Raw genomic sequence first — 114,066 nt, 5'->3', positions numbered from 1 at the left:
AGCCCTGGCCCGCGTCGAAGGTCCGGTCGTTGCGGGCCATCCAGGCCGCCTGCCAGATCAGCAGGCGTACGGCCTCGATCTCCGTACGGATGTCGGCGAGGGCGAAGGCGATCGACTGGTTCTCGATGACCGGCCGGCCGAAGGCCTCGCGTTCACCGGCGTACTCCAGCGCGTACTCGTACGCGGCGCGTGCGATACCCAGCGCCTGGGCACCCACGGTGGGACGGCTGACCTCGAAGGTCGCCATCGCCGCCTGGCTCTTGGCGGTTCCGCCCTCGCGGGCACGCGCCAGCCGGGCTTCCAGCTTCTCCCTGCCGCCCAGCAGGCAGTGCCCGGGCACGCGTACGTCGTCGAGGAACACGTCCGCGGTGTGCGACGCGCGCAGGCCGAGCTTCTTGATGGTGCGGCTCGCCGCCAGGCCCTTCGTGCCGGGCGGCACGATGAACGCGGCCTGGCCACGGGCGCCGAGCGCGCGGTCGACCGAGGCGACCACCACATGGATCTCCGCGATCCCCCCGTTGGTGATCCACGCCTTCTGGCCGGAGAGCACCCACTCGTCCCTGGCCTCGTCGTAACGGGCCTTCGTGGTCATCGCGGAGACGTCGGACCCCGCCTGCGGCTCGGATACGCAGAAGGCGGCCACCTTCGGGTCGTCCTCGTCGCCGTAGCACTGCGGGACCCACTCGGCGAGCTGGTCGGGCGTGCCGGAGGCGAAGATCCCGGCAACCGCGAGCGAGGTACCGAAGAGCGCCATGCCGATTCCGGCATCGCCCCAGAAGAGCTCCTCGTTGGCGATCTGGAGGGAGAGCCCGCTCGGGTCGCCGTACATGTCGGCGAGCGACTCGAATCCGTACAGCCCGATCCTGGCCGCTTCCTGGATGACCGGCCACGGGGTCTCTTCGCGTTCGTCCCACTCGGCCGCCGCGGGGCGCACCACCTGGGCGGCGAAGCCGTGCACCCAGTCGCGCAGGTCCCGCTGTTCCTCGGTCAAAGCGAGGGAGAAGTAGCTCATGGGCTCAGGCCTTCGGGATGTCGAAGTAGCGGGTCAGGCCCGAGGCCAGGCCGACGTCACCGGCGACCTTCAGTTTGCGCATCATGAACATCGTCACGGGATTGCCGTTGCCGGAGACCAGCTTGAGGAATTCGGCGTCGCCCATCACCAGCGTCGTACGGGGCTCGGCGTCGGAGCGGCCCGCGCGCACCGTGCAGGTGCCGTCGGCTATGGAGGTCTCGTAGACCTCCTCGCTCTCGCCCGTGATCTTCCAGCGGATCAGGGCCTTCAGCCCGCCCGCCGCCTCCGGGCGGAACTGCTGCCGCATCCGGCCGAAGACCTCGCTCAGCACCCGGGCGCGCAGCTCACCGTGCATGACCTCGCCGAGCTGCTTGGCGGACAGGCCCTTGACGATGCGCGCGAACTCCTCCGGGGAGACGGCACCGAAGTCGAGCCCGGACAGTTCGTCGGTGAGGTTGCCGCTGCTGTTGTCGGCCACGCCAAATCCTTACTCCAGAGTAAACTTACTTCTGGGTAAGGTAAGGCGGCCGTCGCCGCCGCGCAAGCGGACGACGTCACCAGGCGCCGTCGTGGCGCACCGCGAGATCTGGGTGACGAGCGGACAGCACCTTGTTGGCCCACGCGAGCTCGGACAGCGCCTGCTCGCGGTCGGCCTGGTCCTCGATGCCGAGCCTCGGCCCACGGAACCTGCGCACCTCGCGGGCGGCGCAGTCGGCGTCGAACTCCGCCCGCAGGATGTGCGGCGGGGTGCAGGACCCGATCAGTGCGGCGACCCGGTCGGGGATCGGCACGGGGACGAGGAGGTGCGAGGCGGTCATGTGGGGGTTCCCTCTCGGATGGTTGGCCAGGAGGTGGCGCTCCGCGATGACCGGTGGGCCACCGCTCCTCCCTATGTAACGGGACGCAGTTCCGGGTTTCTTGTTGAGAACGTCTCCGTGTCGCAACCGTTTGGGACTGACCGTCTATTTCGCCTTACCTGGCGGTAAGTTGACTCGGTACGCAGCGTGTGATGCCCCCTCAGCCGAGAGACTGGCCGCTGCGAGCCCGTAACCGCGTGGCGCGCAGCACGGCTTCGGTCGAGAAGCGGCTCTCGGGATCGGTGAGCTGGTCGCCGAAGATGGCCTCCAGGCTGCGCATCCGGTAACGGACCGTCTGGGGGTGCACGTCCAGCAGCTCGCCCATCTGGGCGGCGGTGCCCCGGGTGTCGAGCCAGATCCGCAGCGTCTCGATCAGCCGCTCCCGCCGGGTGGGGCTGATACCGGAGACGGCGGCAAGTTCCCGCTCGGCGAGCTGGTCGAGGAGAGCGGTGTCGGAGAGGAGCCACAGGGTGATGAGGTGGTCCTCGCAGAGGATGACGGGCGCGTCGTCGATGATCCCGGCGTCGACCAGTTCGAGGACACGCCGGGCCCAGCGGATCGAGTCGGCGGCGAGCGCGGTCGGCACGGTCAGCCCGATCGCCGCGCCGCCGCCGGGGATCGTCCGCTCGAGCATCTCCCTGCGCGCGTCGTTCACCGGCCCGGGGATCAGCAGGTGCGGCTGCGGGTCGCCGGGGTCGATCAGGACGTCGTGGTCGGCGCTGATCCGGTCCAGCCCGGACGGGGCACGCACAGCGACGAGGGTGACCTGCTCGGGCAGGGACCAGCCGGTCTGCTCGCACAGCTCGGCGATGGCGCTACGGGGCACGGGTCTGCCCGTGAGGATCAGATGCAGCAGCCGCCGGCGCACCGCCTCGCCCTGCTGGTCGGACTGGGCCTGCACTTCCAGATAGCCCTCGCGGGAGAGCGACTCGAGTTCGTCCACGTAAGCGAACAGCGCGTCGGCGAAGCTGAGCATGAGGGCCGGCGAGAAGTTGTAACTCCGGCCCACCTTCTTCGCACGCCGCAGCGCGACCCGCGCGCCCAGGCGGTAGGCCCCCTGGAGTGCGTCCATGGTGCGGCCCTCGTACGCCTCGAACCTGCCGAATCTCCGGCACATGTCGTCGCGCAGGACCGTGGGGGACGAGGGTTCGGCGACCAGATCGACAAAGGAGGAAAGGCTCTGCTCGACGCCCAGGCGGATGGAGGTCCCGTTGGGGCCGTTCAGCAGACGCGCGTATTCCGGATAGGCGCGGGTCACTTCCATGCCTATCTCTTTGATCAGGCTCGGCAGTTCGGGCCGCATGATCGCGGCGAACTCCTGGGGGAGGGGCCCCAGCGGGTCTCCGGTGTCCAGCGGCTGGATAAGTCTCGGCATGACCGTCCCCTTGCTTCCCGGGCCCGGAGTGGGTGGAACGTGTGGGGGAAAGCGCTCCCACGGACCGACAGGTGTATACCAACATCCGGCGCCGAAGATAGACCAAGTCGGGCGGGGCGCACACCGCTTGGACAGGATCGAAGTGCAGGGTGCACACAACCTGGCCCTGTTGTGGCGCTCCGGTGCAGGTGGGGCCGTAAATGCTCACTTCCGGACAATGTTTTCGGCCGGGGGCGCACCGCGGGCGTCGACGGGGTGTCGTGGTGTCCGCCGCGCCGGCTGTCCCGGGGGTGTCTCCGGACCCCCTCGGCGTCTTCTGATCTTCTCCGGAAGTCCCGGCCGGTGGTGGCGTCGGGCCGGAGGCCGACGTCAACGCGGCATATCCGCAGTGATATTGCGCAGGAAGTGACAAGTGCGCCGGGCGAATTAGTGACGTACTGACGAGGAAAAAAACTTGCCCAACCAATCTTGACCGGCGGGATTGTGCTCCAAGTTTCCCGCAAGTAACGTCACGCCCTGTCACAGAGCATGTGTGGCTGAAAGCGCAGCACGGCCCCCACGCAAGACGATTCTTCGCGGCACTCCCTGCGCCTTTGCAGGAATTCGAGTGCCTTCCCCGCAACAGTGCACCCGCACTGGCGAATCGGAGGAACTCACTGTGCGCAACTCCCTCAGAAAGATCGCGATCGCGGCCGGTGCCGCCGCGGCGGCTGTCACCCTCGGAGCCACCACCGCCACCGCCGGCGTCGCAGCCCCGACCTGGACCGTCGGCCCCAACTCGCCGGAGTCGTTCTCGGGTACGGCCGGCACCGTCACCCTCGCCCTCAACGGCATCCCGATGACGTGTACGTCGTCCGCGGCTCAGGGCAACCTCGCGTCGGCCTCCGGTACGACCAACGTGACCGTCGGCACGATCGCTCCGCTGACCTGGAGCGGCTGCACCAGCCCGTTCGGCCCGGTGACCCCGACCGCCGATACGTCCACCCCGTGGAAGCTGAACGCGAACACCTACAGCGCTGGTGTCACCAACGGGTACATCTCCGGAGTGAAGGCCACGCTGAAGGTGCTCACCTGCACCTTCACCGTGACGGGCAACGTCGCCGCCAAGTACACCAACTCCACCGGTGTGCTGGCGGTCAGCAACAACGCCACCTACAAGCTGACCGTCGCCACCGTCACCTCGGGCTGCGCCGGTATCGCGGCCGTGGGCAACAACCCGACCTACACCGCCAACTACAACGCAGTCACACCGAGCGGCGGCACGACCAAGCCGACCATCGTCTACACCCCCTGATCCGGTCACGAGCCACTCAGGGATGAGCAGGGGTCGCACGGCGGGGCCCGCCCGCCGTGCGACCCCGTGCCCACCGGACCGTTGCCGAAACGGAGGAGCCAGCTGTGCGCAGGTCTCTCAGGGAGCTCGTGATGGCGGCCGGGGCCGCTGCCGCCGCCGTCATCCTCGCGGCACCGGTCGCGACGGCGGGCGTAGCGGCGCCGACGTGGACCGTCGGCCCGGAGCCGGCCGAGACCTTCTCCGCCGTCTCCGGGACCGTCCGGTTCCAATGGGGCCTCGACGCCAACCTTCCGACCACCTGCGAGTCATCGGCGGCGCGGGGCAACCTGGCCACCGCCTCCGGTACGGCGAACGTGCAGGTCGGTACGGTCGCTCCGCTGACCTGGAGCAACTGCACCAGCCCGTTCGGCCCGCTGAACCCTGTCGCCGACACGTCCACCCCGTGGAAGCTGATGGTGAACAGCTACGACGCCGGTGTCACCGAGGGATACATCTCCGGCGTGAAGCTCACGTTGCAGATGCTCACCTGCTCCATGACGGCGTCGGGGCGACTCGCCACCACCTACACCAACTCCACCGGCAAGCTGCAGATCAACGACGACAGCACCTACAAGATCACGGTAGGGACAGCTACTCCGGGGTGTGCCGGGCTCGCGGCAGTGGGCGACAACTGGGAGTACCGAGCCCTCTATTCCGTGACGACACCGAGCGGCGGCATCACCAGGCCGACCATCGTGTTCACCCCCTGATCCAGCCACACCCCTCCTCGATGAGCAGGAGCCGTGGCGGTCCGCCCGCCACGCGATGCACGTCCGGTCGGTCCGAAAGGGGACATCGTCAGTGAGAGGCAGTCGTACAACGGGAGCACGCAGGGGCGCGGCACGTGGTGCCGCAGTGGCCACCGTCGTGCTGCTCGGCGGCATGGTTCCGGGTGCGCAGGCCGCACCTGGTGTCCAGGACATCGATACGGAGCTGGCCTACACCTGCGACCTTCCCGAGGGCGAGCAGTCGGTGAAGGCCAGGGTGAAGGTCACTGCGAAGGTCCCCGAGTCGGCTCAGCCCGGGCAGGCGGTACAGCCCGAGGACGTGGTCCTGGAGGCGACGCTGCCCGAGGGGGTGATCCCTGTAGCGGCCGGCTCCTCGGCGGCGAGTGTGAGCGCGGAGATGAGGCTCGCTGTCGATGTGTCCCAGAAGGACCAGCATGCGCGGGCCGAGTGGATCGGAACGACAGCGGAGCCCGTGCCGATCCCTGCCGAGGGCGATCTGCCGTTGACCACCTCGGGGACCGTCCCGTACGTGAAACCCGGGGCGTCCGGAGACCTGAGCCTCGACGCGGGAGCGCTCTCGGTGGACCTCGTTCTGCATTCCGCCCAGGGCACGCCCGCAGAACCGTCCGGCACGTCCCTGGACTGCGCCCCGGACCCGGGTCAGGGGACCGGGCTGGCGGAGATGGACATCAGTGGTGAGGGCGAGGATGGTGCGTCCGCGTCGGCCCCACCCGCATCCGCGTCTTCCGGGAGCGACACGACAGGCGTCGAGGCCACGCCCGAGGTCGGCACCAGGGCGAAGCAGCCCGCTGCCCCTGACGCCCCTGCGTGCGTCGGCGACGTGAACAACGGTCTCAACCTGAACGCCTATGTGACCGGCTATGCCAACGTGGCGAAGCTGGACGGGGCGACCAAGTTTCCTCTGGCCTGTACGCAGATCGAGCAGGGGCCGACCCGCGTCGATCTCTCCGAGCCCGGGTTCACGCACATCTACCAGGATTCGACCGCCCTGCTCGACTACGAGGGTAAGCCTCAGCTGCCGCCCGCCACGGGAACGTTTCTGACCTTCGGCTTCATGCCGACGACCGCGACCCTGGAGATGACGCAGGTCCCCCCGGGCGTGGATGCCGAAGGGACCCCGGACTACAACGTGAGGTCACACCTGGTGGTGGACTGGTCCGACATGTCGAACAAGGGCGTGACCACCATCGACCTCGACCTCATGCTCCGACTCCGCGACGTCAAGGTGAACGGCGTGCCTCTGGACGTGGGGGACAACTGCCGTAGCAGCAAGCCCTTCACCCTGTCTCTGGAGGGCAGGATGACGGCGAAGGACGGTGTCACGACGGGCTACACCTTGGCGACGGGCGGCGCTCTGACGGGGTCGGTGACCCTTCCCCCGTTCAGCGGGTGTGGCGCAGGCGAGGACCTCGACAACCTCTTCACCGCGTCGTTGTCCGGTGTGCCGGGCTACGTCAAACAGGTGCAGGGAGCCCCGTGCGCGGCCCAGCAGCACGTGCCGGGTTCCGAAGGCGCCGTCTGTACGGACGAGTACGAGCCGGTCGGTGTGCCCGAAGCGATCCGCTGACCTGCCGAGCCATACCCACCCATCGCACCGAACCCCGCATTTTCCGCAGCCGTTGACGAATTGAGGGAACAATGGGATCTGCCCCGAAGACCTGGATCAAGGCCGCCGGTGCCGTCGCCGCGTCCGCCGCGCTGGTCATGCCCCTGAGCGCGACCCCGGCCGGCGCCGCCACGGCCGCCGCCCAGCTGAACGGTTCCTGGGCCCCCTTCGACCGCTGTCCGGTGGACGCCCCGGCCATGCTCGCGACGGACGGCGACACCGATGTCCCGCTGTGTGTGACGTCCACCTCGCCCAACGGGACGATCAAACTGGGCAACACCACGGCGACGACCGGGTCCACGAACCTGCAGTTCGGCGTCATCCAGCATCCGGCCGAGGGGACCTATACGGTCATCCCACCGGCGGCCGGATCCATCATCAGCGGGAAGACCACCATTCCCGGTGGGCTCCTCGGCATCATGTGCCCCAGTAATGTCCCGGTCATCTCGGCCGTCTGCGGACAGATCACCGACGCCACCCTGAACAAGGTGACGGCCACGGTGGAGTCGGCCGGCACGCCGACGGAATTCAGCCTGGTCGCGGGCATATCCTCAGGGCCGATCGTCAAGCTGCCCGTCAAGATCCGCCTGGAGAATCCGCTGCTCGGCTCCAACTGCTACATCGGAAGCAGCAGCAATCCGGTGATCCTGCAGCCCGGAAACCTCAGTGCGCCCAGCTTCTCCGCCTCCCGGTTCAACGGTGACGGCTCGGCGAACCCGGACGAGGGATCGATGATCCAGATCGCCCTGTCCGGGGCCGCACAGGGCGACAGCCGGTTCTCGGCGCCGAAGGCCGGTGGCTGCGGGCTCGGCGGCCTTCTCAGCTGGGCGATCGACCTCAAGGTCGGCCTGCCCGCCGCGGCCGGATCGAACAGCCTCGTCCTGAACGACGCCAAGACCTACACGGCCGGACTCACCGCACCGGGTCTGTCGGTGCCCGACGCCGGCAAGGAGCTCGCCGAGAGCTGGCACTCCGCGGTGAAGTAACCGGCGAGAAGAGTACGGGCCGCGCTCTTTCGGCTTCTTGTCACTTCGTGCGCCCCGGCACTCGACCGCCCATGAGCCCGTCCCGACCGGATGAACCCTGGTCGGGACGGGCTCCGGCATGTCCGAACCGGCCTCTTCGAGCCGGCCGCTTCCGCCCGGAGGTCCTCACTTTTCGACAGGTTTCGCGGCCCGATTACTCATCGGGGCACAAGAAAACGGTGCGCTGCGATTACCTCGGAGAAAGTTCGTGAAGTGCTATTGCGGACTTAGGTTACCGGCCCGTAGCGTCCCGCTTGAGCAGCCCGGAAAGGTATCCGTACCTGCTCGTTCGACGCACGTGGAGTTCTGGTCGCGCCCCCCGTGACCGGGATTCCTCCGGGAGTTCCTCCGGTCCCGGACCCTCCCACCCGGGACGGGGTTCTTCCGGCCGCCGGTGTCTCGTGGCTCCGGCCCCCCTGGGCCGCGGGACCCCGGTGCGACCGGAGAGCTTGCGCAGATTCCGACAAGGCCGCCGGGCGGTTTTGTCAGTCGGTGACAAGTGATCCACTCAGAGATCGACGTCCGGCGATTTCCGCTGTTCAACGGCTTGTCCTCGCGGTTTCGACGGACATAACGTGCGCCTCCTGGTGCATGTGTGACGAGCCGCCATTGCATTCACCGGAGCCGGAGCGCTGACAGATGACGTCGTTCACCACCACTTCGAGGGAGGGCCGATGGGTATCGAAGTAGTCGTCGAAGGCCTGACGAAGTCCTTCGGCAAGCAGAACATCTGGCGAGACATCAGCCTCACGCTGCCGGCCGGTGAGGTGAGCGTCATGCTCGGGCCTTCCGGTACCGGGAAGACCGTGTTCCTGAAATCCATCATCGGACTGCTGAAGCCGGAAAAGGGCCGTGTCCTCATCAACGGCGTCGACATGGTGAACAGCCCCGAGCGGGAAATCATGGAGACCCGGAAACTCTTCGGCCTCATGTTCCAGGACGGCGCCCTCTTCGGCTCGATGTCGCTCTTCGACAACATCGCCTTCCCTTTGCGTGAGCACACCCGCAAGAAGGAGTCCGAGATCCGCCGCATCGTCATGGAGCGGATCGACATCGTGGGCCTGCTGGGCGCCGAGGGGAAGCTGCCGGGCGAGATATCCGGCGGCATGCGCAAGCGGGCCGGTCTCGCCCGCGCCCTCGTCCTGGACCCGCAGATCATCCTCTGCGACGAGCCGGACTCCGGGCTCGACCCGGTCCGTACGGCGTACCTCTCGCAGCTTCTGATCGACCTCAACGCCCAGATCGACGCGACGATGCTCATCGTCACCCACAACCTCGACATCGCGGCCACCGTCCCCGACAACATGGGGATGCTGTTCTGCCGCAACCTCGTCACCTTCGGCCCGCGCGAGGTCCTGCTCACCAGCGACATGCCCGTCGTCTCGCAGTTCCTCGCCGGCCGCCGCGAAGGCCCCATCGGCATGTCGGAGGAGAAGGACGCGGCCACCCTGGCGGCGGAGCAGAGCAACGGCTTCGACCACACGGCCGGGCCCCGCACCGTCGTGCCGCAGTTGGAGCCCTCGCCGGGCCTGCCCGTCCGGCAGGGAGCCCTGCGTCGCCGGGAGCGTGTCCTCTCCATGATGGGCCAGCTGCCGGAGGCGGCCCGTACGGCGATCACGAACAGCTACACGCCGACCTTGGACGGTGGGCGCCGATGACGGCACCACTGCCCGTACGCCCGCCCGTGCCGGCCGGCGAAGAGGCGGGGGAGGAGACACCGCGGCAGCCTTCGCGACTCCTCGCCCCGCTGCGCCAGACCGGGCAGCTGTTCGCCCTCGCCCTGGCCGTCGGCCGGGCGGTCTTCCGCCGCCCGTTCCAGGTGCGGGAGTTCATCGAGCAGTTCTGGTTCGTCGCCAGCGTCACCATCCTGCCCGCCGCCCTCGTCTCGATCCCCTTCGGCGCGGTCATCGCCCTCCAGGTCGGCTCCCTCACCGAACAGCTCGGCGCCCAGTCCTTCACCGGCGGCGCCAGCGTCCTCGCCGTCATCCAGCAGGCCAGTCCGCTCATCGTGGCCCTGCTGATCGCCGGGGCCGCGGGATCCGCCATCTGCGCCGACCTCGGTTCGCGCAAGATCCGCGAGGAGCTCGACGCCATGGAGGTCATGGGCGTCTCGCCGATCCAGCGCCTCGTCGTCCCCCGCGTGCTGGCCACCATGTGCGTCGCCGTCCTGCTCAACGGGCTCGTGTCCGTGGTCGGCACGCTCGGCGGCTACTTCTTCAACGTGATCATGCAGGACGGCACACCGGGCGCATACCTCGCCAGCTTCTCCGCCCTCGCCCAGCTGCCCGACCTCTACGTCGGCGAACTCAAGGCGCTGATCTTCGGCTTCATCGCGGGCATCGTCGCCGCCTACCGGGGACTGAACCCGCGCGGCGGACCCAAGGGAGTGGGCGACGCGGTCAACCAGTCCGTCGTCATCACCTTCATGCTCCTGTTCGCGGTGAACATGGTCCTCACGGCGATCTACCTCCAGATCGTCCCCCCGAAGGGGGGCTGACCGATGCCGATGCTCGGCTGGCTCGACCGCTCAGGGGAGCAACTCACCTTCTACGTACGGGCGCTCATCTGGATCCCCCGGACGCTGCGCCGGTACCTCAAGGAGGTGCAGAGGCTGCTCGCCGAGGTCGCCTTCGGCAGCGGCGGCCTCGGCGTCATCGGCGGAACCATCGGTGTGATGATCGCGATGACCCTCGCGACCGGCTCGGTCGTGGGCCTCCAGGGGTACGCCGCCCTCGATCAGATCGGCACCTCCGCCTTCACCGGTTTCATCTCCGCCTACTTCAACACCCGGGAGATCGCCCCGCTCGTGGCCGGACTCGCCCTCTCCGCGACCGTCGGCGCCGGCTTCACCGCCCAGCTCGGCGCGATGCGGATCAACGAGGAGGTCGACGCCCTCGAAGCGATGGGCGTGCGCTCCATGCCCTACCTCGTCACCACGCGGATCATCGCCGGCGTCGTCGCCATCATCCCGCTGTACGCGATCGGGCTGCTCTCCTCCTACCTGGCGTCCCGCTACATCACGGTCCTGTTCAACGGGCAGTCCGCGGGCACCTACGACCACTACTTCAATCTCTTCCTCTCCCCGGACGACGTGCTGCTGTCGGTGCTCAAGGTGCTGATCTTCAGCGTGCTGGTGATCCTCGCCCACTGCTACTACGGCTTCCACGCCACCGGCGGCCCGGCCGGCGTGGGCGTGGCCGTGGGCCGCTCGGTGCGCAACGCCATCGTGCTGATCAGCGTCACCGACTTCTTCCTCTCGCTCGCCATCTGGGGCGCGACGACAACGGTGAAGGTGGCCGGCTGATGCATTCCCCAACGGCGCAGACGGTGCGCCGCAGACTCGCGGGCGTGGCCTTCGTGCTCGTGCCCGCCGTGCTCGTATGGCTGTCGGTCTCCGTCTACGAGAAGGACTTCACGGACGACGCCACCGTGACAGTACGCACCGGAAGCGTCGGCAACGAGATGCATGACAACGCCGAGGTGAAACTGCGCGGAGTCGTGGTCGGCGAGGTGCGTGACATCGAGGCGGCCGGCGACGGGGCGCGGCTGACCCTGGCCATCCGGCCCGGCCGGCTGGAGCGGATACCCGCCGACGTCACCGCCCAGATGCTGCCCACCACCCTCTTCGGCGAGCGGTTCGTCGCCCTCGTACCCCCGCCCGTCCCGTCCACGCGGACCCTGCGGGCCGGTGCCGTGATCCCGCAGGACCGCTCCTCCAACGCCATCGAGCTGGAGGAGGTCCTCGACAACGTCCTGCCGATGCTGACCGCCGTCCAGCCGCAGAAGCTCGCCGCCACCCTCAACGCGGTGTCCCAGGCGCTCGAAGGGCGCGGCGGCAAACTCGGCGACACGCTGGTCACCCTCGACGCCCACCTCAAGGAGTTCAACCCCCAACTCCCCACCCTCAACGCGGACATCAAGGAACTCGTCAAGGTGAGCCATCTCTACGCGGACGCCGCCCCCGACGTCCTGGACGCCCTCACCGACTTCACGACCACCAGCGGCACCATCGCCGAACAGCAGGCGGAACTCGCCGATCTGTACGGCTCCACCACCGCCTCCGCACAGGACGTCACCTCCTTCCTGCGCAAGAACAAGGACAACCTCATCCACCTCTCCGCCTCGGGCCGGCCGACGCTGGAACTCCTCGCGGAGTACTCGGACGCCTTTCCCTGCACCCTGCGTACGATGGCCGGCTTCATACCCGCCATGGACAAGGCGCTCGGCAAGGGCACCGACCGGCCCGGCCTCCACGTCACCCTCAAGCCCGTCGAGTCGAAGGGCAAGTACGTGGCGGGCAAGGACACCCCGGTCTACGACGCGACCGGCGGACCGCACTGCTACTCGGTGCCGTACACCGGCAGGCCCGTGCGGACCGCCGACGCGCGGACCGCTTCCGCCAGGGACGGCGCCCCCGAAGCGACCGGCCCGGACACCGGAGCCGCCGGCACCGCCCTCGGCATGCCCAACTCCCCGCAGGAGAGCCGGCTCGTCAACGAGCTCGTCGCCCCCTCCCTGGAAGTGCGGCCCCAGACCCTGCCGGACTGGAGCAGCGTGCTCATCGGTCCGGCCTTCCGCGGTGCGGAGGTGAAGCTCAAGTGAAGCGCCGCTCCCTCGCGGGACCCCTCGTGAAGTCGATCGTCTTCGTCGTGGTGACCGCCCTGGCCACCACCGTCCTGGGGCTGTCCATAGCCAACACGGGCGTCGGCGACACCACCTCGTACAAGGCCCGGTTCACCGACGCGACCGGACTCGTCGTCGGCGACAGTGTGCGGATCGCGGGCGTCAAGGTGGGGCAGGTCGAATCCATCCGGGTCGCCGACAAGCGGCTGGCCGAGGTCGGGTTCGCCGTCCGCAAGGGCCGGAAGCTGCCCGCCTCGGTGACCGCCTCCATCAAGTACCTCAACATGGTCGGCCAGCGCTACGTCGACCTCGACCAGGGCGCCGGGCCCGTCGGCGCCAGCTTCCGCTCCGGAGCGACCATCCCGCTCTCGCGCACCACACCGGCGCTGGACCTCACCCAGCTCTTCAACGGCTTCCAGCCGCTCTTCGAGGGGCTGTCGCCACCGGACGTCAACCAGCTCGCCGGCTCGATCGTCCAGGTGCTGCAGGGCGAGGGCGGCACCGTCGACAGCATCCTCTCCCACGTCGGATCGCTGACCGGCACCGTCGCGGCCAAGGACAAGGTGATCGGTGAGGTGATCAAGAACCTCAACACGGTCCTGAAGACCGTGAACGACCGGGAGGCGGGCTTCGACGACCTCGTCGTCACCCTCCAGAAGCTCGTCACGGGCTTCTCCGGCGACCGCAAGCCGCTCGGCGAGGCGGTCACGGCGATGGGCGCGCTCACCACCGCCACCGCCGGCCTCCTCCAGGACGGCCGCGAGCCGCTCAAGGAGGACATAGCCCAGCTCGGCCGGCTCACCGCAGGGCTCGACGAGAACGCCCCCGAGATCGAGAGCTTCCTGCGGAAGACCCCCGCCAAGATGGAGGCGATCACCCGTCTCACCTCGTACGGGTCATGGCTCAACCTCTACCTCTGCGAAGCCAGGGTCAACGGCGTGACGACCGAGGACGGCAGCGCGCCGCCCACCGGCGTCACCATCGACCAGCCGAGGTGCCAGGGATGAGAATCAAGCCCGTACGGGAACGCAACCCCGTCGCCGTCAGCATCGTCGGCCTCCTCGTCCTGACACTCGTCGGCCTCGCCGCCTACCGCGCCGACGCCCTGCCCTTCATCGGCGGGGGCACCACCTACAGTGCCGACTTCACCGAATCCGCCGGCCTCGACGAGGGCGACGAGGTACGGATCGCCGGGGTCAAGGTGGGCGAGGTCACCGGCGTCTCGCTCGACGGAGCCAAGGTGAAGGTGGACTTCCGGGTCGAGGACGCCTGGATCGGCGACTCCTCCACCGTCGGCATCGCCATCAAGACCCTCCTCGGCGACAAGTACCTCGCCGTCGACCCCCTCGGCAACGCCCGGCAGGACCCGGACTCCCGCATCACCGCCGGACGCACCACGTCCCCGTACGACGTCACCCAGGCGTTCAACGGGCTGGGCGAGACGATCGAAGAGATCGACACCGCGCAGCTCGCCCAGAGCTTCGAGACGATCTCCGAGACGTTCAAGGACTCACCACCCGACGTACGCAGCGCGGCGAACGGGCTGTCGGCGCTGTCGAGGACGGTGTCCGAGCGGGACGCCCAGCTCGCCACCCTCCTCAAGGGCAGCAAGCAGCTCACCAAGACGCTCGCGAGCAAGAAGAGCAGCTTCGAGACCCTCCTGGAGGACGGCAACCTGCTCCTCGGTGAGATCCAGGCGCGCCGCGATTCCATCCACCTGCTGCTCACCGGGACCCGGAGCCTCGGGACGCAGCTCACCGGGCTCGTCACGGACAACGACAAGCAGCTGAAACCCACCCTGGACTCGCTGGGACGGGTCACCTCGGTCCTGGTGAAGAACCGCAAGAGCCTCGACAAGGTCCTCTCCCTGGCCGGCTCCTACAACCGCCTCGTCGGCAACACCCTCGGCAACGGCCGCTGGTTCGACAACTACGTCTGCGGGGTCGTCCCCAAGAGCTACCTGCCCGCCGGCACACCCCCCGACGGCGGCGACTGCATGCCACCGAAGCAGGGAGGGCGCTGACATGAGAGGCGCACGCGTCATCGGGATCGGCGCCGGGCTCGCGGTCGTGGCGGTCGCCGCCACTTCAGGAGTGATGGCGATGGACGACCAGGGAAAGACCACGGTCACCGCTTACTTCGACCAGGCCACGGGCGTGTACGCCGGATCGGATCTGCGGATCCTCGGCGTGAAGGCCGGCACCGTCGAATCCGTCGAACCGAGCGGCAAGGAGGTCAGGGTCACCCTCCGGCTCGACAAGGGCGTCAAGGTCCCCGAGGGGGCACACGCCGTCGTGGTGGCCCCCAGCCTGGTCGCCGACCGGTACGTACAGCTCGCACCGGCGTACACCGGGGGAGCGCGGCTCAAGGACGAGGCGGTGCTCCCGGCCGCCCGCAACGCCACCCCCATCGAGGTCGACCAGCTGTACGAGTCGATCACCGAGCTCTCCACGGCCCTGGGCCCGGACGGCGCCAACACCGACGGCGCGCTCGCGGAACTCCTCGACACCGGGGCGAAGAACCTCGACGGCAACGGAAAGGCCATCGGAGACTCCGTCGAACAGTTCGGCAAGGCGACCAAAACACTCGACAAGAGCAGCGGGAACCTCTTCGACACGCTGTCCTACCTGCAGACCTTCACCACGGTGCTGAAGGAGAACGACGGCAATGTGCGGGCCGCCGAGCAGCAGCTGAACACCGTCACCGGCTTCCTCGCCGACGACAAGAAGAATCTCAGCGCGGCCCTGAAGGAACTGGGCAAGGCGCTCGGCCAGGTCAAGGGCTTCATCCAGAAGAACCGCGGCGCCCTCAAGCAGAACGTCGACCTCCTGCTGCCGCTCACCCAGACCCTGGTCGACCAGCGCGCCTCGCTCGCCGAGTCCCTCGACACCCTGCCCCTCGCGGCGGGGAACGTACTGAACGCCTACGACCCGGCGAACCGCACCCTCAACGGGCGCACGAACCTCAACGAACTGTCGATGGGCGGGCCGCTCACCGGGACCGAGGCCGACGCCGCCGGGCTGCGAGGGCTGGCCCCCGCGGACACCACCCGGCAGGAGGCGCTCCCCGCACTCCCGCTGCCCGCCGTCGGCACCGTCTACGGCACGCCGGAGAAGCCCGGGACGAAGAGGACCGGAACGGACGAGAAGAAGGAGGCGACCCCATGAGCCGCGCCCTGCGCAGACCCGGCACCCGTGCGGTCACGGGCCTCGGCGCCCTGGTCGCCGCCGGTCTCGGCTTCGCGCTCGTCGCCACGACCGTCGGCCTGCCGTCGTTCTCGGGCCTCGAGGAGGTGCCGCTGCCCGGGGGAGCCGACCTGGGGGACCATCCGTACGAGATCACCGCCGAGTTTGGCGACGTCCTCAGTCTCGCCCCGCAGTCCTCGGTCAAGGTCAACGACGTAGCCGTCGGCAGGGTCACCGAGATCGCCCTGACCCCAGGCAGCTGGACCGCCAAGGTCACCATGCGTGTCAACGGGAAGATCGATCTGCCCGCCAACGCCTACGCCCACCTGGAACAGTCCAGCCTCCTCGGCGAGAAGTTCGTCCAGCTCTCGCCCCCGAGCTCCGGCACCGCCCGGGGCGACCTCTCCGACGGCGACCGGATCCCGCTCTCCCGCACCAACCGCAACCCGGAGGTCGAAGAGGTCTTCGGCGCCCTGTCGATGCTCCTCAACGGGGGAGGCGTCGACCAGCTGAAGACCATCACCACCGAGCTCAACAAGGCACTCGCCGGACAGGAACCGCAGATCCGCTCGATGCTGAAGCGGGTCGACACCCTCGTCACGAACCTGGACGGCCACAAGGAGGACATCACCCAGGCACTCGACGGCGTCAACCGGCTCTCCGCCACCCTCGCCACCCGCAAACAGGACGTCGGCACGGTCCTCACCGGTCTCAGCCCCGGTCTGAAGGTCCTGGAGAAGCAGCGCGGAGCGCTCCTCACCATGCTGCGCTCGCTCGACTCGCTCTCCACCGTCGCGGTCGACACCATCAACAAGAGCAAGGCCGACATGATCGCCGACCTCAAGGCCATCGCACCCACACTCACCGCGCTCGCCGACTCCGGCAACGACCTGCCGGACTCCCTCCAGGTCCTGGTCACCTACCCGTTCACCGACGAGGTGCTCCGCGGGGTGAAGGGTGACTACCTCAACGTCTACCTGGACGTGACCGCCCAGCCCGGCACCCAGGTCATCCCCGCACTCACCCCGCCCACGGCGTCCGGCGCGCGGAAGGCGCCGCAAGCGGCGCTGCCTCTGCCGCTCCCCTCGGTCACCACACCGGGAACGGAGGGCACCCGCTGATGATCACCCTCGCCATCCGGCTCAAGAACATCGCCTTCCTCGTCATCGCCGTACTCGTCCTCGGCTTCCTGGGGGTGCGGTACGCCGACCTCGGCCACTACGTGGGCCTGCGCGACTACTACACCGTCACGGTGCAACTGCCGCAGACAGGAGGCCTCTTCACCCACTCCAACGTCAGCTACCGAGGTGTGTCCGTCGGCAGGGTCGGCCCGATCGAGCTCACCGACGACGGGGTCGAGGCCGAACTGCGCATCGAGAACGACGCGCCGCGCATCCCGGACAACCTGCAGGCCGTCGTCGCCAGCCTCTCCGCGGTCGGCGAGCAGTACATCGATCTGCGCCCCACCCGCGCGGACGGCCCCTTCCTGGAGAACGGCTCGGTCATCGACCAGGCCGACACCACCATCCCCGCACCCGTCACCGACGTCCTCGTCGGCGTCAACGACCTGACGGCCTCCGTCGACGCGGAAGCCCTGCGCACGGTCGTCGACGAATTCGGCACGGCGTTCAGCGGGCGCGGCGACGACCTCCAGGTGCTGCTCGACACCGGCAGCGAGTTCATCGAAGCCGCCGACGAGTCCCTGCCGACCACCACCAAGCTGATGGCCGACGGCGAGACCGTGCTGCGCACCCAGAACGAACAGGGCGAAGCGCTCAAGGGCTTCGCCTCCGGGGCCGAGGAACTCGCCGCCGAACTCAAGGGGTCCGACACCGACCTGCGCCGACTCATCGCCGCGGCCCCCGGTGCCACCGAACAGATCAGCGGCCTGCTCCGCGACCTCGACCCCGCCTTCGGTGTGGTCGTGGCCAACCTCCTCACCACCTCCGAGGTCGCCGTCACACGGCAGCGCGGACTGGAGGAACTCCTGGTCAAGCTCCCCGCCGTCGCGGCCGCCGGCGCCAGCGCCGTCGACCAGGACGGTGCCAGGTTCGGCATGTCGGTCACCTTCTTCGAACCACTGCCCTGCACCGCCGGATACGGCTCCACCACCTACCGCCCCGGCACCGACGTCTCGGCGGCCCCCGCGGCCGGCACCAAGGCCCGCTGCGTGTCCTCACCCGGCAGCGGCATCAACGTCCGCGGCAGCGCCAACGCCCCGAAGGGCGGCCCCGTGCCCGAACCGTTCACGCCGGGCTCCGGCCTCCTCCCGGACACGCTCGGCAGCACCACCGGGAAGATCACCGTGCCCCGGTCCGACGGCATGGCCGGCCTGCTCGGACTGGGAGGCGGCGCATGAGCGACCGTACGAGAACGGGGCTCGGCTGGGCCGCCCTGCTCGCCGCCGTGCTGGTCTGCGCGCTCGGTACCTGGTCGTACGCCCAGGCCCGGGGGGACGACACGCTGGCGTACGCGAAGAGCCGCGACGCCGCCCTGGCCGACGGCAGGCGGCACCTCGCCCGGCTGACCAGCATGGACGGCAGGAACGCCGCGAGCGTGAAGTCCGGGCTCACCGCATGGCTCGACGCCTCGACCGGACCGCTGCACGACCGGCTGGAGCGCACCCGGAAGAAGGACGCCGCAGAGCTCACCGAGTCCGGTGCCACCGCACGCGCCAAGGTCACCGACGCCGCCCTCACCGCGCTCGACGACCGGGCCGGCACCGCGGCGTTCATCGCGACCGTCGACGTCCGGATCACCCCGCGCACCGGCAAGGCCGGGACGGAGCGTAAACGCTTCGAGGCGACACTCGCCCGGACCGGGAACGGCTGGAAGATCAAGGCACTTGACGCGCTACCGGTCGGGAGCGGCTCATGAGACAGAGCACGGGAACAGCGACGATCCAGCCGGACGTCGAGCCCGCACAGGACGCGGACCCCGCGCCGGACGTTCCCCCCGCCCACCGGAGGTGGGCCCGCCCGGCCGCGGCGCTGCTGGCAGTCGCCCTGCTGGGCGTGGGCGCCACCCTCTTCGTCCAGGGGCAGCGGCTGCGCGACACTCCAGCCACCTCCAACCACGCCCTGACCGACTCCGCCGCCACCGCCCGGGTCGCCGGCGACGTGAGCAGCGCGCTGGGCAAGGTCTTCTCGTACAGCCCGCAGGCCACCGGCGCCACCAAGGAGTCGGCGAAGCAACTGCTCGGCGGCCGGGCCCTCCAGCAGTACGCGGCGCTGTTCGGGCAGGTCGAGAAGCAGGCCGCGGACCAGAAGCTGACGCTCACCAGCCAGGCCGTACGTGCCGGAGTCACCCGGCTCACCGGGAGCAGCGCCCACCTCCTCGTCTTCCTCGACCAGATCTACGAGCGCGAGGGGAAGCCACCCACCACAGCGGCGGCGCAGCTGTCCGTGACCGCGGAACTGCGGGACGGGCACTGGCGGATCGTCGACATCACCTCCAGGTAGGGGAGAGCACCGATGGCACGGGTACGCACGACGAGTAATCCGCTGCGGGCGGCTGCGGTCGCGCTGACGGTCGCGGCCGCCGTCGCCGCGGGCTGGGGAGGCTGGTCCCGCTACGACACCGCGCACGACGACTCCGCGGCCTACGCGCAGGCCCGCGACGACGCCCTTGCGGCGGGGGAGCAGGCGGTGCAGAACATGAACACGCTCGACCACGCCCGGCTCGCCCAGGGGCTCGACAGCTGGGAGGACTCGACCACCGGCGATCTGCACAAGCAACTCGTCGACGGGCGGGACGCGTTCGTCGAGCAGATCGAGGCGGCCAGAACGGTCAGCACCGCCGAGGTCCTGTCCGGAGCGGTGACGGAGCTGGACGACCGGGAGGGGAAGGCCGGTGTGATGGTGGCGCTCCGGGTCACCGTCACCGCACCCGAGGGCGACCCCGCGGTCAAGGAGAGCCGGATGCTGGGTCAGCTCACCCGCACCCCCGGCGGGTGGAAGCTCAGCGCCCTCGGCCAGGCACCCGTCGGGAACACCACCGGCTGACTCCGCACGTCCGCCACGCACGCCTTCGAGAGGACCCCCGAGATGTCGACGACCCGTCACCTCGTCAACCGCCGCCGCCGGCTGGCCACCGTCACCGCCACCACCGCGCCACCGCGGGGGACCACGGCGCCGGAAGGACCGGCGCCCGGAGCTCCCGGGGCGGCGAAGACCCCGGAAGCGGCGGACGCGGCAGCCGCCGGAGCACCCGGGGACGGGACCGGGACTGAGGAGGAGGCCGCCGGCGAAGGGCCGCCACGCGGACGGCTGCCCCGCCTGCGCGTCGGACTGCCCGCGGTCCTCTGCGCCGCGACGGTCCTCCTCGGCGCCTTCGCCGCCTGGTCGTTCACGTCGGCCGGCACGCTGCGCGACGAGCCGAGCCGGCAGAACACGGCCCTCACCGACATCGGCAGGACCAGTGAGGTCAAGGGACAGATCACCGAGGCCGTCGGCGCGGTCTTCTCCTACGACTACGCCTCGCCCGCCAAGTCCGACAAGGCCGCGCGGAAGCACCTGACCGGGAAGGCGGTCCAGCAGCACAAGGACATGCTCGCCGAGGTACGCGCGCAGGCGCCGAAACAGAAACTCGTCCTCACCACCACCGTCACCCAGAGCGGCGTGGAGCTGCTCGACGGCGACCGGGCCCGGCTGCTGATCTTCGCCGACCAGAGCAACACCCGTACCGGCAAGGACGAGGAGACGACGTACGCGGCCGCCATGTTCGCCGTGGACGCCGTTCGCCGCGGGGGCACCTGGCGGATCGCGGCCATCGACACGTTCACGCGATGACTCAGGAGAGGCAGGACACATGAGGTTCGACGGAACCGTGCGCCGCGGACTCACCGGTACGGCCACCGCGGTCGCGGCCATGGCGGCGCTCACCGCGTCCCAGGCCCCCGGACTCACCGGCGGTGGCGGAGCCGCCGACATGAAGAACGTGGCGTCGGAGGACGTGGTCTGGACCGAGGTGGAGAACGACGACAGCTACCACACCGAGCTGCCGCCCCTGGAGTCACCGGAGCCGCCGAAGAGCACCGGCGGGAAGCCCGCGCCCGCCGTGGCGCGGTCATGGGCCGAGGCGGGCATCCCCGCCACCGTCCTGGCCGCCTACCGCGACGCGCAGGGAGCACTCGGCCGGAGCGACCCCGGCTGCCATCTGCCCTGGCAGTTACTCGCGGCGATCGGCAAGGTGGAGTCCGGCCACGCGAGCGGAGGGCGGGTGGACGCCGCAGGCACCACCCTCACCCCGATTCTCGGCCCCGTCCTCAACGGCAGCGGGTTCGCGCACATCGCCGACACCGACGGCGGCGCCTACGACGGCGACACCCGCTACGACCGGGCTGTCGGGCCCATGCAGTTCATCCCGTCCACCTGGGCGCACTGGGGCAAGGACGGAAACGGCGACGGGCGCGAGGACCCCGGCAACATCGCCGACGCGGCACTCGCCGCCGGCCACTACCTCTGCGCCGGGACCCGCGACCTGTCCCTACGGGCGGACCTGGACAAGGCGGTCCTCAGCTACAACCACTCGGACACCTACCTCCGTACGGTCCTGTCCTGGCTGGAGTTCTACCGCAAGGGCGTCCACCCCGTGGCCGACGGCAAGGGCGTGATCCCGAAGAGCCCCGGCGCCGGAGGCCCCCACGCGCCCAAGAGCCCGGTCGGCGGGAACACTCCCGGCAAGGGCGGCGGCATCGTCGTCGGCCCGCAGCCCACTCGCACCCCGTCTCCGTCCACCTCGCCGGCCCCCGCCCCGACGGGCTCCGGCACCCCGGGTCCGAGCGGTTCGGCGACGCCCACGGACCCGGGCCCCGACCCGACCGGCGGCGGGCCCACGGATCCGACGACGACCCCTGATCCGACGACGACGCCGGACCCCACGTCCACGCCCGACCCGACCACGACACCGGACCCGACCACGTCCCCCGACCCCGGCCCGGGCACCACGGACCCGGCCTGCCCCACGCCCTCCGCGGAGCCGGAGCCCGGCGCCGACGCACCCACGGACGCGACCACCGGCGAGCCCTGCCCCACGCCCACCGCATGACGGGTCAGCGGCCGTCGAGGACCTCCGACAGGTCGTACCGCACCACTTCCTCCAGCTGCGCGTAGGTACAGCCGGAAGGGGTGCGGTCCGGCCGCCACCGCCGGAACTGGGTGGTGTGGCGGAAGCGGTCCCCCTCCATGTGGTCGTACGCCACCTCGCAGACCAGCTCCGGCGCGAGCGCCACCCAGGACAGGTCCTTCTTGCCGGACCAGCGGCTCGGCGCTCCCGGCAGCCGCGCCCCCTCGTGTGCCGCCGCCTCGGCCCAGGCCGCCCACGGATGCTCCGCGGGGTCGATGCGCAACGGGTCGAGCTCCTCCAGGAGCTCCGCGCGCCGCTTCATCGAGAAGGCCGCGCACACTCCCACGTGCTGGAGCGCGCCCCCGGCGTCGTACAGACCGAGCAGCAGGGAGCCGACCACCGGGCCGCTCTTGTGGAAGCGGTAGCCCGCCACCACGCAGTCGGCGGTCCGCTCGTGCTTGATCTTGTACATGACCCGGGCGTCCGGCCGGTACGCCAGACCGAGCGGCTTGGCGACCACCCCGTCGAGCCCCGCACCCTCGTACCGCTCGAACCACTCCTGGGCGAGGGCCGGGTCCGTGGTCGACGGAGCGAGATGGACGGGAGCCGAGGCGTCGGCCAGGGCCTGCTCCAGGACCGTGCGCCGTTCGGTCTGCGCCGCGTCCAGCAGGGACGTGTCGTCGAGGGCGAGGACGTCGAAGGCGACGAAACTCGCCGGGATCTGCTCGGCCAGCATGCGCACCCGGGAATCGGCCGGATGGATGCGCTCGCTCAGCCGGTCGAAGTCCAGCCGCCCCTCGTACGGCAGGACGATCTCGCCGTCGATCACACAGCGCGGCGGCAGATTCTCCCGCACGGCGGTGACCACCTCGGGGAAGTAGCGGGTGAGGGGTTTTCCCGTGCGGCTGCCGATCACCACCTCGTCGCCGTCACGGTGCACGATCGCCCGGAATCCGTCCCACTTCGCCTCGTACTGCATACCGGGGGGAATCGCGGACACGGACTTGGCGAGCATCGGTTTCACAGGAGGCATCACCGGCAGGTCCATGGCCCGATTCTCACTCACCGCACGGAGCACGTCTTCCGATATGCGGCATATGTGGGCCCGGCCTACGGTGTCCGACATGGGAGCAGGAGCAGCGGTGGAGCTGGACGTGGACGGACGGGCCGTACGGCTGTCCAATCCCGGCAAGGTGTACTTCCCGGACAAGGGCTACACCAAGAAGGACGTGGCCGACTACTTCCAGGCCGTTGGCCCCGGGGTCCTCCGTGCCCTGCGTGAGCGGCCGACCACTCTCCAGCGCTTCGTCGACGGGGTGGAGGGCGACTTCTTCTACCAGAAGCGGGCACCGAAGAACCTCCCCGACTGGACCCCCACCGCCCGCATCGAATTCCCCAGCGGCCGGCACGCCGACGAGATGTGCCCCACCGAGCTGGGCGCGGTCCTCTGGGCCGTCAATCTCGGCACCCTCACCTTTCACCCCTGGCCCGTGCGCCGGGCGGACACCGACCACCCCGACGAGCTGCGCATCGACCTCGACCCTCAGCCCGGCACCGACTACGCCGACGCGGTGAGGGCCGCCCACGAACTGCGCTCGGTCCTGGACGACCACGGGCTGCGTGGCTGGCCGAAGACCTCCGGCGGACGCGGCATCCACGTCTTCGTCCCGCTGGTCCCGGAGTGGACGTTCACCCAGGTCAGACGCTCTGCCATCGCGGTAGGAAGGGAACTGGAACGCAGGATGCCTGACCGGGTGACCACCGCCTGGTGGAAGGAGGAGCGGGGCGAGCGGATCTTCGTCGACTACAACCAGACGGCCCGCGACCGCACCATCGCCTCCGCCTACTCCGTACGCCCCTTCCCGCACGCACCGGTCTCCGCGCCCCTGCGCTGGGAGGAGATCGACGACGCCGAGCCCCGCGACTTCGACCTGCGGACCATGCCCGCGCGGTACGCCGAGGTGGGCGACCTGCACGCCGACATGGACGACCACGCCTTCCGCCTCGACGCCGTGCTGGAGCTGGCACGGAGGGACGAGCACGAGCACAAGCTCGGTGACCTGCCCTATCCGCCGGAGTACCCGAAGATGCCCGGGGAGCCCAAGCGGGTGCAGCCCAGCCGAGCCCGGCACGACGACGGCGACGCATGAGCGCCGAGGAGGGGGCCGGTCCCCCGGCGCACGGCGCCCACGGCAGACCCCCGACCCGGGCCGAGAAGTGGGCATCGTACAAACAGTCCCCGTACGTCCCCGCCTTCGTGCTGCTCTTCATCCTCGCCGCGGCGGCCGGGCTCTTCGCCGGCTCGTACACCTACACGATGGCCGACCCGACGCCGCGTCATATCCCCTCCGCGGTGGTCGGCGACGTACAGGCCGAGGGCGGGAAGCAGTTCATCGCCGGGATGGAGAAGGCCCTCGACGCCTCCCTCCAGCTGCGCCCGTACGCCTCCCGGGGCGCGGCCCGGGAGGCCATGGAGGAACAGAAGGTCTTCGTGACCCTGCGGCCCGGGGAGCGCGGGGTGGCCATGGACATCGCCGGGGCCGCCGGGGCCACGGTCGCCCAGCTGCTCGCCGAGACCGGGGCGAAGGTCTCGAAGGCCACCGGGGTCCCGGTCACCATCACGGACGTCAAGCCGCTCCAGAAGGGTGACCCGCGCGGGCTGGCGCTCTTCTACATCTCGCTGGCCGCCGTCATCATCGGCTTCGTCGGAGCCATCCAGCTCAGCGTGCACGCCCGAGCACTCAATCCGGGCGAGCGGATCGCCTTCACCGTCGCCTACTCGCTGCTCGGCGGCTTCGCGATCGCCGCCGTGGTGGACTGGCTGATCGGCGCGCTGGACCTGCCGTTCGTCGAGTCCTGGCTGATCCTGGCACTCACGATGTTCACGTCGGGCATGGTCTTCACCATGTTCAACACCATGATGGGACGCTGGGCGATGCTTCCCACCTGGGGACTGATGGTGCTGCTGGGCAATCCCTCGTCCGGGGGAGCGGTGTCCTGGCCGCTTCTGCCCTCGGTGCTCGGCGAGATCGGACGCTGGCTGCCGCCGGGCGCCTCGGTCAACGCACAGCACACGGCGGTCTACTACCAGGGACACCAGATGGCCTTCCCGTTCCTGGTGCTGGCCGCCTGGTCACTGGTCTCCTGCACGGTCTTCTGGGTGTGGCGCCACCGGCACCCAGGAGGCCGTGACCACATGCCGGAGCATGCGGCCACGGCCGCCGTCTGAGCGTGGCTCGCCTACAACTCCTGGATACGGATGTCGCGGTACGAGATCACGTCCGTGGTGCTGTGGACCTGGAGCCCGATGTAGCCGGAGGCGTACCGCCGGCCGTCGGTGCCCGGGTCGTCACCCCGCGGCGGTTCGAACGCCTGACCGCCGTTGTTGTCGAACTCGTTGATCAGGACACCGTTGCGGTAGACCGAGTAGTGCTGGTCCACCACCCGGATCTCGTAGTCGTTCCAGGTGCCCTTCGGCGTGACCGCGGCGCCGCCGAGGCCGACCCGGTCGAAACCGTAGACGGAACCGGTCTTGTACATGTCGCCGCCGGGCCCGTCATAGGCCTGGATCTCATGGCCGTACTTGATGGCGGCCCACTCCGGACGGGACTCCTCCGGGTGGTCGTGGACGTTCGGGAAGCGGACGAAGACGCCGCCGTTGGCGTTGGCACCCTCCGCGGCGTCGTCCCGCCACTGGAGCTTCAGCGAGAAGTCCCCGTACTGCCGGGACGGGAACCACAGCATCCCCATGCCGTCCACCGTGGTGGAGCTGGTGATCGAGCCCTCCTGCTCGTTCAGCGCGAACTGACCGCCGCCGACCTGCTCCCACTTGGCGAGGGATCCGGCGGTGCCGTCGAAGAGCTTGCGGTAGCCCTCGTCCTGGCCCGGCTTGCCGATGCCGGACTGCTTGGCCGCGCGGTAGATCTTCTTGTGCTCACGGGCGTCGACGACCCCGGCGGTGAGCAGCTTGTCCAGGACCTTGTCGACGTGCTTGAGGAACAGGGCGTGCGAGGACCAGTCCTTCTCGTCCTCGATGAGCTCGTTGATCGTGCAGCGGTTGCCGGTGAGCCGGTTGGGAACACCGGTGTCGACCGTGCCGACGATGACCGTCAGCCGTTCGTCGAACTCGGGGCAGTTGGGCGCCGGGACGCCGCCGCTCTGCGCGACGGTGAAGGAGCTCCGCTTCGCCTCCGAGGTGTTGCCGGCCTTGTCGGTCGCCCGGTGGGCGAACGTGTGATGGCCGACGCGGTCGACGATCACGGGGGAGGAGTACGCGAGGTACGGGCCCCCGTCGAGGGAGTACTCGGCCTTGTCCACACCCGAGTCGTCGTCGGTCGCGCTGAGGGTGACCTCGGCGCTCGTGATGAACGCGCCGTCCGAGTTCTTGTCGCCCGTCACGACCACCGAGGTCTCCGGCGGCGTCTTGTCCTGTGAGGGCGGTTCGACGACGGTGAAGTCGACGGACTTCTCCTCGGCCGCGTTGCCCGACTTGTCGGTGGCGCGGTAGCGGACGGTGTGGGCACCGACCTCGTGCACCATCACGGGTGCGGTGTACGGCTGCCAGGCGCCGTCCGCCCCGACGGCGTACTCGATGGTGTTGACCCCTGACCCGGTGTCGGACGCGGTCACGGTGACCGTGGCCATGCCGAGGTACGCGCCCGCGTCGTCCTTCTCACCCGAGACGGTCGCGGAGGTCTCCGGGGGCGTCTTGTCGTCCGTCGGCGGCGCGGCGACCGCGAAGTCGACGGACTTCTCCTCCGCCGCGTTGCCCGACTTGTCGGTGGCGCGGTAGCGGACGGTGTGGTCGCCCACCTCGTTCACCACGACGGGTGCGGTGTACGGCTGCCAGGCGCCGTCCGCCCCGACCGCGTACTCGACGGTGTCGACGCCCGATCCGGCGTCGGTCGCCGCCACGGTGACGGTGGCCTGGCCGATGTACGCGCCGTCGGCGTTCTTGTCCCCGTCCACCGTCGCCGAGGTCTCGGGGGCGGTGGTGTCGTCACCGCCGCCACCGTCCTCGGTCACCGTGAGGACACCCTGCATCGAGCCGTGGCCGGGGATCGTGCAGTGGTAGAAGTACTTGCCGGGGGTGAGGGTGACCTCGACGCTGTGCTTGCCGCCCTCGCTGTCACCCGGGTTGGCCAGGATGTTGACCTGGACGTCGTTGTTGTACTCCGGGTCCGACACGCTGAACGTCAGCGTGTGCGGCATGCTCGTCGTGTTGCCCGTGGCCTCACTGTTCTCGAAGACGATGGTCGCGGCACCGGCCACCGCGGTCTCGGGAGCCGTCAGATAGTGGTCGATGGGATCGCCCGCGGTCCAGGTGAGGACCTGGTCGGCTGCTGCCGCCGCCCGGTCGTCCTCGCGGCCGTACGCCGCCGTGGACGCCAGTCCGAGGACCATCAGGAACGAACCGAGCAGGGCGAGCCACCACCGGGCTGGCCCGTACCGCCGTCGCGCGAGGAGTGAAGGGTGTCTCACTGCGCTGCCGCCTTCCTGGCCAGGTCTGCGGCGGCCGGGGTCTGACCGCCGCCCTTGTACGTCACGCGCCACAGCGCGGACTTGGAGTCGGAGGTGAAGAAGCCGCGCCCGTAGTCCAGGACGTAGAGCGAGCCGTCCGGGGCGAACTTCCAGTCCATGAGGTTGCGGATGCCGTCCGCACCGACCGGAATGATCTTCTTCAGCGACTCGGCGTGCGTGGGCAGGCCGCCCTTGCCGACCGTCTTCGGGTCGGTCAGCACGGCGTGACGCGGCTGGGTGTCGTCGTAGAAGTCACCGACGAACCACTTCCCGTCCCAGTACGAGGGCCACTTGGCCTCGCTGGTGCTCTTCGCGTCGTAGCGGTAGACCGGGCCGTTCATCGTGGCCTGGCCGCCGCCCTTGAGCCAGGGCAGGAGCTCCTTCTCCTCCTCCACCTTGTAGCTCGGGATGCCGTTCTCGTCGCGCGGGTAGTCGACGCCGCCGCCCTGCGGCGAGTACCAGATGGTGTTGCCGGTCACCGGCGGCAGGTTGACCAGGCCGTCGTTGTTCGGCGACTCGTTCTTCGGCGCGTCGCAGTCGTACCAGTCCAGCGGCTTGGTGGGATCGGGCAGGTTACGGTCCCGGTAGGGCTGCTTGTTGCCCATGCAGTACGGCCAGCCGTGGTTGCCGGCCTTGGTGATCGCCGCGAACGTGTCGTACTTGGCGGGCCCCCAGGTCGTGCTCGGCGCGCCCGCGTCGGGGCCGACCCAGCCCGCGTACAGCGTGTCGGTCGACGTGTCGATCGAGATGCGGGCCGGGTTGCGGACACCCATCACATAGATCTCGCCGCGGGTCTTGCCGCCGCCCTCGTCCGGCTCCTCGCCCGTGAAGAGATTGCCCTCGGGCAGGGTGTAGGTGCCGTCGTCCTCGGGGTGGATCCGCAGGATCTTCCCGTTGAGGTTGTTGGTGTTGCCCGCGGTGCGCCGGGCGTCGGCGAAGGACACGCCCTTGTAGTTCGGCTGCGGGTTGTTGCCGGAGTAACCGTCGCTGAACTGCGAGGAGTTGTTGTCACCGGTCGCGATGTACAGGTTCTGCTCCGAGTCCCAGGCCATCCCGCCGCCCGCGTGGCAGCAGCTGTGGATCTGGACCGGCCAGTGCAGGAGCACCTTCTCCGAGGCCAGGTCCAGCTTGTTCGTGGCGTGGTCGAAGGTGAAGCGCGAGACCTGGCGCACCGCCATCTGCTTGTCGCGGTCGATCTTCGCATGCGGGGTGTAGTGCAGATACACCCAGCCGTTGGTGGCGAAGTCCGGGTCGAGCTCGATCCCGAGCAGTCCCTCCTCCACCTTCACCAGCTCGTCGCCGCCGCCCTTGTTGCCGAAGACGCTCAGCTTCCCGGCGAGGGTGACCTTCTTGGTGGCCGGGTCGTAGACGTGGATCTCGCCCTCGCCCTTGCCCACGTTCGGGTCGTTCCAGTCGGTGACCACCGGGACGCTGCTGTCCGCGCCGCCGCGCCCGATGTAGAAGACCCGCCCGTCCTTCGCGGTCACCAGGCCGTGCGGTTCACCGATCTGGTCGTTCCGGCCGGGCTGGTTGGGCTGGGTGAGCCGCTCGGCCGTGTAGTTGGAGTCGATCGTGGCCTTGCAGTCGGCCTGCGACAGGCGGCTCGTCCAGGCCAGCGCGCCGCGCAGGTGGTCACGGAAGTCGGTCTCCGCGAAGCTCGCCGCCGTACCGCCCATGGCGGTGTAGAAGGAGCGTCCGCCGTCGTAGTCACGGCACCAGGAGACCGGGTGGTCCCAGCCGTTGGCGCTCTTGCCCGGGGTGTAGGTGAGCTCGCGGACGCGGGCCACGGTGTGCACGTCGCCGGACGGGTTGTCCTTCCAGTTCAGCCACTTGTCCGGGCGCTTCCACTCCAGCGGGAGGTTCTTCGTCGCCGGGTGCTGCCGGTCGCCGATCTCCACGGTGGCACGCTGGACGGCTGTCGGGCTGTCCGCCGCCGGGCGGGCGCCGACCAGGCCGGTGAACCAGTCGGAGTACGGTTCGGTGCGCGCCGCGTCGTGGATGCCGAGGAAGCCGCCGCCGGCCTCCATGTAGGCCTCCAGGCCGGCCTCCTGCTCCGGGTCCAGCACATCGCCGCCCCCGGTCAGGAAGACGACCGCGTTGTACCTGCCGAGCTTCTTGCCGTTGGTGAAGACCGTGGCGTCGTCGGTGGCGACGGTCTTGAAGCGTCCTGCCTCAGGACCGCTCAGTCCGATCTTCTCCACGGCCGCGATGCCCGCGTCCACGGTCGGCGACTCCTCGCCGGCCGATGCGTGGAACACCAGCACCTTGACGTCGGCCCCGCCGGGCGGCGTGGGAAGGGACAACGTTGTCGCCATCCGTTCCTTCAGCCCTGGGTCCGGATAAGGGCTGGCAGTGGCCGCGTTGCCGCCGAGCAGGGACGCGGTCAGGGCACCTGCTGCCACGGCCGCCGCGATTCCGCGGCGCGATCTGGACCTGTGATGTGGTGTGCGCTGCATGTGGTCACCCACCCCTCTTGGTCACTTCTCTGGTCACTTCTCTCGTCACCGCGCCTCTGTGGTCACTGCGACAGCGCATGAAGCTAGACCTCTTTTCGTGGCTCGCCAATAGGTATGGCAGCAATCGAACGAACTTTGTCCTGAGTGTGGATAAACCAACGGCCCCCGGATACCGTGTGGGCCGTCCAGGGGAGCAGCGCGTCAGTTTCCGTCTCGCAGTGGGGAGTTCGACATGGACCGAAGGACCTTCAACCGCCGGATGCTGGTGGGCGGCGGGGTGGCGGCGGCCACCGGCGTGACATCGATGTCACTCGGTGCCGTGCAGGCCACCTCCGCGGAGAACCCCGCCAAGACGGCCCCCGCGGGCGGCGCCGTCCGCCATCTCAAGCTGTTCGCGGAGAAACTGGCGGACGGTCAGCTGGGGTACGGCCTGGAGAAGGGCAAGGCGTCGATCCCCGGGCCGCTCATCGAGATCACCGAGGGCGACACCCTGCACATCGAGTTCGAGAACACCACGGACGTCGACGCCAGCCTCCATGTGCACGGCGTCGACTACGACATCGCGAGCGACGGCACCCGGATGAACCGCAGCCATGTCGAACCCGGAGGCACCCGGACGTACACCTGGCGCACCCACGCCCCCGGCCGCCGCAATGACGGCACCTGGCGGGCGGGGAGCGCCGGCTACTGGCACTACCACGACCATGTGGTCGGCACCGACCACGGCACGGGCGGCATCCGCAAGGGGCTGTACGGGCCACTTGTCGTACGCCGCAAGGGAGATGTGCTGCCGGACAAGACGATCACGATCGTCTTCAACGACATGACGATCAACAACAAGGCGGCGGACAAGAGCCCGAACTTCGAGGCCACCGTGGGCGACCGGGTCGAAGTCGTGATGATCACGCACGGCGAGTACTACCACACGTTCCATATCCACGGGCACCGCTGGGCGGACAACCGGACGGGGCTGCTCACCGGCCCGGACGACCCCAGCCGCGTGGTCGACACGAAGATCTGCGGACCGGCCGACTCCTTCGGCTTCCAGATCATCGCCGGCGAACACGTGGGAGCCGGCGCCTGGATGTACCACTGCCATGTCCAGAGCCACTCCGACATGGGGATGGCCGGCCTGCTGCTCGTCGCCAAGCCGGACGGCACGGTGCCGGGCTACGATCCGCATCACCACACGGCAGGCGCGGCGCGGGAGCACGCACACTGAGACGGGCCGGGCCGCTCCCCGCCGGGCGCCCCTGTGCTCCCGAGGGCGTGTGACGCCGCCGCCGTTCCGCCGGGCGGGCCCGCGCCCAACCGCAGCTCCGGTCCGCCGGAGCTGCGGTTGTCGGTACCCGGTGCGAGACTCGGAGGGTCAGGACGTCCGGCGTGAGCACACGCGTGAGACACGGTTCCGCCCGAGGAGTCGCACCATGATCGACCCCGCCTTCGTCACCGGCGCCCCCAACTGGATCGACCTCGGGACCCCCGATCTCGCCGCGGCCACCGCCTTCTACAACGGCCTCTTCGGCTGGGACATGGTGGCCGGCGGCCCCGAGACCGGTGGCTACGGGATGTACCAGCTGCGGGGCAGCACCGTCGCCGGTGTGATGACCGTGCCGGAGGACCAGGGGAAGCCCGCCTGGTCGGTGTACTTCCAGACCCCCGACGCGGACGCCACCGCGCGGACGGTCGAGCGGGCCGGGGGCACCGCCGCGTTTCCTCCGATGGACGTGCTCGACTACGGGCGCATGGGGGGCTTCACGGACAGCACCGGGGCGTACTTCGGCGTCTGGCAGCCCGGGACGAACACCGGCCTCGGCATGATCATGGAGCCGGGCGCGCTGGTCTGGTCCGAGTTGTACACCCCGGACGTCCCGGCGGCGGCCGCGTTCTTCCACACCGTCTTCGGCTGGCAGACCGACGACATGTCGTATCCCGGCGGTACGTACACGATGATCCGGCCCGCCGGCAACGAGAACGCCGACTCCTCCTTCGGAGGGCTCGTGCCCCTCGACGCGGTCCCCAGCCAGTCCCAGGCGGGCCCGCACTGGCTGCCGTACTTCGCCGTGGAAGACGCCGACGCCACGGTCGCCGGCGCGGAACGCCTCGGCGGCCACGTCACCATGCCCGCCACGGACGTGCCGGAGGTCGGACGGATCGCCACCTTCGCCGACCCCGCGGGTGCGGCGTTCGCGGTGATCAAGCCGGCGCCCATGGGATAGGACGGACCGGGCCGGAGGAGCAACGGCAGGTCCCGGACCCGCCTGCTGTTGAACGATCGTTGATCACTTGTTTATCGCGACCGGGCACCGTGTGGCGCATGCCGATCAACACCGTGACCGACTCCGACGAGCTCGCCTGGCAGGAGACCGCGCTGTGCGCGCAAGCCGGGCCCGAGTTCTTCTTCCCGGCGCCGGGCAGCTCCACCCGCGAGGCCAAGCAGCTGTGCAACGCCTGCGAGGGCCGGGTGGCCTGCCTGGAGTACGCACTCGCCCACGACGAGCGCTTCGGCGTCTGGGGAGGGCTCTCCGAGAAGGAGCGGGACCGGCTGCGCAGAGGCCGGTCCGACCGCGGCTGAACACCGGGAGTGCGAAGCCGGTGCCGTCACGGGATCCGGAAGGGCTCGCCGTACACCTGCCACACCAGCGGCTTCTCCAGCCCGAGGTTTCCCTCGCGGAGGAAGACCCGCTGCGCTGTGTCGATCCGGGTCGTGTCGCGCTGCACCTTCCGGGCTCTGATCGCCGACCGGCTCTCGTCGAGGAAGGCGTCGAGGTACGCCGTCTCGTCGCCGCCCTCCGCGGCCGTGTCCGCCGAGGCCATCGCGGCGTCGCGGATGCCGTAGAAGCCGTCCGCCTCGACACCGGGCCCGTGCAGCACCATCGCGTCGTAATAGATGAACTGCCCCAGGGTGCCGAGGCCGTCCGACTTCGCCAGCCGGACCGCCGGATCGAAGTACAGCCTGTCGCGCGTCGTGTCCTGGGCCTTGCGGAAGGCCGGGTCCCCCGCGGCCCGGTGCCAGGCGTCGGTGAAGCCCGGATCCAGGCCCTCGTGCGAATCGGTGCCGTCCACCGCGCGCAGGGCGGGGAGGTACGTGGCCAGCGGATTGTCCGGATGCTCCTCGGTGTACGCCTCGACCAGTTGCAGCATGTCGTTCGTGCCGGAGCAGAAACCGATGATGCCGGCGGTGTAGCCGGCGCCGTCGCCGATGTCCTCGATCGCCCCGTACCGGCTCCGCCAGTCCAGGGTGGATGCCTCCGCGCTGGCCACCAGCCGGGAGGCGGTCTCCTTCATCGCCGGGGCCGCGAGGCCGGGCGGCAGGGTGTCGGTCTCGTCGGCGTGCTCGTCGGCCTGCGCGTCCGCGGCCGGCTTCGCCGTGCCGGTCTTTCCGGGCGCCTGCCGGACGGTGGGCGGCTCCGAGTCGCCACCGTTGAACAGGATCGAGGCGGCGATGGCGATCGGTGCACCGAAAAGAACAAGACGCGTCACTGGTTTCACCCGCCACAGAGTACGGTCAGTGAAGCTGTGGGGACAGCTTGGATGTGCTGTGGGGGTGGTGTGAACGCGCGGCGGCGGCGCACGCGGGGTGCGTGCGCCGCCGCCTTCGTCCGGCGGGTCGGGGAGCGGATCCCGAGCCCGGCCGGGCGGATGTGCCGAGCGGGTCAGCCCTGTGCGGCCCGGGCGGCCATACGGGCCTTGCGGGTCGCCAGCTTCTCGTCGAACTTCGCGGCCTCGCTGTCCAGGCCGTTCATGTACAGCCCGAGCTCCTCCTGAGCCTTGAGGCCCTCCGGGCCCAGGCCGTCGATGTCGAGGACCTTCAGGTAGCGCAGGACGGGCTGGATCACGTCGTCGTGGTGGATCCGCATGTTGTAGATCTCGCCGATCGCCATCTGCGCGGCGGCCCGCTCGAAGCCGGGCATGCCGTGTCCGGGCATCCGGAAGTTGACGACGACGTCGCGCACGGACTGCATCGTGAGGTCCGGGGCGAGCTCGAAGGCCGCGCCGAGCAGGTTGCGGTAGAAGACCATGTGCAGGTTCTCGTCGGTCGCGATCCGCGCCAGCATCCGGTCGCAGACGGGGTCACCCGACTGGTGGCCGGTGTTGCGGTGCGAGACGCGGGTCGCGAGCTCCTGGAAGGCCACGTACGCCACGGAGTGCAGCATGGAGTGGCGGTTGTCGGACTCGAAGCCCTCCGCCATGTGTGCCATGCGGAACTGCTCCAGCTTGTCCGGGTCCACGGCGCGCGAGGTGAGCAGGTAGTCGCGCATCACGATGCCGTGCCTGCCCTCCTCGGCGGTCCAGCGGTGCACCCAGGTGCCCCAGGCGCCGTCGCGGCCGAAGAGGGAGGCGATCTCGTGGTGGTAGCTGGGGAGGTTGTCCTCGGTCAGCAGGTTCACGACGAGGGCGATACGTCCGATGTCGGTGACCTTGGACTGGCCGGTCTCCCACGCCTCTCCGTCCTCGAAGAGGCCGGGGAAGTTACGGCCGTCGGAGAACGGCACGTACTCGTGGGGCATCCAGTCCTTGGCGACCTTGAGATGGCGGTTGAGTTCCTTCTCCACCACCTCTTCCAGCGCGTAGAGCAGCTGGGCGTCGGTCCACGCCTTCGAACTGCCTGTGTGGGGAGAGGTGATCGTCACGGGGGCTCCTGGGGACGGGAGAATTACCTACGGCTTCGTAGGTTACGTGACCGTAGGTTAAGGCGGCAGTAAGGCCGCGGCCAAGCCCGGTCCTCGCGGCATGTGCTCACACACCGTTATCCACGCAGGTCATGAGGATCTTCGGGGGACAAGTCAGGCTCCCGCACCCCCGGCTCCCGGCAGCTGCCCGGGGGCGGTGTCCCGGAGCCCGTCCTCGTCCAGCAGCAGCCACCGGGTGATCCCCAGCGACTTCAGGAACGCCATGTCATGGCTCGCCACGATCAGCGCTCCCTGGTACGCCGCCAGCGCCGACGTCAGACGGTGCACACCGGACAGATCGAGGCTGTTCGTCGGCTCGTCCAGCATCAGCAGCCGGGGCGCCGGGTCGGCCGGCAGCAGCGCCGCGAGCGTCGCCCGGAGACGTTCGCCGCCCGACAGCGTCCCGGCGGGGCGGTCCGCGCGCCCGCCCTTGAAGAGGAAGTGTGCCAGCCGGGCCCGGATGCCGTTGTCCGTGGTGCGGGGCGAGAGACGGGCCACGTTGTCCACCAGCGACAGGGCGTCGTCGAGGACGTCGAGACGCTGCGGCAGGAATCCCACCGGGACCTGGGCGGTGGCCTCACCGGACACCGGGTCCAGCTCGCCCGCGATCGTACGCAGCAGTGTCGTCTTCCCCGCCCCGTTGCGGCCGACCAGCGCGATCCGCTCCGGACCGCGGAGCTCCCACTCGCCCGGCACCCGCGCCCCGTGAGCGAGTTCGAGCTCGCGCAGCAGCAGCACGTCGCTGCCCGGGTGCACCTTTGTGTGCGGCAACTCGATCCGGATGGCCTCGTCGTCCCGCACCGCGTCGACCGCCTCGTCGAGGCGTTCCTCCGCGTCCGCCAGCCGTTCGGTGTGCATGATGCGGTGCTTGCCGGCCGACTCCTGGGCGGTCTGCTTGCGCTGGCCCATCACGGCCTTCGGCTCGCGCTTGGTGTCCCACATCTTCTGCCCGTACCGCCTGCGCCGGGCCAGCTTGACGTGGGCGTCGGCGAGTTCGCGCCGCTGCCGCCGAACGTCGGCCTCCGCGACCCGCACCAGGCGCTCGGCCGCCTCCTGCTCCACGGCCAGCGCCTGCTCGTACGCCGACAGGTTGCCGCCGTACCAGGTGACCGCGCCGTCGCGCAGATCCGCGATGCGGTCCACCCGCTCCAGCAGTTCCCGGTCATGACTGACCACGACCAGCACACCCGTCCAGGCGTCGACCGCGTCGTACAGCTGCCCGCGGGCGTACAGATCGAGGTTGTTGGTCGGCTCGTCCAGCAGCAGGACGGCAGGGCGCGCCAGCAACAGGGCGGCCAGGCGCAGCAGCACGCACTCACCACCGGACAGCTCGCCGACGGTCCGGTCGAGACCGATGGCGGACAGGCCCAGCTGGTCGAGCACCGCCCGGGCGCGCTCCTCGACGTCCCAGTCGTCCCCCACCGCGGCGAAGTGCTCCTCCCGGGCATCGCCCGCCTCGATGGCGTGGAGCGCCGCCCGCGTCGCGGAGACACCCAGGACCTCGTCCACCCGCAGAGCGACGTCCAGGACGAGGTCCTGCGGGAGGTAGCCGATGTCACCGGCCGTGCCGATGCGTCCGGCCGTCGGCGTGAGCTCACCGGCGATCAGCCGCAACAGAGTGGATTTCCCACAGCCGTTGAGACCGATGAGCCCGGTCCGGCCGGGGCCTACGGCCAGTTGGAAGTCATCGAAGACCTCGCTCCCGTCGGGCCAGGCGAACGACAGTGAGGTGCAGTGAATATGCGTGGTGGATGCAGGCACGATGGCCTCCCGGCTGCGTCGAGGAATCACGGAGAACGGCTCGGACACCGGTGTCACGCAGGGCACGCGTGCGGCAGGGCACGCGGCGCGGAACGCGGACACCTCAGATGTGGAGCAACGTCCTTCTCCGATCCGACGACAACAGGGCGTCGACGACGCTACGAGCCCGCCCGTGGCCACGCAACCGGATTCCGGCGGCGCTTCAGGAGAGCGGGCCGCTGTCTCAGGCGGACCCGCCCAGCAGATCGCTCAGACCGCCGTCCAGGTCCATGAAGCGGTACTCGTCCCCCGCGGGGACCAGCTCCTGCGCCCGCTTGAGGAAGCGCCGCAGCTCGGACGTCCGGACATGGACCATGGCGATGCCCTCGACCGCGTGGAACTCCAGCACCGTACGGTCGTAACCGAACGGCCGGACCCGGACGTCACCGAGGCCGGCCGGCGCGTCCATGCCGGTGGCGAGCAGCTCACGCGAGAACTCCCAGGACACCTCGGTGCCTTCGAGGGTCGCGGGTGCCGGGAACGCCATGCGGACGGCGAAGGGGTCCTTGCGGTCGTAGTGCAGTGTGGCGGGCAGAGTCTCCATACGCGGCGCGGACGCGACCATACGGGCCTGCACGGACTGCTCGATAACGCTGGACAAGACCTGCTCCCTCTCGCCTCGGACGAACGGTTCCCGGCAATGGAGTAGACGACGGAACGCCTCCATCCGTGCACCGGGAGGCGGCGTGAGCTGCGTCACCGCCCTGTCTCCTTCTGATCGACTGCCCCGTTCGGGGCGGCGCACCCTGGACGCGCCTCCACCGGTGGGTTAGCTTCCAGCGCCATGAGGCGCATCGGGAAGACGAGACGGCTGATCGCACCGCTCCTGTGCGGGGCGGCGGTGACCGCCGCACTGGCCGCGCCTTCGGCGCGGGCCACGCCGGCCGGGCACGAGGAGCGGGAGCCCGCATGGGCGCTCACCGCGACGGGCACGGACGCGCGCTTCCGCGGTCTCGCCGCCGTGGGCCGCGAGACCGCCTGGGCAGCAGGCTCCGGGGGCACGGTGCTGCGCACCACGGACGGAGGGCGGCACTGGCGCGATGTCTCGCCGGACGAGGCCGCCGGACTGGAGTTCCGGGACATCGAGGCCTTCGACCGGCGGCGGGCGGTGGCCCTGGCCATCGGTGAGGGCGAGGCGTCCCGGGTCTTCCGTACCGAGGACGGGGGCGCGACCTGGACCGAGTCCTTCCGCAACACCGACGCCCGCGCCTTCTACGACTGCCTGACCTTCTTCGACAGCCGTCACGGTCTCGCGATGAGCGACCCGGTGGACGGGAAGTTCCGCATCCTGTCGACCTCGGACGGCGGGCGCAACTGGCGGGTGCTGCCCGATGCCGGGATGCCCGCGGCGCAGCCCGGTGAGGCCGGGTTCGCGGCGAGCGGCCAGTGCCTCGTCAGCTCGGGCCGCACGGACGTCTGGCTCGCCACCGGCGGCGCGGCCGCCGCCCGGGTGCTGCACTCCGCCGACCGCGGCCTGACCTGGACGGAAGCCGGGGCGCACATCCCGGCGGGTGACCCGGCGCGGGGCGTGTTCGGCCTCGCCTTCCGGGACCGTACGCACGGCATCGCCGTCGGCGGCGACTACCGCGCGGACGAGGCGTCGCCGGACGCCGCGGCCGTCACCGGGGACGGTGGCCGGAGCTGGCGGAGCGCGCCCGCCCCGCCGCCCGCCTACCGCTCAGGCGTCGCCTGGCTGCCCCACGGCCGGAGCTCGGCGCTCGCCGTGGGGCCGACCGGCACCGACCTCACCAGGGACGGCGGGCGCACCTGGCGGACCGTGGACACCGGCTCGTACGACACGGTCGACTGCGCCCCGGGCGGCGGCTGCTGGGCCGCGGGCGAGCAGGGCCGGGTCGCGAGGCTGCGATAGCGGCCACCGTGGTGGACATCCCCATGGGCGGCGACGTCATGGTCACTCCCGGCGGTCCCGGCCGGGCGGCTGCTGCCGGTAGGGCGCCAGCGCTTCGGAGGTCTTCGTCGCAAGGAACTCCGTGATCCGGTAGGCGCACACCCCGTGTTCCGCGAAGGGGTCGGAGGCCGCGATCCTCTCGATCCCGGCGCGGTCCTCGCCCACCGCCAGGATCACACCTCCGTCGCGGGGGTTCTTACGCCCCGAGGCGATGAACACCCCGGCCGCGTACTGCGTGTCCAGCCAGGCCACGTGCTCCGTCATGAGGGCGTCGACACGCTCGACCGGGGCTGTGTAGGTCAACTCGAGTACGAACATGCCGGCAGGTTACCGGCTGCCTAGACTGACCGGTCATGACGACTTTCCGGATGCCCGCCGACGAGGCCGAAGCCCGCGCCGTGCAGGACGCGTTGCGGGCGCGCGTGGTGCTGGACGAGCCGGGGCCGCCGCCCGGCGGCGGCCGGGTCACCGGCGTCGACGTCGCGTACGACGACGAGCGCGACCTCGTCGTCGCGGCCGCCGTCGTCCTGGACGCGGCGACCCTGGACGTGATCGCCCGTTCCACCGCGAACGGCACGGTGACGTTTCCGTACGTTCCCGGACTTCTCGCCTTCCGCGAGATACCGGCTGTCCTCGCGGCACTGGAAGGCCTGCCGGTGGACCCGGGGCTCGTCGTATGCGACGGCTACGGGCGGGCGCACCCGCGCAGGTTCGGGCTGGCCAGCCATCTCGGCGTCCTCACCGGACTGCCGGTCATCGGCGTCGCGAAGAACCCCTTCACCTTCCGCTACGAACAACCCGGCCCCCGGCGAGGTGACTTCACCCCGCTCATGGACGGGGACGAGGAGGTGGGCAGGGCCCTGCGCACGCAGGACGAGACGAAACCCGTCTTCGTCTCCGTCGGTCATCGCACCGGCCTGGACAACGCCTGCGCCCATACGCTCGCGCTGGCACGTGACTTCCGCCAGCCGGAGACCACGCGCAGGGCGGACGCCCTCTGCCGGGCCGCCCTGAAGGAAGCGATCGGCTGAGGGAGGTCCGTGCCCGGGGATCTGTTGCCGACTGAGTACAAATACGGATGTTGTTTGTCGAACATCAGGGGCAGGCTGGTACACATGATCGACCACCACGCACCTCAGATGAGCACCGGAACCGTACGTCTCTCCCAGCGCGGCGTTGCCGTGGGCATGACCCTGGGCGTCCTCGCGGGCGCCGGCTGGACCGTGTCCATGGTCGTCACGCTGGCGTCCTGGATGCTCTGACCCACCTGCGCACGTCCGGGGCTCAGCGCACCGCCGCGACCCGGAAGCGCAGCCCGGCGGCCGTCAGCCGCTCCAGCAGTGCGTCGCCCATCGCCACGGCCGTCGTGACCTGACCCGACGTCGCCGGCAGGTCGTCGAGGGCGAGCGCCAGAGCCGCTTCGGCCAGCATCTTCGCCGTCTCGTCGTAGCCCGGGTCGCCGCCCGACACCTCCGTGCAGACCTGTCGGCCGCCGCCCTCCCCGATGAAGCGGACGGTGAACCAGCTCCGCCTCCTGCGCCGTTCGTCAGGTCCGGTGCCCGGAGCGACCCGGGTGGAGAGCCAGTCGCGCGCGGCGGGGATCTGGGCGGCCCCGGCCAGCAGGACCGTCGCCGCCGTGCCGCCGAGCGCCACCGGCAGGTGCTTCACCGAGGCGAAGTGCCGGTAGCGGAAGTCGGGGCCGTAGCGCTCCAGCCCTCGTGCGGACCGCTCCACCACACGAGGGTCCAGGGTCGGCAGCGGCAGCGCCCAGGTGCGGGTCTCCGGGCTGAAGTGCGGTGCTCCCTGCGGGGCGCGGGCCCTGCGGCCGACCAGGCGCGGTTCGTGCAGGCGCCGTTCACGCGCCGCCCGCGCCATCTGAGGGCCGCGGCCCATGGCGGTGAGCGCCGAGGCGAACGTACCGCCGGAGAAGACCGCGTTGGTGCGGACATAGCCGTCGACGGTGAGCGGCACTCCCTCGGGAAGCCGCTGGACCGTGAAGTAGGCACCCAGGTCGTGCGGTACGGAGTCGAAGCCGCAGGCGTGCACCAGGCGTGCCCCCGTCTCGCGGGCACGGGCGTCGTACCCCAGGTACATGCGGTCGACGAACTCCGCCTCCCCGGTGAGGTCGGTGTAGTCGGTCCCGGCCTCCGCGCACGCGGCGACCAGCTTCTCGCCGTACCAGACGTACGGCCCGACCGTGGACGCCACGACGTGCGTGGACCCGGCGAGTTCGCGCAGGGCGTCGGCATCGTCCGCGTCGGCCGTCAGCAGCGGCAGGTCCGCGCATCGAGGGTGACGTCCGGCGAGGCGCTCACGCAGCTGTTCCAGCTTGCCCCGGCTGCGGCCCGCCAGGGCCCAGCGGCAGCCGGCCGGCGCGTGTGCCGCGAGATATTCGGCCGTGAGCGCCCCGACGAAGCCGGTGGCTCCGAAAAGGACGACGTCATAGGGGCGTTCCGCCCCGTTCTGCCTGTTCATGAGTGCCTCCGTCTGCGCCGGCGCCGATGTGGCAGCCAGAGGGTAGCCGAGGCGATTGTCGTGCCGCGCGGCCGGGCGGGCTTCGATGCGAGAGGATCCGAAGGCAAAGACTAAGCGCTTGCTCGGCCAAAAGGGTTGTGCGGAGTACGGTCGGTTCTTAGCATCATCGATGTTACATCAGTTGTGTCACACCGCTGGGGGCTTGATGGCAACGACAGGACACAGGCCTCAGGGCCCGCTGACCGGCGTGCGCGTCGTCGAACTGGCGGGCATCGGCCCCGGCCCGTTCGCCGCGATGCTCCTCGCCGACCTCGGTGCCGACGTGGTGCGCGTCGACCGGCCCGGAGGTTCGGTCATCGGCATCGAGCCCGCCTTCGACCTCACCAACCGCAACAAGCGGTCGGTCCTCGTCGATCTGAAGGCGGAGGGCGGAGCCCGGCAGGTCCTCGACCTCGTCGAGCGCGCCGACGTCCTGATCGAGGGCTACCGGCCGGGCGTCGCCGAACGCCTCGGCGTCGGCCCGGACGCCTGCCTGGAACGCAATCCGCTGCTCGTCTACGGACGGATGACCGGCTGGGGCCAGGACGGACCGCTGGCCGGGCGGGCCGGACACGACATCGGCTACATCGCCCTCACCGGCACCCTGTCCATGATCGGCAGATCCGGCGAACCGCCCGCGGTCCCCGCCAACCTGGTCGGCGACTACGCGGGCGGCTCGCTCTACCTCGTCGTCGGCGTGCTCGCCGCCCTCCAGCACGCCCGTACACCCGGCGGGACCGGACAGGTCGTCGACGCGGCCATCGTCGACGGCGCGGCCCATCTCGCCACGATGATCCACGGCATGCTCGCGGCCGGCAGCTGGCAGGACCGGCGCGGCTCCAACCTCCTGGACGGCGGCTGCCCCTTCTACGGCTCCTACGAGACCTCCGACGGCGGCTACATGGCCGTCGGGGCCCTGGAACCACGCTTCTACGAGGAGTTCGCCGGGCTCCTCGGACTCGGGGAGGAAGCCCCCGACCGCAACGACCCCGGCCGCTGGGAGGAACTGCGCGCCCTGGTCACCGACCGGTTCAGCACCCGTACGCGCGCCGAGTGGACCGAGGTCTTCGAGGGGACGGACGCCTGTGTGGCCCCCGTCCTCTCGCTCCGTGAGGCACCCCGCCACCCCCACCTCGCCGCCCGCTCCACCTACGTGGAGCACAGCGGACTCACCCAGCCCGCCCCCGCGCCCCGCTTCTCCGCGACTCCCGTCTCCGTCCGCAGCGCACCCGCGCTGCCCGGAGCGGACACCGAGGCCGTCGCCGCGGACTGGGACCTGCCGGGCCTGCTGACCACCGGGAAGGAAAAGACCGGCTGATGGAACTCTCCCTGCAACTGAACTACGCGGGCGACCCGCGCGCCGCCTGCGACGAGGTCGCGGAACTCGAGTCCGCCGGCCTCGACGCCGTCTGGGTCGCCGAGGCGTACGGCTTCGACTCGCCCACCCTCATGGGATACCTGGCCGCCCGCACCGAACGCCTGAAGATCGGCGCGGCGATCCTCAACGTCTACTCCCGCACCCCCGCCCTCATCGCCCAGACCGGCGCCGGGCTCGACGCCGTGTCCGGCGGCCGCGCCCTGCTCGGCCTCGGCGCCTCGGGCCCGCAGGTCGTGGAGGGCTGGCACGGCAAGCCGTACGACCGGCCGCTCGGCCGGACCCGCGAGACCGTCGAGCTCTGCCGCCGGATCTGGCGCCGTGAGGTCATCGACCACCACGGCATCACCGACATGCCCCTGCCGAAGGAGAAGGGCGGCAAGCTCGGCAAGCCGCTGAAGATCCTCACCCGGCCGGTGCGCGACACCATTCCCCTCTACGTCGCCTCGCTGGGCCCGGCCAACGTCCGGCTGACCGCCGAGGTCGCCGACGGCTGGCTGCCCAGCCTCTACATCCCGGAGAAGGCCCAGCAGGTCTGGGGTACGGCACTCGCCGAAGGCAAGGCGAAGCGTGACCCCTCGCTCGGCCCCCTGCAGACCGTCGCGGGCGGCCTGCTGGCCATCGGTGACGACGCCGCCGCCGTCCGGGACCTCGCCCGGCCGCAGATCGCGCTGTACGTGGGCGGCATGGGCGCGCCCGGCAAGAACTTCTACAACGACCTCGCCGTGGCCTACGGCTACGGGAAGGAGGCCGCCACCATCCAGGAGCTCTACCTCTCCGGGAGGAAGAAGGAGGCCGAGGCGGCCGTCCCGGATGAGTTCTGCGAGCTCATGACGCTCTGCGGCCCCGAGGGGTACGTACGCGACCGCGTCGAGGCCTTCCGCGAGGCCGGCGTCACCATGCTCGACGTCACCCCTGTCGGCCCCGAGCCGGCGCGGCTGATCTCCACCGTCAAGAACTGGCTCCAGGGGGCTTGAAGTGCAGCGGCAGATCTTCACCGAAGAGCACGACGCGTTCCGCGAGACCGTCCGCACCTTCCTCGCCAAGGAGGTACTCCCGCACTACGAGCAGTGGGAGAAGGACGGCATCGTCTCCCGCGAGGCCTGGCTCGCCGCCGGCCGCCAGGGGCTGCTCGGCCTCGCCGTCCCCGAGGAGTACGGGGGCGGCGGCAACGCCGACTTCCGCTACAGCGCCGTACTGGCCGAGGAGTTCACCCGGGCCGGGGTGTCCGGGCTGGCGCTCGGCCTGCACAACGACATCATCGGCCCTTACCTCACCGGCCTCGCCACCGAGGAGCAGAAGCGGCGCTGGCTGCCGGGCTTCTGCAGCGGCGAGAACATCACCGCCATCGCCATGACGGAACCCGGCGCGGGCTCCGACCTCCAGGGCATCCGCACGAGCGCCGAGGACAAGGGCGACCACTGGCTCCTCAACGGCTCGAAGACCTTCATCTCCAACGGCATCCTCGCCGACCTGGTGATCGTCGTCGCCAAGACCTCCCCCGAGGGCGGTGCGAAGGGGCTCTCGCTGCTCGTCGTCGAGCGCGGCGCCGAGGGCTTCGAGCGGGGACGCAACCTCGACAAGATCGGACAGAAGTCGCAGGACACCGCCGAACTGTTCTTCGACGACGTACGCGTCCCCAAGGAGAACCTCCTCGGCGAGCTCGACGGCGCGTTCATCCACCTCATGACCAACCTGGCCCAGGAACGGATGGGCATAGCGGTCGCCGGGATCGCCGCCGCCGAACACCTCCTGGAGATCACCACTCAGTACGTCAAGGAGCGCGAGGCCTTCGGACGCCCGCTCTCCAAGCTCCAGCACATCCGCTTCGAGATCGCCGAGATGGCCACCGAGTGCGCCGTCACCCGGGCCTTCCTCGACCGGTGCATCGTCGACCACTCCGAGGGGACGCTCGACGCCGTCCACGCCTCGATGGCCAAGTGGTGGGCCACCGAACTGCAGAAGCGCGTCGCCGACCGCTGCCTCCAACTCCACGGCGGCTACGGCTACATGACGGAGTACCGGGTCGCCAAGGCATTCACCGACGGCCGCATCCAGACCATCTACGGCGGGACGACCGAGATCATGAAGGAGATCATCGGCCGCTCGCTGCTCTCCTGACCGCCCCGCCCCGCACCGAACCCGAAAGGCAGCTGCCTTGAGTACCGAAGCATTCGTCTACGACGCCATCCGCACCCCGCGCGGCCGCGGCAAGGCCAACGGCGCCCTGCACGGCACCAAGCCGATCGACCTCGTCGTCGGCCTCATCCACGAGATCCGCGACCGCTTCCCCGGCCTCGACCCGGCGGCCATCGACGACATCGTCCTCGGCGTCGTCAGCCCGCTCGGTGACCAGGGCTCCGACATCGCGCGGATCGCCGCGATCGCGGCGGGACTCCCGGACTCCGTCGCGGGCGTACAGGAGAACCGCTTCTGTGCCTCCGGTCTGGAGGCCGTCAACCTCGCCGCGGCCAAGGTGCGTTCCGGCTGGGAGGACCTCGTCCTGGCCGGTGGCGTCGAATCGATGTCCCGGGTGCCCATGGGTTCCGACGGCGGCGCCTGGGCCATGGACCCGATGACCAGCTTCGAGACCGGCTTCGCCCCGCAGGGCATCGGAGCCGACCTCATCGCCACCATCGAGGGCTTCTCGCGGCGCGACGTCGACGAGTACGCCGCCCTGTCGCAGGAGCGCGCCGCGATCGCCTGGAAGGAGGAGCGCTTCGCCCGCTCCGTCGTCCCGGTCAGGGACCGCAACGGTCTGCTCGTCCTCGACCACGACGAGCACATGCGCCCCGGCACGACCGCCGACTCCCTCGCCTCGCTCAAGCCGTCCTTCGCGACGATCGGCGAGATGGGCGGCTTCGACGCGGTGGCCCTCCAGAAGTACCACTGGGTCGAGAAGATCGACCACGTCCACCACGCGGGCAACTCCTCCGGGATCGTGGACGGCGCGGCCCTCGTCGCGATCGGCTCGAAGGAGACCGGCGAGCGCTACGGCCTCACCCCCCGCGCGCGGATCGTCTCCGCCGCCGTGTCCGGCTCCGAGCCGACCATCATGCTCACCGGGCCTGCCCCCGCCACCCGCAAGGCACTGGCCAAGGCCGGGCTCACCATCGACGACATCGACCTCGTCGAGATCAACGAGGCCTTCGCCGGAGTCGTCCTGCGCTTCGCCAAGGACATGGGCCTGAGCCTCGACAAGGTCAACGTCAACGGCGGCGCCATCGCGCTCGGCCACCCGCTCGGCGCGACCGGCGCGATGATCCTCGGCACCCTCGTCGACGAACTGGAGCGGCAGGACAAGCGCTACGGCCTCGCCACCCTCTGTGTCGGCGGCGGCATGGGCGTCGCCACCGTCATCGAGCGTCTCTGACCGTCCCCCCGGCCATCCCTGCCTACGGAGAAGACAAGCAATGACCGAGAGCACGACCATCCGCTGGGAACAGGACGAGACCGGCGTCGTCACCCTCGTACTCGACGACCCCAACCAGTCCGCCAACACCATGAACCAGGGCTTCAAGGAGTCCATCGCGGCCGTCGCCGAGCGCGCCGAGGCCGAGAAGGACTCCATCCGGGGCATCATCTACACCTCCGCCAAGAAGACCTTCTTCGCGGGCGGCGACCTCAAGGACATGATCAGGATCGGTCCCGAGAACGCCCAGGCGGCGTTCGACGCCGGAACCGCCATCAAGAACTCCCTGCGCCGCATCGAGACCCTCGGCAAGCCGGTCGTCGCCGCCGTCAACGGCGCCGCGCTCGGCGGCGGCTACGAGATCGCGCTCGCCGCCCACCACCGCATCGCCCTGGACGCCCCCGGCTCCCGTATCGGCCTGCCCGAGGTCACCCTCGGCCTGCTGCCGGCCGGCGGTGGTGTGACCCGCACCGTACGGCTGATGGGCGTCACCGACGCGCTGCTGAAGGTCCTCCTCCAGGGCACCCAGTACACCCCGCAGCGGGCCCTGGAGAACGGCCTCGTGCACGAGGTCGCCGCCACCCGTGAGGAGATGCTCGACAAGGCCCGCGCCTTCATCGACGCCCACCCCGAGTCGCAGCAGCCCTGGGACGTCAAGGGCTACCGGATCCCCGGCGGCACCCCGTCCCACCCGAAGTTCGCGGCCAACCTGCCGGCCTTCCCCGCCAACCTGAAGAAGCAGTTGGCGGGCGCGCCCATGCCCGCACCCCGCAACATCATGGCCGCGGCCGTCGAAGGATCGCAGGTCGACTTCGAGACGGCACAGACCATCGAGGCCCGCTACTTCACCGAGCTGGTCACCGGCCAGGTCGCCAAGAACATGATCCAGGCCTTCTTCTTCGACCTCCAGGCCGTCAACTCCGGCGCCAGCCGCCCGGCGGGCGTAGCGGAGCGTCAGGTCCGCAAGGTCGCCGTCCTCGGCGCCGGGATGATGGGCGCGGGCATCGCCTACTCCTGCGCCCGCGCCGGCATCGAGGTCGTCCTCAAGGACGTGTCCACGGAGGCGGCCGCCAAGGGCAAGGCATACAGCGAGAAACTCCTCGCCAAGGCGCTGTCCCGGGGCCGTACGACCGAGGCGAAGCGGGACGAGCTGCTGGCCCGCATCACCCCGACCGGGGACCCGGCCGACCTCGCGGGCTGCGACGCCGTGATCGAGGCGGTCTTCGAGGACACCACGCTCAAGCACAAGGTGTTCCAGGAGATCCAGGACATCGTCGACCCCGACGCGCTGCTCTGCTCCAACACCTCGACGCTGCCCATCACCGCGCTCGCCGAAGGGGTCACCCGCCCGGCGGACTTCATCGGGCTGCACTTCTTCTCGCCCGTCGACAAGATGCCGCTCGTCGAGATCATCAAGGGCGAGAAGACCGGCGACGAGGCCCTGGCACGCGCCTTCGACCTGGTGCGCCGGATCAAGAAGACCCCGATCGTCGTCAACGACTCGCGCGGCTTCTTCACCTCACGCGTCATCGGCCACTTCATCAACGAGGGCGTCGCCATGGTCGGCGAGGGCGCCGAGCCGGCGTCGGTCGAGCAGGCCGCGGCGCAGGCCGGCTACCCGGCCAAGGTGCTCTCCCTCATGGACGAGCTGACGCTCACCCTGCCCCGCAAGATCCGCGTCGAGACCCGGCGTGCCGTCGAGGAGGCGGGCGGCACCTGGGCCACGCACCCCGCGGACGAGGTGGTCGACCGGATGGTCGACGAGTTCGGACGGCCGGGACGCAGCGGGGGAGCCGGGTTCTACGAGTACGGCGAGGACGGCAGGCGCGGAGCGCTCTGGCCGGGGCTGCGCGAGCACTTCACGAAGCCCGGCACCGACATCCCCTTCGAGGACATGAAGGAGCGGATGCTCTTCTCCGAGGCGCTGGACAGTGTCCGCTGTCTGGAGGAGAACGTCCTGATGACCGTCGCCGACGCCAACATCGGCTCCATCATGGGCATCGGCTTCCCGGCGTGGACCGGTGGCGTGCTCCAGTACATCAACGGCTACGAGGGCGGCCTGCCCGGCTTCGTGGCGCGCGCCCGGCAGCTGGCCGAACGGTACGGAGACCGTTTCCTGCCGTCCGCGTACCTCGTGGAGAAGGCCGAGAAGGGCGAGACCTTCCACGACTGACGGCCGCCCCACGGGCCGCGTTCACCTCTCCTCGCTCGCGGTGAACGCGGCCCGCAGCTCCTCCTTCAGCGACCGCTGGAAGGCCGTCAGCAGGGCTTGGAGCACCATCGGCTGCATATGGGCCGAGAGCGACTTCATCGCCTTCACGTGTTCCGGGTCCGACTCCCGCTCCCGGTAGGGATTCCACACCTCGTCCCGGAACAGCCGCGTCAGTTCGTGTGCGGCCGACCGGGTGTGCTCCAGCAGGACCGTGCGCGCCGCCAGGATCGTCTCGTGGGCGATCGGCACGTCAAGGAGCTCCACCCCGAGCCGCAGCAGGCCCGGGTCCACCTGGAAGGGCGCCTCGGGCTTCCCGGGGCGCTCCAGAACGCCCATGGCACCCAGCCGGTCCACGTCCTGCTCGCTGAGGGGCCGGCCCGCCCGGCGCTCCAGCTCCGCGCGCTCCATGTCCTCGGCCGCGTCCGGCGCCCAGGACGCCACCAGGGCGCGGTGGATGGCCAGGTCCTGCGCGCTCAGGTCCGGCGGCAGCTGCTGGAGGTAGCGCTCGATGGCGGCCAGCGTCATGCCCTGGTGCTGGAGCTCCTCGATGAGGGCCAGCCGGGACAGGTGGTCGTGCCCGTAGTGCCCGACGCGCCGGGGCCCGATCACCGGCGGGGGCAGCAGACCCCTGGTGCTGTAGAAGCGCACGGTGCGCACGGTGACTCCCGCGCGCGCCGCCAGTTCGTCGACGGTCAGCGTCGGCTCGTCGGTCCCGGGTGCCATGGCTGCTCCTTGTCGCGGGCAGGCCCGTCCTGCCGGGCCTGGGTCGATCAGTGGAACAGTATTGCTGTATCACTACTGTTGTGAAAGTGCCGCACGGCAGGGATCGCACCGGCGGCGTTGTACCAATCAGGTGCAACAGTGTTGCTGTCTCACCAGTGGTGTGAAAGTCTCCGGCACCATCGAAGCGCCTCATTCCTCCGGTGCGGGCCCGTGCGGCCCGGCCGACGGCAACAGGAGACGGCCGTGACCACGATCCTGCGAGTCCCCACCGAGACCGACCGGCTCACCCTGCCGGCCCTGCTGGCACGCAACGCCGAGGACCACGGTGACCTGCCCGCCCTCTCCTGGCGGAGCCCGGACAGCGGCGACGGATGGACCACCCTCACCTGGCGGGAGGTGCGCCACGAGACCGCGGTGCTCGCCGCCGGGTACGCCGCCCAGGGCGTCGCGCGCGGCCGGCAGGTCCTCATGATGATGGGCAACCGCCCCGAACACTGGCTCAGCGACCTGGCCCTCACGCACCTCGGCGCGGTGCCGGTCACCGTGTACGGCACCGCCGCCCCCGAGCAGATCGCGCACATCGCCCGGCACAGCGGTGCCCGGCTGGCGGTCGTCGAAGGGGCGCGGGAACGCGCCCGCTGGCAGCCCCTCCTCGCGGACGCCACCGTCCCCCTGGAGGCGCTGCTCGTCGTGGAGCCGGAGGACGCCGACGACCGGACGTACGCCTCCCTGTACGCGACCGGGCAACAGGTCTACGACGAGGAGCGGTTCGAGGCGGCCTGGCAGGCCTCCCGGGCCGACGACCCCCTCACGGTCGTCTACACCTCGGGCACCACCGGCGACCCGAAGGCGGTGCCCCTCACCCACCGCAGCGTGGTCGTCAACGCGCTGGCCCTGGACCGGGTGGTGGAGCTTCCGGACCATGTCGCGCACATCTGCTACCTTCCGTTCGCCCACATCGCCGAGCGGATGCTGGGCATCTACCTGCCGGTCTTCCGCGCCTCGCACGTCCATCTCTGCGCCGACACCGCGGCCGTCGCGGCCACCGCGCGCGACCTGCACCCCGCCCAGTTCTTCGGCGTTCCCCGGGTGTGGGAGAAGCTCGCCGCGTCCGTGAAGGCCGCGCTCGCCACCCTGTCCGAGGAGCAGCGGGCCGCCATCGAGGCGGCCGGGGACACCGCCCGCGAGCACGTGGCCTTCCGTGAGCGGGGCGAACAGCCGCCCGCGGAGCTGGAGAGCGCCTACCGCCGCGTCAAGGCGACGGTCCTCGACCCGGTGCTCTCCCTCGCCGGCTTCGAGCGGCTGGTGTGGACGGCCAGCGCCTCCGCGCCCATGCCGCTGGACGTGGTGCGTTTCTGGGCAGGCTTCGGCATCGTCGTCATGGACGCCTGGGGGCTCACCGAGACGGTCGGCGTGTTCACCACCAACAGCCCCTCCGGGTTCCGCCTCGGCTCGGTCGGCAGGCCGCTGGACGGGCTGGAACTGAGGATCGCCGAGGACGGCGAGATCCTGGTCCGGGGCGAGACGGTGTTCGCGGGGTACCTGCGCGCCGACGGGACCGTGGACCGGGCGCTCGACGCCGACGGGTGGTTCCCGACCGGGGACATCGGGCGGATCGACGACGACGGCTACCTGTGGCTCACCGACCGAAAGAAGGAAATGATCATCACCTCGACCGGGAAGAACGTCTCCCCGGCCCTGGTGGAGAACGCCCTCAAGGAACACCCGCTGATCGGCCAGGCGTTCGTCCACGGCGACGGACACTCCTACCTGGTGGCACTCCTCGTCCTGGACGCGGAGACGGCACCCGCCTGGGCGGCGGCCCGGGGAATCGAGGCCGGTGAGGACATGGCGGCGCTCGCCGCCCACCCCGCCGTACGCGCGGAGGTGGACCGCGCCGTCCAGGCAGCCAACGCCCGGCTGAACCGCACCGAGCAGGTCAAACGCCACCGGCTGCTGGCCAGGGAGTGGGGTCCCCACACCGGCGAGCTGACCCCCTCGCTGAAGCTGCGCCGCCGCGTCGTACGCGAGCAGTACGCAAAGGTGCTGGACGCACTCCACGAGGAGAGCGGCACCTGATCCGGGGCCGGCTGTCGGTGGGGGAACGTACGGTGAGGACATGTCGGGGATCACCTACGTACAGGGCGACGCCACCAGCCCCCGGGGCAAGGGCGTCAAGCTGATCGTGCACTGCTGCAACGACCTGGGCGGCTGGGGAAAGGGCTTCGTCCTGGCCCTCTCCCGCCGCTGGCCCGAGCCGGAGGCCGCCTACCGCCGCTGGCACCGCGAGCGCGCGGCCAACGACTTCGGCCTGGGTGCCGTGCAGTTCGTGCAGGCCGGCCCGTACACCTGGGTGGCGAATCTGGTCGGGCAGCGGGGGATACGCACCGGCAGCAAAGGCGTGCCGGTGCGTTACGAGGCGATCGACGCCGGCTTGGACAAGGTGGCCGCCAGGGCGGCCGAGCTGGGCGCGTCGGTCCACATGCCGAGGATCGGCTGCGGGCTGGCGGGCGGCACCTGGTCCCGCGTCGAGCCGCTCCTCACCGACCGGCTGGTGAGCCGCGGTATCGAGGTGACGGTGTACGACTTCGGCTGAGTGCCGCCCGCGTGGTGCCCTACAGGCCGTAGCTCCTGCCGATGATGTCGCGCTGGATCTCGCTCGTGCCGCCGTAGACGGTCGACACGACCGCCGCCCGCAGATGCCGCTCCATGTCGTACTCCGTCGCGTAGCCGTAGCCGCCCATCATCTGCATGCCCTCCAGAGCCGCGTGCCGCGCCGTCTCGGTGGCCTTGAGCTTCGCCATCGAGGCCTCGCGGGGGAAGAGCCGCTCCGGCTCGGCGTCGCAGGCAGCCGCCACGTGGAAGACCAATAGCCGGGCGCACTCGATCTCCGTCGCCAGGTCGGCCAGCCGGTGCCGCAGCGCCTGGAAGGAGCCGACCGGGCGGCCGAACTGCTCGCGTCCCCGCACATACGCGACGGTGTCCTCCAGGATCCGCTCCGCCAGACCCAGCATGTTCGCCGCCAGGAAGAGCCGCTCCGCGTCGAGACCGGCCATCAGCTGGGTCCAGGCGCGGTCGGCCGTGCCCACCACCGCGTCGGCCGGCAGCGAGACATCGGTGAGGAAGACGTCGTTGACCTCGCGGCCCCCCATCGTCTCGATGGGCCGGATCTCGATCCCGGGCGTCCCGGCAGGGACATGGAACATGGTCAGCCCCTCGTGCTTCGCTCCGCTCGCGTCCGTGCGGGCGACCAGCAGGATGTGCTCGGCCAGATGCGCGTTGGAGATCCAGGTCTTGTGACCGTTGACCAGCCAGCGCCCGTCCGGCGACCGTTCGGCCCGGCACCGCAGCGCCGCCACGTCGGAACCGGCCTCCGGCTCCGACATCGCGATGGACAGCACCTGGCCGTCCACCGCACCACCGATCGCCGCCTTGCACTGGGCCTCGCTGCCGAAACGCTCGTACGCCTTCGCCGTGATCACCGAGGTGATGAACCCGCCCGCCGGTACCAGGCCACGCGCCGTCTCCCGGAGGAAGAGGCAGGCATCCGTCATCCCGCCGCCCGAGCCGCCGTAGGCCTCGGGCAGGCACACGCCGAGCCAGCCCAGCTCCGCCAGCCGGGCGTACAGGGACGGCGCGTGCGGGCCGCCGGTCTCCGCCGCCAGCGCGTCGCGCTGCTCGCGCGTGCCGCACTCGCGCCGGGCGAAGTCGCGCAGGGCGCCGACGAAGGCCCGCTGCTCGGCGGAGACCGAGCGGGGGAGAGCGTGGTCGGTGGACATGGAAGCCTCCAGGGGGAGTCACAGGGGGAGTTGCGGGGGCAAGCGCGGAGGAGAGTTACAAAGAACCGGATCGGATAGCTTTGTCGCGTTGTCGATATGGTTGAGTGGTCACGACGGACGGAGAGGGCTCATGGCGGCACCGGGTACCGACGACGCACTGCTGGCCGGGGCGCTCGGCGGGACACCACCGTCCGACGCGCTGAGCGAGCAGATCCTGGACGCCGCACGCGAGCAGTTCATGACCTTCGGACTGCGCCGATCGACCGTCGACGACGTCGCCAAGCGGGCCAAGGTCTCGCGGGTCACCGTGTACCGCCGGATCGGCAACAAGGACAGCCTGGTCTCGGCCTGCCTGCTGCGGGAGTACCGCAGATTCGTCGTGGACGTGGACAAGGCGGTGGCCGCGCTGCCCACCATGGAGGAGCGGCTCGTCGCCGGCTTCGTCGCCGTCCTCAAGCACATCCGTGAACATCCCCTGGTGGGCGGGTTGCTGCGGCTGGAGCCGGAGATCATGCTCCCCTTCCTCACGCTGGAGAGCGGCCCCGCCCTCCGCGCGATGCGCGGATATCTGGCCGACCGGCTCCGCCACGCCCAGCGTGCCGAAGGGCGGCCGGAGACGGACACGACACCGGTCGCCGAACTGATGGTGCGGATCACGGTCTCCTTCCTCCTCAACCCGGTGAGCTGCTTCGAGCTGGACGACGACGAGCAGGTGCGCACGTTCGCGCGGCGCTATCTGGTGCCGCTGCTCGGCGCCGGCTGACCACCCTCAGAACCGGGCGTGCAGTTTCCTTCCCAGCTCGACAGCCCGGGCGACCTTCTCCCGGGGCGTCGCGAACGACGTGAGGTCCACCGCCGGTGCGAACCGGCGTACGGTGACCGAGTGAGGCGCCGCGAAGGACCGCAGCCCCTCCTCACCGTGGATCCGTCCGTAGCCCGACTCGCCCGCGCCGCCGAACGGCAGAGAGGGGACCGCGGCGAAGCCCAGCACCGAGTTCACCGACACGGCGCCGGAGCCGAGGCGTCCGGCCAGCGCGATCCCGGCCGCCCGGGAGCGGGTGAAGACGGCCGCGCCCAGGGAGTACGCCGACGCGTTGGCCCGCTCCACGGCCTCGTCCATGTCGCGCACCGGGTTCACCACCACGACCGGGCCGAAGGTCTCCCGCGTCACGGCCGGTGAGTCCTCCGGCACCCTCGAAAGGACCACCGGCCCGAGCGCGCCGCCCCCCAGGGCGTCGGGCCCACCCAGTTCGGCGGTGCCGCCGTCCACCAGGGCCTGCTTCACATGGTGCTCCACCACCCCCAGCTGGGACGGCAGGGTGAGCGGGCCGTAGGCGACTCCCGGCACCAGCGCCCGCGCACGGCTCACGACGCGCGCGCACAGGGCCTCGTGCACCGAGGCCACCGCGTACACCCGCTCCACACCGGCGCAGGTCTGGCCCGCGTTGCTCATCGCGCCCCAGACGATCGCGTCGGCAGCCGCGTCCAGATCGGCGTCCGCCGCGACCAGCACCGCGTCCTTGCCCCCGCACTCGGCGAGCAGCGGTGTGAGCGTGGCCGCGCACGCGGCGGCGACCTTGCGGGCGGTGCCGGGCGAGCCGGTGAAGGCGACCTTGTCCACGCCGGACGGCCCTTCCGCGCCGGCCAGGGCGGCCCCGGTGGAGCCAGGTCCGGTGACCGCCCGCAACAGCCCCGCGTGGTCAGGGACGGCCTCCCCGAAGCTCCGGGCCAGCAGTACCCCCACCCCGGGCGTGAGTTCGGACGGTTTGAACACCACGGCGTTGCCCGCCGCGAGGGCGTAGCCGATCGAGCCCATCGGTGTGTAGAGCGGGTAGTTCCACGGCCCGATCACGCCGATCACCCCGAGTGGGCGGTAGGCCAGCAGCGCCCGCTGATGGACCGACAGCAGGCCGGACGAGACCCGCCGGCTGCCCAGCACCCGGCGGGCGTTGCGGGCCGCCCAGTCCAGATGGACCACCGTCAGCAGCACCTCGGAGCGGGCGTCCAGCACCGGTTTGCCGGTCTCCGTCGAGATCAACTCGGCGAACTCTTCGGCGCGGCGCGCCAGTTCGCGCTTCCAGCGCAGGAGCGACGCGCGCCGCTCACGCGCCCCGAGCGCCGCCCAGGCGCGGCCGGCACTCCTGGCCTGCGCCACCGCGGCGCGGATCTCCTCGATGCCGTGCACCGCGGGGTCTGTTCCGGTCGTCATGACTTCTCCGTCGGCAGTGGTTCCAGCGGGCGGCTCTGCGCCCAGTGCGGTCCGAGGTCGTCGAGCTGGTACCCGAAGGGGTAGCTGCGCGGCCGGGGGCGGGAAGGCAGCCACCGGGGCCGCGCGGGCAGCAGCCGTACGCCGTGCGAGCGGGCGTGCACCAGGCGGTCCGCCGCCGACCGCACCCACCGCGGCTGCTCCGGGAAGCCCAGGGCCCGCAGCAGCGGCTCGTCCAGCAGGGCCAGCGAGAACCTGGCCACCCACGGGCGCAGCGGGGCCGGGTACCAGGCGGCCATGACCCGGAAGGTGGCGTTGGCGACGCGCCGGTTCGCCGGGTCGTACGCGAACATGCGGGTCTCGTAGGAGTCGAGCAGCTCCTCGAACCCCTCATAGGTGGCGGGTGCGCCCTCGATGCCCATCATGGCCGCCATCCGCCGCCCCACCTCGGCCAGTGCCGCCGCCTCCTGCGCGCACAGGGGCCGCCACCCGAACCGGTCGATCCAGCGTTTGGGTCCGACGACCGTGGTGGCCAGCACATAGAGATAGTCCTCGTTCGGGATGCGGTACTTGCCGTGGATCCGGTTGAGGTGGCGGGCCGCGGCCCTGGCGCGCTCCGAATCGAAGCCCTCGGCCGCCATCTCGTATCCGAACAGCACGGTGTCGTCGTAGCGCTTCTGGCCGTTGCGCTCGAACTCCTGGGTGCGGTCGAGCAGCACGGAGATCCTCGGAACCCCGTAGTCGCGCAGGAAGGCGACGCTGATGCCCTGCCGGTAGTCCCAGGGGAACTCGTACTGGGACATCAGCCGGAGTATCTCGGCGCAGTCGCTGACGGGATCCATCCGGCGTATCTCGCGTAATCGGCTGTAGCGGCCCACGGTGTGCGTCCTCCTCCGCTCAACACATCTGCTGCGTAAGGCATTCGGCCGAACCTCTCGCCATGGAGAGTCAAAGTTACAAATACTATTGACTTGTTTCACGCGGCGCGTCAACACTGCGGCGCGGCCGCATACTGGAACACGAACGGCCCGAGCACCCTCCGACCCCTGGGAGCATCAGGATGACCAGCGCGGGAGAGCCCGCACCGCCCCCGCCCGGCGGCGTCCTGTGGAGCCTCGCCGGAGACATCCGGGGGCTGCTGATGCTGCCCGCCGCCCTGACGCTCCAGGTCGCCCACCCGGCCGTCGGCGCCGGCGTCGACGACCACTCGGTCTTCCGTACGGACCCCTGGGGCCGCGGCGAGCGGTCGCTGAGCTCGCTCCTGCTCTGGGTGTACGGGGGAGAGGCCGCCGCCGAGGAGGGGCGCCGGCTCAGGAGGCTCCACCGCACGATCCAGGGGACCGACACCCGCGGCCGCCGCTACCACGCGCTGACCCCCGCCACCTACGCGTGGGTGCACGCCACGGGCTTCCCCGTCTACCAGCACGCGTCGCACTATCTGGTCCGCCCGCTCACCGACGCGCAGGAGCGCGCCCTGTACAGGGAGTGGCTCCAGGTCGGCCGGATCCTCGGCATCCACGACCGGGACATGCCGCAGACGATCGAGGAGTTCTGGCCGTACTACCGCACGATGCTGGCTGACGAGGTGGAGGCCACCGTCGTCGTACGGGAACTGGTCGCCAGGGACGCTCCCGTACCACCGCCCGACCGTGGGCCCCTCGCCCTGCGACTCGTCCTGAAGGTGCTGTGGCCGGTGCTCCTCCCGCCGCTGGCGCGGTTCCGCAGCTTCCTCACCGTCGGGCTGATGCCGCCGGACGCCCGCGAGGCCATCGGGCTCGACTGGACCCCGGACCAGGAGCGCCGCCTGCGGCGCTTCGGCGCCGTGGTGCGGCGGATCGTGCCCCTGCTCCCGGAGCGCCTGCGCTACCTGCCGCTCGCCAGGTCGGCACGGGCCGGGTGGCGGGCCTCGGGAGGACTCAGGCCGAGGCCCGGCGGACCAGCTCGGTCGGGGTGACCACGGACTCGGGCCATGTCCCGGTGTCGCTGTTCAGCCGTTCCATCAGCAGCCGCACCATCAACCGCCCCATGCCCTCCACGTCCTGACGGACCGTCGTCAGCGGGGGCACGGTGGCCTCCGCCACCGAGGACATGTCGTCGAAGCCGACCACCGCCACGTCCTCGGGTACCCTGACGCCCCGCTCGCGCAGCACCCGCAGGGCGCCCGACGCCATCAGGTCGTTGGACACGAAGACGGCGTCGATATCCGGCCGGGCGTCCAGCAGGCCCGCCATGGCGCGGGCTCCGCCCTCCGCGGTGAAGTCGCCGTCCGCGACGAGTTCCGCTCCCGCGTCCGGGAGCACGTCGTGGTACCCGTCGATCCGGTCGAGTGCCGACGTCTGGTCGCGGGGCCCGGCGATGTGCGCGATGCGTTGCCGGCCGAGCGAGACCAGATGGCGCACGGCCTCGCGGGCGCCGCCCCGGTTGTCGCAGTCGACGTAGGGCACATGCGTCGTGCCCTCGGCCGCCGCAGGGTGCTCAGGGCGGCCCCCGTAGACCGTCGGGACCCGGAACCGCCGGATGATCGCGGGCAGTTCGTCGTCGGTGTGCAGTGAGAAGGCCAGGACGCCGTCCACATGCCCGCCGGCCAGATAGCGGGTGACCCGGTCGAAGTCGCCGCTGCCCTCCACCAGGAGCAGAACGAGTTGTGCGTCGTGGGCGTTGAGCTCGCGGCTGATCCCGCGGATCTGGCGGGAGAAGAAGGGGTCGGAGAAGATGCGGAACTCGGGCTCGTCGATGATCACGGCGACAGCGCCGTTGCGCCGGGTGACCAGCGTCCGCGCCGCGTGGTTCGGGATGTAGCCGAGCTCGTCGACCGCCTTGCGCACCTGGTCCACGAGGGGCTGGCGTACGCCCGCGCCGCCGTTGACGACACGGGACGCCGTGGCCCTGGACACTCCGGCGCGGGCCGCCACGGCCTCCAGGGTGGGCCGGGCGTCACGGTGCTGATCGGGGGTCGGGTCGGGCAAGGGGCGCTCCTCGTACACGCGAGTCCGGGGCTGGGAACGGCCGGAACCGGCGGGTTCGGGCACGGACGCCGTCAGCCTATCGGCCCGGCGGGAGCCGGCCGACGCCGGAGACGCGGACCCGTTCACTCCGTAAACGGTCGTGCGTGTACCGCTCGGCGGTCCCGGAAGATGCGCGGCGAGTGTGGTACTGCCTACGGAGAGCGAAATATTCGCATTGCGTGAAAGGTGCCATTTGTGTCACACGAAGAGCAGAGAACGAGTGGGCGAGGGGAGTATCTGCCGGTGACGGCCGATCTGCCCACCGATCCGCACCACGGCCGGCGTCCCGTGACCGACCGGGTGGTGTTCGGCGTCTCCGCGGTGCTCACCATCGCCTTCGTGATCTGGGGTGCCACGGCCACCGACTCACTGACAGACGCCTCCAGCACGCTGCTCAACGGACTCATCCACAACGGCGGCTGGGCCTTCATGCTGGCGGCCTCCGGCTTCGTGGTCTTCGCCCTCTGGCTCGCGATCAGCCGATACGGGAAGATCGCGCTCGGTCAGGAGGGGGAGAAGCCCGAATTCAAGACGGTCTCCTGGGTCGCGATGATGTTCAGCGCCGGCATGGGCATCGGCCTGATGTTCTACGGCGTGAGCGAACCGCTGGCCCATTTCGTCAATCCGCCCCCGGGCACCCACCCCGCCGACGCGGCCGAGGCCATGCAGACGGCGATGGCGACCACCCTCTTCCACTGGACGCTCCACCCCTGGGCGATCTACGCGGTCGTCGGGCTCGCCATCGCCTACAGCGCCTACCGGCGGCACCGGCGCCAGACCATCAGCGCGGTGTTCATCCCGCTCATCGGGGAGCGGCACTCCCACGGGGTCGTCGGCCGCATCATCGACATCCTCGCCATCTTCGCCACGCTCTTCGGCTCCGCGGCCTCACTGGGTCTCGGGGCTCTGCAGATCGGCAGCGGCTTCCAGGAGCTCGACTGGATGGAGAAGACCGGGACCGGCCTGCTGGTCGCGATCATCGCCGTCCTGACGGCCGCCTTCGTCGCATCGGCGGTCTCCGGTGTGGAGAAGGGCATCCAGTGGCTCTCCAACATCAACATGGTGCTCGCGCTGATCCTGGTGATCTTCGTGTTCGTCGTCGGCCCCACCATCATCATCCTGGACCTGCTGCCCACCTCGGTCGCGGCGTACTTCGGTGACCTCGCCCAGCTCGCCGGCCGGACCGAGGCGACAGGTGAGGGCGAGGTCGCCGACTGGCTCGCCAGCTGGACCGTCTTCTACTGGGCGTGGTGGATCTCCTGGACGCCCTTCGTCGGCATGTTCATCGCAAGGATCAGCCGCGGCCGCACGATCCGGCAGTTCGTCGGCGGCGTGATCCTGGTGCCCAGCACGGTCAGCCTCGTCTGGTTCGCCGTCTTCGGCGGCTCGGCGATCGAGCTGCAGAGGGACGGAAAGCTCGGGGACGTCGGTGACACCCCGGAGGCCCAGCTCTTCGGGGTCCTCCACGAATACCCGATCGCCACCGTGATGAGCATCCTCGTCATGATCCTCGTCGGCATCTTCTTCGTCTCCGGCGCCGACGCCGCCTCCATCGTGATGGGGACGCTCTCCCAGAAAGGCGTCCTCGAACCGGCGAAGTGGGTCGTGATCTTCTGGGGTGTCGTCACCGGGGCCGTCGCGGCGATCATGCTGCTCATCGGCGACGGGCAGGGGGACGCCCTGGCGGGCCTCCAGAACCTGACCATCCTGGTGGCAGCCCCCTTCACCATCGTCATGATCGGGATGTGCGTCGCGCTCATGAGGGACCTGCGCCAGGACCCGATGATCGTCCGCAGGGAGTTCGGCGTGGAGGCCGTCGAGTCCGCCGTCATCGAGGGACACGCCAAGTACGACGGGGACTTCGAGATCCGGATCGGGCCGGGCACCGCGGAGATCACCACCGACGAACGCCACAAGCACGACCCGCCGGCCTGAAGGGACCGCGGCTCAGCACACCAGCTGGGCCGCCGTCCGCGCACAGCCCCGGGCCACCGTCACCCCGGCACCTCCGTGGCCGTAGTTGTGCACCAGCAGCCCGCCGCCGGGCAGTTCCTCCGCCTCGACGCGCACCCCCGCGTCGCGGGCCGGCCGCAGCCCGACCCGGTGGCCGATGACCCGGGCCCCCGCGATCTCCGGCCGTATCCGGGCGCACCGCGCCACGATCTCCGCGGCCGTACGGGGGTCGGGAGCGGTGCGAGCGTCGTCCGTCTCCGCCGTGCCGCCCAGCACCAGCCCACCCGGCTGCGGGAAGAGATACGTCGTCGCGCTCGACGCCGGATCCGCCTCGGTGAACCACTCCTCGACGCCGGGGTTCTCCACGACCACCAACTGTCCGCGCACAGGCCGCACCCCGGCGTCGGGAACGAGTTCTCGGGCGCCGAGCCCCGTGCAGTTGACGACTACCCGCGCCTCGGCCGCCGCCTCCGCGAAGCCACGTACCGTACGCCGCTCGACCACGCCTCCCGCGGCGGACAGCCGGTCTTCCAGCCAGCGCAGATGGGCCGGCATGTCGATCAGCGGAAGCGTGACCCGCAGCCCCTCCGCCACCTCGGACGCGCCCTCCAGGGCCCGGGCCCACGGCCCGAGCGCGGCCAGGCGCTCGCCCCCGTGCACCCCGGGGACCATGCGGACGCCCGTCTCGGCGGGGGCGGCGGCCAGTTCCTCGTACACCCGCAACGTCTCGAGCGACCAGCCCCCCACCAGCGCCTCCGGCTCGATCCGGTACGGCCACCACAGCGCACCGGCCACCGCGGAGGTCGTGGCCGCCGCCGGGTCCCTGGACCAGACGCGCACCCGCAGGCCGCGCTCCGCCAGCAGCAGCGCCGTGGTCAGCCCGCTGACCCCGCCGCCCACCACGATCACGTCCGCCACCGTGCTCACCCCTGTCTCCATGCCGTCCCGCGCGCGCCGGGGACGGGAGGGCCATGCTCGCACCCCCGTCCGGCGGGAGGACCGGCCCCCGCTGTTGGTTAGGATCAGCACCCTGATGACTGCCACCCTCGTCGCCAAGGAACTCGCCGCCGGGCACGGCGACCGCACACTCTTCGCGGGACTCGACCTCGTGGTCGCGCCCGGCGACGTGATCGGTCTCGTCGGAGCCAACGGCGCCGGCAAATCCTCGCTGCTCCGCCTGCTCGCGGGGCTCGACCGGCCGGAGGAGGGCGAGCTGAGGCTCTCCCCGCCCACCGCCACCGTCGGGCACCTCCCGCAGGAGCCCGAGCGCCGCGCGGGTGAGTCCGTACGGGAGTTCCTCGCCCGCCGCACCGGGGTCGCCGACGCCCAGGCCGCCATGGACGCCGCCACCCAGGCTCTGGTCGACGGAGCTCCCGGCGCGGACGACGCGTACTCCGAGACCCTGGAGCGCTGGCTCTCACTCGGGGGCGCCGACCTGGACGAACGTGCGGAGGAGGTCGCCGCCGACCTCGGTCTGACCATCGGTCTCGACCTCCCGATGACGGCCCTCTCCGGTGGCCAGGCGGCCCGCGCCGGCCTGGCCTCGCTGCTGCTGTCGCGCTACGACGTCTTCCTGCTCGACGAGCCCACCAACGACCTGGACCTCGACGGCCTGGAGCGCCTGGAGCGTTTCGTGTCAGGACTGCGCGCGGGCACCGTCGTGGTCAGCCACGACCGCGAGTTCCTGATGCGTACGGTCACCAAGGTCCTGGAACTCGACCTGGCCCAGCAGGAGATCAACCTCTACGGAGGCGGTTACGCCTCCTACCTGGAGGAGCGCGAACGCGCCCGCACCCACGCCCGCGAGGAGTTCGAGGAGTACGCCGACAAGCGCTCGGCGCTCGAGGGCCGCGCCCAGATGCAGCGGGGCTGGATGGACAAGGGCGTCAGGAACGCCCGCCGCAAGGCCACCGACAACGACAAGATCGGCCGCAAGTTCCGCAGTGAGGCGAGCGAGAAGCAGGCCGCCAAGGCCAAGCAGACGCAGCGCATGATCGAGCGCCTCGACGTCGTCGAGGAACCCCGCAAGGAGTGGGAGCTGCGGATGGAGATCGCCTCCGCGCCGCGCTCCGGTGCGGTCGTGGCCACGCTCCGCGACGCCGCCGTCGTCCGCGGGGACTTCTCCTTCGGGCCGGCCACCCTGCAGATCGACTGGGCCGACCGGGTCGCCATCACCGGGGCGAACGGGGCGGGCAAGTCCACCCTGCTCGCCGCCCTCCTCGGGCGGCTCCCCCTCGACGCGGGCCATGCCTCGCTCGGCTCGGGCGTCGTGGTGGGCGAGGTCGACCAGGCCCGCGAGCTGTTCCACGGCACGGAGAGCCTGCTGGACGCCTTCTGCGCGGCCGTCCCCGACACCGAGCCCGCCGAGGTGCGCACCCTGCTCGCCAAGTTCGGCCTGCGCGCCGGTCATGTGCTGCGGCCCGCCACGACGCTGTCCCCGGGCGAGCGCACCCGTGCGGGGCTGGCGCTCCTGCAGGGCAGGGGCGTCAACCTGCTCGTGCTGGACGAGCCGACGAACCACCTGGACCTGCCGGCGATCGAACAGCTGGAGTCGGCGCTGGAGGCGTACACCGGGACGCTGCTGCTGGTGACGCACGACCGGCGGATGCTCGATGCCGTCCGCACGACCCGCCGTGTCGAGGTGTCCGACGGCAAGGTCACCGAGTCCGGCTGACGCGAAGACCCCGCCCGTCCCGTCGCACGGGAGGGCGGGGCCGGTACGCCTGAGCTGACTCAGTCGACGTAACTGATGTCGGACGAGGAGTAGAGGCAGTTGGTCCCGTCCGCGCCCGAGCCGGTCTCGCTGGGCTCGCCGCTCGTCGTTCCCCTGTACTTGGTGCAGATCTTCATGTCGCGGTCGCCGTCCTCGTAGATCGTGACATCCGAGATCCGGGCCGTGTCGCCGTAGTTCGTGTTGATGCCGACCAGGCTGGTGCCGGGGGCAGTCGCCCAGATGTTCTGGAGCTGGATGTGCCGGGCGTTCTGGGTCGAGCAGTTGCCGCAGGAACGGACCAGCTTGCCGAAGTCGTCGACCTGGAAGTTCTTCACGACCAGTGTGCCGACGCCGTTGTGCTGGAACACCTTGTCCTCGGCCAGCCGCGCGCCGCCTCCGTCGATCGTGCGGACCGTCGAGGAGGAGCCGCCGCGGAAGGTCGCGGCGTCCTCGCCCACGTCCTCCCACCAGACGTTCTTGATCGTGCAGGTGCCCGCGCAGTGCACTCCGTCGGCGGCCGGGGCACCCAGGATGACGTTCTGCAGGGTGGCACCGTCCGCCAGCTTGATCATCGGCGGCTGGTCCTCGTCCTGCCCGCCACTGCCCAGGTCACCGCTGCCGTACAGGCGCTTCATGCCCCCGTCGTACGTGCCCGAGACCTCGATCGTCGACGAGACGGCCTGGCTGCCGTTGGCGGCCGGCCACGACGGCCGGTCGGTGGGCGGGTCGGTCGGCGGGTCCGTCGGGTCGGTGGGCGGGTCCGTGGGCGGGTCCGTCGGAACGGTGCCCGATGCGGTGAAGGTCCAGCTCTTGCTCGTCACCGAGTCGCATGAGTTCTGCTGGACCAGTGCGCCGGACGCCGTCGAGCTGTCCTTCACGTTCAGGCATTTGCCGCCGTTGCTGTTGACGACCCGGTAGGTGCTGCCGCTGACCGCGGTCAGGGTCCAGACCTGGGTGGCCGCACCGCTGCAGTTCTGCTGCTCCACGGCCTTGCCCGCACTCGTGGAGGCGCCCCGTACGCCGGCGCACTTGGCGCTGTTCGCGGCGGCCAGGGTGTAGCCGCTGCCCGAGGCGGTGAGCTTCCAGGTCTGTGCGGCGGAGCCGCTGCACGCGCTCTGCGCGAGCTGCGTCCCCGCGGAGGTGCTGGAGCCCGGAACCCCCAGACACAGACCGCTGGCGGCGTTCGCCAGGCTGTACGAGCCCGCAGCGGGAGCTGCCGAGGCGGAGCCGGTCGCGAAGAGTGCGGTGAGCCCTGCGGCGAGCAGGGAAACGATGGCGACGAGGGTGGCGGCCGCGCGGCCGCCCCGTCTCCTGACCAGCTGGTTCTCTGTATTCACTAGGCATCCCTTTCACCGCCTGCGGTATTCTCCGCAGGCACCTGACGGTGGGTGGTGCGGTGGTCGGCGCAGTGGTGAAACCGTCTCCGCTCCCGATGCAGCAATCTGCATGATGAACCGAGTTCGCGTACATGAATTGCCGTGACCGTACGTCACTCACCCGTAGCGGTCAATACAGCGGGACGGACGATCAGTAACGGCGACGGGCGGACAGGAGAATCTCCTGTCCGCCCGTCGCCGTGGTCCCGCTCAGCGCTTGCGGCCGCCCGAGTCGGAGCCGCCCAGTCCGGCCCGCCGCAGCGCGTCGGCCATCGCGCTGTTGGCCGGCGCGGCCGCCGGACGCGGGGCGCCGCCTCCCTGGCCGCCACCTCCGCGCCGGTCGCGGCCCTGGCCGCCCCCCTGGCGGGCCCCTTGGCCACCACCCTGCGCCTGCCGCTGGCGCGGAGGCCGTTCCCCGCCGCCGCCCTGGCCGCCCTTCTCGCGCCGGGGCCCCTGTCCGCCGCTGCGCTCCGCCCCGGCCTCGTCGTCGAGCCGCAGGGTCAGGGAGACGCGCTTGCGCGGGATGTCGACGTCCATGACCTTCACCTTGACGATGTCACCCGGCTTCACGACGTCCCTGGGGTCCTTGACGAACGTCCGCGACATCGCAGACACATGGACCAGACCGTCCTGGTGGACACCGACGTCCACGAACGCGCCGAACGCCGCCACGTTCGTGACGACACCCTCCAGCACCATCCCGGGAGCCAGGTCCCCGAGCTTCTCGACACCTTCTTTGAAGGTGGCCGTCCGGAAGGCGGGCCGCGGGTCCCGGCCCGGCTTCTCCAGCTCCTTCAGGATGTCCGTGACCGTCGGCAGACCGAACTTCTCGTCCACGAAGTCGTCCGGCCGCAACGACCGGAGGACCTCGGTGCTGCCGATCAGCGAGGCCACGTCACCGCCCGTCCGCTTCACCATCGTCCGCACCACGGGGTACGCCTCGGGGTGCACGCTCGACGCGTCCAGCGGGTCGTCCCCGCCCCGGATCCGCAGGAAGCCCGCGCACTGCTCGTACGCCTTCGGGCCCAGCCGTGCCACGTCCTTGAGCGCCCGGCGGGAGCGGAACGGGCCGTTCGTGTCCCGGTGGGCCACGATGTTCTCCGCCAGCCCGGAGCCGATGCCCGACACCCGCGAGAGCAGCGGCGCGGACGCCGTGTTGACGTCGACACCGACGCCGTTCACACAGTCCTCGACCACGGCGTCCAGGGAACGCGACAGCTTCACCTCGGACAGGTCGTGCTGGTACTGGCCGACGCCGATCGACTTCGGGTCGATCTTCACCAGCTCGGCCAGCGGGTCCTGGAGCCGGCGCGCGATCGAGACCGCTCCGCGCAACGACACGTCCATGTCGGGGAGTTCCTGCGAGGCGAAGGCCGACGCCGAGTACACGGAGGCGCCCGCCTCGGAGACCATCACCTTCGTGAGCTTCAGCTCCGGGTGCCTGTCGCAGAGCTCACCCGCGAGCTTGTCGGTCTCGCGGGACGCGGTGCCGTTCCCGATCGCGATCAGGTCGACCTGGTGCTCCCTGGCCAGCCGCTCCAGTGTGGCGAGCGACTGGTCCCACTTGTTCGCAGGCACGTGCGGGTGGATGACATCCGTCGCCACGACCTTGCCGGTCGCGTCCACGACGGCGACCTTCACACCCGTACGGAATCCGGGGTCGAGCCCCAGCGTCGCCCGGGTGCCGGCCGGGGCGGCGAGCAGCAGATCGCGCAGGTTCGAAGCGAAGACGCGCACGGCCTCGTCCTCCGCGGCGGTGCGCAGCCGCAGCCGCAGGTCGATCCCCAGGTGCACGAGGATCCGGGTCCGCCAGGCCCAGCGGACCGTGTCGCCCAGCCATTTGTCCCCCGGCCTGCCGCGGTCCGCGACCCCGAACCGGCGGGCGATCATGTTCTCGTACGAGGAGGGGCCGGGCTGCTCCGACGGCTCCTCCGGCTCCAGGACCAGGTCGAGGACGTCCTCCTTCTCGCCCCGGAGCATCGCGAGGACGCGGTGCGAGGGAAGCGCCGTGAAGGGCTCGGCGAAGTCGAAGTAGTCGGCGAACTTCGCGCCCGCCTCCTCCTTGCCGTCCCGCACCTTCGCGAGAACCCTGCCGCGCGACCACATGCGCTCGCGCAGTTCGCCGGTCAGATCGGCGTCCTCCGAGAAGCGCTCGGCCAGGACCGACCGGGCGCCCTCCAGCGCCGCGGCCGCATCCGCCACGCCCTTCCCTGGATCGACGAACGCCGCGGCGGCGACGAGCGGATCCACGGAAGGATCGCCGAGCAGCCCGTCGGCCAGAGGCTCCAGGCCGGCCTCGCGCGCGATCTGAGCCTTCGTCCGGCGCTTCGGCTTGAACGGCAGATAGATGTCCTCCAGCCGCGCCTTGGTGTCGGCCGCCCGGATCCGCGCCTCCAGCGTGGCGTCGAGCTTGCCCTGCTCACGGACGGACTCGAGGACCGCCGCACGGCGGTCCTCGAGTTCCCGCAGATACCTCAGCCTCTCCTCGAGCGTGCGCAGTTGCGCATCGTCGAGCATCTCGGTCGCTTCCTTGCGGTAGCGCGCGATGAACGGCACGGTCGACCCGCCGTCGAGCAAGTCGACGGCCGCCTTCACCTGACGCTCACGTACGCCGAGCTCCTCGGCGATCCTGCCTTCGATGGACGTCGTCACGGTTTTCCCGACTCGCCTTCTCGTACTGGCTGTGCTGGCTGTGCCACTGGGGTGCTCCACACCCGGTGGGCCCCTTCGCCTGCATTGTGCCGGGTGGCCGGGGGCCGTGTCGCGTGACCTGCTCGATCACGGCCCCGACGTCCTGCGGGAGGGTCCGGTCAGGCCCGCCGGGTCCTGCCGCTGCGCGACGCGCCGCCGAAGAGGCTCGCCAGGAGCCGGAAGGGCAGGGTCACCACGGTGGCAATGGCCGAGCCGACGGTACTCAGAGCGTTTGCGATCGCACGGAACACGGTGTGCCTCCTTCGTAGGGTGTGTCCTGCGCCTGGCCGGTTCTCCGCGTCGTAAACGTGTACGGGCTCAGCCCTTGCCGACCAGATCGTCCGGGAACGCGCCCGCCGAGGCGGCGGCGAACAGGAATCCCCGGCCCAGCTCGGTGAGCCGCTCCACACCGTCGGCGCCCAGGTGCTCGTACGGCGCGGCGTCCATCCGGTCCGTCGCCTCCTCCAGGTCCGCCCTGAGCGCGGTGCCCGCCTCGGTCAGCTCGCCCGCCGCGTCCAGAACGCCCCGGCCGCGCAGCCGCTCCACCGCCGCGTCCCAGTCGGCGCGCCGCCACCCGCGGGTGGCGAGGACCCAGCGCGGCGCCATGCCCTTGCCCGTGGCGGTGTGGCTCACCAGAGCCTCGACGGGGTCGAGACCGGCCGTCAGGAGCGCGGCCAGGTGCCCGTCGCCCCGGTGCTCGCGCAGCAGCGTCGCCGCGTGCCAGTAGGCCAGGTGCGGCTGCTCCGGCACCTCCAGATCCGCGTGCGCGGCGTACAGCGGCCGGGCGTGGCGGGTACAGGCCTCGGCGGCCGTGAGGGCCAGGCGGGCCGCCTCCGCCATCTCCGGGGACGCGAGGGTCTCCTCGCCGAGCACCCGGCGCAGGGTCGAGTCGGCGGCCCGCAGACGGGCGTCCAGTGCCGCCCGGGGGGTGATGTCCGACCAGACGGCCGGCAGGTGTCGGGCCACCAGCTCGTGGTTGAAGTTGTAGAAGGTCGCGGTGACCGCACCCGCCCCGGCCGCACCCAGGGCCGCGCCGCGCGCGGCGAGGTAGACCCGGCTCACGTCGTCGACGCCGAGCTCCCCGAACTCCTTGCCGAGGTCGGGGGAGAAGTAGACACAGGAGTGCAGCGGATTGAGCGCGTTGTGGCAGCGGCGTCCGGCACGTGGCGGAAGAGTACTCATGCCCGCACGTTACCGACTGGTTGGTACGTGGAACAGGGGTGGGGCGGCCGTGAGGCACTCGTGGCAGGAAAGGTGGGGAACTCGTCATTGCGGCCATCGCTCCGTCCACCCAGGATGAAGGGCATGAAGCAGCGATCCGTACTCGTCGTCCTCTTCGAGGGCGTGCAGAGCCTCGATGTGAGCGGCCCGATGGAGGTCTTCGCCGGCGCCTCCCGCTTCCCCGGCGTCGCCTACGACCTGCGGACCGCCTCGCTCGACGGAGCGCCGGTCCGCTGCTCCAGCGGCCTCACGCTCGTCCCCGACGGCAGGCTCACGGACGCCCCGGCACCCGATCTGCTCCTCGTGCCGGGAGGCGCGGGCACGAGGACACCCGCCCCCGAGCTGGTCGAGTGGATCCGCACCCACGGCCCCCGGGCCCGGCAGCTGGTGTCGGTGTGCACCGGCGCGCTCCTCCTCGCCGAGGCCGGCCAGCTCGACGGGCACCGGGTGACCACCCACTGGTCCGTCTGCGAGGCGCTCGCCAGGGCGTACCCGGCTGTGCGCGTGGACCCGGACCCGATCTTCGTACGCGACGGACGGCTGGCGACCTCGGCCGGCGTCACCGCCGGCATCGACCTCGCGCTCGCCCTGGTCGAGGAGGAACACGGACGGGACGTGGCGCTCACCGTCGCCCGCCATCTCGTCGTGTTCCTGCGGCGCCCCGGCAACCAGGCGCAGTTCAGCGCCCAGCTCACCGCACAGACCGCCGTACGCGAACCCCTCCGTGAGCTCCAGCACTGGATCTCCGAGCACCCGGACGCCGACCTCTCGGTGGAGGCACTCGCGGAACGCGCGCGGCTCTCCCCCCGCCACTTCGCCCGCGCCTTCCAGGCCGAGACGGGTCTCACCCCCGGCCGGTACGTCGAGCGCGTACGCCTCGAACAGGCCCGCCGGCTGCTGGAGGACACGACCGACGGCGTCACCGGGATCTCCCGGGCCAGTGGTTACGGCACCCGAGGCGATGCGGCGCGCCTTCGTCAAGGCCCTCGGGACCGCGCCCGCCGAATACCGGCGCCGCTTCCGGTCCCAGCCCGCCTGAAAGCCCCGGCCACCACAGCACCGACGTGAGGAACACCCGTGCGGATCGCCATCGTCCTCTTCGACCGCTTCACCGCGCTGGACGCGGTGGGCCCGTACGAGATGCTCAGCCGGGCCCCCGGTGCCGAGCCCGTCTTCGTCGCCGAGCGGCCAGGACCCGTGCGCAACGACAGGGGCAGCCTCTCGCTCGTCGCCGACCGGGCTCTCGCCGACGTGCCCGCACCCGACGTGGTGCTCATGCCGGGAGGGCCCGGCCAGAGCGACCAGATGGAGAACGAGACGCTGCTCGACTGGCTGCGGACGGCGGACGCCACCAGCACCTGGACGACCTCGGTCTGCACGGGCTCCCTGCTGCTCGCCGCCGCCGGGCTGCTCACCGGCCGGCGCGCCACCTCGCACTGGCTGGCCCTGGACGTCCTGAAGGGCTTCGGCGCCGAGCCGACGGACGAGCGGGTGGTGATCGACGGGAAGTACGTCACCGCCGCCGGTGTCTCCTCCGGCATCGACATGGGTCTGACCCTGCTCGGCAGGATCGCGGGTGACGACCACGCCCGGACCGTCCAGCTGCTGACCGAGTACGACCCCCAGCCGCCCTACGACTGCGGTTCGCCGGCGAAGGCTCCGGCGGCCATGGTCGAGGAGTGGCGGGCGAAGAGCCGCTTCATCCGGACGTAGGCGCGGCGCCGGCATCCCCCGTCGTCCAGGTGAAGCGGGGGGTGCGGCGCTCCAGGAAGGCGGCGACCCCCTCGGCGGTGTCGCCGCTGCCGCGTGCCTGCCGCGCCCAGTGCGCGTCCCGGTCCTCGCGACCGTCGGCGAACTCCTTCGCGGCGGCCTGGGTCAGCTGCGAACGCGACGCGAGGACCCGCGCGAACGCGGAGACGCGGGCCGCCAGCCCGCCCTCCGGAAGGACCTCGTCCACCAGCCCCGTGCGCAGGGCCCGCTCCGTCCCGATCAGCTCCCCGGAGAACAGCAGGAACTTCGCGGTGGCGGGGCCGACCAGCGCGACCAGCCGGCGCGTGGACGAGGAGGGATAGACGATCCCCAGCTTGGCCGGGGTGACACCGAAGGAGGCGCCCTCCTCGGCGAACCGCAGGTCGCAGGCGGCCGCCAGCTGGCTGCCGCCGCCCACGCAGTATCCGCGCACGGAGGCCAGCGTGGGCCGGGGGAAGGCCGCCAGGGCCTCCTCCGCCCGGACGGCCAGCGACTGCGGCCGCCCGCCGGGGTCCTGGAGGGAGGCGATGTCCGCACCCGCGCAGAAGGTGTCACCGGCGCCGGTGAGCACGAGGACCCGCACACCGGGGTCGGCGGCCAGCCCTTCCAGCAGCACGGGCAGCGTCTGCCACATGTCCGCGCTCATGGCGTTGCGCTTGGCGGGGTTGCTGATGACGACGGTTGCGACGCCGTCCACGACCGTGTGCTCCAGTCGCGGCTCCGTCCGAACCGCCTGCTCCCTGAGGTCCATGCGCCGGATGCTATCCGTACGGCCCGAACCGGTGAGCCGGCCGCTCCCGGCAGCGGCGGGCGAGGGGGCGCCGGTCCGGTGACGGACCAGATGATGCTCGAAGAGGGCGAGAAGTAGTCCAATCACCTGACGCTGTCATACTCACCCGGTCAAATTGCTCCCAGAAGTGACCACTTGTGGTCAGTGCCGCAGTCCGGACCACGCTCTTCCCGAGACTCGTTACTCGATAGTCAGTGACATGCGAATCGAGAGCGGGTGGCGGTCCATGGAGAGCCGTGGGAGTGTTCCGGCCCATCCCGTGTCGTACGAGGGGGTGTGGCGCTTCACCGCCCCCGCCGTCGACGTCTCGGTACCACAGGCGCGGCACGCCGTCCGGGACCTCCTCGACCGGCAGGGCGTGCCCGTCGAGGACGACATCCTCCAGGGGCTGCTGCTGATCGTGTCGGAACTGGTCACCAACGCGGTCCGGCACGCGGCGCTGCTCTCGCCCGAGCTGGCCGTCGAGGTCGCCATCGGCGCGGAATGGATCCGGGTCTCCGTCGAGGACAACCACCCCTACCGTCCCACGGCGCTGGTCACCGACTACGCGCAGACCGGCGGCCGCGGACTGCTCCTGGTCCGTGAGATCACCGCCGAGGCGGGTGGCACCTGCGACGTGGAGCACACCGCGGGGGGCGGCAAGATCATCTGGGCGGCGCTGCCCCTGAAGACGCAGCTCTGACCGCCCCCGGCGGTGCGGGCGGCCTCACCAGCCCGCGGACGGTCCCGTCAGCTCCCTGACCGCGGGCCGCGCGGCATCCAGCACGGTCATGAACCACGCCGAGAACGGCGCGGCGGCGTGCCGCTCCGCGAGCTCACCGGCGGTCACGAAGGCCGTCTCACCGACCTCCTCCTCGTCCGGCCGCAGGCGCTCCTGCACCAGGCCGACGAAGAGGTGGTTGAATTCCTGCTCGACCAGGCCGGACGCCGGATCGGGATGGTTGTAGCGGACCGTGCCCGCCGCGGCGAGCAGCGAGGGCGAGACCCCCAGCTCCTCGTACGTGCGCCGGGCGGCCGCCGCGAACGGTGCCTCGCCCGGGTAAGGGTGGCCGCAGCAGGTGTTCGACCACACTCCGGGGGAGTGGTACTTGCCGAGCGCCCGGCGCTGCAGCAGCAGCCGCCCCTGCTCGTCGAAGAGGAAGACGGAGAACGCCCGGTGGAGCTGGCCGGGGGCCTGGTGCGCGGCGAGCTTCTCCGCGGTGCCGATGGTGGTGCCGTTCTCGTCGACCAGTTCGAGCATGATCGCGTCTGCTGTGCCGTTCGACGAGCTGTTCGCCGCGGTTGCTGGTGTGGTCGGCATACCCATCCTTCGCTTTGGTTCCCCGCCTCGTGCGCCGGGCCCCTCGAGTGCGGTCAAGTCTGCCGTACAAAAGCCGCTTGTCCGCACTTCGGGTGCTGGCATGTCCGTCCCGCCGCGCGGGAGGGGCGCGGCGGGACGGACAGGGCGTCAGGTCCAGGCGGGAACCCTTGGGTGAGAGGGCTCCGGCCCACGGCTCTCAGTGGCAGAGCCGCGCCTCGTGCTCCTGGTGCCCGCTGGGCTCCAGCTGGAAGGTGCAGTGCTCGACGTCGAAGTGGCTGCCGAGGCAGCTCTGGAGTTCGTGCAGGAGCTTCTCGTGACCGATCGAGTCCAGCATCTCCTGGTGCACCACCACATGGGCGGAGAGGACGGGCATGCCCGAGGTGATCGTCCAGGCGTGCAGGTCATGGACGTCCAGCACGCCGGGAAGGGCCGTGATGTGGGCGCGCACCTCGTCCATGTCGACCCCCTTGGGCGCCGACTCCAGCAGTACGTCGAGCGTCTCCCTCAGCAGCTTCACCGTACGGGGGACGATCATCAGGCCGATCAGCAGCGAGGCGATGGGGTCGGCGGCCTGCCAGCCGGTGGCCATGATGACGCCCGCCGCCACCAGCACCGTCACCGAGCCCAGCGTGTCGGCGACGACCTCCAGGTAGGCCCCCCGCACGTTGAGGCTGTCCCGCTGCCCGCGCATGAGCAGGGACAGGGAGACGATGTTGGCGACCAGACCGACGGCGGCGAACGCGATGGCCAGGCCGCCCCGGGTCTCGGCCGGGGTGATGAAGCGCTCGACCGCCTCGAAGACCAGATATCCGCCGACGCCGAGCAGCAGCAGACAGTTGGCCAGCGCTGCCAGGATCTCGGCGCGGGCGAAGCCGAAGGTGCGATTGGGACCCGCGGGCCGGTTGGCGAAGTGGATGGCCAGCAGGGCCATGCCCAGTCCCACCGCGTCGGTGGCCATATGGGCCGCGTCCGCGATCAGGGCGAGGGAGTCCGCGAGCAGCCCGCCGACGATCTCCATGACCATGACGCCGAGCGTGATGCCCAGGGCGACCCGGAGGCGGCCCCGGTACGCGGCGGCGGCCGTCCCCGTGGGGGGCGGCCCTCCGTGCGTGTGCCCGTGATCGTGGCCAGCCCCCATGTGAACGCCTCCGTACAGCCGTCGTGTCCCTCGGACACGTCCGACGCGCCTCGCCGATGCGGCCAGTGAACTACGGGGGCGGGGTAGGGGGCAACACGGCACTGAACACCGTTGTCATGTGCTCTGACCTGCGGAAACGATCGCAGGTCAGCGTGTTGCCGGAGCTCTGCTCCTCACTCCCTCACTGCGCTGCGCGGGCCTCGGGGTGGTGGAGGCACCAGCCCTCCCAGGCCGACTCCACCATCTCGCGCACGTCCCGGCGGGCCGTCCAGCCCAGCTCCTCGGTCATCCTGGCGGCCGAAGCGACCGCCCGGGCCGCGTCCCCGGGCCTGCGCGGCTCGACCACCGGCTCCGTGCGCAGGCCGGTGACCTCGCCCACCAGCTCGGCGAGCCGGCGTACGGACACGCCCTCACCGCGGCCGATGTTCACCGTGAGGTCACCGCCGTCCGAGGTCGTGTCCAGGTGCCTGGCGACCGCGAGGTGCGCCTCCGCCAGATCGGCGACATGGACGTAGTCGCGTACACAGGTGCCGTCCGGCGTCGGATAGTCGTCACCGAAGACCCGCGGCGCCTCGCCCCGCGTCAGCCGGTCGAAGAACATCGGTACGACGTTGAAGACCCCCGTGTCGGACAGTCCGGGCTCGGCGGACCCCGCCACGTTGAAGTAGCGCAGGCAGGCCGTCGAGATGCCGTGGGCCCGCCCCGTCGCGCGCACCAGCCACTCCCCGGCGAGCTTGGTCTCGCCGTACGGATTGATCGGCGCGCACGGCGTCTCCTCCGTGATGAGATCCACGTCCGGGACGCCGTACACCGCCGCGGACGAGGAGAGGAGGAAGCGCGGCACCCCTGCCGCGACCACGGCCTCCAGCAGCACCCCGAGCCCGGCCACGTTCTCCCGGTAGTAGAGCAGCGGCTTCTCGACGGACTCGCCGACCTGCTTCCTCGCCGCGAGATGCACCACACCCGTGACCGCGTGTTCCGCCAGGACCCTGTCGAGGAGCCCGCGGTCCGAGGCCGAGCCCCGCACCAGCACGACGTCCGCGGGCAGCCGCGCCTCGATGCCCGTCGAGAGGTCGTCGAGCACGAGGACCTCTTCCCCGGCCCGCTTCATGGCCTTCACCACATGTGCCCCGATGTAACCGGCTCCGCCAGTGATCAACCACGTCATGCACGTCAGCTTATGCGTTCGCCCGACGCGGTTTGTGGGGCGAGGCCTTGATCGACGATGATGATCGCGAACGGCGCCGCATCATGGCCGATTCGGCCGAACGGACCACGAACGGGCGGTGAACTCGGTCTTCCGTTCATCCGATAGCCTCAGCCGACGCGCCACCGGCCCACCTCCGGGCCGCAGGTGTCCGCGCGCCGTTCCCGTTTCAGTGCCAAGGAGTGAGTTCGTCTGTCGACCGCCATCCTCACCGGTGCGCCGGTACCCGGATCGTCGCTCGAGGACGATCTGCGGTCACTCGGCTTCGACGTGACTGCCGCAGCCGACGCCTCCGAGGCCGCCGACCTGCTCGCCGCAGTCCCCGCGAGCAGGCGCGTCGCGCTCGTGGACCCCCGTTTCGTCGGCCATGTCCACGCGCTCAGGCTCGGACTCACCGACCCCCGCTTCGCCGCCGCGTCGATCCCCGGAGCGCTCACCGCGCAGCCCGAGGCCCGCCCGGCGCTGCTCCGCGCCCTGCAGCGGGCCGTGGCCGCCGTCGGCGCGGGAAGCCCCGTCGCGCCACCCGGCCTCGAACCGGTCGCCGAGGACCGCACCGTGCCCGGACGGCTGGCCGTCGCGCTGGACGCGGAGGGCACCGCGGTACAGCGCCCCGAGCTCGGCTCCCTCACCGCCGCCGTGCCCACCGGGCCCGAGGAGCGGAGCACCGCGCAGGCCGCCGTTTCCGCCGTCGACGACGAAGCCGTACGGCTGCGCAGCGCGGTCAAGGCCCACGACGGCTTCTTCACCACGTTCTTCATCAGCCCGTACTCCCGCTACATCGCCCGCTGGTGCGCCCGCCGGGGTCTCACCCCGAACCAGGTCACCACCGCCTCGCTGATCACCGCGCTCATCGCGGCCGGCAGTGCGGCGACCGGCACCCGCGGCGGCTATGTCGCGGCCGGAGTGCTCCTGCTCTTCTCCTTCGTCCTGGACTGCACCGACGGGCAGCTGGCGCGCTACTCGCTCCAGTACTCGACGATGGGCGCCTGGCTGGACGCCACCTTCGACCGGGCCAAGGAGTACGCGTACTACGCGGGTCTCGCCCTCGGCGCCGCCCGGGGCGGCGACGACGTATGGGTCCTCGCGCTCGGCGCGATGGTGCTCCAGGCCTGCCGCCATGTCGTCGACTTCTCGTTCAACGAGGCCAACCACGACGCGGTCTCCAACACGAGTCCCACCGCCGCGCTCTCCGACAAGCTCGACAGCGTCGGCTGGACGGTCTGGCTGCGCCGGATGATAGTGCTGCCCATCGGCGAACGCTGGGCCATGATCGCCGTGCTCACCGCCGTGACCACACCCCGGATCGTCTTCTACGCGCTGCTCATCGGCTGTGCCCTGGCCGCCTGCTACACCACCGCGGGGCGGCTGCTGCGCTCCCTGACCCGCAAGGCCCGGCGCACCGACCGCGCCGCCCGCGCCCTGGCCGAGCTGGCCGACTCCGGCCCGGTCGCCCAGGCCGTCGCCGCCGCGCTCCGGCGCCCGGGCGGCGGCTTCACGGCCCCGCTCCTGGCGTTCGCCGGGGCGCTGGTCATGGTCGCCGCGGCGCTGTTCGCCCCCTACGGCGGCTGGCTGACCGTGGGCGCCGCCGCGGTGTACGCGGCCCTCTCGGGACTGGCCGTCTCCCGGCCGCTCAAGGGCGCGCTCGACTGGCTCGTCCCCCCGCTCTTCCGGGCCGCCGAATACTGCACGATCCTGGTGCTGGCCGCCCGCAGTGACGTACCGCACGCCGTTCCCGCGGCATTCGGCCTGGTTTCGGCCGTCGCCTACCATCACTACGACACGGTGTACCGCATCCGGGGCGGCACCGGAGCGCCGCCCCAGTGGCTGGTGCGCACCATCGGCGGGCACGAGGGCCGGACCCTGGTCGTGGCCGTACTCGCCGCCGTACTGACCTCCGGTTCAGGTTTCACCACGGCTCTGACCGCGCTCGCGGCCGCCGTGGCTCTGGTGGTGCTCGTGGAGTCCATCCGCTTCTGGGTGTCCTCCTCGGCCCCCGCCGTACACGACGAAGGAGAACTCGCATGATCGGCCTCGTACTGGCTGCAGGTGCCGGACGCCGTCTGCGTCCCTACACGGACACGCTGCCCAAGGCCCTGGTTCCGGTGGACGGCGAGAAGACGGTCCTGGACCTGACACTGGCCAACTTCGCCGAGGTCGGACTCACCGAGGTCGCCGTCGTCGTCGGTTACCGCAAGGAGGCGGTCTACGCCCGCAAGGCCGAGTTCGAGGCGAAGTACGGCGTGACGCTGACCCTCATCGACAACGACAAGGCCGAGGAGTGGAACAACGCCTACTCCCTCTGGTGCGCGCGTGAGGTCCTGAAGAAGGGCGTCATCCTCGCCAACGGCGACACCGTGCACCCGGTCTCCGTCGAGAAGACCCTCCTGGACGCACGCGGCAAGGGCCAGAAGATCATCCTCGCCCTCGACACGGTGAAGAGCCTCGCCGACGAGGAGATGAAGGTCATCACCGAGGACGGCAAGGGCGTCCGCCGGATCACCAAGCTGATGGACCCGGCCACCGCGACCGGTGAGTACATCGGCGTGACGCTGATCGAGCCCGAGGCGGCCGAGGAGCTCGCCGACGCGCTGCGGACCACCTTCGAGCACGACCCCGACCTCTACTACGAGGACGGCTACCAGGAGCTCGTGAACCGCGGGTTCACCGTCGACGTCGCGCCCATCGGCGAGGTGACCTGGGTGGAGATCGACAACCATGACGATCTCGCCAGGGGCAGGGAGATCGCGTGCCGGTACTGACCCGCCTCATCCCGTCCCCGGTCGTCGTCGACATCCGGCGCGGCGCGATGGACGATCTGGCCGGTCTCCTCGCCGACCAGCGGATCTCCGCCTCGGGCAAGCTCGCCATCGCGATCAGCGGAGGCTCCGGACGAGCCCTGCGCGAGAGGCTCGCCCCGGTGCTGCCGGGCGCCGACTGGTACCCCGTCGCCGACGGCACGATCGACTCCGCGGTGCGGCTGGCCGACGGCATCAAGGGCAACCGCTACGACGCCGTGGTCGGCCTCGGCGGTGGAAAGATCATCGACGTGGCGAAGTACGCCGCGGCGCGCGTGGGCATGCCCATGGTCGCCGTCGCGACGAACCTCTCCCACGACGGGCTCTGTTCCCCGGTCGCGACCCTGGACAACGACAACGGACGGGGCTCCTACGGGGTCCCCACCCCGATCGCCGTCGTCATCGATCTCGACGTGATCCGCGAGGCGCCCGCACGCTATGTGCGCTCGGGCATCGGCGACGCGGTCTCCAACATCTCGTGCGTCGCGGACTGGGAGCTCGCCCACGAGGTGCGCGGCGAGGACATCGACGGCCTCGCGGCCGCCATGGCCCGCCAGGCGGGCGAGGCGGTCCTGCGCCACCCCGGCGGGATCGGCGACGACGCCTTCCTCAAGGTGCTGGCCGAAGGCCTCGTCCTGACCGGCATCTCGATGTCGATCGCGGGGGACTCGCGTCCCGCCTCGGGCGGATGCCACGAGATCAACCACGCCTTCGACCTGCTGTACCCGAAGCGCGCGGCCAGCCACGGCGAGCAGGTCGGCCTCGGCGCCTGCTTCGCGATGCACCTGCGGGGCGCGCACGAGGAGTCGCTGCTCATGGCGTCCGTACTGCGGCGCCACGGGCTGCCGGTGCTGCCCGACGAGATCGGCTTCACCCCCGAAGAATTCGTGCGGGCCGTGGACTACGCCCCGCAGACGCGCCCGGGACGCTTCACGATCCTGGAGCACCTCAACTTTTCCACCGACCAGATCAGGGACGCGTACGCCGACTATGCAAAAGCCATCCATAGCTGAACTCCGTCCGGTCGTGCACCCTCCGGGCGTGAAGGACCGGCGCAGTGGCGAGCACTGGGCGGGTCGGCTCTACATGCGCGAGATCTCCCTGCGCATCGACCGGCACATCGTCAACACCAGGATCACGCCCAACCAGCTGACCTACGTGATGACCGTCGCCGGCGTGCTGGCGGCGCCCGCCCTGCTGATCCCGGGCATCCCCGGGGCCCTGCTCGGCGTGCTCGCGGTCCAGCTCTACCTGCTGTTCGACTGCGTCGACGGCGAGGTGGCCCGCTGGAAGAAGCAGTACTCACTGGGCGGGGTCTACCTGGACCGGGTGGCCGCCTATCTGTGTGACGCGGCGGTGCTCGTCGGCTTCGGCCTGCGCGCCGCGGACCTGTGGGGCCCCGGACGCATCGACTGGCTGTGGGCCTTCCTCGGCACGCTGGCCGCGCTGGGCGCCATCCTGATCAAGGCGGAGACCGACCTCGTCGGCGTCGCCCGCCACCAGGGCGGGCTGCCGCCCGTCAAGGAGGCCGCGTCCGAGCCGCGCTCCTCCGGCATGGCGTTCGCCCGACGGGCCGCCGGCGCGCTCAAGTTCCACCGGCTGATCCTCGGTATCGAGGCGTCGCTGGTCATCCTGGTCGTCGCCGTCCTCGACACGGTCAGGGACGACCTGTTCTTCAGCCGCCTCGCGGTCGCCGTGCTGGCCGGCATCGCCCTTCTCCAGACCGTCCTGCACCTGGTGTCGATCCTGGCGTCCAGCAGGCTGAAGTGAGCTCACCCATGAAACTCGGCGCGGTCATCATCACCATGGGCAACCGCCCCGAAGAACTGCGCGCCCTTCTCGATTCGGTCGCCGAGCAGGACGGCGACCGGATCGAGGTGGTCGTCGTCGGCAACGGCGCCCCGGTCCCCGACGTCCCCCCGGGCGTACGGACCGTCGAGCTGCCCGAGAATCTGGGGATCCCCGGCGGCCGCAACGTCGGCATCGAGGCGTTCGGCCCGTCCGGAGCCGATGTGGACGCCCTGCTCTTCCTCGACGACGACGGGTATCTGCCGAACCCCGACACCGCCGAGCTCTGCCGCCAGGCGTTCCAGGCGGACCCGAAGCTCGGAATCGTCACCTTCCGCATCGCGGACCCCGACACCGGCGTCACCCAGCGACGGCACGTGCCGAGGCTGCGGGCCTCGGATCCGATGCGCTCCTCCCGCGTCACGACGTTCCTCGGCGGCGCGAACGCCGTGCGGAGCCAGGTGATCGCGGAGGCGGGCCCCCTCCCCGCCGAGTTCTTCTACGCGCACGAGGAGACCGACCTCGCGTGGCGGGCCCTGGACGCCGGCTGGATGATCGAGTACCGCTCGGACATGGTGCTGAACCACCCCACGACCGCTCCCTCGCGTCACGCTGTCTACCACCGCATGGTGGCACGCAACCGCGTCTGGCTCGCCCGCCGCAACCTGCCCGCACCGCTGGTCCCCCTCTACGTCGGGGTCTGGCTGCTCCTCACGCTGGTCCGCAGGCCCTCCCTGCCCGCCCTCAAGGCATGGTTCGGGGGCTTCCGGGAGGGCTGGACCCAGCCCTGCGGACCCCGGCGCCCCATGAGGTGGCGTACGGTATGGCGGCTGACCAGGCTGGGCCGGCCACCGGTGATCTGAGAGGCTCTCCTCTGAGACCATGAACCGTATTCATCCAGTACGGGGAACCTGTCCGCCTAGGCCGCGCCCGCGACCGGCTGCGCATTGTGAAGACGAGAGTTCTTAACTGTGAGTGACACGACCCATGACGGCGGGATTGCGCTGAGCAGCCCGCCGTCCGCCGACGAGGGACTGAGCGCGTCCCAGCTGGCCGACAAGTACGGCTTGACGGTAAGCGGCGCCCGGCCAGGGCTGTTCGCGTACATCCGGCAGCTCTGGGGCCGTCGGCATTTCATCCTGGCGTTCTCGAGGGCGAAGCTGACCGCGCAGTACAGCCAGGCCAAGCTCGGCCAGCTGTGGCAGGTCGCCACGCCGCTGCTGAACGCCCTGGTCTACTTCCTGATCTTCGGGCTGATCCTGGGCACCCGGAAGGGGATGACCCAGGAGGTCTTCATCCCGTTCCTGGTGACGGGTGTCTTCGTCTTCACGTTCACCCAGAGCTCGGTCATGGCGGGGGTGCGCTCCATCTCCGGCAACCTCGGCCTGGTCAGGGCGCTGCACTTCCCCCGGGCGTCGCTGCCCGTCTCGTTCTCGCTGCAACAGCTCCAGCAGTTGCTGTACTCGATGATCGTGCTGATCGCCGTGGCGGTGGGCTTCGGCAGCTATCCGGCGCTCTCGTGGCTGCTCGTCATCCCGGCGCTGGCCATGCAGTTCCTCTTCAACACCGGCCTGGCGCTCGTGATGGCACGGCTGGGCAGCAAGACACCGGACCTCGCCCAGCTGATGCCGTTCGTGATGCGTACCTGGATGTACGCCTCGGGCGTCATGTTCTCGATTCCCGTGATGCTGGCGGACAAGCCGCAGTGGATCGCCGACGTACTGCAGTACAACCCGGCGGCCGTCTACATGGACCTGGTCCGCTTCGCACTGATCGACGGCTACGGCTCGGAGAACCTGCCGCAGCACGTCTGGGCCGTCGGGCTCGCCTGGGCGCTCGTGGTGGGCGTCGTGGGCTTCGTGTACTTCTGGAAGGCAGAGGAACGGTACGGCCGTGGCTGAGGAAAAGTCCCAGGGACACATCCCCACCGTGATCGCGGACGACGTGCACATCGTGTACAGGGTCAACGGCACGGGTGGCGGCAAGGGGAGCGCCACCGCCGCGCTGAGCCGGATCATGCGCCGTGGCAAGGGCGAACCGCGCGGCGTGCGCAAGGTGCACGCCGTGCGGGGCGTCTCCTTCACCGCCTACCGGGGCCAGGCCATCGGCCTCATCGGCACCAACGGTTCCGGCAAGTCCACCCTGCTGCGGGCCATCGCCGGCCTGCTGCCGACGGAGCACGGCAAGGTGTACACCGACGGGCAGCCGTCGCTGCTCGGTGTCAACGCGGCCCTGATGAGCGATCTGACCGGTGAGCGCAACGTCGTGCTCGGCGGCCTCGCCATGGGCATGAGCCGCGAGGAGATCCGCGCGCGGTATGCGGACATCGTGGACTTCTCCGGGATCAACGAGAAGGGCGACTTCATCACGCTGCCCATGCGGACGTACTCGTCCGGCATGGCGGCCAGGCTGCGCTTCTCCATCGCGGCCGCGAAGAACCACGACGTCCTCATGATCGACGAGGCGCTGGCCACCGGTGACCGGAAGTTCCGGGTCCGTTCCGAGGAGCGGATCCGCGAGCTGCGCAAGGAGGCCGGCACCGTCTTCCTGGTCAGCCACAACAACAAGACCATCAGGGACACCTGCGACCGGGTCCTGTGGCTGGAGAAGGGCGAGCTCCTGATGGACGGCCCCACCGAAGAGGTGCTGAAGGCCTACGAGCGGGAGACGGGCAAGTAGACCCGTCGCGTCGTGCGGCCCCCGCCGGAGCGCCTCGGCGGGGGCCGTACGGTGTGCGGGCCCGCGCGGGCGGACCTGCGGGGGCGGTAGGCGCCCGGGTGGATCTCCTCCCGGCGGATGACGTCAACTGCTCAGGATCCGGGGAAGGTTGACGGCGGCCGATGCGTTGCACGAAGGCGTGCTGCACCCCGGCGCGGTCCTGTGAGCTGTACAACGTAAGCTGTAACGGTGCTGATTCGCGGCTATGTGGGGTGATACGCCCCCGCGCATCGCCCGTTCTGTGCGTGTCGCACTCGGCCGGACGAGCGGCGTGTCCGAAAAGGGATGTTTTGGGTCAGCAGTGTAGAACGGGAGATATGACGGCAATGATGGAAAATCTCCAGCTCCGACGTGGTTTCGCCGTCCCCGCGTCGGGCGGTACGCAGTGACTCGTACCCAGCGGGCGCGCGCCGACGCCGCCACCGCCACGCTCGACAAGGCCGCCGGCGAGAACTTCCCCGTGGCCCCCTTCTTCCTGCCCCGCGCATGGCGCGACGACCTGATGGCGGTCTACGGATTCGCCCGCCTCGTCGACGACATCGGTGACGGCGACCTGGCTCCCGGCGGCGCCGACGCCCGCCACCTCGGCCTCGAACCCGGACAGGCCGAGGACCGCCTCGCCGTCCTGGACGCACTCGAAGCCGATCTGTACCGCGTCTTCGGGTCCACAGGCGACGGCCCGCACCACCCCCTGATGCGCGCCCTGCGCCCCACCGTGCGGCGCTGCGCGCTCACCCCCGAGCCCTTCCTCGGGCTCGTCGAGGCGAACCGGCAGGACCAGAAGGTCCGCCGCTACGGGAGCTACGAGGACCTGCTGGCCTACTGCGAGCTCTCCGCCAACCCCGTCGGCCGCCTCGTCCTGCAGATCACCGGCACCGCGAGCCCCGAGAGGATCCGCCGCTCCGACGCCGTCTGCACCGCGCTGCAGATCGCCGAGCACCTCCAGGACGTCGCCGAGGACCTCGGCCGCGACCGGATCTATCTGCCCGCCGAGGACATGGCCCGCTTCCATGTCGGCGAACGCGACCTCGCGGCACCGTCCGCGGGCGCGGCTGTGCGCACGCTGATCGCGTTCGAGGCGGAGCGCGCCCGTGACCTGCTGGACGAGGGGCTCCCGCTGGTGGGCAGCGTCCACGGCCGGCTCAAGCTGCTGCTCGCCGGATTCGTCGGCGGAGGACGCGCCGCCCTGGATGCGGTCGCCGCCGCCGGTTTCGACGTACTGCCCGGACCGCCCAAACCCACCGCGCCCAGACTGCTGCGCGAAGTGGGAGACGTCCTGCGAAGAGCGCACAGAGAGGGGTGAACCGGACCGTGGAGGGACAGACGACGTACATGTCGGCACCGGTACAGGCCGCGTACAGCTACTGCGAGGCCGTGACCGGACAGCAGGCCCGCAACTTCGCGTACGGCATCCGACTGCTGCCGTACGAGAAGCGGCAGGCCATGTCGGCGTTGTACGCCTTCTCCCGTCGGGTCGACGACATCGGCGACGGCGAACTGGACGCGGAGACGAAGCGCACCCGGCTGGAGGACACCCGGGGACTGCTCGTCCGGATCCGGGACAACGCGGTCGACGAGGACGACACCGACCCGGTCGCGGTCGCCCTGGCCGACGCCGCGCACCGGTTCCCGCTGCCGCTCGGCGGTCTCGACGAGCTCATCGACGGCGTACTGATGGACGTGCGCGGGGCGACGTACGAGACCTGGGACGACCTCAAGGCGTACTGCCGGTGCGTCGCGGGTGCCATCGGGCGGCTCAGCCTGGGCGTCTTCGGGGCGGAGGCGGGCGCGCCCGGTGCCGAACGGGCCTCGGAGTACGCCGACACCCTCGGTCTCGCGCTCCAGCTCACCAACATCCTGCGCGACGTCCGCGAGGACGCCGGCAACGGGCGTACGTACCTCCCCGCCGACGACCTCGCGAAGTTCGGCTGTTCCGCCGGCTTCCACCGGGCCACCCCGCCCCCCGGGTCCGACTTCGCCGGGCTGGTGCACTTCGAGGTCCGGCGTGCCCGTGCGCTGTTCGCCGAGGGCTACCGGCTGCTGCCGATGCTGGACCGGCGCAGTGGTGCCTGTGTGGCCGCCATGGCCGGCATCTACCGCCGGCTCCTCGACCGGATCGAACGCGATCCCGAGGCGGTCCTGCGCGGCAGGGTCTCGCTGCCCGGCCATGAGAAGGCGTACGTTGCGGTGCGCGGCCTGTCGGGTCTCGACGCGCGTTACATCTCACGCCGGACGGCGAGGGGGAGGGTCTGATGACGGGTCCGGTCCGGGTCCGGGGACGGGCAACCCCAAGGCGTCGCGGTGCGTCCCTGTCTGCGACTGTACGGCGAAGGGAGCAGGCATGACCGGCCGGAACCCCCGGTCCTCCCGGGCAGTGGTCGTCGGCGGCGGACTCGCGGGCGTCACCTCGGCGCTGCGTCTCGCCGACGCGGGGCTTGACGTGACCCTGCTCGAAGGCCGGCCCCGGCTCGGCGGTCTCGCCTTCTCCTTCCGGCGCGGCGACCTGTCCGTCGACAACGGCCAGCACGTCTACCTCCGCTGCTGCACGGGCTACCGCTGGTTCCTGGACCGGATCGAAGGGGCCCACCTCGCCCCGCTGCAGGACCGCCTCGACGTGCCCGTACTCGACGTGGGCCGGCCCGCAGGACCGCGCCTGGGACGGTTGCGCCGCACCGGGCTGCCCGTGCCGCTGCACCTCGCCGGCGGGCTGGCCGCCTATCCGCACCTCTCGCTCGCGGAGAAGGCGGGCGTCGCCCGCGCCGCACTGGCGCTGGGCCGTCTCGACCCCGCCGACCCCGCGCTCGACGGCATCGACTTCGCGACCTGGCTGCGCCGGCAGGGACAGTCGCAGCGCACCATCGAGGCCCTCTGGGACCTCGTCGGCGTCGCCACGCTCAACGCCACCGCGCCGAACGCCTCCATGGCGCTGGCCGCCATGGTCTTCAAGACGGGGCTCCTCTCCGAGCCGGGCGCCGCCGACATCGGCTGGGCGGCCGTGCCGCTCGGGGACCTCCACGACACCCTCGCCCGCAAGGCGCTCGAGTCGGCGGGCGTCGAGATCCATGTGCGCACCCGGGCCGGCTCCCTCACCCGTGTTGAGGACGGCCGCTGGGCCGTCGGGACCGACGGCGAACTCTTCGAGGCGGACACCGTCGTCCTCGCCGTGCCGCAGGGGGAGACCCACCGGCTGCTGCCCGACGGCGCGCTCGACGACCCCGGCCGGCTGCTCGGCCTGACCGACGCACCGATCCTCAACGTGCACGTCGTCTACGACCGCAAGGTGCTGCGCAGGCCTTTCTTCGCCGCCCTCGGCTCACCCGTGCAGTGGGTCTTCGACCGCACGGCGTCCTCGGGACTCCAGGGCGCGGGACAGTACCTCGCGGTGTCCCAGTCCGCGGCGCAGGACGAGATCGACCTGCCCGTCGCCGAACTGCGCAAGCGGTACCTGCCCGAGCTGGAACGGCTCCTCCCGGCGGCGCGGGGAGCCGGGATCCGCGACTTCTTCGTCACCCGGGAACGCACCGCGACCTTCGCGCCCACGCCGGGCGTGGGTCGCCTGCGGCCGGGCACGCACACCCGCGTGCCCGGGCTGCACCTGGCGGGAGCATGGACCGCCACCGGCTGGCCCGCCACGATGGAGGGTGCCGTCCGCAGTGGTTCCATTGCCGCGGACGCCGCGCTCCAGGCCCTCGGCCGGCCACACGAACATCCGCTGCAGGAGGCGGCATGAGCAGTACCACCGGAACAAGAGGAGAGTCTGTGACCCCGGCGAATCCGGCTTACGACACCGTGGCGGACACCACGGACGTCACCGCGCTTCTGGAGCGCGGAAGGGCCCTGTCAGCGCCGGTGCTGCGAGCTGCCGTGGACCGGCTGGCGCCGCCCATGGACACCGTCGCGGCCTATCACTTCGGCTGGATCGATGCCCAGGGCAGGCCCGCCGACGGCGACGGAGGCAAGGCCGTGCGTCCCGCGCTGGCCCTGCTGTCCGCCGAAGCGGCGGGCGCCCCGGCGGAGGCCGGCATTCCCGGAGCCGTAGCTGTCGAACTCGTGCACAACTTCTCGCTGTTGCACGACGACCTGATGGACGGCGACGAGCAGCGCCGGCACCGTGACACCGTGTGGAAGGTGCACGGCCCCGCCCAGGCGATCCTCGTCGGCGACGCGCTCTTCGCGCTGGCCAACGAGATTCTGCTGGAGCTCGGCACCGTCGAGGCCGGCCGGGCCGCCCGCCGGCTGACCACGGCCAGCCGCAAGCTGATCGACGGTCAGGCCCAGGACATCTCCTACGAGCACCGCGAGCGGGTCACGGTCGAGGAGTGCCTGGAGATGGAGGGCAACAAGACGGGCGCCCTGCTCGCCTGCGCCGTCTCCATCGGCGCCGTGCTCGGCGGAGCCGACGACCGTACGGCCGACGTCCTGGAGGCGTACGGCTACCACCTCGGCCTCGCCTTCCAGGCGGTCGACGACCTGCTCGGGATCTGGGGCGACCCGGAGTCCACGGGCAAGCAGACGTGGAGCGATCTGCGCCAGCGCAAGAAGTCCCTGCCCGTCGTGGCCGCGCTCGCCGCGGGCGGACCCGCCTCGGAACGGCTGGGCGAACTGCTCGCCGCCGACGCGAAGAGCAACGACTTCGACAGCTTCTCCGAAGAGGAGTTCGCCGCCCGTGCGGCACTCATCGAGGAGGCGGGCGGCCGTGAGTGGACCGCCCAGGAAGCCCGCCGTCAGCACGCGGTAGCCATCGAGGCGCTGCACGGCGTCGACATGCCGGAACGAGTGCGGGCGCAGCTCACCGAGCTCGCCGACTTCGTGGTCGTACGAAAGAGATGATGACCATCCAGATATGACTCGCAGTCGCCGGCGGGCGCCCCACGGGGCGCCCGCCGACGGAGACCCCAGCACAGCAGAGGACCAAACTGCACGAAGGGGAAGCCATGACAGCGACGACCGACGGAAGCACCGGGGCCGCGAACCTCCGCGCGGCCTCGGCCAGCGATCCGACCGAATCGACCAACACCGCGGACGACATCCTGGCCGTCGCGCGACAGGCCGCGGAACGCTCGGTGGAGCACCTCCTCGGCAGGCAGGACGAACAGGGCTGGTGGAAGGGAGACCTCGCCACCAACGTCACCATGGACGCCGAGGACCTGCTGCTCCGTCAGTTCCTGGGCATCCAGGACCCGGACACCGTCAAGGCCGCCGCCCGCTTCATCCGGGGCGAGCAGATGGGCGACGGCACCTGGAACACCTTCTACGAGGGGCCGCCCGACCTCTCCGCCACCATCGAGGCGTACGTCGCGCTGAGGCTGGCCGGCGATCTGCCGGACGACCCCCACATGATCCGCGCGGCGGGCTGGGTCAGGGAGCAGGGGGGCATCGCGGAGTCCCGGGTCTTCACCCGGATCTGGCTCGCGCTCTTCGGCTGGTGGAAGTGGGACGACCTGCCCGAACTCCCGCCCGAGCTGATGTTCTTCCCGAAGTGGGTCCCGCTCAACATCTACGACTTCGGCTGCTGGGCCCGCCAGACCATCGTGCCGCTCACCATCGTGTCCGCGAAGCGGCCCGTGCGTCCCGCCCCGTTCGCCCTGGACGAGCTGCACACCGACCCGGCGTGCCCCCGGCCGCCCAAGCCCGCCGCTCCGGCCGCCAGTTGGGACGGAGTGTTCCAGCGGCTCGACCGGGCGCTGCACCTCTACCACAAGGTGGCCCCCCGCAGGCTGCGGCGCAGCGCCATGAACGCCGCCGCCCGCTGGATCATCGAACGCCAGGAGAACGACGGCTGCTGGGGTGGTATCCAGCCCCCCGCGGTCTACTCCGTCATCGCCCTGCACCTGCTCGGCTACGACCTCGACCATCCGGTGATGCGGGCCGGGCTCGAGTCGCTCGACCGGTTCACCGTGTGGCGTGAGGACGGCGCCCGCATGATCGAGGCCTGTCAGTCCCCGGTCTGGGACACCTGCCTCGCCACCATCGCCCTCGCCGACGCGGGGGTGAGCCCGGACCATCCGGCTCTCGTGAGAGCGGCCGACTGGATGCTCGGCGAGGAGATCGTGCGGCCCGGCGACTGGTCCGTACGCAAGCCCGAACTGGCCCCGGGCGGCTGGGCGTTCGAGTTCCACAACGACAACTACCCGGACATCGACGACACCGCCGAAGTCGTCCTGGCGCTGCGCCGTGTCCGCCACCCCGACCCCTCAAGGATCGAGGCGGCCATCGCACGCGGCGTGCGATGGAACCTCGGCATGCAGTCACGCAACGGTGCCTGGGGGGCCTTCGACGCGGACAACACGAGCCCGTTCCCCAACCGGCTTCCGTTCTGCGACTTCGGCGAGGTCATCGACCCCCCGTCGGCCGATGTCACCGGACACGTGGTGGAGATGCTCGCTGTCGAGGGACGGGCGCACGACCCCCGTACCCGGCGCGGCGTCGAGTGGCTCCTCGCCGAACAGGAGGCGACCGGCGCGTGGTTCGGGCGGTGGGGCGTCAACTACATCTACGGCACAGGCTCCGTGGTGCCCGCGCTCATCGCCGCCGGACTGCCGGCCGCCCATCCCTCGGTGCGGCGGGCCGTCGAATGGGTGAAGTCCGTCCAGAACGACGACGGAGGCTGGGGCGAGGACCTGCGGTCCTACCGTGAGGACAAGTGGATCGGCCACGGCACCTCGACCGCCTCCCAGACCGCGTGGGCGCTTCTCGCCCTCCTGGCCGCGGGAGAGCGGGAGAGCAGATCCGTGGAACGGGGCGTGGCCTGGCTGGCCGAGACCCAGCAGCCGGACGGGTCCTGGGACGAACCGCACTTCACCGGGACCGGTTTCCCGTGGGACTTCTCCATCAACTACCACCTGTACCGGCAGGTGTTCCCCCTCACCGCACTCGGCCGGTACGTCTACGGGGACCCCTTCGCCACCGCTGCCGGCATCGGCGCCGGCATCGGCAAGGGGGCCTGAGCCGATGGGGGCTCCACAGGAACCGCCCGGCCCCGCCACGCCGCTGCTGATCGCCTGCGCCCTCGGCATCGAGCGCTTCGCCCTGCGTACCGGAAGGAGGGGCGGAGCCCCGGGCCCCGGGCCCGTGAGCATCATCAGGTCCGGGATGGGCCCCAGGGCCGCGGAGAACGCCGTCCGGCTCGCCCTGGGACAGGACGGCGCACAAGGCGCCGCGGTCATCGCCTCCGGCTTCTGCGCCGGCCTGGAACCCGGCATGCACCCGGGCGATCTGGTGGTGGCCGAGGAGACCCGGGACCACGCCGGCACCACCCCCTGCACGGCCACCGGCCTCCTGGTCGACGCACTGGTCAGAGCGGCGCCCGGACGCACCGTCCACACGGGCCCGCTGAACGGCTCCGCGCATGTGGTCCGGGGGCCGGAGCGTGCCTCGCTCCGGGCCACCGGCGCCATCGCGGTGGACATGGAGTCCGCCGCCACCCTCCGCACCGCCGTACGGACGGGGCCACGCCCCGTTGCCGCCGTACGGGTGGTCGTGGACGCTCCGGAGCATGAGCTCGTCCGCATCGGCACGGTCCGCGGTGGAATATCGGCATTCCGTGTTCTTCGTGCTGTCCTTCCGGCTTTCCATGAATGGCACCGATCTTTGCTGCTCCCCAGGAGGTGAGCCCAGATGGCCATGCCGCTCCGTCAGTCCATCAAGGTTGCGACGTATCTCTTCGAACAGAAGCTCCGCAAGCGTGAGAAATTCCCGCTGATCGTCGAATTGGAGCCCTTGTTCGCCTGCAATCTGGCGTGCGAGGGCTGTGGGAAGATCCAGCATCCGGCCGGTGTGCTCAAGCAGCGCATGCCGGTCGCCCAGGCGGTCGGGGCGGTGCTCGAATCAGGCGCTCCGATGGTCTCCATCGCCGGTGGCGAGCCGCTGATGCACCCCCAGATCGACGAGATCGTGCGCCAGTTGGTGGCGAAGAGGAAATACGTGTTCCTCTGCACCAATGCCATGCTGATGCGTAAGAAGCTCGACAAGTTCACCCCGTCGCCCTACTTCGCCTTCGCCGTGCACATCGACGGGCTGCGCGAGCGGCACGACGAGTCCGTCGCCAAGGAGGGCGTCTTCGCCGAAGCGGTGGAGGCGATGAAGGAGGCCAAGCGGCGCGGCTTCCGGGTCACGACCAACTCGACCTTCTTCAACACCGACACCCCGCAGACCGTCATCGAGGTGCTGAACTTCCTCAACGACGAGATGAAGGTCGACGAGATGATGATCTCGCCCGCCTACGCCTACGAGAAGGCCCCGGACCAGGAGCACTTCCTGGGCGTCGAGCAGACCCGGGAGCTCTTCAAGAAGTCCTTCGCGGGAGGCAACCGCAGCCGGTGGAGGCTCAACCACTCCCCGCTCTTCCTCGACTTCCTGGAGGGCAAGGCCGACTTCCCCTGTACGGCCTGGGCGATCCCCAACTACTCGCTCTTCGGATGGCAGCGGCCCTGCTACCTGATGAGCGACGGGTACGTGCCCACCTACCGGGAGCTCATCGAGGACACCGACTGGGACAAGTACGGCCGCGGCAAGGACCCGCGCTGCGCCAACTGCATGGCGCACTGCGGCTACGAGCCCACCGCGGTGCTCGCCACCATGGGATCGCTCAAGGAATCCCTGCGGGCGGCACGGGAGACGATCGGCGGGAACCGGTGACGTCGTGAACAGCCGCCGGCCCGGCCTCTCGCGGTGCGCCGCCCCTCGCGGCGCGTCCGGGCCGGGGCGGCGGCGGCCGGCGGGGGACGCGCCGGTGCCGGTGCGGGGGACGAGACCCACCGGGATCGCCGCCGTGACCGTGAGCCGACAGCAGGAGCAGAGAGAGGGGCCCGGGCGTGACGCTGCTGGATTCCATCAAGGCACCGCAGGACCTCAGGGCGCTGAGCCGACCGGAACTCGGTGAACTCGCCGAGGAGATCAGGGCGTTCCTCATCCGGGCGGTAGCGAGGACGGGCGGCCATCTCGGCCCCAACCTCGGGGTGGTCGAACTCACCATCGCCCTGCACCGGGTCTTCGACTCGCCGGTGGACCGGATCCTGTGGGACACCGGGCACCAGAGTTACGTCCACAAGCTGCTGACCGGGCGGCAGGACTTCTCCGAACTGCGCGGCGAGGGCGGCCTCTCCGGCTACCCCTCCCGCGAGGAGTCCGAGCACGACGTCATCGAGAACTCCCACGCCTCCACCGTGCTCGGCTGGGCCGACGGTCTCGCCAAGGCCGACGAGGTGCTGGGCCGTGTGCGCCACGTCGTGGCGGTCATCGGCGACGGGGCCCTCACCGGCGGGATGGCCTGGGAGGCGCTCAACAACATCGCCGCGGCCGGGGACCGCCCGCTGATCATCGTGGTGAACGACAACGAACGCTCGTACGCCCCGACCATCGGGGGGCTCGCCGGCCATCTCGCCACCCTCCGCACCACCGACGGCTACGAGCGCTTCCTGTCCTGGGGCAAGGGGGTGCTCCAGCAGACACCGGTCATCGGCCGGCCGCTGTACGGGTCGCTGCACGGCGCGAAGAAGGGCTTCAAGGACACCTTCGCTCCGCAGGGCATGTTCGAGGACCTGGGCCTGAAGTACATCGGCCCGGTGGACGGACACGACACCGCGGCGGTGGAGTCCGCGCTGCACCGGGCCAAGCGCTTCCACGGCCCGGTGCTGGTGCACTGCATCACCGAGAAGGGCCGTGGCTTCGCGCCCGCCCTGGCCGATGACGCCGACCGCTTCCACACCGTCGGCAGGATGGACCCGCTGACCTGCGAACCCCTGGTCGTGCCCGCCGCGCCCTCCTGGACATCGGTGTTCGGCGACGAGATCGCGGAGATCGGCGCCGAGCGTCCGGACGTCGTCGCGATCACCGCGGCGATGCTGCATCCGGTCGGGCTGACCCGCTTCGCGGAGGAGTTCCCCGACCGGATCTGGGACGTCGGGATCGCCGAGCAGCATGCGGCGGTCTCCGCCGCGGGGCTGGCCACGGGAGGCCTGCACCCGGTCGTCGCCGTCTACGCGACCTTCCTCAACCGGGCCTTCGACCAGCTGCTGATGGACGTCGCCCTTCACCGGTGCGGGGTGACCTTCGTGCTGGACCGGGCCGGCGTCACCGGGGCCGACGGCCCCTCGCACAACGGCATGTGGGACATGTCGGTGCTCCAGGTCGTCCCGGGGCTGCGGATCGCGGCCCCGCGCGACGCCGACCGACTGCGTGAGCAGCTGCGCGAGGCCGTCGACGTCGACGACGCGCCGACCGTGATCCGGTTCCCCAAGGAGTCCGTGGGGGAGCCGGTCGCGGCCGTCGGGAGGATCGGCGGGATGGACGTCCTGCACCGGGCCCCCGGCCCTGACGTCCTGCTGGTGGCCGTCGGCGTGCTGGCCCCGGTCTGTCTCCAGGCCGCCGACCTGCTCGCCGGATCCGGAATCCGCTGCACGGTCGTCGACCCGCGCTGGGTCAAACCGGTCGACGAGCAGCTGCCCGCGCTCGCGGCGCAGCACCGGATGGTGGCGGTCGTCGAGGACAACAGCCGGTCGGGCGGGGTCGGCTGGGCCGTCGGGCAGGCCCTGCGGGACGCCGGCGTCGACGTACCGCTGCGGACGTTCGGCATCCCCGAGCAGTTCCTCGCGCACGCCGGGCGCGGTGAGGTACTCGCCCGGATCGGACTCACTCCGGTGGAGATCGCCGGAAGCGTCAGCGCGGCGCTGGAGCGCCGCACGGCATTGGGAGAGCGGAACGTGCCGAAGGAGTACGGGGCATGAAGGACGAACAGCCGGGCTTCGATCTGACGCGGCTCCTCGGGGAACGGGGGGCCGAACGCTACGAGCTGCACACCCGGCACCTCAACCACCAGCTGCCGCGGATGCTTCACACCCTCGGTTTCGACAAGGTCTACGAGCGGGCCGAGGGCGCTCACTTCTGGGACGCGGAGGGCAACGACTACCTCGACATGCTCGCCGGCTTCGGCGTGATGGGGCTCGGCAGGCACCACCCCGTCGTACGCCAGGCGCTCCACGACGTCCTGGACGCCTCGCTGGCCGACCTCACCCGCTTCGACTGCCAGCCGCTGCCCGGACTGCTGGCCGAGAAGCTGCTGGCACACAGCCCGCACCTCGACCGCGTGTTCTTCGGGAACAGCGGTACGGAGGCGGTCGAGACCGCGCTGAAGTTCGCCCGCTACGCCACCGGCAAGCCGCGGATCCTCTACTGCGACCACGCCTTCCACGGACTGACCACCGGCTCGCTCTCCGTCAACGGCGAGAAGGGCTTCCGCGACGGATTCGCACCGCTCCTGCCCGACACGGCCATCGCGCTCGGAGACCTCGACGCACTGCGGCGCGAGCTGAAGCGCGGCGACGTGGCCGGGCTGGTCGTGGAGCCGATCCAGGGCAAGGGAGTCCACGCCTCCCCACCCGGCTTCCTGCGCGGGGCACAGGAGCTGCTGCACCGGCACAAGGCCGTGCTCATCGCCGACGAGGTGCAGACCGGGCTCGGCAGGACCGGCGACTTCTACGCGTACCAGCACGAGGAGGGCGTCGAACCCGACCTGCTCTGTGTCGCCAAGGCGCTCTCCGGCGGATACGTCCCGGTCGGGGCTACGCTCGGCAAGGACTGGATCTTCAAGCGCGTCTACTCCTCGATGGACCGGGTCCTCGTCCACTCCGCGAGCTTCGGCTCCAACGCCCAGGCCATGGCGGCCGGGCTCGCCGTCCTCGCGGTGATGGAGCAGGAGGAGACCGTCGCGAACGCCCGTCGCACCGGTGATCTGCTGCGCGAGCGGCTCGCCGCGCTCGTCGGCCGTTACGAGCTGCTGCACGAGGTGCGCGGCCGGGGCCTGATGATCGGCATCGAGTTCGGCCGGCCCTCCTCACTCAAGCTCCGCAGCCGCTGGACGATGCTGCAGGCCGCCCGCAAGGGGCTCTTCGCCCAGATGGTGGTCGTGCCGCTGCTCCAGAAGCACCGGATCCTCACCCAGGTCTCCGGTGATCACCTGGAAGTGATCAAGCTGATCCCGCCGCTGGTCATCGGGGAGCCCGAGGTCGACCGATTCGTCACCGCCTTCACCGCTGTCATGGACGACGCGCACAGCGGCGGCGGGCTGATGTGGGACTTCGGCAGGACACTGGTGAAGCAGGCCGTGGCCAACCGCTGATTTGCCTCTGAGGCAAATAATTTGCCTCAGAGGAAATATTCTGGCCCAATGGAGGCATGAATCCTCCTGACGGAGGGGTGGCCGACGAGCTCCCGGGGGTCGCGCCACGCCTGCGCGACCTGCGCCGCAACCGCGGCCTCACCCTGGAGAGCGCGGCGGGACGGGCGGGACTCTCCCCGGCCCACCTCTCCCGGCTCGAAACGGGCCGCAGGCAGCCCTCGCTGCCGATGCTGCTCGGCCTCGCCCGGGTCTACGGTACGACCGTCTCCGAGCTTCTGGGTGAGATGCCGCCCGAACGTGACGCGATCGTCCGTGGCGGCCCACCGGCCGGCACGCCCCGCTCCACCGAAGCCGGGGGCTGGCTCTACCGGCAGGCGGGCGGGCCGGGCCGGGCCATGCAGGCGCTGCACGTCCGTGTCCCGTACGGCGTGGAGGGCGACCTCGTGCGCGTCCACCCCGGAGAGGAATGGCTCTACGTCCTGGACGGGAGGCTGCGGGTCGTGCTCGGCGAGACCGTGCACGACCTCGATCCGGGGGACAGCGCGCACTTCGACTCGCTCACCCCGCACCGGATCGCGGCTCCCGACACCGGTGGGGCGCGACTGCTCTTCGTCCACACGCTCCTGCAGAGCCCGGCCGCCGAGCTGTGTATGGGCAGCGGGATCCACCGGCTCTGATCCCGCACACCCCCACCGCGCGCCCCCTTCGCCAGCCCGGCCCGAGCGGCCGGAAGAGAGGACTGTCATGTCCGATTCGGAGTATTACGACCCGCTCACCCCGCGCAGGCCGAAGAGCAAGGACACCCAGGAGCGGCGGATGCCCCGCGGTGTCGTGATCCGTCTCTTCGCCTACCTCGTGGCCGGGCACGTCATCGCGGCCTTCCTCTTCCTTCTCTTCACCGTGGCAGGGAAAGGCTGACGGCCGGCGTCACGGTCCCTCGACGAGGCGCTCACGCAGCTTCGCGCGGGTCCCGTCGCTGATCTTCAGGCCTTCCAGGAGATAGCGGTCCGTGCTGCCCCAGACCTCGTCGATGGTGTCGAACGCCGCGGCGAGGTATTCGGCGTGGGCGCCGAAGAGTGGGTTGAGCAGTTCCATCACCTCTTCGGACATCCCCACCGGTGAGGTGTCGCTGCGGCGCACCTTGTAGCGGCGGTGCGCGTCGTTCGACTTGAGGTAGTCGGCCTCGATGGCCTCCTTCCCGACGCCGACCGCGAGCAGCGAGACCGCGATCGACAGGCCCGCCCGGTCCTTGCCCGCCGCGCAGTGCATCAGCGCCGGCACGCTGTCCTCGGCCAGCGCGTGCAGCACGCGGCTGTGTTCGGCGGTGCGGTCCTTGATGATCGAGCGGTACGAGGCGATCATCCGCCCCGTCCCCTTGCCGTCGGCCAGGATCGAGCGAAGCTGCTGGATGTTCCCGTCGCGCACCAGCCGCCAGAACTCGGCGCCGTCCGCCGGGTCGGAGAGGGGAATGCTGACATTCCGGACGCCGGGCAGCTCCACGTCGAGACCGTCGAGCTTGCGGTCCGCCGCGTTGCGGAAGTCGAAGACCGTGTGCAGGCCGAGGCCCGCGAGGAAGGCGGCGTCGGCCTCCGTGGCGTGGGCGAGGTGACCGCTGCGGTAGAGGCGGCCGTACCGCACGGTGCCGCCGTCGACGGTCGGAAGCCCGCCGACGTCGCGGAAGTTGCGGACACCGGTCAGGCTGACGTCCGTCGGCTCGGGGCCGGCCGGCGGGACCTCTGGCAGCTGCGTCACAAGGGCTCCTGGAGTGTCGGGCGTCGGCGCCGCTCGCCGACGGGGGCACGCCCGCGACGATACGACATGGCTGCATCGGGCAACCTTCCCGGTCGCCGTGCTCCTGGTCTCCAGGGGAGGACGGCGATTACGTCATGTCCGTATTGGTGCATTTAGCAGAACATGCCCTGCTTGCGCGGGAGATGGGCGGGGCGGGTGAGCGGGATCATATCCGTGACGGTGCGTGGCGAAGGCTCCGGGGGGTATTCCGGACGCCGTGCGGAAAGCCAAGATCCGTAATCCACGGAGTGTGACGGGAATTCTGTGCCGGAAATGAAGCACGGATTCCGGTCGGGAATCCGCAGCTTGTTCGCGACGTCCCGGCTCGCTTACGGTCACGGTCAATCCGGACGGAACGCCTAATCCTGCCGCCGCCCGGAATCCGCACCGACTCACGTGTGGCAGGAGCGGGGGAACCAGGTAAGCCGCCGGCCGGAGGGATCCGGTACGGCTCGGGGTGAAGTCGCGCACCGCGCGGCCGGACATCTCCAGTCCGAACCCGACAGCTCACCTCGCAGGCGCCGGAGAGGAAAATCCCATGCCCGCAAAAGGCAAGCACCGTCGTACGAAGACCGGCCCGATCTCCCGAGGCGTCCTCGCCGCAGGGACCGGCGGCGCCGTTCTCGCCCTCCCGCTGATCGGCGCCACCGGCGCCCACGCCGCCGAGCAGGCCGCACCGGCCGCCAAGTCCGCCGCCGCGCACAGCGCCCCGGCCGCCGCGAAGAGCGCCCCGAAGACCTACTCGGTGGTCTCCGGTGACTACCTGGCGAAGATCGCGGGCGACCAGAAGATCAAGGGCGGCTGGCAGAAGCTGTACCAGGACAACCGCGATGTCGTCGGCGAGAACCCCAGCCTGATCCTCCCGGGCATGAAGCTGACCCTCGGCGCCAAGGCGTCCGGCTCCGCCGGGACCACGCCCTCCAAGTCCGCCCCGTCGGCACCGAAGAAGGCCGTCCCGTCGGCACCGAAGAAGGTTGCCCCGGCCGAGAAGAAGGCCGCCCCGGCCGAGGAGGCGTCCGCTCCGGCGGCGAAGACCGCCGATTCCTCCGCGTCTCAGGAGAGCACCGGCTCCGGCTGGGCCGCCCCGGTCGAGAACGCCAACGTCACGACCCAGTACCGCGCCTCGGGCGCCAGCTGGTCCAGCGGCTACCACACCGGCTCCGACTTCCAGGCGGCCTCCGGCACCAGCGTCCGGTCCATCGGCTCTGGCACCGTGGTCTCCGCCGGCTGGAGCGGCTCGTACGGCAACGAGGTCGTCATCCAGCACAGCGACGGCATGTACTCCCAGTACGCCCACCTCTCCTCGCTCGAGGTCTCGGCCGGCCAGACCGTCACCGGCGGCCAGCAGATCGGCCTCTCCGGCAGCACCGGCAACTCCACCGGCCCGCACCTCCACTTCGAGGTCCGGACCGGCCCGAGCTACGGCTCCGACGTCGACCCGATCGCCTACCTGCGCTCGCACGGCGTCTCCATCTGAGACCTGCCGGCCCAGGGCCGAAGGAGAGGGGCGGTGCGCGCGTGCGCACCGCCCCTCTCCTTATTCCGGCTTTACCAAAAACTGACCGGGTGGTCTTTCTCACCACCCGTCAACCCCTTATTACGGTCGCGTAGGTCACAATCGAAGGTGCAAGATAAGCCCTTGTGGCAGACGATTCGAGAAACAAACAACGAGGCATCATCGGGTCGTACGCAGCGATTGGCGACAGCTTCACCGAGGGCGTCGGAGACCCCGGCCCCGGCGGGACGCTCGTCGGCTGGGCCGACCGGCTCGCGGTGCTCCTCGCGGACCAGCTCCCGGTCCCCGGCGCGACGGTCGCCCCCGCGGACGACACGCACGGCAACTTCCGGTACGCCAATCTCGCCGTACGCGGACGGCTCCTCGACCAGATCGTCGAGGAACAGGTCCCCCGCGCCAAGCAGCTGGCACCTGACCTGGTGAGCTTCTGCGCAGGCGGCAACGACATCCTCCGTCCCGGCTCCGACCCGGACGACGTGGCAGAGCGCTTCGAGCGTGCGGTCGCCGACCTGACGCGGGCGGTCGGCACAGTCATGGTCACCACCGGCTTCGACACCCGGGGCATCCCCGTGCTCAAGCACCTGCGGGGCAAGATCGCCATGTACACCGCCCACGTCCGGTCCATCGCCGACCGCTACGACTGCCCGGTGCTGGACCTGTGGTCCCTGCGGTCCGTGCAGGACAGGCGGGCATGGGACAGCGACCGGCTGCACCTCTCGGCGGAGGGGCACACCCGCGTCGCGCTGCGGGCCGCCCAGGTCCTCGGCCTGGAGGTGCCGGCCGACCCCGACCAGCTGTGGCCCCCGCAGGCCCAGCGCGGAGCGCTCGAGGTCCGCCGCGACGACATCCAGTGGGCACGCGAATATCTCGTCCCGTGGATCGGGCGCCGACTGCGCGGGGAATCCTCCGGCGACCACGTCGAGGCCAAGCGCCCCGACCTGCTGCCGCTCTGACCGCTCGGCCGGTGCCCCGTCCTCAGAGGCCGGCCAGGGGGAGCGGACGCCGGGCCGGCCCCGGCGGAACGAGCCCGTCCGATGCGGACACCCGCACCGGACGGGCGGGTATCCGCTCCAGTACCCCGCCCGCGAAGACGTCGTACAACGGCAGTGTCTCCAGGTGCACATAGCCGATGTGACAGTCGCACACACCGAGCGGGCAGGCGCGCGGGCGGAGCGCACTCCGATAGCTGCCGTCATAGAGGTTGCCCAGCTCGGCACGGACGAAGTGGCAGCGCCGCACCGTCCCCTCACCGTCCACCGAGATCACCGACTCGCCGGTCCGGCAGGGCAGACCGGCCGAACGGTGCGGGTGCCTGCTGTAGGCGAACAGTGGATCCAGAGCCGTCCAGCGGGCCGCCTGTTCGTCCGTGTAGGTGTGCCCCTCCGCTGCGTTGACCCAGAGATACACCTCGGGCGGCAGCGCGGAACGCAGCCTTCCGGCCTCCTCCAGATGCTCGTCGAGACCGACGATCCCCACGCTGTAGCGGACACCGAGCGCCGTCAGCTCCCGGCACCGGCCGAGAAACCGCTCGTACGGCGTCTGCCCCGGGTGGTACGTGCACCACAGGGCGACCTTGTCCCGGTCCGCGCCGGCCAGCCAGCCGGTACGGCCGCTGAGGTTGGTCTGGATGGCGACCCGGCCGATGTGCTCCAGCCGCGACAGCTCGACGAGCGCCTTCCGGTACCAGGACCGCACCAGGCCCTCGCCCCACGGGGTGAACAGCACCGACAGGCGGTCACCGGTCTGTGCGGAAGCCCACCCGGTGAACCGCTCCAGGGCCGCACGGTCGGACCTGAGCTGTTCACCGCTGTCCCGCCGCTTGGCGAACGGGCAGTAGGGGCAGTCGTAGTCGCACGAGGCGAGCGGCCCCCGGTAGAGGATCGTCAGGTCCATGGGGGCGGCGGGCGCGTCGCTCATCGGCCGGTTCACTTCGCCTCGTACGCGGCCATCGCGGCCCGTACCGCCGGGGAGAACAGCTCCGGTCCCACGGCGTCGGAATGGGCCAGGCCCTCCGGTGAGAGGCGCAGCAGCGCAGGGCCCGATGCCTCGTCCAGCCATCCGCGCGCCGAGAAGAGCTCCAGCTCGGCGGGAAAGTCCTCGTACGGACCGGTGCCGAAGCGCTCGCGGTACTCGGCGGGCCGCATGCCCTCGGCCTGGAGAAGTGACTGGAGCAGGTGGCGTCGGCGCGCCTCGCCCTCGTCGACGTACCGGCCGACCTCCGCACGGGAGAAGTCCTCGGTCGTGGTGAAGCCGTCGATGATGCCCCGGATCTCCCGCATCTCCACCGCGTAGTCGAAGGAGTAGTGCAGGGCGGAGGTGTACGAGCGGGCCCCGCAGCCGAGTCCGATCATGCCGTCGGTCTGGCACGCGTATTCGTCGGGGCCCGCGTGCGGCGCGTCCGCGCGGCGGAACATGCGCATCGACACCTGCTCGTAGCCGTGGGCCAGCAGATGGTCGCGCCCCGCGCGGTACAGCCGCAGACGCTGTTCGTCCCAGGCGGTGTCCGGGCCTGCAGGTGCCTTGGCCCCGGCACCCAGCCGCCCGAGCCCGGTCAGCGGGCGCACGTACAGCGGGTAGAGATAGAGCTCCTCCGGGCGCCAGGCCAGGGCGGCGTCCAGCGAGGTGCGCCAAGTGGCCTCGGTCTGGCCCTCGATGCCGTATATCAGGTCGATGTTGAGGACCGGGACCCGGGCATCGCGGATACGGCCGAGAGCCGCCTCCACCTCGGAGCGGTGCTGCGGGCGGACCGCGGCGCGGGCCTCGGCGTCCACGAAGCTCTGCACACCGATGCTGATCCGGGTGGTTCCCCGATCGGCCAGGACGGACAGCCGGTCCGCGGTCGCCGTCGACGGCGAGGTCTCCACCGACAGGGGAACCGCCCTCAGATCGGCGCCCATCCGCTTCTCCGCGATGTCACAGAGGCGCTCCAGCTCCCCGGCGGTGAGGAAGGTGGGAGTGCCGCCGCCGAACGCGGCTGCGGCGAAGCGCACCGGCTCCTCGTCGCCCAGTGCGTCCCTGACCGTGGTGGCCTGCCGGTCGAGCGCGTCGAGGTAGCGCGTCGTCAGCTCCTCGGGGGCACCGATCCGGGTGAACAGATTGCAGAAGCCGCAGCGGACCTCGCAGAACGGTATGTGGAGGTAGAGGGAGAGCGCGTCCTTGCGCTCCGCCGCCCAGAGCTCGCCGATCCGCGGACGCCCGGCGGGGTGGTCCCCGAGCGGGCGGTAGGCCGTCTTGTGCGGGTAGGCGTAGACATAGCTGAGGTAGGGGCTGGTGCTGTGTGCGGTGACGGTCATCGGGACGCCCCAGGTTCGAGGAAGAAATGGGCATAGGGCACGGTCCATACGGCTTCGTGACCGATCCGGTGGCCGGTGTGGCCGTCCTCGCCGTATGCGGTGCCGTGGTCGGAGCAGACGATGGCGAAGCACGGGCGCCGGCTGCTCGCCGCCGCGAAGAGGCGACCGATGTGCCGGTCCACGTACTCCAGTGCCGCGGCGTGCGTGGCCATCGAGTCACCCGCCTCGGCGGTGGCGCCGGGCTTGTGGAACCAGTTGGGCTGGTGCAGCGCCGACACGTTCACGAAGAGGAACAGCCTCTGGTCAGCCGGAAGGCCTGCGACCACCTGCTCGGCGCGTGAGACCTGCGACTCGAAGGACGTCGGCGACGCGACACCGAACTCAGGCTCCCAGTGGCTCTCCTGGAACATGCCGGGCAGCACCGAGCCCAGTGGGGGCCGGCGGTTGAAGAAGCCGACGCCGCCGACGCACACCGTGCGGTAGCCCACGGCGGCCAGGCCGGAGAGCAGATCGGGGGTCTCATGGACGAAGGTGCCGTCCGCGGTCGACTCACTGCCCGCGAAACGTGCGGCGAACAGCCTCGGGTGGGGGCCGGGCGCGGCGGGCGTCGGCAGGAAACCGGCGAAGATCGCCTGATGGGAGGCGTAGGTGAAACTGCCCGGTGCATGCCTCTTCTCCCAGACACCGCCGGGCAGATGCCGGGCGAGATGAGGGATGCGTCCGGCCGCGGCCAGCTCTGCGGCCACGTCGAACCGCAGGGTGTCCAGGGTGACGAGAAGGAGATCATGGCTGCCCACGATCGCGTTCATGTCGGGAGCCGGAGCCGGAGCCGGGGCCGAGGCGGGGGCCGGTGCCGGGGCGGGGGCCGGAGCCGGGGCGGGGGCCGGAGCCCGGGAATCGAGGGATGCGGGGTCAGGGGGCGTGGATGGCACGGTCGTTCCTTGCTCGGTCGTTGCTCGCGGGGCCGGACCTGCGGGTGTCGCCGCCCGCCCGGTCCTCGCGTGAGGAAGTCTCCAGTACGGCGGCGATCTGCGCGCCGTACGTGTCCAGGCCCTCCGCACCGCTGCCCGGAAGGCCGGTCAGACGGGGGAGGAGGTCCCCGAACGCGTTCACCTCGCCGACGGCGAAGCGCCGCCAGCCGGCCGTGGGCAGCAGATCGACACCCACGCACAGCGTGTCGGGGAAGCAGGCCGCTGCCCGCTCGCACATGGCCAGAGCAGCGCTCCAACTGCCGCCCGCCGACTCGACGTCGGCCCGCACCTGGTCCAGATCGCCACGGGCCCCGCCCAGATGCAGATTGGTCATCGGGGACCGGCTGGTACGGACGACCGCGTGGGTCGCCCGTCCCGCGACCACCACGACCCGGAGGTCGGCGGCCCGCCCCCGCTGGGAGGCCTTGGGCAGCCAGCGCTCGATGTGCAGCCCGTCAGGCGCCAGGGTGTCGACGAGGGCCGCCACCTCGTGCTCCGTCGTGCAGCGACGCACCCGCAGCGAGTTGAACAGCCGGCCCTCCTCGTCCCGCTCCACGGAGGTGGCCGCCCGCACCCTGCCCGCGCCCGCCGTCTCCAGGGCCATCACCCCGGAGGCCGACGAACCGTGCGCGGGCTTCAGGAACACTCTCGGCATGCGATGGTCCGACATCAGACGGCGCACATCAGTCCAGCCGCGCACAGGGACCACGTCGGGACCGGAGGTCGGGGAATCGGGCACCGGCACCCCGGCAGCGTCCAGGGCGCCGTGACAGAGCCGCTTGTCGAACATCACCGCGATGTCCTCCGGGTCGTCGAGCAGAACCGCACCGGCCGCCGTGGCCGCCCGCGCCACCTCGCGAACGGCAGAGGTGAAGCGCGCGTACCAGCGGGCCGAACCCTCGACCCTGGTCGGATCGTCGGCCCCGCGCAGGAGCCGGTCCACCTCGGCGTCCTCACCGGGCGAATCGACGCGCACCGTCTCCCCCGGAAGGAAAACCGCCTCCCCGCGCAGCACCTCCGGCCAGGAAACAGTGCGCGCGGCGGGCAGCCCGGCGGCGCGCACGGCGTCCTGGAAGAGACCGACCCTGCGATTGGCGGGAATGCCCACGACCGCGAGGCGCGGCGTCCGGCTACGCACGGACGGCGACACGGCGTGCCTCGTGGTCCTCGAAGCCCCGGACGCGGACCGGCAGGCCGTGAAAGGTCTCGGGATGAACGGCGTCGGTCATGGCGCCGTCACTCCGCGACCGCGGTGTAACGCCCCTCGGGGCCCCGGTCGTCCCACGGCTCGCAGCGCCCGGACAGGTCCACCACCACCCCGTGCGGCTCCAGGGCCTCCGCGAGGCGTCGCTCCATCGGCTCGGTCAGGAAGTGGTGGTGCAGGTCCAGCGAGGTGAGATGGGTGAGCGGCTGGCCTTCGAGCAGCGCCGACGCGCCCTCGTCGCCCAGCGTGCCGTTCGACAGATCGAGCGTCCGGAGCTGCGCGACGACCGGCGCCGAACCGATCGCGACCGCGATCTCGTTCTGCAACTCGCTGTTGCGCAGGCCCAGGTGGTGCAGCCGGGGAAAGCGATTGCCGCCGAGCAGCGGCGCCAGATCCGGGACCACCGCGTCGCCCCCGTACGCGGAGACGCCGAGCCAGAGGTCCAGACGCTCCAGGGCCGGCAGCTCGCTGCCCAGCACTCCGCGCAGGGCATCCCCGGGCAGGCCGCCGCTCTCGATGGTGAGCTCGCGCAGGGCTTCGTGCTCGACGGGCGGGAACACCAGGCCGGTGCCGCCGCGTATGCCGAGATGGGTCAGCGCCGGGAAGGCGGTGAGCAGAGCGGTGACATCGGACTGCTCGATCCACGAGATCTCGGCCTCCTCCGCCACGAGATCCCCGACGAAGACGGCCTTGAGCGAGGTCAGCCGGTCCGCGGCGGCCACGACGAGCCCGATGGGGTAGGCGGAGTCCTCCTCGTACGACTCGCCCCACTGGCCGATGATCAGTGCCTCGACGCCTGACGGGTCCACAGCTTCGAGGAACGCGTGGAACTCCTCCTCCCAGGTGCCGTCGTCCTCGTACGGTTCGACGCCGACGCGCCAGGCCGCGGCATCGGCCGGGGGCCGGGGCGACCCCTCGTCCTCGCGCCGGAAATCGACGGCCGGGAGGCCGAGCAACTCGTGCAGACGGTCCGCGTCGGACATGACACCGATCTCCTGATGCTGGGGAGGGCTGATGTCCGCAAGGTCTATCAAGCGGCACTGACATCGGAACGACCGGCCCCGGACAGCCGTCGATGTCAGACCCCTCTCGTAGCGTTTTCCCTGTGACCGGCGCAGTGGGTGCCGGGGCGGAGGGGAGACGTCTGTGTACCGGCAGGGCGACGTACTGATGGTCACGCTGGAGGAGTCGGACGTGCCGGCGCACTTCCTCGGCGCACCGGGCGAACCGCGCGACGGGCGCGGGAGGCTGGTCCTGGCACTGGGTGAGGTCACCGGCCACGCACACGCGGTGCAGGGGCCGGGCCGGCTGATCCGGGAGGCCGGTCCGTTCGGCCCGATGCTGCTCCATCTCCCCGAGGGCGGACGCGTGGTCCACGAGGAGCATGCCGCGATAGCGCTGCCGAAGGGGTGGTTCCGCGTCGTGCGTCAGCGTGAGTACGCCCCGGGCGCGGTCCGGATCGTCGCGGACTGACCCCTTCGGGAGACGGGGCGGTCCGGTGATGTGCGGTCAGGAAACAGGAACAGGGGACGGGGAGCACCGATGCAGTACGTGAACGAGTGGCGGGCCGTGGCGGCGGCGACGGGCAGGGCCGACCGCGGCGCGGCCGAGGACGGGGTGCGGCTCGCCTATCGCAGCGCGGGGCTCGCGGAGCCGGAGCGCATCATCTGGGCCGACTCGCCCAGGGCCGCCGTCGAGGTGGTGGAGAAGCTGCCCGGCGCCGGACGCTCAGTGCGCGACGAGGTCCGCACCCGCCCCTGGGCGGAGGAACGGCGCCGGATGTACGACGAGCTGGGCCCGGCCGGCTGGTCCGTGCTGTGGTCCGCCACCGGCGCACAGCTGTGGGAGACCACCGCCGCACTGGCAGAGCGGATACGGGCGGGGATCGTCGCAGAACTGACCACACGGCCCGAGGACGAGCCCGACATCCGTCTCGTGCTGCTCGACGCGGTCCTCGGCCAGCACGATGCGGCCTGGCTGGCGGCCTTCGACGGCCGTGGAGACCGCCTGACCGGACTGGCGGACGTCGCCAGGAACGCCGGCTGGTGGTGGCCCTACGAGCACGCGGTGGTGATCAGCGAGCGCCCCGCGGAACTCCACCGCGACGAGGCGGGACGCCTCGACCGCGGTGACGGACCGGCCCTGGCCTACCCGGACGGCTTCGCCCTGTACGCCTGGCGCGGCATGCCCGTGCCGGCCGAATTCCTGGACGGCCTGGCAGGCCTGACCCCGGAGCGGATACGTGCCGAGGAGAACGCGGAACTGCGCCGTGTGATGCTCGAGCACTACGGCTACGACCGCTACCTCTCGGAGTCGGGCGCGGAGCCGGTACACCGCGACGAGACCGGCATCCTCTGGCGCATCGCGATGGAGGGCGACGAGGACGTCGTCATGGTCGAAGTCGTCAACTCCACCCCCGAGCCCGACGGAACGCACCGCGTCTACTGGCTACGGGTGCCGCCCAGGACCCGGACCGCCAAGGAGGGCGTCGCCTGGACCTTCGGCATCGAGGGAGAGGCCTACGCCCCCGTGCACCAGACCTGACCCGCCCGTTGTCGCCTCAGGCCGTCAGGCCGTCAGGGCCTCGTGCCCGATGCCGAGTTCGCGGGCGAGCGCCTCCTCGGTCCACTGCAGCATGGTGGCCCGGGAGAGCGGACCCGCGTACGAGGTCATCTGGACGGCCAGCCCGTCCAGGAGGGCTGTCAGCCGCCACGCGACGGACATCGGGTCCTCGCAGTGGAACTCGCCCGCCGCGGCCCCCTCTTCGATCACCTCGGCCAGTTCGGCCTTCCACTGCTGGTCGAGGTCTCCGGCCACCTCGCGCAGCACCGGGTCACGGAGGGCGGAGGCCCAGCCCTCGATCCACAGCCGCCAGCCCTTGGCCTGTCCGGTCGGCGCGTACCAGCGAACGGCGGACCTGAGCCGCCGGACCGCGCTGGTGCGCCGGGTCAGCAGCTTGCGCAGATGGGCGAGATCGGCCTCCGCCGCGTACGCGAACGCGGCAGCCACCAGTTTCTCCTTGGACGAGAAGTGGTACAGCACCAGCGCGTTGCTCACCCCGAGAACGGCGGCCACATCGGCGATCCTGACCGCGGACACACCCCGGACCTCGATCTGCTCGACGGCAGCGCGCAGAAGCTCCTCACGCCGCTCCGCCACACTCAGCCGCACTCTCGCCACGCGGTTACCCTAACCAACTCCCCGGCGCCGGCACCCGGCCCCCGTGCCCACGGCCTACCGGTACCAGCCGAACCGCACCAGCCGGTCGACGACGAGGTACCCCTCGGTGCCTGTGACGTGGTCCGTCCAGGTCAGCGACACCGGCGGGGCGGGGGAGAGGGACCGCATCGGGCGGCTCCTGGAACATCCGAGTCGATCTACTGAACAATGGGTCAGTATCCGGAGGTCTTGACACGCCTGTCAACGCCTGCGGAAGGCCGGATGTGTCATCCCCGTCCGCCCGATGCGGAATCCTGCGAGGGGCACATACGTTGGAGTCGGCATGACGGAACCCTCGCGTGCGGCGCTGCTACGACTCATCGGGGAGTACGACGGCGGGGTGCTGGTCACCCTCAAGCGTGACGGCAGGCCCCAGCTGTCCAATGTGAACCACGCCTATTACCCCGAAGAGGGAGTGATCCGCGTGTCCATCACAGAAGGGCGTGCCAAGACGCGCAATCTGCGCCGGGACCCGCGAGCGAGCTATCACGTGACCAGCGAGGACCGGTGGGCCTGGACCGTCGCCGATGTCACCGCAGAGCTGACCCCGCCCGCCGCCGACCCGCACGACGCGGTCGTGGAGCAGCTGGTCTCCCTCTACCGGGACGTGCGGGGCGAGCACCCTGACTGGGACGACTACCGCCGGGTGATGGTCCAGGACGGCAGAGTCGTCCTGACCCTGCGGATCGACCATGTGTACGGCCAGCCGCGCGCCTGAGGCCGCGGACCCCACGGGGCACGGTTCCGGGTGATCCCTGACGGTGCTCCGTTCGCCGCCGGGTTCTTTCCCCGTCCTGATTCCAGACCATAATGACGACACCGACTCCTCAGGAGATGTTGTGACCGGCGCCGACAACCAGCCCTCGCTCCGTACCAGACTCCGCTCTCTGCGCCCCGACGCCTTCGGCGCGGACCCGGCGGGGGTGCGGATGGAGCGGATCCGCCGCTCGCCCAATTTCGCCGACGGTGTCTTCCAGAACCCGGAGGGCGCGCGGACCCGGCCCTCCGGGTCCATGCTCGAATTCGCCAAGGTGTACTTCCAGAAGGAGCAGCGGGCCCGCAGGTCCCCGCTCGGCACCGTACCGGTCCACGCCACGACCTTGGCCGATCTGGCCGCGCCCCCGGCGACGGGCCTCCGGGTGACCTGGCTGGGCCACTCCAGTGTGCTCACCGAGATCGACGGCCGCAGGGTGCTGTTCGACCCGGTCTGGGGCGAGCGCTGCTCGCCCTTCGCCTTCGCCGGGCCCAAGCGGCTGCACCCCGTCCCGCTGCCGCTCGCCTCGCTCGGGCCGGTGGACGCCGTGGTGATCTCCCACGACCACTACGACCACCTCGACCTGTCCACGATCAAGGCCCTGGCAGGGACGGACACGGTCTTCGCGGTACCGCTCGGTGTCGGCGCCCACCTGGAGCGGTGGGGCGTGCCCCTGGACCGCATCCACGAGCTCGACTGGAACGAGACCGCGGAGATCGCCGGCATCAGCCTGACCGCCACCCCCGCCCGGCACTTCTGCGGCCGCGGGCTGCGCAACCAGCAGCACACACTCTGGGCGTCGTGGGTCGTCACGGGTCCCGAGCACCGGGTCTATCACAGCGGGGACACCGGCTACTTCTCCGGCTTCCGCGCCATCGGCGCCGAGCACGGCCCCTTCGATGTGACGATGATCCAGGTCGGCGCCTACTCGGAGTACTGGCCCGACATCCACATGACACCGGCCGAGGGGCTGCGCGCACATCTTGACCTCCAGGGCGGCGAGCCGCACGGCGCGCTGCTGCCGATCCACTGGGGCACCTTCAACCTCGCTCCGCACCCGTGGTCGGAGCCCGGGGAGTGGATGCAGGACGCTGCCGACGAGGTGGGGCAGGGGGTGGCGTTCCCCCGTCCGGGCGAGCCGTTCGAACCGGCGGGGGATCTTCCCTCGGAAGCTTGGTGGCGAGCGGTGTCGGCGCCGATCGCGCACCCGTGGCGTCGCCCGGTGGCGGCGGATGCGGCACGGGTGCACCGGGAGGAAGTCGACCTCGCGGGCGAGCGGTGACAAGGAGCGAGGGGGAATCTCGAGCAGCTTGCTCCGTTGTTTGGCGACGGGCCGCGCGAGGAGCGGAACGGTCTGTGGGCGGCTGACGACGGTCCCTTCCGAGAGGGACGGTCGGTAGCCCTGGGACAGCCCACACCGTTGCCCTCCGCGCATGGTTCACCGCCCATCTTGGTCAAGACTCGCATCGTCTGAGTCGCGGCGTTTCGTTGGCTGGCGCAATTCGTTGCGCCGGGTGCGCGTCAGGTAGTCGGGGTCGACCAGGTGACCCCTTGGAGGCCACTTCAGGCAGGGCCGTCCTCGCGTCACTGGTGTTGCCAACGTTCCACCGACCGCTCCGAGATCCGCAGCGTGGGAACTCCCTGTTCTTCCCGCCAGTCTCGAAGCCAGTCGCGGCCTGACGCCGGACCCGCTCCCGCGCGGCTCTTACGACGCCGGTCAAGCCGCCCTGCGAATGTCTCACCGCACGAGGCCTACCGAGGCCACCTTGACGCTGTTTGGTGAACCGTCCGACACCACCCGATCAAGTTCAGTAGCAACGAGCTCGTGCATGGTCGGCGGCTTCGGCGGAGAGTCGAGGGCCGAGGTGAGCTGGTACTCAGGTCTCTGACACTCACGGCCCGGCGTCCGGCGGGACTGTCCTTGTCAAGATGTTCCCTGACAGTGGAATCGATCGATCGGCTGGGAGCGAGGCGTTCTCGCTTACGACGCCGCGGCGATTGAGCATGAGGTCCATGCCCGCGAATTCCGTGAGCACCACGGCGGTCCGCTCGGGCGCCCACGGCAGCCCATCGGGGTGTTGCTGCTCCGCACTGTTGCGGCGTGCCCCCACGCTTGCGCGACGGGTCAAGCCGAGATCCTCGGTGGTCACGACACGACCGAGACGCTCGGTGAACAGGGCGGCGAGCAGTTGCGGTACGGGATCGCGTGGGATCTCTCCGAGGTCGAGCCAACGGCGCACCCGCGAGGGGTCTGTCGCCAGCTGCCGGTAACCCAGGGTGGCAGCCTGCCGGTTCACCTTTCTGGCGAGTTCGCCTCTGGACCAGCCGGTCAGGTCGAATGCGTCCCGTAGTCGGCTGTCAGGGGAGCTCTGCTGCCGTGACGAGAGTCCCCCGAAGAGTTCCAGGTGAACGGTGCGGCCCAGCTTTCGCTTCATCAGGATGGTTACCGCCTCCAAACCCTTCAGTACGGCTTCGGCGGAGAGGTCATTTGGGGCCACGAACACGATCGCGTCGCGGGTGACTTCGCGAGCGGTGTAGGGCAGCCCGAGTTGGTTGGTCGAACTCCGCCAGGCCTGGCCTGTCCGCCGGAGGCCCAACCAGGTTCCGAATGGTGTCTCGGCCCTGCCGTGGGCCCTGAAGCGCCGCCGCAGCCAGCAGACAATGCCGTACGTGGCCATCAGCGCCGCCGGGACGGACACCGGCCAGTGCGCGTACAGGGCGGACAGCAGGGCTGGCTTCCCGGGCCACCACTGTGGGGGCAGTGGGCCGGAACCTGTACTCGGCTCCCTCGCGGGAGGGGTGCCCTGCAGCGGATCGCCGATGAAATGGCTCACCCCGCAGACGATGCCGGCGACCACGGCGGCAACGAGGCTCGCACGCAGAAGCGCGAGGCCACGCGAGACATGAGTGGCGACAGTGCCGGGCGCCTTCTCCATCATGACCGCGGTCTCGGCCTGGGTGCAGTCCAGCCCTTTCGTTGCCCATACCGCGGTGCGTTGCGAGGGAGTCAGGGCGTCCAAGGCCTGCTCGACGGCACAGCGGTTGGCCACCAGTGCGGCCACGTCCGCAGACTGCAAGGGGTCGAAGCGCAGCGGATCGGCCGCACGCCGTGCTTCCAGCACACGGTGTCGGGCCTGCTGGCGCGCTCGGTTGGCCGCTTCCGTGCGGATCACCACGCGCAGATAGCTGACCGGGTACTCGACAGACGCCGGATGACGCAGCACCGTGGCGAAGGCGTTCTGCACGAGATCCTCGGCCGAGACGACGGACTCCGGGATGCCGTGGGCGAGGAGCGCCTGCTGAGCGGTGCTTGTAAGGCTGACCCGGTAGTTGGCGTACAGAGTACCCAGAGCCTCAGCGGGCTCCACTTCACGCTCAGCCATTGCCTTCCTCCGATTTCCGTTCCGCGGCCATACCTCGAGAGGCGCCCTGACTGGCCGACCGAGCACGGATTATCTCGGCCCGGGCTGAGGACCGGTTGCGAAGTGCCACGCTGTCCAGCCAACGCTTGACCGCAGGGACCAGAGGAACAACCGCGGACAAGAGTGCGGCAGCGAGCTCCACCGTCCAACCTCCCGTGCACTATGGGCCGGTGGCGCACAGGACGCGCGGTGGCCGTTCACAAGAGAGAGGCGGCGGTACGCCACTCTCATGACATCGCGTTCATGATTCTTTGGCATGGGCTTGCTCAGGAAGCCCGCTCCTTGCTCCCGGCTGCCCGCCAACTCCCCCTGATGTGTGTGCTGCGCTGTACCTCGGACCAGCACACTCGCCGCGCCCGGCGAGGCCACCCAGGGCGGCTCCCCGGTGGCCCGCCGGCTGAAGAAGCAGCGGGCCACCGCCTGCAAGTCGGCGGATCTCGAACGCTGCCCTAATCGCAGGCCTGCCCGAGCCCGAAGGCGGCACGACGCGCCGCCGGACGAACGCCGCCATGCACTGGAAGAGATCGTCTCCGGCTGGCGCCCGGCATAGGTGTGTCGGCTGGCAGCGCCTCTTCCGACTCTCCTGGGTCTACGTCCAGAGCGCCTACGTGCTGTCGAGTAAGACCGTGTCCTATGTGATGAGCCGGGCGCGTCGTTCGTAGTAGCAGAGTGCCGCGGCGAGGCCGAGAAAGGCCGGGTAGCTGCGGGGTTGGCGTTCGTATCGGTGGTTGAGTCTGCGGTATCCGGTTCGACGGCGTCCCAAGCGTTCGCTGGACTCGGCTCCCTTGCGGGCGATGCGCACGCCGATGTGCTTGGCTCATAGCCATTTCCGCAGGTGAGGTACGTCGTAGGCCTTGCCTGCGTGCAGGGGCTGGGGTGCGAAGCAGCAGCTTCCCAGCCAGCAGGCGATGGCACGTTGCACTCGAGAATTCTTGCGTGTGATGATCCTGCCTATGGCCACGGGTGGGGATGGGATACCGGAGCAGCAGCAGAGACGGTCGCGATTGGCGGACCTGGATTGTTTTTCAGGTCCGTCGCCTAGGCGCGCCTCGACTGTGACGTCGATCGAGGCCGGCCAGGAGCAGTTGCTTACGGCGCGCCGAGAGTTTGCTGTGTTGCTGGGCGAGTTCCGGCGTACGGCGGTGCTGGTTCCGCTGGATGAGGCCGGGGATTTGTGGTCGGCGGAGCAGAACGGCGTGCGGTGGATCTGTGCGTTCTCGGACGAGGAGGCGTTGGCCCGGTTCGCCCTGGCTCGCGGTGAGGGCGACCGGGGGTGGACGTACCAGAGAGTTCTGGGAGCGCGGTTGTTGGATGTGATGGTGCCGTTGCTTCCCGGGCCGGCTGGGGTGGCGCTGGATGCGGGCAGTACGGACGGGATGTTGTTCCCGCCGGTGGTGGGCATCGTGCCGGATGCGGTTGCGGTTGATCTCGGGGGGAGTCAATGAGCGGTGAAGGTTCTGACCTGGAAGTTCCGCCGGAGGCGTTGGCCGAGATCGCGAAGGGGATCGATCTGGCGCATGCGGAGCTGAAGGAGCTCGGCATGATCGGGGAAGCGTCGACGGGCCGGGGGTTCTCGGATCTGGCGTTGTCGGGGCTGGAGTTGGGGCACGGCGGGCTGACGTCGGAGTTCGAGACGTTCTGCAACCGTTGGGAGTGGGGTGTGCGGGCCCTGACGCAGAAAGGGAACGGCTTCGCTCTCGGAGTGGGGCTGTCGGCGGGTTCGTATGCGGAGCAGGAGCAGTACGTCAAGGACTCGATCAAGATCGGTGTGAACTCCCTGAACGGGAATCCTCATGCGTCTGAGGACGAGGTCAAGGCGATGAGCTGGGACAGGATCAGCACCCAGTCCGCCTATGACAACCCGGACTACAGCTGGGAGTCGATGAGCCAGGCCCAGGACGAGGTGAACCAGACCTGGAAGAACACCGCCTACGACGTGGAGGATGCCGCGCTCGACTCGATGGAGCGCAACGGGATGGTGGACCCGTCGTTGCGTTCGGAGGTGGATGAGCGGCTGAAGGAGCATTTGGATCCTTCGCAGGAGACGATCGACCAGGCTGAGCAGCCGCGGTGGGGGGAGAGTCGCTGATGGTGGACTGGGGGAAGTGGGGCGATGCCCTTTACGACGGTGCGGGCAATCTCGTCGACAAGGGCAAGGAGGTCGTCGGCGAGGGCATCGACAAGGGCACTGACATTGTCGGCTCCGGGCTGGAGAAGGTCGGTGCCGATGAGTGGGCCGACAACGTCGAGGACTGGGGCGATGAGACCGCGTCCTCGCTGGGCGCCGAGGTCGGGGAGCAGCAGCTCGGTCAAACCGAGGAAGCGAACGAGCTGATCCATGGCAGGCCGGAAAAGATCAGCGCGGCGGTGAAGAACCTCCGTGACTTCCAGAAGGCGTTCGATCTCGTCGGCGGCGGGATGAAGAAGCTCGACTCCGGTCACTGGAAGGGCGAGGCCGCCGACGCCTTCCGTGCCAAGTTCCAGACGCTGCCCACCGACTGGCTGCGCGCGGCGGGCGCGTTCGAGGACGCGGCCAAGGCTCTGGAGACGTACGCCGGGACGGTCACCAGCGCGCAGGCCAAGGCCGGTGAGGCGATCGCCCTCTACAAGGAGGGCAAGCAGGACTACGAGACTGCTGCTGCCGCTTTCAAGGAGAAGGCGGAGGCGTACAACGCGGTCCGCAACACCGACCACCCGCTCCCGCATCCGGGGAAGTTCTCCGACCCGGGGGCGGCCAAACGCCAGCACGCGCAGGAGATCCTTCAGCGCGCACGCCAGGCACGTAACAGTGCTGCCGAAACGGCCAAGGGCGCGATCACGGCAGCAATGGCGCACGCACCAAAAGAGCCCACCGGCCTGGACCGGGCCAAGCAGGAACTCATCGACTACGGAATCGGCCAGTCCATCGAGCTGGCCCACGTCGGCGGCGGTGTCATCAAGGCCTCCGCAGGACTGGTGAACTTCGTCCGCTCGGTCAACCCGACCGACCCGTACAACCTGACGCACCCGGCCGAGTACTACAAGGGCGTCAACATGACGCTCGCCGGCCTCGTCTCCACCGCCGCCAACCCCGACCGCGCACTGAAGAACGCCTGGGACGCGGCCAAGGGAGACCCCTCGGAATTCATCGGCCGACTCATTCCCGAGCTGGTCGGCACCAAGGGCGGGGGTTTGATCAAGGGCGGCCTGCGGGCCGGAATGCGCGAGGTGGTACCTGGTAAATATCCTGACGAATGGATGACCGGGGCACGGCGACGGCCGAGAGACCTTCTGGACGATCCGGCTCAAACCAGGTGGGCTGAAGATGCATATGACAGCTTCCTGAAGGATTCTCGTGACGTCAGTAGCATCGCCGAACATTCTCGTGACGTGCAACGAGGCAATGGCTCTACAGGATTTGCACCCGAGGAGATCGCGTCGGTCAAGAAGCACGTGTTCGACACTGAGCATCCGATCGTTGACCCGGAAACGCGTAAGGTGGTGATACGAAAGTTCGACGCAGATGCGGAGATTGCAGATGCGTGGATCCGGCTCAGATCCGGCAACGCACTGCCCGAAGACCACATCCTTCTCGAACACGAAATAGCTGAGCTGGGATATCTCCGCGATCACCCTGGATCCACTTATCAGGAAGCCCACCGATTCGCGAATGAAGATCACAACTGGGAACAGCATATTCCACTGTTCAAGCGGGAAGACTTGGAAGGTGAATGGTGATGGCCTCACTGGTGTATTTCCGAAAGATTGCCGAATCTGCCGAATCGGTCGAATATCTCTTCGGCTTCGACACGGACGATCCTCCTCATAGACTCCTGATGGACACGAAGAGTCGCAGATCTCGACCGATCGACGGAGAAATCGATTATGCATTCCTGAAAGCATCGCGCAAGATCAACGCACTTTACGAAGAGACGTCGACGTGGCCCGACCAAGGAATGAGCGTAAGCTGAGTGGGCTCCGAGGTCGTAGCTTGGGCCCGACCCCAAACGCGGGCCGGCCTTTCGATTGAAGGGCTGTCCCGTGACTGATCTTTGGCGTGAGAGCGGGCCGTATCGCTGACGATGGTCCGTTGGTTGCTGGCACCGCGCTGGCAGTGGCGCACCCGCCGGCTGCGGGCCGCGCATGGCCACACACTGTCCTACAAAGTTGCTTGGTGTCTTATCGCGCTTGCCAGCGACGTGGCCAGCCTGCCCCACGTGCGGCGGCGCACCCGACCCGTGCCCAGTGTGCCGCCCGGGGTGATGGTCGATGTGTGGGCGCAGCTCGACTCGGCTGAACGACAACGGCGCAGGGCCTGGCTGACCAGCCACGGCCGGACTCCACTGCACCTGCTGGGAATCCCGGAGGAACTGATCGAGCTGGCGGGCCTGCATGTCACCGAATGGTCCCTCCCGCCGGATGCGCCATCAATCTCGTTAGTGATCCAGCAACGGTCCCTGCCGAGGAGGACGGACTGACTGGGAGAGGTGAGAGCGTGGGCACGCCAACATTGCGGCCATGCGGTGCCCGGTCGAGGGGAGCTCGCCGGTCGAGCTCGCCTCGCCCCCTGCTGATGTCGGCGAGGGCGAGATGAAGCGGGCCGTGAAGCGGATGGACTCGATGGCCGGCCGAGGACACCAGTGGCACCGGGCCCAGTAGCGCGACGCCCCGAGAACTCATCGACGCGAAGGTGTAGGGCAAGGAGCCACCGGAGCCTGCCGAGAAGAGTGGCCAGCATCCAGGAAGGGCTGTCGACCTGATGACAGCGCTGAGCGTGAGCGCGCAGAAGGCCAAGGAGACCGCGGCGAGGACGACGGCGATCACGCCACGATCCACGAGATGAGGAGCCTCAGGACCTCCAGGGCGGCGAGCCGCACGGCGCGCTGCTGCCGATCCACTGGGGCACCTTCAACCTCGCTCCGCACCCGTGGTCGGAGCCCGGGGAGTG

102 protein-coding genes, 6 pseudogenes and 1 riboswitch (1 of these 109 only partly in view) are annotated in these 114,066 nt (G+C 70.4%); of the genes and pseudogenes, 69 read left to right on the top strand and 39 right to left on the bottom strand.

The features are described from left to right. The 4 genes from ACZ32T_RS34515 to ACZ32T_RS34500 all read right to left on the bottom strand — a co-directional run. Positions 1-1,012 carry the 5' portion of an acyl-CoA dehydrogenase family protein gene (locus ACZ32T_RS34515; RefSeq protein WP_467371357.1) on the bottom strand. Its footprint begins 203 nt before the window's first position, so 1,012 of the gene's 1,215 nt are visible here — the first part of the coding sequence; it begins with the start codon at positions 1,010-1,012; the stop codon falls past the left edge of the window. 4 nt (positions 1,013-1,016) lie between these two features. Next, a complete protein-coding gene (locus ACZ32T_RS34510; RefSeq protein WP_467263584.1) occupies positions 1,017-1,490 on the bottom strand; it encodes an SCP2 sterol-binding domain-containing protein in 474 nt (157 codons plus the stop codon). A gap of 76 nt (positions 1,491-1,566) precedes the next feature. Further along, positions 1,567-1,830 (bottom strand): hypothetical protein, encoded by a 264-nt coding sequence (locus tag ACZ32T_RS34505; protein WP_467263582.1) that lies wholly within the window; start codon positions 1,828-1,830, stop codon positions 1,567-1,569. A 199-nt stretch (positions 1,831-2,029) separates the two neighbouring features. Next, the gene (locus tag ACZ32T_RS34500) at positions 2,030-3,244 is read right to left on the bottom strand and encodes a PucR-like N-terminal domain-containing protein (protein ID WP_467371355.1); all 1,215 of its coding nucleotides are present in this window, start codon (positions 3,242-3,244) and stop codon (positions 2,030-2,032) included. 658 nt (positions 3,245-3,902) lie between these two features. Here ACZ32T_RS34500 and ACZ32T_RS34495 point away from each other — a divergent pair. The 18 genes from ACZ32T_RS34495 to ACZ32T_RS34410 all read left to right on the top strand — a co-directional run bounded on the left by ACZ32T_RS34495 (position 3,903) and on the right by ACZ32T_RS34410 (position 21,813). Beyond that, entirely contained in the window at positions 3,903-4,538 is a 636-nt protein-coding gene (locus ACZ32T_RS34495) for a hypothetical protein (RefSeq protein WP_467263579.1), read from the top strand. A gap of 104 nt (positions 4,539-4,642) precedes the next feature. Next, complete coding sequence (locus ACZ32T_RS34490) at positions 4,643-5,287, top strand: hypothetical protein (RefSeq protein ID WP_467371354.1); 645 nt, start codon at positions 4,643-4,645, stop codon at positions 5,285-5,287. A gap of 145 nt (positions 5,288-5,432) precedes the next feature. After that, on the top strand, positions 5,433-6,893 hold the full coding sequence (locus ACZ32T_RS34485) for a DUF6801 domain-containing protein (protein WP_467371352.1): 1,461 nt from the start codon (positions 5,433-5,435) through the stop codon (positions 6,891-6,893). A gap of 71 nt (positions 6,894-6,964) precedes the next feature. Then, a complete protein-coding gene (locus ACZ32T_RS34480; RefSeq protein WP_467263574.1) occupies positions 6,965-7,918 on the top strand; it encodes a hypothetical protein in 954 nt (317 codons plus the stop codon). Positions 7,919-8,631: 713 nt separating this feature from the next. Then, positions 8,632-9,615: an ABC transporter ATP-binding protein gene (locus ACZ32T_RS34475; protein WP_467371350.1), complete on the top strand. Its 984-nt coding sequence runs from the start codon at positions 8,632-8,634 to the stop codon at positions 9,613-9,615. Beyond that, positions 9,612-10,454 carry an MlaE family ABC transporter permease gene (locus tag ACZ32T_RS34470; protein ID WP_467263571.1) on the top strand — a complete coding sequence of 281 codons (843 nt, stop codon included), beginning with the start codon at positions 9,612-9,614 and terminating at the stop codon, positions 10,452-10,454. Before ACZ32T_RS34475 ends, ACZ32T_RS34470 begins: the two co-directional genes overlap by 4 nt. Before the next feature lie 3 nt (positions 10,455-10,457). After that, positions 10,458-11,261 (top strand): MlaE family ABC transporter permease, encoded by an 804-nt coding sequence (locus ACZ32T_RS34465; RefSeq protein ID WP_467263569.1) that lies wholly within the window; start codon positions 10,458-10,460, stop codon positions 11,259-11,261. Further along, the gene (locus ACZ32T_RS34460) at positions 11,261-12,559 is read left to right on the top strand and encodes an MCE family protein (RefSeq protein WP_467371349.1); all 1,299 of its coding nucleotides are present in this window, start codon (positions 11,261-11,263) and stop codon (positions 12,557-12,559) included. Before ACZ32T_RS34465 ends, ACZ32T_RS34460 begins: the two co-directional genes overlap by 1 nt. Beyond that, positions 12,556-13,587, top strand: coding sequence for an MCE family protein (locus tag ACZ32T_RS34455; protein WP_467371348.1), 1,032 nt, complete (start codon positions 12,556-12,558; stop codon positions 13,585-13,587). The genes ACZ32T_RS34460 and ACZ32T_RS34455 overlap by 4 nt, the downstream gene beginning before the upstream one ends. Next, positions 13,584-14,603, top strand: coding sequence for an MCE family protein (locus ACZ32T_RS34450; protein ID WP_467263563.1), 1,020 nt, complete (start codon positions 13,584-13,586; stop codon positions 14,601-14,603). The genes ACZ32T_RS34455 and ACZ32T_RS34450 overlap by 4 nt, the downstream gene beginning before the upstream one ends. 1 nt (position 14,604) lies before the next feature. Further along, entirely contained in the window at positions 14,605-15,747 is a 1,143-nt protein-coding gene (locus ACZ32T_RS34445) for an MCE family protein (protein WP_467371346.1), read from the top strand. Further along, positions 15,744-16,886: an MCE family protein gene (locus ACZ32T_RS34440; RefSeq protein WP_467263560.1), complete on the top strand. Its 1,143-nt coding sequence runs from the start codon at positions 15,744-15,746 to the stop codon at positions 16,884-16,886. Before ACZ32T_RS34445 ends, ACZ32T_RS34440 begins: the two co-directional genes overlap by 4 nt. Beyond that, positions 16,886-18,124 carry an MCE family protein gene (locus tag ACZ32T_RS34435; protein WP_467371344.1) on the top strand — a complete coding sequence of 413 codons (1,239 nt, stop codon included), beginning with the start codon at positions 16,886-16,888 and terminating at the stop codon, positions 18,122-18,124. Before ACZ32T_RS34440 ends, ACZ32T_RS34435 begins: the two co-directional genes overlap by 1 nt. Beyond that, positions 18,121-18,642 carry a hypothetical protein gene (locus ACZ32T_RS34430; protein WP_467263557.1) on the top strand — a complete coding sequence of 174 codons (522 nt, stop codon included), beginning with the start codon at positions 18,121-18,123 and terminating at the stop codon, positions 18,640-18,642. Before ACZ32T_RS34435 ends, ACZ32T_RS34430 begins: the two co-directional genes overlap by 4 nt. Next, positions 18,639-19,226, top strand: a complete 588-nt coding sequence (locus tag ACZ32T_RS34425) for a hypothetical protein (protein ID WP_467263556.1) — start codon at positions 18,639-18,641, stop codon at positions 19,224-19,226. The genes ACZ32T_RS34430 and ACZ32T_RS34425 overlap by 4 nt, the downstream gene beginning before the upstream one ends. Before the next feature lie 12 nt (positions 19,227-19,238). Next, a complete protein-coding gene (locus ACZ32T_RS34420) occupies positions 19,239-19,769 on the top strand; it encodes a nuclear transport factor 2 family protein (RefSeq protein WP_467263554.1) in 531 nt (176 codons plus the stop codon). Between the two features lie 42 nt (positions 19,770-19,811). Further along, positions 19,812-20,555 (top strand): hypothetical protein, encoded by a 744-nt coding sequence (locus ACZ32T_RS34415; protein ID WP_467263552.1) that lies wholly within the window; start codon positions 19,812-19,814, stop codon positions 20,553-20,555. 19 nt (positions 20,556-20,574) lie between these two features. Continuing rightward, complete coding sequence (locus tag ACZ32T_RS34410) at positions 20,575-21,813, top strand: lytic transglycosylase domain-containing protein (protein WP_467371342.1); 1,239 nt, start codon at positions 20,575-20,577, stop codon at positions 21,811-21,813. A 4-nt stretch (positions 21,814-21,817) separates the two neighbouring features. On the opposite strand, the gene ACZ32T_RS34405 is transcribed toward ACZ32T_RS34410, so the two are convergent. Beyond that, on the bottom strand, positions 21,818-22,879 hold the full coding sequence (locus tag ACZ32T_RS34405) for an ATP-dependent DNA ligase (RefSeq protein ID WP_467371341.1): 1,062 nt from the start codon (positions 22,877-22,879) through the stop codon (positions 21,818-21,820). Between the two features lie 94 nt (positions 22,880-22,973). Here ACZ32T_RS34405 and ligD point away from each other — a divergent pair, with 94 nt between their 5' ends. Next, positions 22,974-23,981: a non-homologous end-joining DNA ligase gene (ligD, locus tag ACZ32T_RS34400; RefSeq protein WP_467371385.1), complete on the top strand. Its 1,008-nt coding sequence runs from the start codon at positions 22,974-22,976 to the stop codon at positions 23,979-23,981. Beyond that, a complete protein-coding gene (locus tag ACZ32T_RS34395) occupies positions 23,978-25,060 on the top strand; it encodes an ABC-2 transporter permease (RefSeq protein WP_467371339.1) in 1,083 nt (360 codons plus the stop codon). Before ligD ends, ACZ32T_RS34395 begins: the two co-directional genes overlap by 4 nt. Before the next feature lie 11 nt (positions 25,061-25,071). On the opposite strand, the gene ACZ32T_RS34390 is transcribed toward ACZ32T_RS34395, so the two are convergent. Beyond that, entirely contained in the window at positions 25,072-27,312 is a 2,241-nt protein-coding gene (locus ACZ32T_RS34390) for a 3-keto-disaccharide hydrolase (RefSeq protein ID WP_467371338.1), read from the bottom strand. Beyond that, positions 27,309-29,753, bottom strand: a complete 2,445-nt coding sequence (locus ACZ32T_RS34385; RefSeq protein WP_467371337.1) for a ThuA domain-containing protein — start codon at positions 29,751-29,753, stop codon at positions 27,309-27,311. The genes ACZ32T_RS34390 and ACZ32T_RS34385 overlap by 4 nt, the downstream gene beginning before the upstream one ends. Before the next feature lie 286 nt (positions 29,754-30,039). Between ACZ32T_RS34385 and ACZ32T_RS34380 the strand changes: the two genes are divergently transcribed. The 3 genes from ACZ32T_RS34380 to ACZ32T_RS34370 all read left to right on the top strand — a co-directional run bounded on the left by ACZ32T_RS34380 (position 30,040) and on the right by ACZ32T_RS34370 (position 32,382). Then, the gene (locus tag ACZ32T_RS34380; RefSeq protein ID WP_467263541.1) at positions 30,040-31,029 is read left to right on the top strand and encodes a multicopper oxidase domain-containing protein; all 990 of its coding nucleotides are present in this window, start codon (positions 30,040-30,042) and stop codon (positions 31,027-31,029) included. Positions 31,030-31,234: 205 nt separating this feature from the next. Further along, a complete protein-coding gene (locus ACZ32T_RS34375; RefSeq protein WP_467263540.1) occupies positions 31,235-32,026 on the top strand; it encodes a VOC family protein in 792 nt (263 codons plus the stop codon). Between the two features lie 98 nt (positions 32,027-32,124). Continuing rightward, the gene (locus ACZ32T_RS34370) at positions 32,125-32,382 is read left to right on the top strand and encodes a WhiB family transcriptional regulator (protein WP_467263538.1); all 258 of its coding nucleotides are present in this window, start codon (positions 32,125-32,127) and stop codon (positions 32,380-32,382) included. Positions 32,383-32,408: 26 nt separating this feature from the next. Here ACZ32T_RS34370 and ACZ32T_RS34365 read toward each other — a convergent pair whose 3' ends face one another. The 4 genes from ACZ32T_RS34365 to ssgD all read right to left on the bottom strand — a co-directional run bounded on the left by ACZ32T_RS34365 (position 32,409) and on the right by ssgD (position 36,881). Continuing rightward, positions 32,409-33,290, bottom strand: coding sequence for a chitosanase (locus ACZ32T_RS34365; protein ID WP_467371383.1), 882 nt, complete (start codon positions 33,288-33,290; stop codon positions 32,409-32,411). A gap of 173 nt (positions 33,291-33,463) precedes the next feature. Beyond that, the gene (locus ACZ32T_RS34360; protein ID WP_104783507.1) at positions 33,464-34,441 is read right to left on the bottom strand and encodes an acyl-ACP desaturase; all 978 of its coding nucleotides are present in this window, start codon (positions 34,439-34,441) and stop codon (positions 33,464-33,466) included. Positions 34,442-34,594: 153 nt separating this feature from the next. After that, entirely contained in the window at positions 34,595-36,241 is a 1,647-nt protein-coding gene (locus ACZ32T_RS34355; RefSeq protein WP_467371334.1) for an ABC-F family ATP-binding cassette domain-containing protein, read from the bottom strand. A gap of 223 nt (positions 36,242-36,464) precedes the next feature. Next, entirely contained in the window at positions 36,465-36,881 is a 417-nt protein-coding gene (gene ssgD, locus ACZ32T_RS34350) for a spore wall synthesis regulator SsgD (protein WP_467273387.1), read from the bottom strand. 183 nt (positions 36,882-37,064) lie between these two features. On the opposite strand from ssgD, the gene ACZ32T_RS34345 reads away from it, so the two are divergent. Further along, complete coding sequence (locus ACZ32T_RS34345; protein WP_467371332.1) at positions 37,065-38,150, top strand: WD40/YVTN/BNR-like repeat-containing protein; 1,086 nt, start codon at positions 37,065-37,067, stop codon at positions 38,148-38,150. Between the two features lie 42 nt (positions 38,151-38,192). Here ACZ32T_RS34345 and ACZ32T_RS34340 read toward each other — a convergent pair whose 3' ends face one another. Then, on the bottom strand, positions 38,193-38,507 hold the full coding sequence (locus ACZ32T_RS34340) for a YciI family protein (RefSeq protein WP_467371330.1): 315 nt from the start codon (positions 38,505-38,507) through the stop codon (positions 38,193-38,195). 35 nt (positions 38,508-38,542) lie between these two features. Between ACZ32T_RS34340 and ACZ32T_RS34335 the strand changes: the two genes are divergently transcribed. Both ACZ32T_RS34335 and mmpA read left to right on the top strand, forming a co-directional pair. After that, positions 38,543-39,220 (top strand): endonuclease V, encoded by a 678-nt coding sequence (locus tag ACZ32T_RS34335; protein ID WP_467371328.1) that lies wholly within the window; start codon positions 38,543-38,545, stop codon positions 39,218-39,220. Between the two features lie 84 nt (positions 39,221-39,304). Beyond that, entirely contained in the window at positions 39,305-39,451 is a 147-nt protein-coding gene (gene mmpA, locus ACZ32T_RS34330; protein ID WP_014152821.1) for a morphogenic membrane protein MmpA, read from the top strand. A 22-nt stretch (positions 39,452-39,473) separates the two neighbouring features. Here the strand turns inward: mmpA and ACZ32T_RS34325 are convergent, their stop codons facing one another. Next, entirely contained in the window at positions 39,474-40,664 is a 1,191-nt protein-coding gene (locus ACZ32T_RS34325) for a saccharopine dehydrogenase family protein (RefSeq protein ID WP_467273391.1), read from the bottom strand. Between the two features lie 205 nt (positions 40,665-40,869). Between ACZ32T_RS34325 and ACZ32T_RS34320 the strand changes: the two genes are divergently transcribed. The 5 genes from ACZ32T_RS34320 to ACZ32T_RS34300 are packed head-to-tail and all read left to right on the top strand — an operon-like array spanning position 40,870 to position 47,663. Continuing rightward, positions 40,870-42,021, top strand: a complete 1,152-nt coding sequence (locus ACZ32T_RS34320) for a CaiB/BaiF CoA transferase family protein (RefSeq protein ID WP_467273392.1) — start codon at positions 40,870-40,872, stop codon at positions 42,019-42,021. After that, the gene (locus ACZ32T_RS34315; protein ID WP_467371326.1) at positions 42,021-43,055 is read left to right on the top strand and encodes an LLM class F420-dependent oxidoreductase; all 1,035 of its coding nucleotides are present in this window, start codon (positions 42,021-42,023) and stop codon (positions 43,053-43,055) included. Before ACZ32T_RS34320 ends, ACZ32T_RS34315 begins: the two co-directional genes overlap by 1 nt. Before the next feature lies 1 nt (position 43,056). After that, positions 43,057-44,199, top strand: a complete 1,143-nt coding sequence (locus ACZ32T_RS34310; protein ID WP_467273394.1) for an acyl-CoA dehydrogenase family protein — start codon at positions 43,057-43,059, stop codon at positions 44,197-44,199. A gap of 37 nt (positions 44,200-44,236) precedes the next feature. After that, positions 44,237-45,451, top strand: coding sequence for an acetyl-CoA C-acetyltransferase (locus tag ACZ32T_RS34305; RefSeq protein WP_467273395.1), 1,215 nt, complete (start codon positions 44,237-44,239; stop codon positions 45,449-45,451). A gap of 40 nt (positions 45,452-45,491) precedes the next feature. Beyond that, positions 45,492-47,663: a 3-hydroxyacyl-CoA dehydrogenase NAD-binding domain-containing protein gene (locus ACZ32T_RS34300; protein WP_467371324.1), complete on the top strand. Its 2,172-nt coding sequence runs from the start codon at positions 45,492-45,494 to the stop codon at positions 47,661-47,663. A 21-nt stretch (positions 47,664-47,684) separates the two neighbouring features. On the opposite strand, the gene ACZ32T_RS34295 is transcribed toward ACZ32T_RS34300, so the two are convergent. Continuing rightward, positions 47,685-48,425: a MerR family transcriptional regulator gene (locus ACZ32T_RS34295; protein WP_467273397.1), complete on the bottom strand. Its 741-nt coding sequence runs from the start codon at positions 48,423-48,425 to the stop codon at positions 47,685-47,687. Positions 48,426-48,668: 243 nt separating this feature from the next. Here ACZ32T_RS34295 and ACZ32T_RS34290 point away from each other — a divergent pair, with 243 nt between their 5' ends. Both ACZ32T_RS34290 and ACZ32T_RS34285 read left to right on the top strand, forming a co-directional pair. Next, entirely contained in the window at positions 48,669-50,504 is a 1,836-nt protein-coding gene (locus tag ACZ32T_RS34290) for an AMP-dependent synthetase/ligase (RefSeq protein ID WP_467371322.1), read from the top strand. 40 nt (positions 50,505-50,544) lie between these two features. Then, complete coding sequence (locus tag ACZ32T_RS34285; protein ID WP_467371320.1) at positions 50,545-51,021, top strand: macro domain-containing protein; 477 nt, start codon at positions 50,545-50,547, stop codon at positions 51,019-51,021. A gap of 19 nt (positions 51,022-51,040) precedes the next feature. On the opposite strand, the gene ACZ32T_RS34280 is transcribed toward ACZ32T_RS34285, so the two are convergent. Continuing rightward, positions 51,041-52,204, bottom strand: a complete 1,164-nt coding sequence (locus tag ACZ32T_RS34280; RefSeq protein WP_467371318.1) for an acyl-CoA dehydrogenase family protein — start codon at positions 52,202-52,204, stop codon at positions 51,041-51,043. A 130-nt stretch (positions 52,205-52,334) separates the two neighbouring features. Here ACZ32T_RS34280 and ACZ32T_RS34275 point away from each other — a divergent pair, with 130 nt between their 5' ends. Further along, positions 52,335-52,967: a TetR/AcrR family transcriptional regulator gene (locus tag ACZ32T_RS34275; protein ID WP_467273401.1), complete on the top strand. Its 633-nt coding sequence runs from the start codon at positions 52,335-52,337 to the stop codon at positions 52,965-52,967. Positions 52,968-52,973: 6 nt separating this feature from the next. Here the strand turns inward: ACZ32T_RS34275 and ACZ32T_RS34270 are convergent, their stop codons facing one another. Together ACZ32T_RS34270 and ACZ32T_RS34265 are read right to left on the bottom strand one after the other, a co-directional pair. Further along, positions 52,974-54,413, bottom strand: coding sequence for an aldehyde dehydrogenase family protein (locus ACZ32T_RS34270; protein WP_467371316.1), 1,440 nt, complete (start codon positions 54,411-54,413; stop codon positions 52,974-52,976). Next, positions 54,410-55,288, bottom strand: a complete 879-nt coding sequence (locus tag ACZ32T_RS34265; RefSeq protein WP_467273403.1) for an oxygenase MpaB family protein — start codon at positions 55,286-55,288, stop codon at positions 54,410-54,412. Before ACZ32T_RS34265 ends, ACZ32T_RS34270 begins: the two co-directional genes overlap by 4 nt. A gap of 182 nt (positions 55,289-55,470) precedes the next feature. Between ACZ32T_RS34265 and ACZ32T_RS34260 the strand changes: the two genes are divergently transcribed. Continuing rightward, a complete protein-coding gene (locus ACZ32T_RS34260; protein WP_467371314.1) occupies positions 55,471-56,364 on the top strand; it encodes an oxygenase MpaB family protein in 894 nt (297 codons plus the stop codon). Here the strand turns inward: ACZ32T_RS34260 and ACZ32T_RS34255 are convergent. Next, the gene (locus ACZ32T_RS34255) at positions 56,327-57,376 is read right to left on the bottom strand and encodes a LacI family DNA-binding transcriptional regulator (protein WP_467371312.1); all 1,050 of its coding nucleotides are present in this window, start codon (positions 57,374-57,376) and stop codon (positions 56,327-56,329) included. The two genes, ACZ32T_RS34260 and ACZ32T_RS34255, sit on opposite strands and share 38 nt — an antisense overlap. Before the next feature lie 276 nt (positions 57,377-57,652). Between ACZ32T_RS34255 and ACZ32T_RS34250 the strand changes: the two genes are divergently transcribed. After that, a complete protein-coding gene (locus ACZ32T_RS34250; RefSeq protein WP_467273431.1) occupies positions 57,653-59,350 on the top strand; it encodes a BCCT family transporter in 1,698 nt (565 codons plus the stop codon). 12 nt (positions 59,351-59,362) lie between these two features. On the opposite strand, the gene ACZ32T_RS34245 is transcribed toward ACZ32T_RS34250, so the two are convergent. After that, positions 59,363-60,295: an FAD-dependent oxidoreductase gene (locus ACZ32T_RS34245; RefSeq protein WP_467273406.1), complete on the bottom strand. Its 933-nt coding sequence runs from the start codon at positions 60,293-60,295 to the stop codon at positions 59,363-59,365. Between the two features lie 106 nt (positions 60,296-60,401). On the opposite strand from ACZ32T_RS34245, the gene ACZ32T_RS34240 reads away from it, so the two are divergent. Further along, complete coding sequence (locus ACZ32T_RS34240) at positions 60,402-62,042, top strand: ABC-F family ATP-binding cassette domain-containing protein (protein ID WP_467273407.1); 1,641 nt, start codon at positions 60,402-60,404, stop codon at positions 62,040-62,042. Positions 62,043-62,101: 59 nt separating this feature from the next. On the opposite strand, the gene ACZ32T_RS34235 is transcribed toward ACZ32T_RS34240, so the two are convergent. From ACZ32T_RS34235 to ACZ32T_RS34215, 5 genes and pseudogenes are all read right to left on the bottom strand, one after another. Further along, a complete protein-coding gene (locus ACZ32T_RS34235) occupies positions 62,102-62,746 on the bottom strand; it encodes a pectate lyase (protein ID WP_467273432.1) in 645 nt (214 codons plus the stop codon). A 129-nt stretch (positions 62,747-62,875) separates the two neighbouring features. Further along, positions 62,876-63,418: pseudogene (locus ACZ32T_RS34230) on the bottom strand (RICIN domain-containing protein); the annotation flags it as partial. Positions 63,419-63,667: 249 nt separating this feature from the next. Further along, positions 63,668-66,109 (bottom strand): Tex family protein, encoded by a 2,442-nt coding sequence (locus tag ACZ32T_RS34225; protein WP_467273408.1) that lies wholly within the window; start codon positions 66,107-66,109, stop codon positions 63,668-63,670. Positions 66,110-66,267: 158 nt separating this feature from the next. Continuing rightward, positions 66,268-66,399, bottom strand: a complete 132-nt coding sequence (locus ACZ32T_RS34220; RefSeq protein ID WP_356715874.1) for an LPFR motif small protein — start codon at positions 66,397-66,399, stop codon at positions 66,268-66,270. A gap of 67 nt (positions 66,400-66,466) precedes the next feature. After that, a complete protein-coding gene (locus ACZ32T_RS34215; RefSeq protein ID WP_467371310.1) occupies positions 66,467-67,330 on the bottom strand; it encodes an SCO6745 family protein in 864 nt (287 codons plus the stop codon). A 123-nt stretch (positions 67,331-67,453) separates the two neighbouring features. On the opposite strand from ACZ32T_RS34215, the pseudogene ACZ32T_RS34210 reads away from it, so the two are divergent. Next, positions 67,454-68,408: pseudogene (locus ACZ32T_RS34210) on the top strand (GlxA family transcriptional regulator). Positions 68,409-68,446: 38 nt separating this feature from the next. After that, complete coding sequence (locus ACZ32T_RS34205) at positions 68,447-69,082, top strand: DJ-1/PfpI family protein (protein WP_467371308.1); 636 nt, start codon at positions 68,447-68,449, stop codon at positions 69,080-69,082. On the opposite strand, the gene ACZ32T_RS34200 is transcribed toward ACZ32T_RS34205, so the two are convergent. Next, a complete protein-coding gene (locus tag ACZ32T_RS34200; protein ID WP_467371305.1) occupies positions 69,069-69,869 on the bottom strand; it encodes an enoyl-CoA hydratase/isomerase family protein in 801 nt (266 codons plus the stop codon). The two genes, ACZ32T_RS34205 and ACZ32T_RS34200, sit on opposite strands and share 14 nt — an antisense overlap. A gap of 265 nt (positions 69,870-70,134) precedes the next feature. On the opposite strand from ACZ32T_RS34200, the gene ACZ32T_RS34195 reads away from it, so the two are divergent. Continuing rightward, positions 70,135-70,590, top strand: a complete 456-nt coding sequence (locus ACZ32T_RS34195; protein WP_401632155.1) for an ATP-binding protein — start codon at positions 70,135-70,137, stop codon at positions 70,588-70,590. Between the two features lie 24 nt (positions 70,591-70,614). On the opposite strand, the gene idi is transcribed toward ACZ32T_RS34195, so the two are convergent. From idi to galE, 3 genes are all read right to left on the bottom strand, one after another. Next, positions 70,615-71,208 carry an isopentenyl-diphosphate Delta-isomerase gene (idi, locus tag ACZ32T_RS34190; protein ID WP_467273413.1) on the bottom strand — a complete coding sequence of 198 codons (594 nt, stop codon included), beginning with the start codon at positions 71,206-71,208 and terminating at the stop codon, positions 70,615-70,617. Between the two features lie 196 nt (positions 71,209-71,404). After that, on the bottom strand, positions 71,405-72,346 hold the full coding sequence (locus ACZ32T_RS34185) for a cation diffusion facilitator family transporter (protein WP_467371303.1): 942 nt from the start codon (positions 72,344-72,346) through the stop codon (positions 71,405-71,407). 181 nt (positions 72,347-72,527) lie between these two features. Further along, positions 72,528-73,514, bottom strand: coding sequence for a UDP-glucose 4-epimerase GalE (gene galE, locus ACZ32T_RS34180; protein WP_467371301.1), 987 nt, complete (start codon positions 73,512-73,514; stop codon positions 72,528-72,530). 309 nt (positions 73,515-73,823) lie between these two features. Between galE and ACZ32T_RS34175 the strand changes: the two genes are divergently transcribed. From ACZ32T_RS34175 to ACZ32T_RS34090, 18 genes are all read left to right on the top strand, one after another. Further along, positions 73,824-75,578 (top strand): DUF5941 domain-containing protein, encoded by a 1,755-nt coding sequence (locus tag ACZ32T_RS34175; protein WP_467371299.1) that lies wholly within the window; start codon positions 73,824-73,826, stop codon positions 75,576-75,578. Continuing rightward, the gene (locus ACZ32T_RS34170; protein WP_467371297.1) at positions 75,575-76,312 is read left to right on the top strand and encodes a phosphocholine cytidylyltransferase family protein; all 738 of its coding nucleotides are present in this window, start codon (positions 75,575-75,577) and stop codon (positions 76,310-76,312) included. Before ACZ32T_RS34175 ends, ACZ32T_RS34170 begins: the two co-directional genes overlap by 4 nt. Further along, positions 76,300-77,361 (top strand): iron-containing alcohol dehydrogenase family protein, encoded by a 1,062-nt coding sequence (locus ACZ32T_RS34165; protein WP_467371295.1) that lies wholly within the window; start codon positions 76,300-76,302, stop codon positions 77,359-77,361. The genes ACZ32T_RS34170 and ACZ32T_RS34165 overlap by 13 nt, the downstream gene beginning before the upstream one ends. Beyond that, complete coding sequence (locus tag ACZ32T_RS34160) at positions 77,339-78,118, top strand: CDP-alcohol phosphatidyltransferase family protein (RefSeq protein ID WP_467273419.1); 780 nt, start codon at positions 77,339-77,341, stop codon at positions 78,116-78,118. Before ACZ32T_RS34165 ends, ACZ32T_RS34160 begins: the two co-directional genes overlap by 23 nt. A gap of 8 nt (positions 78,119-78,126) precedes the next feature. Beyond that, positions 78,127-78,999: a glycosyltransferase family 2 protein gene (locus ACZ32T_RS34155; protein ID WP_467273434.1), complete on the top strand. Its 873-nt coding sequence runs from the start codon at positions 78,127-78,129 to the stop codon at positions 78,997-78,999. Positions 79,000-79,107: 108 nt separating this feature from the next. After that, the gene (locus ACZ32T_RS34150) at positions 79,108-80,037 is read left to right on the top strand and encodes an ABC transporter permease (RefSeq protein ID WP_467273420.1); all 930 of its coding nucleotides are present in this window, start codon (positions 79,108-79,110) and stop codon (positions 80,035-80,037) included. Next, entirely contained in the window at positions 80,030-80,815 is a 786-nt protein-coding gene (locus ACZ32T_RS34145) for an ABC transporter ATP-binding protein (RefSeq protein WP_467273421.1), read from the top strand. Before ACZ32T_RS34150 ends, ACZ32T_RS34145 begins: the two co-directional genes overlap by 8 nt. A 424-nt stretch (positions 80,816-81,239) precedes the next feature. Then, the gene (gene hpnC, locus ACZ32T_RS34140; protein ID WP_467273422.1) at positions 81,240-82,157 is read left to right on the top strand and encodes a squalene synthase HpnC; all 918 of its coding nucleotides are present in this window, start codon (positions 81,240-81,242) and stop codon (positions 82,155-82,157) included. A gap of 29 nt (positions 82,158-82,186) precedes the next feature. Beyond that, entirely contained in the window at positions 82,187-83,107 is a 921-nt protein-coding gene (gene hpnD / locus ACZ32T_RS34135; protein ID WP_356715844.1) for a presqualene diphosphate synthase HpnD, read from the top strand. 88 nt (positions 83,108-83,195) lie between these two features. Further along, complete coding sequence (hpnE, locus tag ACZ32T_RS34130; RefSeq protein ID WP_467371293.1) at positions 83,196-84,584, top strand: hydroxysqualene dehydroxylase HpnE; 1,389 nt, start codon at positions 83,196-83,198, stop codon at positions 84,582-84,584. Further along, on the top strand, positions 84,581-85,684 hold the full coding sequence (locus ACZ32T_RS34125) for a polyprenyl synthetase family protein (RefSeq protein ID WP_398966268.1): 1,104 nt from the start codon (positions 84,581-84,583) through the stop codon (positions 85,682-85,684). The genes hpnE and ACZ32T_RS34125 overlap by 4 nt, the downstream gene beginning before the upstream one ends. Before the next feature lie 104 nt (positions 85,685-85,788). Beyond that, positions 85,789-87,801, top strand: a complete 2,013-nt coding sequence (gene shc, locus ACZ32T_RS34120; protein ID WP_467371291.1) for a squalene--hopene cyclase — start codon at positions 85,789-85,791, stop codon at positions 87,799-87,801. 4 nt (positions 87,802-87,805) lie between these two features. After that, complete coding sequence (locus ACZ32T_RS34115) at positions 87,806-88,465, top strand: phosphorylase family protein (protein ID WP_467371289.1); 660 nt, start codon at positions 87,806-87,808, stop codon at positions 88,463-88,465. A gap of 6 nt (positions 88,466-88,471) precedes the next feature. Next, positions 88,472-89,491, top strand: coding sequence for an adenosyl-hopene transferase HpnH (gene hpnH, locus ACZ32T_RS34110; protein ID WP_467371287.1), 1,020 nt, complete (start codon positions 88,472-88,474; stop codon positions 89,489-89,491). Between the two features lie 176 nt (positions 89,492-89,667). Beyond that, positions 89,668-91,578 (top strand): 1-deoxy-D-xylulose-5-phosphate synthase, encoded by a 1,911-nt coding sequence (gene dxs / locus ACZ32T_RS34105; protein ID WP_467371285.1) that lies wholly within the window; start codon positions 89,668-89,670, stop codon positions 91,576-91,578. Continuing rightward, positions 91,575-92,969 carry an aspartate aminotransferase family protein gene (locus ACZ32T_RS34100; RefSeq protein WP_467371283.1) on the top strand — a complete coding sequence of 465 codons (1,395 nt, stop codon included), beginning with the start codon at positions 91,575-91,577 and terminating at the stop codon, positions 92,967-92,969. The genes dxs and ACZ32T_RS34100 overlap by 4 nt, the downstream gene beginning before the upstream one ends. Before the next feature lie 56 nt (positions 92,970-93,025). Further along, positions 93,026-93,646 carry a helix-turn-helix domain-containing protein gene (locus tag ACZ32T_RS34095; protein ID WP_467273428.1) on the top strand — a complete coding sequence of 207 codons (621 nt, stop codon included), beginning with the start codon at positions 93,026-93,028 and terminating at the stop codon, positions 93,644-93,646. Positions 93,647-93,713: 67 nt separating this feature from the next. Beyond that, positions 93,714-93,887 (top strand): DUF6126 family protein, encoded by a 174-nt coding sequence (locus ACZ32T_RS34090; protein WP_365935457.1) that lies wholly within the window; start codon positions 93,714-93,716, stop codon positions 93,885-93,887. A gap of 9 nt (positions 93,888-93,896) precedes the next feature. On the opposite strand, the gene ACZ32T_RS34085 is transcribed toward ACZ32T_RS34090, so the two are convergent. Continuing rightward, positions 93,897-94,721 carry a tyrosine-protein phosphatase gene (locus tag ACZ32T_RS34085; protein ID WP_467371281.1) on the bottom strand — a complete coding sequence of 275 codons (825 nt, stop codon included), beginning with the start codon at positions 94,719-94,721 and terminating at the stop codon, positions 93,897-93,899. 414 nt (positions 94,722-95,135) lie between these two features. After that, positions 95,136-95,296: riboswitch (cyclic di-AMP (ydaO/yuaA leader) on the top strand. A gap of 2 nt (positions 95,297-95,298) precedes the next feature. Here ACZ32T_RS34085 and ACZ32T_RS34080 point away from each other — a divergent pair. After that, entirely contained in the window at positions 95,299-96,237 is a 939-nt protein-coding gene (locus ACZ32T_RS34080; RefSeq protein ID WP_467371279.1) for a M23 family metallopeptidase, read from the top strand. 164 nt (positions 96,238-96,401) lie between these two features. Continuing rightward, positions 96,402-97,229, top strand: coding sequence for an SGNH/GDSL hydrolase family protein (locus tag ACZ32T_RS34075; protein ID WP_467273598.1), 828 nt, complete (start codon positions 96,402-96,404; stop codon positions 97,227-97,229). Positions 97,230-97,251: 22 nt separating this feature from the next. On the opposite strand, the gene ACZ32T_RS34070 is transcribed toward ACZ32T_RS34075, so the two are convergent. The 5 genes from ACZ32T_RS34070 to ACZ32T_RS34050 all read right to left on the bottom strand — a co-directional run bounded on the left by ACZ32T_RS34070 (position 97,252) and on the right by ACZ32T_RS34050 (position 102,727). Then, complete coding sequence (locus tag ACZ32T_RS34070) at positions 97,252-98,169, bottom strand: STM4011 family radical SAM protein (protein ID WP_467371380.1); 918 nt, start codon at positions 98,167-98,169, stop codon at positions 97,252-97,254. Between the two features lie 32 nt (positions 98,170-98,201). Beyond that, entirely contained in the window at positions 98,202-99,569 is a 1,368-nt protein-coding gene (locus tag ACZ32T_RS34065) for an STM4012 family radical SAM protein (protein WP_467371277.1), read from the bottom strand. Next, positions 99,566-100,378 carry an STM4013/SEN3800 family hydrolase gene (locus ACZ32T_RS34060; RefSeq protein ID WP_467273602.1) on the bottom strand — a complete coding sequence of 271 codons (813 nt, stop codon included), beginning with the start codon at positions 100,376-100,378 and terminating at the stop codon, positions 99,566-99,568. The genes ACZ32T_RS34065 and ACZ32T_RS34060 overlap by 4 nt, the downstream gene beginning before the upstream one ends. A 103-nt stretch (positions 100,379-100,481) precedes the next feature. After that, complete coding sequence (locus tag ACZ32T_RS34055; RefSeq protein WP_467371275.1) at positions 100,482-101,690, bottom strand: STM4014 family protein; 1,209 nt, start codon at positions 101,688-101,690, stop codon at positions 100,482-100,484. Between the two features lie 86 nt (positions 101,691-101,776). Beyond that, the gene (locus ACZ32T_RS34050; RefSeq protein WP_467371273.1) at positions 101,777-102,727 is read right to left on the bottom strand and encodes an STM4015 family protein; all 951 of its coding nucleotides are present in this window, start codon (positions 102,725-102,727) and stop codon (positions 101,777-101,779) included. Positions 102,728-102,890: 163 nt separating this feature from the next. Between ACZ32T_RS34050 and ACZ32T_RS34045 the strand changes: the two genes are divergently transcribed. Both ACZ32T_RS34045 and ACZ32T_RS34040 read left to right on the top strand, forming a co-directional pair. Continuing rightward, entirely contained in the window at positions 102,891-103,217 is a 327-nt protein-coding gene (locus tag ACZ32T_RS34045; RefSeq protein WP_467273607.1) for a hypothetical protein, read from the top strand. Between the two features lie 69 nt (positions 103,218-103,286). After that, a complete protein-coding gene (locus ACZ32T_RS34040; RefSeq protein WP_467371271.1) occupies positions 103,287-104,288 on the top strand; it encodes a DUF6745 domain-containing protein in 1,002 nt (333 codons plus the stop codon). 24 nt (positions 104,289-104,312) lie between these two features. Here the strand turns inward: ACZ32T_RS34040 and ACZ32T_RS34035 are convergent, their stop codons facing one another. Beyond that, positions 104,313-104,924, bottom strand: a complete 612-nt coding sequence (locus tag ACZ32T_RS34035) for a TetR/AcrR family transcriptional regulator (protein WP_467371269.1) — start codon at positions 104,922-104,924, stop codon at positions 104,313-104,315. 322 nt (positions 104,925-105,246) lie between these two features. Between ACZ32T_RS34035 and ACZ32T_RS34030 the strand changes: the two genes are divergently transcribed. Both ACZ32T_RS34030 and ACZ32T_RS34025 read left to right on the top strand, forming a co-directional pair. After that, positions 105,247-105,681 (top strand): PPOX class F420-dependent oxidoreductase, encoded by a 435-nt coding sequence (locus ACZ32T_RS34030; protein ID WP_467371267.1) that lies wholly within the window; start codon positions 105,247-105,249, stop codon positions 105,679-105,681. Positions 105,682-105,802: 121 nt separating this feature from the next. After that, on the top strand, positions 105,803-106,999 hold the full coding sequence (locus ACZ32T_RS34025) for an MBL fold metallo-hydrolase (RefSeq protein WP_467371265.1): 1,197 nt from the start codon (positions 105,803-105,805) through the stop codon (positions 106,997-106,999). 223 nt (positions 107,000-107,222) lie between these two features. Here the strand turns inward: ACZ32T_RS34025 and ACZ32T_RS34020 are convergent. The 4 pseudogenes from ACZ32T_RS34020 to ACZ32T_RS34005 all read right to left on the bottom strand — a co-directional run. After that, positions 107,223-107,459: pseudogene (locus tag ACZ32T_RS34020) on the bottom strand (IS630 family transposase); the annotation flags it as partial. A 204-nt stretch (positions 107,460-107,663) separates the two neighbouring features. Next, positions 107,664-108,122 (bottom strand): annotated as a pseudogene (locus ACZ32T_RS34015) (DNA-binding protein NsdB); the annotation flags it as partial. A 486-nt stretch (positions 108,123-108,608) separates the two neighbouring features. Then, positions 108,609-109,100, bottom strand: a pseudogene (locus ACZ32T_RS34010) (RNA polymerase sigma factor); the annotation flags it as partial. A gap of 670 nt (positions 109,101-109,770) precedes the next feature. Beyond that, positions 109,771-110,022, bottom strand: a pseudogene (locus ACZ32T_RS34005) (IS5/IS1182 family transposase); the annotation flags it as partial. 70 nt (positions 110,023-110,092) lie between these two features. Here ACZ32T_RS34005 and ACZ32T_RS34000 point away from each other — a divergent pair. The 5 genes from ACZ32T_RS34000 (at position 110,093) to ACZ32T_RS33980 (ending at position 113,596) form a co-directional block, all read left to right on the top strand. Further along, entirely contained in the window at positions 110,093-110,584 is a 492-nt protein-coding gene (locus ACZ32T_RS34000) for an SseB family protein (RefSeq protein ID WP_467273669.1), read from the top strand. Continuing rightward, positions 110,581-111,228 (top strand): hypothetical protein, encoded by a 648-nt coding sequence (locus ACZ32T_RS33995; protein ID WP_467371263.1) that lies wholly within the window; start codon positions 110,581-110,583, stop codon positions 111,226-111,228. Before ACZ32T_RS34000 ends, ACZ32T_RS33995 begins: the two co-directional genes overlap by 4 nt. Then, entirely contained in the window at positions 111,228-112,856 is a 1,629-nt protein-coding gene (locus ACZ32T_RS33990) for a WXG100 family type VII secretion target (RefSeq protein WP_467371261.1), read from the top strand. The genes ACZ32T_RS33995 and ACZ32T_RS33990 overlap by 1 nt, the downstream gene beginning before the upstream one ends. Beyond that, on the top strand, positions 112,856-113,089 hold the full coding sequence (locus ACZ32T_RS33985; RefSeq protein WP_467273621.1) for a hypothetical protein: 234 nt from the start codon (positions 112,856-112,858) through the stop codon (positions 113,087-113,089). The genes ACZ32T_RS33990 and ACZ32T_RS33985 overlap by 1 nt, the downstream gene beginning before the upstream one ends. A gap of 123 nt (positions 113,090-113,212) precedes the next feature. Continuing rightward, positions 113,213-113,596 carry a hypothetical protein gene (locus ACZ32T_RS33980; RefSeq protein ID WP_467273623.1) on the top strand — a complete coding sequence of 128 codons (384 nt, stop codon included), beginning with the start codon at positions 113,213-113,215 and terminating at the stop codon, positions 113,594-113,596. Positions 113,597-114,066: the final 470 nt, after the last annotated feature.

The organism is Streptomyces sp. NPDC023573 (assembly GCF_055559735.1).
This window is presented reverse-complemented; position numbering and strand designations above follow the sequence as displayed.

Excerpts from the sequence above, each read along its gene's own strand:
- ACZ32T_RS34505 (WP_467263582.1), bottom strand. The coding sequence starts at position 1,830 with ATGACCGCCTCGCACCTCCTCGTCCCCGTGCCGATCCCCGACCGGGTC.
- ACZ32T_RS34500 (WP_467371355.1), bottom strand. The coding sequence starts at position 3,244 with ATGCCGAGACTTATCCAGCCGCTGGACACCGGAGACCCGCTGGGGCCC.
- ACZ32T_RS34480 (WP_467263574.1), top strand. The coding sequence starts at position 6,965 with ATGGGATCTGCCCCGAAGACCTGGATCAAGGCCGCCGGTGCCGTCGCC.
- ACZ32T_RS34475 (WP_467371350.1), top strand. The coding sequence starts at position 8,632 with ATGGGTATCGAAGTAGTCGTCGAAGGCCTGACGAAGTCCTTCGGCAAG.
- ACZ32T_RS34470 (WP_467263571.1), top strand. The coding sequence starts at position 9,612 with ATGACGGCACCACTGCCCGTACGCCCGCCCGTGCCGGCCGGCGAAGAG.
- ACZ32T_RS34465 (WP_467263569.1), top strand. The coding sequence starts at position 10,458 with ATGCCGATGCTCGGCTGGCTCGACCGCTCAGGGGAGCAACTCACCTTC.
- ACZ32T_RS34460 (WP_467371349.1), top strand. The coding sequence starts at position 11,261 with ATGCATTCCCCAACGGCGCAGACGGTGCGCCGCAGACTCGCGGGCGTG.
- ACZ32T_RS34450 (WP_467263563.1), top strand. The coding sequence starts at position 13,584 with ATGAGAATCAAGCCCGTACGGGAACGCAACCCCGTCGCCGTCAGCATC.
- ACZ32T_RS34445 (WP_467371346.1), top strand. The coding sequence starts at position 14,605 with ATGAGAGGCGCACGCGTCATCGGGATCGGCGCCGGGCTCGCGGTCGTG.
- ACZ32T_RS34440 (WP_467263560.1), top strand. The coding sequence starts at position 15,744 with ATGAGCCGCGCCCTGCGCAGACCCGGCACCCGTGCGGTCACGGGCCTC.
- ACZ32T_RS34435 (WP_467371344.1), top strand. The coding sequence starts at position 16,886 with ATGATCACCCTCGCCATCCGGCTCAAGAACATCGCCTTCCTCGTCATC.
- ACZ32T_RS34430 (WP_467263557.1), top strand. The coding sequence starts at position 18,121 with ATGAGCGACCGTACGAGAACGGGGCTCGGCTGGGCCGCCCTGCTCGCC.
- ACZ32T_RS34425 (WP_467263556.1), top strand. The coding sequence starts at position 18,639 with ATGAGACAGAGCACGGGAACAGCGACGATCCAGCCGGACGTCGAGCCC.
- ACZ32T_RS34420 (WP_467263554.1), top strand. The coding sequence starts at position 19,239 with ATGGCACGGGTACGCACGACGAGTAATCCGCTGCGGGCGGCTGCGGTC.
- ACZ32T_RS34415 (WP_467263552.1), top strand. The coding sequence starts at position 19,812 with ATGTCGACGACCCGTCACCTCGTCAACCGCCGCCGCCGGCTGGCCACC.
- ACZ32T_RS34410 (WP_467371342.1), top strand. The coding sequence starts at position 20,575 with ATGAGGTTCGACGGAACCGTGCGCCGCGGACTCACCGGTACGGCCACC.
- ACZ32T_RS34405 (WP_467371341.1), bottom strand. The coding sequence starts at position 22,879 with ATGGACCTGCCGGTGATGCCTCCTGTGAAACCGATGCTCGCCAAGTCC.
- ACZ32T_RS34395 (WP_467371339.1), top strand. The coding sequence starts at position 23,978 with ATGAGCGCCGAGGAGGGGGCCGGTCCCCCGGCGCACGGCGCCCACGGC.
- ACZ32T_RS34380 (WP_467263541.1), top strand. The coding sequence starts at position 30,040 with ATGGACCGAAGGACCTTCAACCGCCGGATGCTGGTGGGCGGCGGGGTG.
- ACZ32T_RS34375 (WP_467263540.1), top strand. The coding sequence starts at position 31,235 with ATGATCGACCCCGCCTTCGTCACCGGCGCCCCCAACTGGATCGACCTC.
- ACZ32T_RS34370 (WP_467263538.1), top strand. The coding sequence starts at position 32,125 with ATGCCGATCAACACCGTGACCGACTCCGACGAGCTCGCCTGGCAGGAG.
- ACZ32T_RS34345 (WP_467371332.1), top strand. The coding sequence starts at position 37,065 with ATGAGGCGCATCGGGAAGACGAGACGGCTGATCGCACCGCTCCTGTGC.
- ACZ32T_RS34340 (WP_467371330.1), bottom strand. The coding sequence starts at position 38,507 with ATGTTCGTACTCGAGTTGACCTACACAGCCCCGGTCGAGCGTGTCGAC.
- ACZ32T_RS34335 (WP_467371328.1), top strand. The coding sequence starts at position 38,543 with ATGACGACTTTCCGGATGCCCGCCGACGAGGCCGAAGCCCGCGCCGTG.
- mmpA (WP_014152821.1), top strand. The coding sequence starts at position 39,305 with ATGATCGACCACCACGCACCTCAGATGAGCACCGGAACCGTACGTCTC.
- ACZ32T_RS34325 (WP_467273391.1), bottom strand. The coding sequence starts at position 40,664 with ATGAACAGGCAGAACGGGGCGGAACGCCCCTATGACGTCGTCCTTTTC.
- ACZ32T_RS34320 (WP_467273392.1), top strand. The coding sequence starts at position 40,870 with ATGGCAACGACAGGACACAGGCCTCAGGGCCCGCTGACCGGCGTGCGC.
- ACZ32T_RS34315 (WP_467371326.1), top strand. The coding sequence starts at position 42,021 with ATGGAACTCTCCCTGCAACTGAACTACGCGGGCGACCCGCGCGCCGCC.
- ACZ32T_RS34300 (WP_467371324.1), top strand. The coding sequence starts at position 45,492 with ATGACCGAGAGCACGACCATCCGCTGGGAACAGGACGAGACCGGCGTC.
- ACZ32T_RS34295 (WP_467273397.1), bottom strand. The coding sequence starts at position 48,425 with ATGGCACCCGGGACCGACGAGCCGACGCTGACCGTCGACGAACTGGCG.
- ACZ32T_RS34285 (WP_467371320.1), top strand. The coding sequence starts at position 50,545 with ATGTCGGGGATCACCTACGTACAGGGCGACGCCACCAGCCCCCGGGGC.
- ACZ32T_RS34280 (WP_467371318.1), bottom strand. The coding sequence starts at position 52,204 with ATGTCCACCGACCACGCTCTCCCCCGCTCGGTCTCCGCCGAGCAGCGG.
- ACZ32T_RS34275 (WP_467273401.1), top strand. The coding sequence starts at position 52,335 with ATGGCGGCACCGGGTACCGACGACGCACTGCTGGCCGGGGCGCTCGGC.
- ACZ32T_RS34270 (WP_467371316.1), bottom strand. The coding sequence starts at position 54,413 with ATGACGACCGGAACAGACCCCGCGGTGCACGGCATCGAGGAGATCCGC.
- ACZ32T_RS34260 (WP_467371314.1), top strand. The coding sequence starts at position 55,471 with ATGACCAGCGCGGGAGAGCCCGCACCGCCCCCGCCCGGCGGCGTCCTG.
- ACZ32T_RS34240 (WP_467273407.1), top strand. The coding sequence starts at position 60,402 with ATGACTGCCACCCTCGTCGCCAAGGAACTCGCCGCCGGGCACGGCGAC.
- ACZ32T_RS34215 (WP_467371310.1), bottom strand. The coding sequence starts at position 67,330 with ATGAGTACTCTTCCGCCACGTGCCGGACGCCGCTGCCACAACGCGCTC.
- ACZ32T_RS34200 (WP_467371305.1), bottom strand. The coding sequence starts at position 69,869 with ATGGACCTCAGGGAGCAGGCGGTTCGGACGGAGCCGCGACTGGAGCAC.
- ACZ32T_RS34195 (WP_401632155.1), top strand. The coding sequence starts at position 70,135 with ATGGAGAGCCGTGGGAGTGTTCCGGCCCATCCCGTGTCGTACGAGGGG.
- idi (WP_467273413.1), bottom strand. The coding sequence starts at position 71,208 with ATGCCGACCACACCAGCAACCGCGGCGAACAGCTCGTCGAACGGCACA.
- ACZ32T_RS34185 (WP_467371303.1), bottom strand. The coding sequence starts at position 72,346 with ATGGGGGCTGGCCACGATCACGGGCACACGCACGGAGGGCCGCCCCCC.
- galE (WP_467371301.1), bottom strand. The coding sequence starts at position 73,514 with ATGACGTGGTTGATCACTGGCGGAGCCGGTTACATCGGGGCACATGTG.
- ACZ32T_RS34170 (WP_467371297.1), top strand. The coding sequence starts at position 75,575 with ATGATCGGCCTCGTACTGGCTGCAGGTGCCGGACGCCGTCTGCGTCCC.
- ACZ32T_RS34160 (WP_467273419.1), top strand. The coding sequence starts at position 77,339 with ATGCAAAAGCCATCCATAGCTGAACTCCGTCCGGTCGTGCACCCTCCG.
- ACZ32T_RS34155 (WP_467273434.1), top strand. The coding sequence starts at position 78,127 with ATGAAACTCGGCGCGGTCATCATCACCATGGGCAACCGCCCCGAAGAA.
- hpnD (WP_356715844.1), top strand. The coding sequence starts at position 82,187 with ATGTCGGCACCGGTACAGGCCGCGTACAGCTACTGCGAGGCCGTGACC.
- hpnE (WP_467371293.1), top strand. The coding sequence starts at position 83,196 with ATGACCGGCCGGAACCCCCGGTCCTCCCGGGCAGTGGTCGTCGGCGGC.
- ACZ32T_RS34125 (WP_398966268.1), top strand. The coding sequence starts at position 84,581 with ATGAGCAGTACCACCGGAACAAGAGGAGAGTCTGTGACCCCGGCGAAT.
- shc (WP_467371291.1), top strand. The coding sequence starts at position 85,789 with ATGACAGCGACGACCGACGGAAGCACCGGGGCCGCGAACCTCCGCGCG.
- ACZ32T_RS34115 (WP_467371289.1), top strand. The coding sequence starts at position 87,806 with ATGGGGGCTCCACAGGAACCGCCCGGCCCCGCCACGCCGCTGCTGATC.
- hpnH (WP_467371287.1), top strand. The coding sequence starts at position 88,472 with ATGGCCATGCCGCTCCGTCAGTCCATCAAGGTTGCGACGTATCTCTTC.
- ACZ32T_RS34100 (WP_467371283.1), top strand. The coding sequence starts at position 91,575 with ATGAAGGACGAACAGCCGGGCTTCGATCTGACGCGGCTCCTCGGGGAA.
- ACZ32T_RS34095 (WP_467273428.1), top strand. The coding sequence starts at position 93,026 with ATGAATCCTCCTGACGGAGGGGTGGCCGACGAGCTCCCGGGGGTCGCG.
- ACZ32T_RS34090 (WP_365935457.1), top strand. The coding sequence starts at position 93,714 with ATGTCCGATTCGGAGTATTACGACCCGCTCACCCCGCGCAGGCCGAAG.
- ACZ32T_RS34080 (WP_467371279.1), top strand. The coding sequence starts at position 95,299 with ATGCCCGCAAAAGGCAAGCACCGTCGTACGAAGACCGGCCCGATCTCC.
- ACZ32T_RS34070 (WP_467371380.1), bottom strand. The coding sequence starts at position 98,169 with ATGGACCTGACGATCCTCTACCGGGGGCCGCTCGCCTCGTGCGACTAC.
- ACZ32T_RS34065 (WP_467371277.1), bottom strand. The coding sequence starts at position 99,569 with ATGACCGTCACCGCACACAGCACCAGCCCCTACCTCAGCTATGTCTAC.
- ACZ32T_RS34060 (WP_467273602.1), bottom strand. The coding sequence starts at position 100,378 with ATGAACGCGATCGTGGGCAGCCATGATCTCCTTCTCGTCACCCTGGAC.
- ACZ32T_RS34050 (WP_467371273.1), bottom strand. The coding sequence starts at position 102,727 with ATGTCCGACGCGGACCGTCTGCACGAGTTGCTCGGCCTCCCGGCCGTC.
- ACZ32T_RS34040 (WP_467371271.1), top strand. The coding sequence starts at position 103,287 with ATGCAGTACGTGAACGAGTGGCGGGCCGTGGCGGCGGCGACGGGCAGG.
- ACZ32T_RS34030 (WP_467371267.1), top strand. The coding sequence starts at position 105,247 with ATGACGGAACCCTCGCGTGCGGCGCTGCTACGACTCATCGGGGAGTAC.
- ACZ32T_RS34000 (WP_467273669.1), top strand. The coding sequence starts at position 110,093 with ATGGCCACGGGTGGGGATGGGATACCGGAGCAGCAGCAGAGACGGTCG.
- ACZ32T_RS33995 (WP_467371263.1), top strand. The coding sequence starts at position 110,581 with ATGAGCGGTGAAGGTTCTGACCTGGAAGTTCCGCCGGAGGCGTTGGCC.
- ACZ32T_RS33990 (WP_467371261.1), top strand. The coding sequence starts at position 111,228 with ATGGTGGACTGGGGGAAGTGGGGCGATGCCCTTTACGACGGTGCGGGC.
- ACZ32T_RS33985 (WP_467273621.1), top strand. The coding sequence starts at position 112,856 with ATGGCCTCACTGGTGTATTTCCGAAAGATTGCCGAATCTGCCGAATCG.